Origin of the sequence: Bernardetia aquimarina (assembly GCF_042180575.1) — a bacterium.
In the GTDB taxonomy this organism is placed as follows: Bacteria; Bacteroidota; Bacteroidia; order Cytophagales; family Bernardetiaceae; genus Bernardetia.
Genome location: NZ_CP170094.1, coordinates 2,782,055 through 2,897,397, shown reverse-complemented (window position 1 = coordinate 2,897,397; position 115,343 = coordinate 2,782,055). Strand labels below are relative to the sequence as shown.

General features: G+C 31.3%; 91 protein-coding genes and 2 tRNA genes (2 of these 93 running past the window's edge). 56 read left to right on the top strand and 37 right to left on the bottom strand.

Translation table 11 applies throughout. The annotated features are described in order from the left end of the window. From ACE193_RS12290 to rfbB, 4 genes are all read right to left on the bottom strand, one after another. A protein-coding gene (locus tag ACE193_RS12290) for a DUF3124 domain-containing protein (protein ID WP_375563286.1) crosses the window boundary here: on the bottom strand, window positions 1–419 show its 5' portion. The gene continues 241 nt to the left of window position 1, outside the view; only the first 419 of its 660 coding nucleotides appear in the window; it begins with the start codon at window positions 417–419; its stop codon lies beyond the left edge, outside the window. 60 nt (window positions 420–479) lie between these two features. Then, window positions 480–2,210: a cation:proton antiporter gene (locus ACE193_RS12285; protein WP_375563285.1), complete on the bottom strand. Its 1,731-nt coding sequence runs from the start codon at window positions 2,208–2,210 to the stop codon at window positions 480–482. A 671-nt stretch (window positions 2,211–2,881) separates the two neighbouring features. Continuing rightward, window positions 2,882–3,985, bottom strand: a complete 1,104-nt coding sequence (locus ACE193_RS12280) for a lipase family alpha/beta hydrolase (protein ID WP_375563284.1) — start codon at window positions 3,983–3,985, stop codon at window positions 2,882–2,884. A 169-nt stretch (window positions 3,986–4,154) separates the two neighbouring features. Next, on the bottom strand, window positions 4,155–5,954 hold the full coding sequence (gene rfbB / locus ACE193_RS12275; protein ID WP_375563283.1) for a dTDP-glucose 4,6-dehydratase: 1,800 nt from the start codon (window positions 5,952–5,954) through the stop codon (window positions 4,155–4,157). Between the two features lie 264 nt (window positions 5,955–6,218). On the opposite strand from rfbB, the gene ACE193_RS12270 reads away from it, so the two are divergent. The 6 genes from ACE193_RS12270 (at window position 6,219) to ACE193_RS12245 (ending at window position 13,785) form a co-directional block, all read left to right on the top strand. Beyond that, complete coding sequence (locus ACE193_RS12270) at window positions 6,219–6,785, top strand: hypothetical protein (RefSeq protein ID WP_375563282.1); 567 nt, start codon at window positions 6,219–6,221, stop codon at window positions 6,783–6,785. A 159-nt stretch (window positions 6,786–6,944) separates the two neighbouring features. Continuing rightward, the gene (lptC, locus tag ACE193_RS12265; RefSeq protein WP_375563281.1) at window positions 6,945–7,598 is read left to right on the top strand and encodes an LPS export ABC transporter periplasmic protein LptC; all 654 of its coding nucleotides are present in this window, start codon (window positions 6,945–6,947) and stop codon (window positions 7,596–7,598) included. A 74-nt stretch (window positions 7,599–7,672) separates the two neighbouring features. Next, entirely contained in the window at window positions 7,673–7,960 is a 288-nt protein-coding gene (locus ACE193_RS12260) for a hypothetical protein (RefSeq protein WP_375563280.1), read from the top strand. 85 nt (window positions 7,961–8,045) lie between these two features. Then, a complete protein-coding gene (locus tag ACE193_RS12255; RefSeq protein WP_375563279.1) occupies window positions 8,046–9,350 on the top strand; it encodes a hemolysin family protein in 1,305 nt (434 codons plus the stop codon). 142 nt (window positions 9,351–9,492) lie between these two features. After that, window positions 9,493–11,826, top strand: coding sequence for a putative porin (locus ACE193_RS12250; RefSeq protein WP_375563278.1), 2,334 nt, complete (start codon window positions 9,493–9,495; stop codon window positions 11,824–11,826). 159 nt (window positions 11,827–11,985) lie between these two features. After that, window positions 11,986–13,785, top strand: coding sequence for a M14 family zinc carboxypeptidase (locus tag ACE193_RS12245; protein ID WP_375563277.1), 1,800 nt, complete (start codon window positions 11,986–11,988; stop codon window positions 13,783–13,785). Here the strand turns inward: ACE193_RS12245 and ACE193_RS12240 are convergent. Genes ACE193_RS12240 through ACE193_RS12230 form a run of 3 tightly spaced genes read right to left on the bottom strand, consistent with a single transcriptional unit; the run spans window position 13,769 to window position 15,622 of the window. Next, entirely contained in the window at window positions 13,769–14,518 is a 750-nt protein-coding gene (locus ACE193_RS12240) for a GNAT family N-acetyltransferase (protein WP_375563276.1), read from the bottom strand. The genes ACE193_RS12245 and ACE193_RS12240 overlap by 17 nt on opposite strands. A gap of 2 nt (window positions 14,519–14,520) precedes the next feature. Continuing rightward, the gene (locus tag ACE193_RS12235) at window positions 14,521–14,970 is read right to left on the bottom strand and encodes a DMT family transporter (RefSeq protein WP_375563275.1); all 450 of its coding nucleotides are present in this window, start codon (window positions 14,968–14,970) and stop codon (window positions 14,521–14,523) included. Between the two features lie 55 nt (window positions 14,971–15,025). After that, complete coding sequence (locus tag ACE193_RS12230; RefSeq protein WP_375563274.1) at window positions 15,026–15,622, bottom strand: Crp/Fnr family transcriptional regulator; 597 nt, start codon at window positions 15,620–15,622, stop codon at window positions 15,026–15,028. A gap of 57 nt (window positions 15,623–15,679) precedes the next feature. On the opposite strand from ACE193_RS12230, the gene ACE193_RS12225 reads away from it, so the two are divergent. The 4 genes from ACE193_RS12225 (at window position 15,680) to ACE193_RS12210 (ending at window position 18,055) form a co-directional block, all read left to right on the top strand. Next, window positions 15,680–15,961 (top strand): hypothetical protein, encoded by a 282-nt coding sequence (locus ACE193_RS12225; RefSeq protein WP_375563273.1) that lies wholly within the window; start codon window positions 15,680–15,682, stop codon window positions 15,959–15,961. A gap of 438 nt (window positions 15,962–16,399) precedes the next feature. Then, entirely contained in the window at window positions 16,400–16,699 is a 300-nt protein-coding gene (locus ACE193_RS12220; RefSeq protein ID WP_375563272.1) for a rhodanese-like domain-containing protein, read from the top strand. A 15-nt stretch (window positions 16,700–16,714) separates the two neighbouring features. Then, window positions 16,715–17,395 (top strand): ATP-binding cassette domain-containing protein, encoded by a 681-nt coding sequence (locus ACE193_RS12215; protein WP_375563271.1) that lies wholly within the window; start codon window positions 16,715–16,717, stop codon window positions 17,393–17,395. A gap of 225 nt (window positions 17,396–17,620) precedes the next feature. Continuing rightward, the gene (locus ACE193_RS12210; RefSeq protein WP_375563270.1) at window positions 17,621–18,055 is read left to right on the top strand and encodes a hypothetical protein; all 435 of its coding nucleotides are present in this window, start codon (window positions 17,621–17,623) and stop codon (window positions 18,053–18,055) included. Between the two features lie 223 nt (window positions 18,056–18,278). On the opposite strand, the gene ACE193_RS12205 is transcribed toward ACE193_RS12210, so the two are convergent. After that, on the bottom strand, window positions 18,279–18,674 hold the full coding sequence (locus ACE193_RS12205) for a hypothetical protein (protein ID WP_375563269.1): 396 nt from the start codon (window positions 18,672–18,674) through the stop codon (window positions 18,279–18,281). Between the two features lie 235 nt (window positions 18,675–18,909). On the opposite strand from ACE193_RS12205, the gene dtd reads away from it, so the two are divergent. Then, the gene (gene dtd, locus ACE193_RS12200) at window positions 18,910–19,365 is read left to right on the top strand and encodes a D-aminoacyl-tRNA deacylase (RefSeq protein WP_375563268.1); all 456 of its coding nucleotides are present in this window, start codon (window positions 18,910–18,912) and stop codon (window positions 19,363–19,365) included. A 203-nt stretch (window positions 19,366–19,568) separates the two neighbouring features. Here the strand turns inward: dtd and ACE193_RS12195 are convergent, their stop codons facing one another. Then, complete coding sequence (locus ACE193_RS12195) at window positions 19,569–20,141, bottom strand: ferritin (RefSeq protein WP_375563267.1); 573 nt, start codon at window positions 20,139–20,141, stop codon at window positions 19,569–19,571. Between the two features lie 253 nt (window positions 20,142–20,394). Here ACE193_RS12195 and ACE193_RS12190 point away from each other — a divergent pair, with 253 nt between their 5' ends. Continuing rightward, a complete protein-coding gene (locus ACE193_RS12190) occupies window positions 20,395–21,768 on the top strand; it encodes a transposase (protein ID WP_375560375.1) in 1,374 nt (457 codons plus the stop codon). Between the two features lie 142 nt (window positions 21,769–21,910). Here ACE193_RS12190 and ACE193_RS12185 read toward each other — a convergent pair whose 3' ends face one another. Next, a complete protein-coding gene (locus tag ACE193_RS12185) occupies window positions 21,911–22,663 on the bottom strand; it encodes a hypothetical protein (RefSeq protein WP_375563266.1) in 753 nt (250 codons plus the stop codon). A 413-nt stretch (window positions 22,664–23,076) separates the two neighbouring features. Between ACE193_RS12185 and ACE193_RS12180 the strand changes: the two genes are divergently transcribed. The 4 genes from ACE193_RS12180 (at window position 23,077) to ACE193_RS12165 (ending at window position 28,505) form a co-directional block, all read left to right on the top strand. Beyond that, complete coding sequence (locus ACE193_RS12180; RefSeq protein WP_375563265.1) at window positions 23,077–24,183, top strand: Fe(3+) ABC transporter substrate-binding protein; 1,107 nt, start codon at window positions 23,077–23,079, stop codon at window positions 24,181–24,183. Between the two features lie 90 nt (window positions 24,184–24,273). Further along, complete coding sequence (locus tag ACE193_RS12175) at window positions 24,274–24,903, top strand: hypothetical protein (protein WP_375563264.1); 630 nt, start codon at window positions 24,274–24,276, stop codon at window positions 24,901–24,903. 100 nt (window positions 24,904–25,003) lie between these two features. Next, window positions 25,004–27,229: a T9SS type A sorting domain-containing protein gene (locus tag ACE193_RS12170; protein WP_375563263.1), complete on the top strand. Its 2,226-nt coding sequence runs from the start codon at window positions 25,004–25,006 to the stop codon at window positions 27,227–27,229. Window positions 27,230–27,275: 46 nt separating this feature from the next. Then, entirely contained in the window at window positions 27,276–28,505 is a 1,230-nt protein-coding gene (locus ACE193_RS12165) for a serine hydrolase domain-containing protein (RefSeq protein ID WP_375563262.1), read from the top strand. Window positions 28,506–28,551: 46 nt separating this feature from the next. On the opposite strand, the gene ACE193_RS12160 is transcribed toward ACE193_RS12165, so the two are convergent. Together ACE193_RS12160 and lpxA are read right to left on the bottom strand one after the other, a co-directional pair. Beyond that, entirely contained in the window at window positions 28,552–29,157 is a 606-nt protein-coding gene (locus ACE193_RS12160; RefSeq protein ID WP_375563261.1) for a hypothetical protein, read from the bottom strand. A gap of 47 nt (window positions 29,158–29,204) precedes the next feature. Next, window positions 29,205–30,002, bottom strand: a complete 798-nt coding sequence (gene lpxA / locus ACE193_RS12155) for an acyl-ACP--UDP-N-acetylglucosamine O-acyltransferase (RefSeq protein WP_375563260.1) — start codon at window positions 30,000–30,002, stop codon at window positions 29,205–29,207. Between the two features lie 457 nt (window positions 30,003–30,459). On the opposite strand from lpxA, the gene ppk1 reads away from it, so the two are divergent. Together ppk1 and ACE193_RS12145 are read left to right on the top strand one after the other, a co-directional pair. Further along, on the top strand, window positions 30,460–32,670 hold the full coding sequence (gene ppk1 / locus ACE193_RS12150; protein WP_375563258.1) for a polyphosphate kinase 1: 2,211 nt from the start codon (window positions 30,460–30,462) through the stop codon (window positions 32,668–32,670). 89 nt (window positions 32,671–32,759) lie between these two features. Next, a complete protein-coding gene (locus ACE193_RS12145; RefSeq protein WP_375563256.1) occupies window positions 32,760–34,046 on the top strand; it encodes an APC family permease in 1,287 nt (428 codons plus the stop codon). 55 nt (window positions 34,047–34,101) lie between these two features. Here the strand turns inward: ACE193_RS12145 and ACE193_RS12140 are convergent, their stop codons facing one another. The 3 genes from ACE193_RS12140 to ACE193_RS12130 all read right to left on the bottom strand — a co-directional run bounded on the left by ACE193_RS12140 (window position 34,102) and on the right by ACE193_RS12130 (window position 37,871). Further along, on the bottom strand, window positions 34,102–34,746 hold the full coding sequence (locus ACE193_RS12140) for a metallophosphatase domain-containing protein (RefSeq protein ID WP_375563255.1): 645 nt from the start codon (window positions 34,744–34,746) through the stop codon (window positions 34,102–34,104). A gap of 227 nt (window positions 34,747–34,973) precedes the next feature. After that, entirely contained in the window at window positions 34,974–36,404 is a 1,431-nt protein-coding gene (glmM, locus tag ACE193_RS12135; protein ID WP_375563254.1) for a phosphoglucosamine mutase, read from the bottom strand. A 129-nt stretch (window positions 36,405–36,533) separates the two neighbouring features. Then, window positions 36,534–37,871, bottom strand: coding sequence for a glycosyltransferase family 4 protein (locus ACE193_RS12130; RefSeq protein WP_375563253.1), 1,338 nt, complete (start codon window positions 37,869–37,871; stop codon window positions 36,534–36,536). Between the two features lie 161 nt (window positions 37,872–38,032). On the opposite strand from ACE193_RS12130, the gene cdd reads away from it, so the two are divergent. Together cdd and ACE193_RS12120 are read left to right on the top strand one after the other, a co-directional pair. Continuing rightward, on the top strand, window positions 38,033–38,524 hold the full coding sequence (gene cdd, locus ACE193_RS12125) for a cytidine deaminase (RefSeq protein ID WP_375563252.1): 492 nt from the start codon (window positions 38,033–38,035) through the stop codon (window positions 38,522–38,524). Between the two features lie 183 nt (window positions 38,525–38,707). Beyond that, the gene (locus ACE193_RS12120; RefSeq protein ID WP_375563251.1) at window positions 38,708–42,733 is read left to right on the top strand and encodes a LamG-like jellyroll fold domain-containing protein; all 4,026 of its coding nucleotides are present in this window, start codon (window positions 38,708–38,710) and stop codon (window positions 42,731–42,733) included. 79 nt (window positions 42,734–42,812) lie between these two features. On the opposite strand, the gene ACE193_RS12115 is transcribed toward ACE193_RS12120, so the two are convergent. The 3 genes from ACE193_RS12115 to ACE193_RS12105 form a co-directional block, all read right to left on the bottom strand. Further along, window positions 42,813–43,457 carry an HAD family hydrolase gene (locus ACE193_RS12115; protein ID WP_375563250.1) on the bottom strand — a complete coding sequence of 215 codons (645 nt, stop codon included), beginning with the start codon at window positions 43,455–43,457 and terminating at the stop codon, window positions 42,813–42,815. 85 nt (window positions 43,458–43,542) lie between these two features. Next, window positions 43,543–43,617, bottom strand: a tRNA-Val gene (locus ACE193_RS12110). Window positions 43,618–43,665: 48 nt separating this feature from the next. Further along, window positions 43,666–43,740: transfer RNA gene (locus ACE193_RS12105), tRNA-Val, on the bottom strand. 342 nt (window positions 43,741–44,082) lie between these two features. On the opposite strand from ACE193_RS12105, the gene ACE193_RS12100 reads away from it, so the two are divergent. From ACE193_RS12100 to ACE193_RS12045, 12 genes are all read left to right on the top strand, one after another. Next, window positions 44,083–45,768 (top strand): Ig-like domain-containing protein, encoded by a 1,686-nt coding sequence (locus tag ACE193_RS12100; protein ID WP_375563249.1) that lies wholly within the window; start codon window positions 44,083–44,085, stop codon window positions 45,766–45,768. Window positions 45,769–45,942: 174 nt separating this feature from the next. After that, entirely contained in the window at window positions 45,943–47,103 is a 1,161-nt protein-coding gene (locus ACE193_RS12095) for a PP2C family protein-serine/threonine phosphatase (protein WP_375563247.1), read from the top strand. 313 nt (window positions 47,104–47,416) lie between these two features. After that, window positions 47,417–48,235, top strand: a complete 819-nt coding sequence (locus ACE193_RS12090; protein WP_375563246.1) for an isoprenyl transferase — start codon at window positions 47,417–47,419, stop codon at window positions 48,233–48,235. A gap of 131 nt (window positions 48,236–48,366) precedes the next feature. Beyond that, the gene (gene bamA, locus ACE193_RS12085) at window positions 48,367–51,012 is read left to right on the top strand and encodes an outer membrane protein assembly factor BamA (RefSeq protein WP_375563245.1); all 2,646 of its coding nucleotides are present in this window, start codon (window positions 48,367–48,369) and stop codon (window positions 51,010–51,012) included. A gap of 209 nt (window positions 51,013–51,221) precedes the next feature. After that, window positions 51,222–51,800, top strand: a complete 579-nt coding sequence (locus ACE193_RS12080) for an OmpH family outer membrane protein (RefSeq protein WP_375563244.1) — start codon at window positions 51,222–51,224, stop codon at window positions 51,798–51,800. Between the two features lie 74 nt (window positions 51,801–51,874). After that, window positions 51,875–52,396, top strand: a complete 522-nt coding sequence (locus ACE193_RS12075; protein WP_375563243.1) for an OmpH family outer membrane protein — start codon at window positions 51,875–51,877, stop codon at window positions 52,394–52,396. Window positions 52,397–52,518: 122 nt separating this feature from the next. Further along, complete coding sequence (locus ACE193_RS12070; protein WP_375563242.1) at window positions 52,519–53,124, top strand: OmpH family outer membrane protein; 606 nt, start codon at window positions 52,519–52,521, stop codon at window positions 53,122–53,124. 164 nt (window positions 53,125–53,288) lie between these two features. Continuing rightward, a complete protein-coding gene (locus ACE193_RS12065; RefSeq protein WP_375563241.1) occupies window positions 53,289–54,059 on the top strand; it encodes a cell division protein FtsQ/DivIB in 771 nt (256 codons plus the stop codon). 73 nt (window positions 54,060–54,132) lie between these two features. Continuing rightward, the gene (gene ftsA, locus ACE193_RS12060; RefSeq protein WP_375563240.1) at window positions 54,133–55,470 is read left to right on the top strand and encodes a cell division protein FtsA; all 1,338 of its coding nucleotides are present in this window, start codon (window positions 54,133–54,135) and stop codon (window positions 55,468–55,470) included. A 171-nt stretch (window positions 55,471–55,641) separates the two neighbouring features. Further along, complete coding sequence (locus ACE193_RS12055; RefSeq protein ID WP_375563239.1) at window positions 55,642–56,379, top strand: hypothetical protein; 738 nt, start codon at window positions 55,642–55,644, stop codon at window positions 56,377–56,379. A gap of 840 nt (window positions 56,380–57,219) precedes the next feature. Continuing rightward, complete coding sequence (locus tag ACE193_RS12050; RefSeq protein ID WP_375563238.1) at window positions 57,220–60,954, top strand: SNF2-related protein; 3,735 nt, start codon at window positions 57,220–57,222, stop codon at window positions 60,952–60,954. A 79-nt stretch (window positions 60,955–61,033) separates the two neighbouring features. Next, on the top strand, window positions 61,034–61,564 hold the full coding sequence (locus ACE193_RS12045) for a TlpA family protein disulfide reductase (protein ID WP_375563237.1): 531 nt from the start codon (window positions 61,034–61,036) through the stop codon (window positions 61,562–61,564). Window positions 61,565–61,594: 30 nt separating this feature from the next. Here ACE193_RS12045 and ACE193_RS12040 read toward each other — a convergent pair whose 3' ends face one another. The 4 genes from ACE193_RS12040 to ACE193_RS12025 all read right to left on the bottom strand — a co-directional run bounded on the left by ACE193_RS12040 (window position 61,595) and on the right by ACE193_RS12025 (window position 65,670). After that, complete coding sequence (locus ACE193_RS12040) at window positions 61,595–62,290, bottom strand: N-acetylmuramoyl-L-alanine amidase (protein ID WP_375563236.1); 696 nt, start codon at window positions 62,288–62,290, stop codon at window positions 61,595–61,597. Window positions 62,291–62,450: 160 nt separating this feature from the next. Beyond that, a complete protein-coding gene (locus tag ACE193_RS12035; protein WP_375563235.1) occupies window positions 62,451–62,825 on the bottom strand; it encodes a DoxX family protein in 375 nt (124 codons plus the stop codon). A 196-nt stretch (window positions 62,826–63,021) separates the two neighbouring features. Then, window positions 63,022–64,863 (bottom strand): ABC transporter ATP-binding protein, encoded by a 1,842-nt coding sequence (locus tag ACE193_RS12030; RefSeq protein ID WP_375563234.1) that lies wholly within the window; start codon window positions 64,861–64,863, stop codon window positions 63,022–63,024. A gap of 264 nt (window positions 64,864–65,127) precedes the next feature. Beyond that, a complete protein-coding gene (locus ACE193_RS12025) occupies window positions 65,128–65,670 on the bottom strand; it encodes a YceI family protein (RefSeq protein ID WP_375563233.1) in 543 nt (180 codons plus the stop codon). Between the two features lie 535 nt (window positions 65,671–66,205). Here ACE193_RS12025 and ACE193_RS12020 point away from each other — a divergent pair. Further along, window positions 66,206–66,781 carry a peptidylprolyl isomerase gene (locus ACE193_RS12020; protein WP_375563232.1) on the top strand — a complete coding sequence of 192 codons (576 nt, stop codon included), beginning with the start codon at window positions 66,206–66,208 and terminating at the stop codon, window positions 66,779–66,781. Between the two features lie 97 nt (window positions 66,782–66,878). On the opposite strand, the gene ACE193_RS12015 is transcribed toward ACE193_RS12020, so the two are convergent. Further along, window positions 66,879–67,418, bottom strand: a complete 540-nt coding sequence (locus tag ACE193_RS12015; RefSeq protein WP_375563231.1) for a YceI family protein — start codon at window positions 67,416–67,418, stop codon at window positions 66,879–66,881. A gap of 392 nt (window positions 67,419–67,810) precedes the next feature. Here ACE193_RS12015 and ACE193_RS12010 point away from each other — a divergent pair, with 392 nt between their 5' ends. Next, window positions 67,811–68,785 carry a T9SS type A sorting domain-containing protein gene (locus ACE193_RS12010; protein WP_375563230.1) on the top strand — a complete coding sequence of 325 codons (975 nt, stop codon included), beginning with the start codon at window positions 67,811–67,813 and terminating at the stop codon, window positions 68,783–68,785. 189 nt (window positions 68,786–68,974) lie between these two features. On the opposite strand, the gene ACE193_RS12005 is transcribed toward ACE193_RS12010, so the two are convergent. Both ACE193_RS12005 and ACE193_RS12000 read right to left on the bottom strand, forming a co-directional pair. Continuing rightward, window positions 68,975–74,428, bottom strand: a complete 5,454-nt coding sequence (locus ACE193_RS12005) for a translocation/assembly module TamB domain-containing protein (protein ID WP_375563229.1) — start codon at window positions 74,426–74,428, stop codon at window positions 68,975–68,977. A gap of 122 nt (window positions 74,429–74,550) precedes the next feature. Continuing rightward, a complete protein-coding gene (locus tag ACE193_RS12000) occupies window positions 74,551–74,922 on the bottom strand; it encodes a hypothetical protein (protein ID WP_375563228.1) in 372 nt (123 codons plus the stop codon). A gap of 230 nt (window positions 74,923–75,152) precedes the next feature. Between ACE193_RS12000 and ACE193_RS11995 the strand changes: the two genes are divergently transcribed. The 4 genes from ACE193_RS11995 to ACE193_RS11980 all read left to right on the top strand — a co-directional run bounded on the left by ACE193_RS11995 (window position 75,153) and on the right by ACE193_RS11980 (window position 78,589). Then, window positions 75,153–76,898: a M61 family metallopeptidase gene (locus ACE193_RS11995; protein ID WP_375563227.1), complete on the top strand. Its 1,746-nt coding sequence runs from the start codon at window positions 75,153–75,155 to the stop codon at window positions 76,896–76,898. Window positions 76,899–77,120: 222 nt separating this feature from the next. Beyond that, complete coding sequence (locus ACE193_RS11990; protein ID WP_375563226.1) at window positions 77,121–77,375, top strand: transposase; 255 nt, start codon at window positions 77,121–77,123, stop codon at window positions 77,373–77,375. Continuing rightward, window positions 77,339–77,953: an IS5/IS1182 family transposase gene (locus ACE193_RS11985; RefSeq protein WP_375563225.1), complete on the top strand. Its 615-nt coding sequence runs from the start codon at window positions 77,339–77,341 to the stop codon at window positions 77,951–77,953. Before ACE193_RS11990 ends, ACE193_RS11985 begins: the two co-directional genes overlap by 37 nt. 108 nt (window positions 77,954–78,061) lie before the next feature. Continuing rightward, window positions 78,062–78,589, top strand: a complete 528-nt coding sequence (locus ACE193_RS11980) for a hypothetical protein (protein ID WP_375563224.1) — start codon at window positions 78,062–78,064, stop codon at window positions 78,587–78,589. Between the two features lie 72 nt (window positions 78,590–78,661). On the opposite strand, the gene ACE193_RS11975 is transcribed toward ACE193_RS11980, so the two are convergent. Then, the gene (locus ACE193_RS11975; protein ID WP_375563223.1) at window positions 78,662–78,967 is read right to left on the bottom strand and encodes a GNAT family N-acetyltransferase; all 306 of its coding nucleotides are present in this window, start codon (window positions 78,965–78,967) and stop codon (window positions 78,662–78,664) included. 176 nt (window positions 78,968–79,143) lie between these two features. Then, on the bottom strand, window positions 79,144–80,532 hold the full coding sequence (locus tag ACE193_RS11970; protein ID WP_375563221.1) for a tetratricopeptide repeat protein: 1,389 nt from the start codon (window positions 80,530–80,532) through the stop codon (window positions 79,144–79,146). 550 nt (window positions 80,533–81,082) lie between these two features. Between ACE193_RS11970 and ACE193_RS11965 the strand changes: the two genes are divergently transcribed. From ACE193_RS11965 to ACE193_RS11940, 6 genes are all read left to right on the top strand, one after another. Continuing rightward, window positions 81,083–81,520 (top strand): organic hydroperoxide resistance protein, encoded by a 438-nt coding sequence (locus tag ACE193_RS11965; protein WP_375563220.1) that lies wholly within the window; start codon window positions 81,083–81,085, stop codon window positions 81,518–81,520. Between the two features lie 235 nt (window positions 81,521–81,755). Further along, window positions 81,756–82,553 carry an O-methyltransferase gene (locus tag ACE193_RS11960; protein ID WP_375563219.1) on the top strand — a complete coding sequence of 266 codons (798 nt, stop codon included), beginning with the start codon at window positions 81,756–81,758 and terminating at the stop codon, window positions 82,551–82,553. A gap of 144 nt (window positions 82,554–82,697) precedes the next feature. Then, on the top strand, window positions 82,698–84,440 hold the full coding sequence (locus ACE193_RS11955) for an FAD-dependent oxidoreductase (RefSeq protein ID WP_375563218.1): 1,743 nt from the start codon (window positions 82,698–82,700) through the stop codon (window positions 84,438–84,440). A gap of 12 nt (window positions 84,441–84,452) precedes the next feature. Continuing rightward, window positions 84,453–85,109, top strand: a complete 657-nt coding sequence (locus tag ACE193_RS11950) for a hypothetical protein (RefSeq protein ID WP_375563217.1) — start codon at window positions 84,453–84,455, stop codon at window positions 85,107–85,109. Further along, window positions 85,106–86,605, top strand: a complete 1,500-nt coding sequence (locus ACE193_RS11945) for a SpoIIE family protein phosphatase (RefSeq protein WP_375563216.1) — start codon at window positions 85,106–85,108, stop codon at window positions 86,603–86,605. The genes ACE193_RS11950 and ACE193_RS11945 overlap by 4 nt, the downstream gene beginning before the upstream one ends. A 167-nt stretch (window positions 86,606–86,772) precedes the next feature. Then, window positions 86,773–90,531, top strand: a complete 3,759-nt coding sequence (locus ACE193_RS11940; protein ID WP_375563215.1) for an FAD-dependent oxidoreductase — start codon at window positions 86,773–86,775, stop codon at window positions 90,529–90,531. Window positions 90,532–90,653: 122 nt separating this feature from the next. Here the strand turns inward: ACE193_RS11940 and ACE193_RS11935 are convergent, their stop codons facing one another. Continuing rightward, the gene (locus tag ACE193_RS11935) at window positions 90,654–91,997 is read right to left on the bottom strand and encodes an amidohydrolase family protein (RefSeq protein ID WP_375563214.1); all 1,344 of its coding nucleotides are present in this window, start codon (window positions 91,995–91,997) and stop codon (window positions 90,654–90,656) included. Window positions 91,998–92,310: 313 nt separating this feature from the next. Between ACE193_RS11935 and ACE193_RS11930 the strand changes: the two genes are divergently transcribed. After that, a complete protein-coding gene (locus tag ACE193_RS11930) occupies window positions 92,311–92,535 on the top strand; it encodes a hypothetical protein (RefSeq protein WP_375563213.1) in 225 nt (74 codons plus the stop codon). Then, window positions 92,508–93,389, top strand: a complete 882-nt coding sequence (locus tag ACE193_RS11925) for an ISL3 family transposase (RefSeq protein ID WP_375563212.1) — start codon at window positions 92,508–92,510, stop codon at window positions 93,387–93,389. Before ACE193_RS11930 ends, ACE193_RS11925 begins: the two co-directional genes overlap by 28 nt. Before the next feature lie 174 nt (window positions 93,390–93,563). On the opposite strand, the gene ACE193_RS11920 is transcribed toward ACE193_RS11925, so the two are convergent. Continuing rightward, a complete protein-coding gene (locus tag ACE193_RS11920; RefSeq protein WP_375563211.1) occupies window positions 93,564–94,613 on the bottom strand; it encodes a hypothetical protein in 1,050 nt (349 codons plus the stop codon). A 533-nt stretch (window positions 94,614–95,146) separates the two neighbouring features. Between ACE193_RS11920 and ACE193_RS11915 the strand changes: the two genes are divergently transcribed. The 4 genes from ACE193_RS11915 (at window position 95,147) to ACE193_RS11900 (ending at window position 99,894) form a co-directional block, all read left to right on the top strand. Further along, the gene (locus tag ACE193_RS11915; protein ID WP_375563210.1) at window positions 95,147–97,765 is read left to right on the top strand and encodes a 7TM diverse intracellular signaling domain-containing protein; all 2,619 of its coding nucleotides are present in this window, start codon (window positions 95,147–95,149) and stop codon (window positions 97,763–97,765) included. Window positions 97,766–97,848: 83 nt separating this feature from the next. After that, complete coding sequence (locus ACE193_RS11910; RefSeq protein ID WP_375563209.1) at window positions 97,849–98,403, top strand: HD domain-containing protein; 555 nt, start codon at window positions 97,849–97,851, stop codon at window positions 98,401–98,403. 48 nt (window positions 98,404–98,451) lie between these two features. Next, a complete protein-coding gene (gene trmD, locus ACE193_RS11905) occupies window positions 98,452–99,138 on the top strand; it encodes a tRNA (guanosine(37)-N1)-methyltransferase TrmD (protein ID WP_375563208.1) in 687 nt (228 codons plus the stop codon). A gap of 75 nt (window positions 99,139–99,213) precedes the next feature. Further along, a complete protein-coding gene (locus ACE193_RS11900) occupies window positions 99,214–99,894 on the top strand; it encodes a hypothetical protein (protein WP_375563207.1) in 681 nt (226 codons plus the stop codon). Between the two features lie 64 nt (window positions 99,895–99,958). Here ACE193_RS11900 and ACE193_RS11895 read toward each other — a convergent pair whose 3' ends face one another. Continuing rightward, window positions 99,959–101,734 (bottom strand): S-layer homology domain-containing protein, encoded by a 1,776-nt coding sequence (locus tag ACE193_RS11895; protein ID WP_375563205.1) that lies wholly within the window; start codon window positions 101,732–101,734, stop codon window positions 99,959–99,961. Between the two features lie 741 nt (window positions 101,735–102,475). Between ACE193_RS11895 and ACE193_RS11890 the strand changes: the two genes are divergently transcribed. Then, window positions 102,476–102,883, top strand: a complete 408-nt coding sequence (locus tag ACE193_RS11890; RefSeq protein ID WP_375563204.1) for an STAS/SEC14 domain-containing protein — start codon at window positions 102,476–102,478, stop codon at window positions 102,881–102,883. 56 nt (window positions 102,884–102,939) lie between these two features. On the opposite strand, the gene ACE193_RS11885 is transcribed toward ACE193_RS11890, so the two are convergent. The 7 genes from ACE193_RS11885 to ACE193_RS11855 all read right to left on the bottom strand — a co-directional run bounded on the left by ACE193_RS11885 (window position 102,940) and on the right by ACE193_RS11855 (window position 109,958). Next, the gene (locus tag ACE193_RS11885; protein ID WP_375563202.1) at window positions 102,940–104,010 is read right to left on the bottom strand and encodes a glycosyltransferase family 4 protein; all 1,071 of its coding nucleotides are present in this window, start codon (window positions 104,008–104,010) and stop codon (window positions 102,940–102,942) included. Window positions 104,011–104,094: 84 nt separating this feature from the next. Next, window positions 104,095–104,640: an NADH-quinone oxidoreductase subunit A gene (locus ACE193_RS11880; RefSeq protein WP_375563201.1), complete on the bottom strand. Its 546-nt coding sequence runs from the start codon at window positions 104,638–104,640 to the stop codon at window positions 104,095–104,097. A 111-nt stretch (window positions 104,641–104,751) separates the two neighbouring features. Further along, a complete protein-coding gene (locus tag ACE193_RS11875; protein ID WP_375563200.1) occupies window positions 104,752–105,285 on the bottom strand; it encodes a YcxB family protein in 534 nt (177 codons plus the stop codon). 111 nt (window positions 105,286–105,396) lie between these two features. Beyond that, the gene (locus ACE193_RS11870; protein WP_375563199.1) at window positions 105,397–106,554 is read right to left on the bottom strand and encodes an endonuclease/exonuclease/phosphatase family protein; all 1,158 of its coding nucleotides are present in this window, start codon (window positions 106,552–106,554) and stop codon (window positions 105,397–105,399) included. Between the two features lie 186 nt (window positions 106,555–106,740). Beyond that, on the bottom strand, window positions 106,741–107,769 hold the full coding sequence (locus tag ACE193_RS11865) for a radical SAM/SPASM domain-containing protein (RefSeq protein ID WP_375563198.1): 1,029 nt from the start codon (window positions 107,767–107,769) through the stop codon (window positions 106,741–106,743). Window positions 107,770–107,854: 85 nt separating this feature from the next. Next, a complete protein-coding gene (locus ACE193_RS11860; protein WP_375563197.1) occupies window positions 107,855–108,730 on the bottom strand; it encodes an RsiV family protein in 876 nt (291 codons plus the stop codon). A gap of 175 nt (window positions 108,731–108,905) precedes the next feature. Further along, the gene (locus tag ACE193_RS11855; RefSeq protein ID WP_375563196.1) at window positions 108,906–109,958 is read right to left on the bottom strand and encodes an NAD-dependent epimerase/dehydratase family protein; all 1,053 of its coding nucleotides are present in this window, start codon (window positions 109,956–109,958) and stop codon (window positions 108,906–108,908) included. Window positions 109,959–110,257: 299 nt separating this feature from the next. On the opposite strand from ACE193_RS11855, the gene ACE193_RS11850 reads away from it, so the two are divergent. From ACE193_RS11850 to ACE193_RS11830, 5 genes are all read left to right on the top strand, one after another. Further along, entirely contained in the window at window positions 110,258–111,379 is a 1,122-nt protein-coding gene (locus tag ACE193_RS11850) for a glycosyltransferase (RefSeq protein ID WP_375563195.1), read from the top strand. Window positions 111,380–111,493: 114 nt separating this feature from the next. Next, window positions 111,494–112,660 carry a PP2C family protein-serine/threonine phosphatase gene (locus ACE193_RS11845; RefSeq protein WP_375563194.1) on the top strand — a complete coding sequence of 389 codons (1,167 nt, stop codon included), beginning with the start codon at window positions 111,494–111,496 and terminating at the stop codon, window positions 112,658–112,660. 164 nt (window positions 112,661–112,824) lie between these two features. Beyond that, complete coding sequence (locus ACE193_RS11840; protein WP_375563193.1) at window positions 112,825–113,991, top strand: SpoIIE family protein phosphatase; 1,167 nt, start codon at window positions 112,825–112,827, stop codon at window positions 113,989–113,991. A 174-nt stretch (window positions 113,992–114,165) separates the two neighbouring features. Continuing rightward, a complete protein-coding gene (locus tag ACE193_RS11835) occupies window positions 114,166–114,831 on the top strand; it encodes a redoxin domain-containing protein (RefSeq protein ID WP_375563192.1) in 666 nt (221 codons plus the stop codon). A gap of 133 nt (window positions 114,832–114,964) precedes the next feature. Continuing rightward, window positions 114,965–115,343: the 5' end (the start) of a PAS domain S-box protein gene (locus tag ACE193_RS11830; RefSeq protein WP_375563191.1), read on the top strand. Its footprint extends 3,257 nt past the window's final position; the window shows 379 of its 3,636 coding nt (coding positions 1–379); the start codon lies at window positions 114,965–114,967; its stop codon lies beyond the right edge, outside the window.

Here is a 115,343-nt window from a genome sequence, read left to right as displayed (position 1 = left end):
TTTCCTTCTGTATCGTAATATTCCAAACGAGTAATATAAAACTCTCCATCAGGATTGACATTTCTGATACTTAATGTAGAAGAAAGTCGTTCAGTTCGGTGATGTCCAATACTATAAATTTCTGAATAAACAGGAACATACAAAAGCTGCCCAAAAGCTAAAGAATCCTTTAGTTCTTGTGATGGAAAAGTATTCGACGTAAGAGAGTTTTTGTCTTTTGCATTGGTTAATTTTATCAAACTCTTTGAATTGAGTTCTTTGATATAATTTAGATCTTCATCCGTATAAGTTGTTTCTGAATTAGATTGAGAAATAAATTCTTTTGAACCCGAATCACAGGAAGAAAGCACAAATAGGTTTGTAAATCCTACACCAAGTATAAAAAGAGTTGATAAAAAAGTTATTTTTTTTCTGAGCATTTTATTTTTTTGTTTTTTGAAATTCGATTAATCACTAATAATTTACACCTAAATCACTGTTTATTCATCAATCAATTCTTCTTTAATTTTTGAAATCAAATGATAAACTTCTCGTTGTGGTAAATAATAATACTGCAAAGCTTGTGTAAATAGCTCCAAATTAGTTTCTAACTCATCAGTTACAATAACGTCTGCACCAGCTTTTTCGATAGCTGGAATATCTTTAGAGCGTTTATTTCTTACCAAAATACCCACTTCTTTATTAAGTTGTTTTATTTTATGGGTAAGAACTTTTGTAATTTCTATATCTGTTACTGTAATCACAACTATACGAGCCTTTTCAAAACGAACTTGGTGCTGCACTTCCTCATTCATGGCATCTCCAAACAAAATATTTTTTCTATACGAACTATCTTTCTTTACTCTTCGTGGGTCAGTTTCAATGACAATAAACGGAATGTTTGATAGTTTTGCAGCCTTAGCAATCGTTTTTCCATTGTAGCCAAAACCTATAATTATAATATGGTCTTCTAAGTTTTTATCTTTAAATTCTTGTAAAAACTCAGGTAATTTTACTCGTTTTGCAGCCCAATTACTAACTACTTTGGGTTTAGGTAATTTATAAATCAAGAAGTGAGATATTTTCTTAGAGTTCATTATCAAAATAGGTGCAAATGCCATTGTCAAAACAGAAGTAGAAAGAAAATACTGATACAGTTCGATAGGCATCAATCCGATTTCTGTTCCAGACTTTGCAAGCACAAATGCAAACTCTCCTATCTGACAAATAGAAAGCCCTACTAGCATTGCTGTTTTGGCTGTTACTTTCAATGATTTAGCAGCCCAAAAAGCTAAAAAGGCTTGAATAATCATACTCATTAGAGTAAGAAGAATTATTTCTCCAAGATTTTGCCATAAGAAATTAATATCCATCAACATGCCAATGGAAATAAAGAAAATACTTGTAAAAATTTCTTTAAAAGGCAAAATATAACCCGTTGCATCATGTGAATAATCTGATTCTGACATGACCAGTCCAGCCAAAAAAGCTCCTAAGGCGAGAGAAAGACCAGCCAAAGAAGTAAGATAAGCCACCGAAAAGCAAATCACGACAATCGTAGAAATAAAAAGCTCCTTACTTTTGGTCATAACAACCAAATTGAGAAAAGGCTTCAAAACAAACTTCGAAATCAAAACTAAAAAAATAAGTACACCAGCCGTTTTGGCAATCATTAAAGATACTTCTAATAGAATATTATCAGCTTGCCCTGCCAAAATAGGCATCATGAGCATCATCGGAACAACAGCAATATCTTGAAAAATCAGAATAGCCAAGATAATCTGACCATGTGGACTTCCCATTTCGCCTCGCATCTGCAAGAGTTTCAAAACAATCGCTGTACTACTTAGGGTAGAAAGAAACCCATAAAAAATAGCAATCGGTAAATAATCATACGTTCCAAAGTATGTAATTGCACCAAAAACTACTGTTGTAAGAACAAGTTGAAGCGAGCCAGCTAAAAAAACAGCTTTTCTGATACGCAAAAGATTGGGAAGAGAAAACTCCATTCCAATAGTAAAAAGAAGTAAAATAACTCCAATTTCTGCTAAAATATCAATGTGTTCTTGGCTTGTAACCAGTTTCAAAACATAAGGACCTGCTATTACACCTGTTACCAAAAAACCTACAATACTAGGCAATCGCATTCGGTACAAAAGCAAAATAACAGGAATAGCGAGTGCCAGAATAACAACTACATCACTAAGAATTGAAGGAATAGAAAGAAGCATTGCATAAAAATTAGAATAAAATAGGATATTTTTTAAAGCATCGAAAAGTAAGGTTCAACTATTTCTAAAGATAATAAATTCTAACAAAGCAAAAAACTAGAAATGATTTTGATTAGGGCAAACTCACGAAATTCATTCTAGCAACTTTCTAAAATAATTTAAGTCACATGTGGTCTTTCCTCTTCTATTTTTCAAACTTAATTTATCTTTTTTTTCCAATGATTTGTTCAGATTCTATCCTTATAAGTGTTTTATATGTTTCCATTGATTTATATTTTTATCTAGTAATACTTCTTGAGCAGGTAATAAACTACATTTTCTAGCTTCAAAACCTCCTTTTTCATACTCTCTTCTTCAGATAAATCTACCGAACAAGTAGTTTTAAAACTACAAGTCATAAGTAACTGAGCAAAATAAAACATATCTAGGAAAAGAATTAGAAAGTGGAAGTTTAAACTGTCAAGATACCTTGAAGTATCAGATAGATTTTGTTAAAAGAATAGCTACTTTTTGATTTTCGGTCTTGTTAGTTATTATTTTTAAGCTTCTAAAAAATGAATTTCCTTCCGAAAATAATTGTTTTAGTCAGAATAAAGTAGAAAATATTTTTAATAAATATAAAAAGCCTAATTAAACCTTCAATTTTATTAGACTTTGTTGTAATAGTTTTATTATTTTCTCTCTATCCAAAACTTAATTTTTTCATAGACTTCATTCATTGTCAAGAGTTTGAAGTGATGTGTTGCTGCAAACTGAATAGAATTATCACTTTCTGAATTGATTTCTTCTGTATCAATAAAATGAGCATTTGCACTTTTTTTACTGACCAAAATATCTCCAAAAAACATATTTACCCAATGTGTTTCTTCTTTGGTAAGCCTGCCCGAAATAATAAAATATTCTACTCCTTCTAGTTTTGGAACTTGATTTTTAGTATTTTCTAAAAGCGTATCAGGATCTTTATTTTTCCAATCTTCTTCTCTCAAATATCCATAACGCAAATCTTTTATTCCTGCACTTCTAAGGTTGATAACTTTTCCTACCAAACGAGTATGCCAGTTGGGTACACGCTGCAGAATATTAGTCGTAACATTAGCAAAACGCTCAAAGAAAGAACCCAAATGAGGTGTTCCTAATAAAAATACTTTCTTCGTTTTCTTGACCCAATCAAAACCCTCTTCTTGAGCATAATAAGCTGCGCTATGCATCAAAAGTCCACCCATACTATGACAAACAAAATAAACCTCTTCAATTTTGGTAGGATAATTTTGATATAACTCTTCCAAAAGAATAGCTAATTCTTGTCCATTATCAGAAATATGTAAACCTGTATTATAGCGCAAATAAAAAGGTGTATAACCAAAATCATCTTCTAATTTTTTTCCATAATCACTTTTATCCTTGAATTGCCAGCAGGTTTCATTAAAGACAAGTCCGTGAATAAGAATACAAATTTTATTCGAAACAGGTTTATCATTATAAGAATAATTCGAACGTTTTTTCAGACTTTCTTTGTGTAATTTAATAGGACTTTGGCGATGATAAAAATTCATTTTAATATCTAAAGGCTTCAGAATAGAATGTTCTTGAAACTTATCACCAACCGAACCATTGATGATACTATTGGCTTGGGCAGTTACTTTTTTGGCTTTTCTAAAGACTTTCCAAACTGTTTTGGTAATGCTTTTAGGAGGTGTAGGTACAAAATCTGAATTAGATTTGTCTTGATTATTATTCGGACTTTTTGGGTCTTGTGGTGGAGATTGATCAGACATAACAACAGGAAATTAGAAATAAAGTAAAAGTAGTATGCACGCATAACATATAACAGTAACGTTAGAAGGAAACAGAAAGTTTATTTGAATATAAAAAAACTGCATTTTATTTAAAAATAAAATGCAGTTGATTAAGCAGTTAAACTATTGGTTTTTAGCTAGATATGATTTACTTCTTATCCATTCCTAATTTATTTTTAAGAGCATTCAAAGCATCTTTATCAGGGTCAATTCCTAGTGCTTTGTTTACTTTATCATTTAATAAAGGGTCATTTTTTACAGAATCCTTACTAAAATCTTCATACAAATCGCCCAAGATTTCATCTTTCTGAATTTTGGCTTTCATGCGTTCTATCATAGAAATTGTTGCTGAAGAATCAGGCATCTTTACACGCTGTTTTTCTTTTATAGATTTTACAGTTTGAGAATGCTTTTCGATTTTGTCTTGTAGTTTTCCTAGTTCTGCAAGTTGATTGAGTGCGCCATCAGCCATTTGTTTTGAGCGTTCTTGTTCTTTCAAAAGTTCCATCGCTAGATTATTGGCTTCATTCCAATCCAAATTTCCTTCTTGCGCTTTTGCTATAATTCTTTTAGCTTTATTTTCTGCATCTTTTTCTTTTTCTTGATAAAACTCGTAATCTTTTCGTGTACGAATAACAGCAGCTTTTACTTCTGCAAGAGCTTCTAAAGATTCATTCAGATTAGCAGTATCAAAAATTTTATCATAACCAGTAGTAGAAAAAGTAGATTGATAGACATGTTTTTCTTGTTTCACTTCTTGCGTATTTTGTTGATTAGCTTCTGTTTTTTGTTCTGAAACAGGTCTAGTTTTTAGTTCTATGACAGGTTCTTCTTTTTTAGATTCCTGCTTTGGCTTTTCTTCTGATTTAACTTCTTCTACTTTCTTTGTTTTTAGAGTCTTTACCTTTTCTTTGTCTGAGTCAGATTGAAATTTATCAGAATTATATAAATCAATATACCAATTAATCGTTTTGGTAAGAGCCGTATCAAAATCTGTATCAGCTTTCCAATTTAGGTCATTTTCTATTTTTGAAGAATCAATAGCATAACGCAAATCATGCCCTGGACGGTCTTTTACAAAAGTCAGTAAATCTTCATATTTCCCTTGTTCTTTCGGCTTAATTGTATCTAAAAGAGAACAGATTTTTTTGGCTAAATTCAAATTATTCCATTCGTTATTTGAGCCAATATTATACGATTCTCCTTTTTTTCCTTTCTGAAATGCTTTATCAATTCCTTTACAATGGTCAAGTACATATAACCAATCTCTAATATTTTGTCCATTTCCATAAATTGGAATAGGTTCATTTGAAAGTGCTTTTCTGATAATAGTAGGAATAAGTTTTTCGTGATGCTGCTTTTCGCCAAAATTATTTGAGCAATTTGTAATCACAACATCAAAACCATACGTATGAAAATAACTTCTGATAATCAAATCACTTCCTGCTTTTGATGCACTGTATGGGCTGTTTGGTGCATAAGGGGTAGTTTCTGTAAAAAAGCCAGTTTCTCCCAATGTTCCATATACTTCGTCTGTCGAAACGTGGAGGAAACGAGTATCTTCATAGCCTTTTTTATAAGAAAAAGGAGCATTCATCCAATACTTACGAGCTACATCAACAAGCGTAAACGTTCCATGAACATTCGTTCTGACAAAAGCCTCTGGGTCGGTAATAGAATTATCGACGTGCGATTCGGCAGCAAAATGAATCACACCTTTTATATCATGTTTTGAAAAAAGATGTTCTACTAATTGACGATTGACAATATCTCCTTTTACAAACTCATAACGAGGATTAGATTCAACCTCACTCAAATTATCCAAATTCCCTGCATAGGTCAGCAAATCCAAATTAATGACTTTGTAGTCTTTGTGAGCTTCTAAAAAATAAGGAATAAAATTAGAACCAATAAAACCAGCTCCACCAGTTACCAAAATTGCTTTCATAGAATGTATATTTTGAATTTTTGATTAGTTATCAAAAACTGTTTTTTCAAAAATAATTTGTGATAGCTAAGATAAGGAAGTTTTTGTAAATTGTTTTTTCTATTTTTCAAAACATCAACTATTCTTTCCATAATAGAGATACAGAACCAGAATAAATTAAAAACAAAATTGCAGCAGAATGCAATGAAATATCGTTTTGGTAATGAAAGTTAATTCTATAAAAGACTTCTTATTTGATAATCTTATTTTCTAAACTTTTCTATTATGCGTTATTTTCTTTTACTTTCATTTTTCTTTTTTTCTTATTTGTCTTATGGAGTTATTCCTAGTGAGAATATAAATACAATAAGCATTTCGATAATAAAAGAAAAAGCAAATTCTAAAAAAGAGATTAAGAGGCTGCAAAAAACAGCAAAAAAAGAAAAAAGACAACTCAAACGACAAACACAAAAACTTAAATGGCAATTACTAAAAAATGCCTTAAAAGCTAAAAAATCAAACAAACATAAAAAACGAAACAAAAAAGACAGAAAACCTATTTATTGGGCTTCTTGGCTTTCAGCTTTATCAGGAATAGTAGGTTACACACTTTTTGGAATTGGACTTTCTAGTGTCTATTTTTTAGGTGCTTTGCTGGCTATTCCTTTTGGATTAGCAGCTTTTGTACTTGCAATAAAATCTATACGTTTTATGAAAAGAAACCCAAAAGGAGAAGATGATACTTATAATAGAACTTTTTCAATTATTTTTACTGTAATCGGAATGTATATCGGAATTATTTTTTTATTTCTGTTCCTAATGTTGATTACTCGTCCCTTTTCTTTTGCATAAAAAATAGTAGCGTAGAGTAGTTATAATCAGTACTCCAATAGAATTTTATCAAACAATAATCAATTTTGCCAAAAATTAAGACGATAAGAGTATAGACTGTTTGCAGAAAGTCGTAATTTTGTAAATTATGATTTTCAATAGAATTGAACAGATGAAATTATGAACTATACATTGCATTATTATCATCGCTATCCATTTTTTATATTTTTGAGTGTAGTTTTGATGACTATTGTTTTTCAAAGCTGTGGAGAAGACCAAATGAGCGAAGAAGAAAAAGCAAAAAATACACTTATTGCTACCTTTGAGAATATTCGTAGGATTTATAGTGAAGAAGGATTACTCAAAATCAAAATTGAAGCTCCTTTGGAATATATCTATCAAAATGAAGATGTATATTATCCCAAAAATTTTCGAATTAGTATGTATAATCCAAATGGCGAAATTACAACCACACTAACAGCCGATTCGGGGCGTTTTGAGCGTATAAACAAATTATATCATGCCTACGGAAATGTAGAAGTTATTAATCATCAACAAGAACAAAAAGTAAATACACCAGAACTACATTGGAATCAGTTTAAGAGAGAAATTTATACTGATAAAGAAATTGCCATCAAAACACCCACCGAGACACTTTATGGAATTGGAATGACTTCGAATGAAGAGTTTAGTAAGTACAAAGTTTGGAAACCAACAGGGAGTTTTATTTATAAGGAAAGAACAAAAGGCTTCGAAAAACCTGATAGTACAGACATGACAAACAAAAAAGAGAGTTCGTATTCACAGTTTCAAGAAGTTACTCCCCAAAAATAGCCTATTTATTCGAAGTACAAAAAATGCAAAATTAACACTACCTTTGCCAAAATTTTTATTTTATAAATTTATCCATGAAATTACTTGAAAATATCTTATTAGCCTTTTGTGTTGCTTCTTTAGCGATTGGCGTACACCAACTTTATTATTACGAAGTACAAGAAGTCTATTGGATTTTGAGCCTTTCTGTACTCTTGTTCTTAATTTATACTTGGGTAAAATCAAAAAATGTAAACAAAGAAAAAGCAGAGATTGAAGCGACTTCAAAAAAAGAAACTAGCAATAAGCAACAAAAACAGTATAAAGACAAAGAAAATTCTAATCTCACACCACCCAAAAAGAAACGTAAAAAAAGAAACTAAAAATAGTGATTAGTGATAACTATAAATGATTAAATATACTAAAAATCAACTTATCACTAATAGCTAATAACTAATAACTAAAGAAATGAACCCTTGGATTCCCATATTTATATCACTATTATTTTCGGCTTTTTTCTCGGCTATCGAAATTGCTTTTATTTCGGCAGACCGTCTGCAACTTGCCTTAAAACAAAATGAAGGGGGAAGAACAGCAAAGCTCTTATATAGATTTTACAAATTCGAAGATTATTTTATCTGTACCACACTTACAGGAAATACAATTTCATTGGTTTTGTATGGAATTTTTATGGCACAGGTTTTAGATCCTCCTCTGAAAAAATTATTCTCTGATTTACTCATAAATAATGATGCGCTTATCGAAACGGCAGTTTTGGGAAGTCAGACAATTTTATCGACAATGCTTGTTTTGGCAGTTGCTGAGTTTTTACCCAAAAGTGTTGCACTTGCAAGCCCAAATAAGATTATTGAAGTATTAGTGCATTTTATGAGAGCAGTTTATTTTATCTTTTATCCTTTTGTTTGGGTAATTATAAAGTCTGCCAAATGGGTAACAAGGGTAATTTTTAAGATAGAAGAAAACCGAGAACTTCCACTTTTAGGGATTTCTGACCTCAATCATTATATTCAAAAACTAAGTGGTTTGCAGGGAGATAAATCAAATGTAGATGCTGATTTATTTCAAAATGCCGTAGAATTTAGAACGCTAAAAGTGAGAGATTGTATGATTCCTCGTACTGATATAGTTTCTATTTCGACTGATGAGAATATTGAAAAATTACAACAACTTTTTGTAGAAACTGGACATTCCAAAATTATTATTTATAAAGATACTATCGATAATGTAATTGGTTATAGCCATGCTTTGCGCCTTTTTGATAATCCCGAAACAATAAAAAGTGTAACAGACAGTATTTTCTTTGTTCCCGAAACAATGCACACTAACGAGCTAATGATGCGTTTTATTGCTACTCGTAAAAGTATGGCATTGGTAACTGATGAGTTTGGAGGAACAGCAGGAATCGTTACGATTGAAGATATTGTAGAAGAGATTTTGGGTGAAATAGAAGACGAACACGACGAAGAAGGTTTGTTTTTTGAGCAAATTGATGAAAAAAACTTTTTGTTGCATGCAAGGTATGATATTCAAGAACTCAATGAAAAACATAATTGGAATATTCCAGAAGGTGAGTATGATACGCTAGGAGGATATATTTTAGAGAAGTTGGGAACGATGCCAGAAGCAGGAACACAAATCAAAGACGATAATTTTACAATTCTTGTCAAAGAAATGCAGGGCGCACGTATCGAAATTATAGAAATTCGTTTTTATGAAATTCCTCGTTCGGAAGAAGAAGAAGATACAAATTAATTTAAAGTTTACTTTTATTTGAAATAATTAGTTAAAATCAACTATTTTGGAAAATTATAACAAGAAAAAACCAGTTGCATCGTCTTTTTACTCAATGTTTTTGATGGTTCAAAAAACGATATTCTTCATTTTATTTATTTTTTTGAATATCTTTTTTACTCAAGCTACTTTTGCTCAAAATGATTCTATTCCTGCTAATGAATTACCTTTAGCTGATTCATTGATGAGACAAACGACTGATTCGACAGTCAAAATAGCTCCTTTTCCTACCGATAGCACACAAGTAGATACTACAAAAAATAGCTTTTCAATAAAAGGAGGGAAACAAAAAGGCTTAAATCAAGAAACGCAAGACACCACAAAAACAAACGTTGCAGATACCACAGCACAAGATAGTACACAAACAAGTGCAGTATTACAAGATGAAGCACCACCCAAAATAAATACAGATAGTATAGAATATGCAGCCAATTCGGTTTGGAAACTCTATGAAGAAGATTTGTACCTGAATACTAAAAGAGAAATTCATCCAGATACATCTGTTCATAATTTTCATAGATATAATATTATTCAAAAAAATGATTATACCTATCAAGATTTGGGAAATATGGGAACAGCTTCACAGTCTATTTTTTATCAAGAACCACATCAAATTGGTACTCGGTGGGGAATTACAGCGTATGAACCCTACATTCGAAGACCTGCCGAAGTTCCGTATTTCAATACACTTGCGCCTTATGTTGATATTTATTTAGTTCAAGGTGGACAAGGAAAGTCGTGGCTGGATGTAGATTTGAGTAGAAATGTAAATCCTGATTGGAATGTAAGTATTTTTTATAGGCGTTTGAGTGCAAATAAAGTCATTAATAGGGCTTTTAGAAGAAATGACGAGCAAATGGAACATCAAACATTTAGTTTTACAAATCGCTTTTTTTCTAAGAATCATCGTTACAAAATGCTCGCTCATTTTTCTTGGTACGACCACAATATGCTAGAAACTGGAGGCGTAAAAACAGAAGTAGATTTGACTGGTTTCACTAATCAAAATGCTATCGATACGCTCTTACAATTAGATAACTCTGAACTAGATTACAATCTACCAAGCTTTGGAGATGTCGTACAATATGGACGTACTTTTCATATTTATCAGCAATATAGCATCACTAAAGGAGGACAATTAGAAATTTTTCAACTTACAGATTATTCTCAAAATACAAATCGCTATGGCAATGATGGAGCAACTTATGGAGAAAATAAAGAGTTTTATGATTCATTTTATGATTTTCCTTCTGTTTCATCTGCGAATGGTTTTACGTATCGAACAGTCTTTTCACAGCTAGAAAATAAAGCAGGAATAAAAGGGCGAATAAATAATTTTCAGTACCGAACTTTTGCCAAACTCCGAAATTATAAGGTGCGTTATGATTTTCCTTTTGCACAAGGAGAAATACAAACAAGCCAAGAAATAGATATGGAACCAGAGCTTTTTGTGGGTGGAGGATTGCGTTATTTCCTAAATGCTAAAGTTAATAATAAAGTAGAAAACATAGAAGATTATAAAAAAGAACGTCAAGTCTTAGACTCTCTCTCCAGAAAAGATACTAAAGACTCTACTGAAATTAAACTTTTGCCTTCTACTACGATAAAAGATAATACCATTTCTGTCATTTCGTATATTGATGCTTCAGCAGAATATCAACTTGTTTCAGATTTGGTGGGAGATTATAGGGTTTCGGCAGAATGGATTCGAAATAATTTGACAGTTGGACTTGGTAGGACAGTTTATTCACCTTCTATGGCTCAACAATATTCTTTTCAACCACAACTTCGTTGGCAAAACGATAATTTTGTAAATACTATCAGCGACAAAGTGTATGCTTCTTTGGAGTTTGACCCATTAAAATTACCTTTTTTGAATAATGTAGATTCTGCCTACAAAATTTCTCTTCGTCCTTATATTTCGGCAAGTAATATTCAGAATTTGGTTTATAATGATTCAAATTCGGTAGTTCGTCAAACCTTAAAAGCCACACAACCCATTTCGGCAGGATTGGCTTTACAAGGTTCGTATAAGAAACTACATGCTCTTTTAGATTTTCGTTATAATCAGAATTTGGGTGAAGATTTGATCAGAATGCCTCCTGTTTTTGTCAATTTTATGTTCTTTTATAAAGATAGATTATTCGATAATGCTATGGAAGCCGAAATCGGAACAGATATTCATTATCACAGCAAATACAAGGCTGATGCTTATAATCCACTTATTCAGCAGTTTCATTTACAAGAAAGATATAATATAGGTGGTTTTCCTCAAATGGATTTATTCTTCAATTTTAAAGTCAGTAGAGCCAAAATTACGATGAAGGTAAATAATGTATTGTTAGATGCAGCAGGACAAGGATATTACGATACCCCTCTTTATATTGCTCAACCTCGTGCCTTCGAAGTGGTTATTAATTGGTTGTTTTTTAATTGATTTAAGGTAACAGAACAAAATTATTTATTGAACATCATTAGTTTGTAAACTAATTTTTCATTTGTTTTTCTAAAAAATCATTAAAAAAATACGTTCTATCCTCTAAAAAACTGTAATTTGAAGATTCAATTCTATTCTTTACACTTCTATTTCTGTTTTATGAAAAAAATATCTTTACTCATTTCTGTTTTATTCTTCTCTCTATTCCTTTTTTATTCTTGTTCTATGGCTCAAAAAACAACATCTTCATCAAAAGACGATTTTTCTATTCCCTTTGACACAAATGAAAATCAGACAGTTACTTATCAAGAAGGAATTAAGTTTTTGAATAAATTAGCTACTGCTTATCCTCAATTTTTACAAGTCAATGAATTTGGAATGACAGATAGTGGTGAGCCGTTACACGAAGTTATTTTTGAAGTAAATGGAAAATTCAATCCAGTAAAAGAAACTGAAAAAGAGACTAAATTTGTAGTTTTTGTCAATAATGGAATTCACCCTGGAGAATCGGATGGAATAGATGCAACTTTTATGTTGTTGCGTGATTTGTGTACAAAAGAAGAAGTGAGAAAGCAGTATAAGAATATCGTTTTGGTAATTATTCCTTTTTATAATATAAGTGGAGCATTGACAAGAAATTCGACAACGAGAGCTAATCAAAACGGAGCAGAAGAATATGGTTTTCGTGGAAATGTCAAGAACTTGGACTTAAACCGTGATTTTGTAAAATGTGATTCGAAAAATGGAGAAAGTTTTAATAAATTATTCCAAAAATGGCAGCCATTGGTTTATCTTGAAAATCACGTTTCGAATGGTGCAGATTATCAATATACAATGACGCATTTAGCTACACAAGCTGATAAATTAGGAGGGAAAATGGGCAAGTTTCTGAATGAAAACTTTACCCCTGCTTTAGAAAAAGCAATGATAAGCCGTAATGAAGAAATGACTCCGTATGTAAATGTTTTTGGTTATGACCCTGTGAATGGTTGGGAAGGTTTTATGGATTCGCCTCGTTATTCGACAGGTTATGCAGCTCTTTTTCAGACTTTTTCGATGCTAACCGAAACGCACATGTTGAAGCCTTATGACAAGCGAGTAAAAGCAACTTCTGTTTTTATGGAAGAACTTTTAAAGTATGTTCAAGCAAATGGAACAGAACTTCAAAAAATTAAATCAGAAGACCAAAAAGCAGTCAAAATTCAGAAAGAATTTGTTTTGGGTTGGGAGTTGGATAAAGAAAGATACAGAACACTCAATTTTAAAGGTTACGAATCTTTGATAGAAAAAAGTAAAGTTTCGGGATTAGACAGAATGAAATATGACCGTTCGAAACCCTACCAAAAAGAAATAAAATACTATGATGCTTTCAAGTCTGCTTTGAAAATTGATGCTCCAAAAGCCTATTTGATTCCACTTGCTTATACTGAAGTTTTGGAAAGGTTAAAATGGAATGGTGTCAAAATGGATACTTTGATTAATGAGCAGCATAAAGACCACAAAGTAGGAGTTTATTCTATCAAAAATTATAAAACATCACCATCAGCTTATGAAAGTCATTATCCACATTATGATGTTGAGCTTTCAAAAGAAACAATGACATTTGGAGAAGCCCTACGTTATCCAGAGCAAAAATATGTTTTGGTAAAAATGAACCAAGCAGCCAATAGATATATTATGGAAATGCTAGAACCACAAGGAAAAGATTCATTTTTTGCTTGGAATTTCTTTGATGGAATTTTGCAGCAAAAAGAACATTTTTCGCCTTATGTTTTTGAAGACATTGCAGCCCAAATGTTGGAAGAAAACCCTGCTTTAAGAAAAGAACTTGAAGACAAAAAAGCAAGTGATAAAGAATTTGCAGAGAGTGCCTATTTGCAATTAGAATTTATTTATCAACATTCTATTCATCACGAAAAAACATATTTGAGGTATCCTGTTTTTAGAGTAGGTGGATAATTTTTTCTAATTGATAATGCTGTATCAAAAACTCTATTGAGAAACCTATTTGTTGGTACATTTTTTTTGCCATTTCAGAGGCTTGTAAGGTTGCCAAACTCATGCCTAAACTAATAGATTCATTAAGAACTTGATACATAATTTGATTTGCAAATCCTTTTCCTCTCATAACAGGTAATATTCCTAAGCTGTGTATTCCAACAGTTTTTCTTGTAAAATGCAAAAGAATTGTTCCTACAACCTCATCTTGAGAATAGATAATAAAATAATTTATTTTGTGATAGGTTTTATTCAGAGTTTCCTCACTTATAAGATAACCAAAGCATTTTTCGAATGTAGTACACCAAATTTTTGCATCTACAGAATTAACTACTTTTTTCAAAGTTAATGGTATGGATACATCAAACAAGTGATTTAATTCTAAACTCATTCCATATTGCCTTCCTTTTTTTGTGAACCCATTATTTATAATCAAATCATTGTCGTTACTTGGTTTTTTATCAAAGTACGAAAAGGTGAGTTTTGATGAGTTTAGGTTTATCAGTTCTGTTATTTTAGATAAATCTTCTATTTTAATTTCATCTTCATTATTCAGCCAAATTTTATTTGGCCATTGAGAATCTAGAACATAACAGGAGTTAATTTCATCTTGAACATAATGCCCCTTAAAAAAACTACTTGCTGTTATCCAAAGAGATGTTAGGTTAGCGATATTTTCTTGTATTGTATTCATTATTATTTATCGTTGATTAAAATAATACCGATTATTAGTATTGAAAGACCAATTATTTTTTTAGTTGTGATAGGTTCTAAAGGTAAATTGAGCCACTCAAAATGTCCAGCAAATAAGGAGAAAAGGAGTTGCCCAAAAAGTCCAAAAACAATCATTTTCGAAACACCTAATCTAGGAATTGTATAAAAATATAAGGAAATACCAACGAAACTAAAAAGTCCACCAATAAACCATAAATACCAAGGAATTTGATAAAATAGGTCAAATTTTATACTTTCTTTTCCCATAGACAAAATAAATAGGCTTCCAAAAAAGGCACTACTTATTGATGTAGCGACAACAGCCAAAACAGGTTGTTTTAATAAACTGCCTAATTGAGAATTGAAACCAGCTTGAATGGCTAAAAAAACACCACCTGTAAAGGCTAAGAGATATAAGAGTAATAATTTCATATCCCAAAACTAGACGAAAGATTTATGTTTTACCTTTACATAGGTTGAGAGGAAGTTATTTTTTTAAGTTATTTCGGATTCTACTGAGCTGTGTAGGTGTAATACCTAGATTTGAAGCTATATAGTGAAGAGGAATTCTTTTTTCGATGTTAGGATATTGTTCCATAAATTCTACATATCGTGTTGTAGCATCTTTTGTTATAATATCAATTTCACGCTTTTCTTTATCTATTACCCAGTTTTTTTCAAGATATGCGATATAAAAATTTTTGAGGTCAATATCTTTTTCTATCAATTTTTTATATTCATTATAATCAAAGCTAATTACTGTACAATCTTCAATGGCTTCTAAACTAAATTCAGAAGGTTTATTAGTTAGCATTGATACTGTCGAACCCACAAAACTTCCTTCTAAAAAAATATTTTTATGATAGATTTTTCCATCTTCACAAATAAAATAAGCTATAATACTTCCACTATACAATAGATATAGAGTTTTGGCTGTTTGTCCAACAGTAAGCAAAAAATCTTTGTTATTTATATATTGAACATTCGCTATCGAATCAAGCAACATAATAGATTCATCATCTACAGAATAATACTTCAAAATAAATTTTTTCAAAAACTGAAAATGTTCTTCGCTTAATTTCATATTAAAACTATAAATTTATTGAATCATGATTTTTACAAAATAAGGTAATTTTACACTATGAAAATATTATTTATAATTCTGTTTTTTGGATTGATTCTTAATTCATCAAATCAAACGCACCCTTCTTCATTTAGTTATGACGATGAAAAATTCTACAAAGAACAAACTAAAACTCTTGATTTGAGATATGGAACTTGTAATGTTTATGATGATTCAAATATTGCCATAACCGACAGTTTATACTTATTCCTACAAAAACATCAAGAATTAAAAATTGAAATTGCAGCTTATTCAATTTGTAGAGGAAGTGAAGAATATAACCTACGTCTTACAAATTGAAAAGCTAATCAGTTAAAGCAGTTTTTACTAAAAAAAGGAATAGATGAAAATAGACTTTCTGCAAAAGGATATGGAAGACTTCTTTTCAAAGATTGTCAAGATTGCAATGACTGTAAAAATGAAAAGGTAGAGATTGCAAATGGTTTGATAGAAGCAAAAATCCTTTGAAGAATGGTCTAATCTTGAAATATTTATTTTCAGTAAGTAGAGATTACAATAGAAACAAAGTATATAATTCTTTTACCAAAGACTTAAATTAGACAGTTTAATAGAATTAACACTATTGAGAATATCTCTTGATTGGTAAACAGAGAGCAGAAATTTTTGAATAAAATACTAAAAAGTCATATATTAAAAATGGAATATATGGCTTTTTGTTCGAATTGCTTAACTTTGTCGAATTATTATTTTTATAGAAAGTAAAAAATTAAACTATAAATGAACGATATTACACCACAAGAACTAAAAGTGCTGAAAGATGAAGGAAAGCAAATCAATCTTCTTGATGTTAGAGAAGAATTTGAATATGATGAATATAATCTTGATGGAAAATTGATTCCATTAGGAGACCTTCCTCAACGATTAGACGAATTAGAAGACTGGAAAGAAAAAGAAGTAATTGTACACTGCAAGTCTGGAGGACGTAGTGCAACAGCCAAAAATTTTTTAGTTTCTAAAGGCTTCAAAAATGTAAAAAATCTTTTGCAGGGTGCAGAAGGCTACAAAAAATTATCATAAAAAACGTATTTTGATTTGACCAATTCTACAAATACTTCTTTAGCTGATTCTATAAAAGAAGGAAATATAATTTCTATTTCTGCTCAAAATATTGGAAAAAGATTCGAAAGAGAATGGATTTTTCGAAAACTTTCTTGTGATTTTTGCAGCACAAACCCAACAGCTATCGTAGGGAGTAATGGGAGTGGTAAATCAACACTAATCAAAAGCCTTATTGGGTATTTGCCTTTATCAGAAGGAAAATTAATTTATTTTGACAACCAATCTGATAAACAAAAACCAATCTTAAAAGAAAACTGGCAAAGCTATATTGCTTGGGCAGCACCTTATACAGAACTTATTGAAGAATTTACGTTGTTAGAACAACTAAAATTTCATAAGTCCTTTAAGCCTTTTGACATAGAAATAGAAGAAATAATCGAAAAGTTAGCTTTTTCTAACACCAAAAGTAAAACGATTCGTTTTTTCTCTTCGGGTATGAAACAAAAACTAAAATTAGCCTTAGCAATATATTCTAATGCTAAAATTGTGTTTTTGGATGAACCTACCTCCAATCTTGATAAGCAAAATAGTGAGTGGTATTTGACAGAAATTAATACAATTCTTAACAAAAAACTACTTATTATTGCATCGAATCAAGAATCTGAATATCAATTTTGTTCTCAAATCATTGATATTCAGAAGTTAAAACCGTAAACTTGTAAAAAATAGTATTTATTGATTAACTTATTGTTTTTTATTCGTTTTTCTTTAAAAATTCAAAAATTCGTATTATCTTTAATGATAATTAAATTTTGAATAAAAATTATCGCTATAACATAAATACATCGAATTAAAAATTAGTGTTCTAGCTCTGCTTTAATCTTAACTTAAATTTGATTTTAAATTTTAACTCAATCTCAACTCTTAAATCCTGAATTTATGAACGCATTTCGTAACCCGTTTCTTTTAATCGTATTATTCTGCTCTTTATTTCTTGTAAAATGTACTTGTGATGATGATGAACCAGATACTTCTTTGATAGAAAAAATCTCTAAGTCTTGGAAAATCAGTACTCTTACAGTAGATGGCGATGCAGTTACTACTGGAACAGATGATTTTACTCTTACACTTAACCAAAGTGGTGATGAGCCAACTACATTTACAGTTACTACTGGTGGTTTAGCTTATAACTTTGCTGGTGCTACTTCAGGTTCTTGGTCTGTAAACAATAATGATAATCCAACTCAAGCTACTTTTGCTGGAAATACAGTAAGTTTTACTGCATCAGAAACTCAATTGACTGTTACTTATAATCAAGATGGAGCTCCTGGTAAACCACAAGAAGCTGTACGTTTTGTATTAGTACCTAGATAGTCTAAACTTTTCCTAATGTATTTATAAATATCAGAAGGGAAAATAGATTATAAAAAAAGACTTTTCTTTATTTAATAGAGAAAAGTCTTTTTTTTGTTCTTAACTGTATAGAAAAGGGTACGGAACAATTACGAATGTAATACATTGAATAACAACAACTTATTATTTCAAAGTGAGTAGTTTATTTAATTTCTACTCCTAAGGTATTTACAGGTGAGTTAAATTATCTCCATTTGTTATTTTCTTTACAAACATCTTCTAATGTTCTTTTATGTACAGTAAGGAGTTCATCTGGATGTTTGATATCTAAAAAATCGATTCGTATATCGTCTTCATTTTTTTCTAAAAACTTAAATCCTTTTCTACATACTTTTTTAAGTACTTTTTGGACATTTTTAGCACTTGGGAGAGTGAGTAGAGCAGAGTAATAAAGTTCATCCACACGAATGTAAAAACGGATTTGAGTTCCATATTCTCCATTTCCCATAATGCTAGGTTGCATATAGCTAATTTCACCACCCTCATCATCTATTTTCATAAAGTGAGCTAGTTTTGCTTCATGCGAACGTAGTGTTTTGAGTTCATCTTTTATTGATTCTAATTGATTAATTTTTGCCATGATACTAATTATTTTTTGATAAATATAGGTAATAGGTTACAAAAATGGTCATAACATAAGTTATTGATTCATTTTTTTCAAACGTTTTTTATAAGGTAATATGCTGTTTTTAAGGTATTACAAAACTAATACAGATGACTAAAATACGAAATTATATTTTTTACCAAAAAAATATATTAACTTAGTCCAAAATGAGTCTTCTTTTATTCATCAAAAATATAATTTTTATTTATATATGATAGCACTTATTCAACGAGTTACACGAGCTTCTGTTAAGGTAGAAGGTAAAATAATTGGAGAAATTAAAAATGGTTTGCTTGTATTTTTAGGCATTACAAATACTGATAATTCCAAAACGATTGAATGGCTTAGTAAAAAAATAGTTGGACTACGTATTTTTGCTGACCAAGATGATAAAATGAATTTTTCAGTAAAAGATTTAGATGCTGATATTTTGCTAGTTAGTCAGTTTACTTTATATGCTAATGTAAAAAAAGGAAATCGTCCTTCTTTTACTGATTCTGCGCCTCCTTCGATTGCGATTCCACTTTACGAACAAATGATAAAAGCATTAGAAGATAAATTGGAAAAAAATATACAAACAGGAAAGTTTGGAGCAGATATGAAAATCGAATTACTCAATGACGGTCCTGTAACGATTTGTATAGATACTCAGCAATACGGTATATAAACAGTAATTTAAGTAACTGAGAAAATAAAACATATCTAAAAAAGAATTAGAAAGTGGAAATTTAAACTGTCAAGACACCTTTGAGATGCTAGACAGATTTTGTTAACAAATCAATAATTTTGCCCAGTTACTTACAACAAAAAAAGTCACTACAAAAAATAAATTTTCATAGTGACTCTAATATTAATCTAAGGTGTTAAAAATTATTCGACTATTTCTGCGCCTTCTGCTTCAGCCATTTCAGCCTCTATTTTTCCGATAGCTTGGTCAATAAGCCAAATCCCTTGTCCCTCTTCTCCAATAATATCAAAGAGTTCGACAGCACGACGAGAAATTACTTCTTCTTCTCTTTGTTCGTTTACAAACCATTGTAAAAACTGAAAAGTAGCAAAATCTTTAGCCTTCAAACAAGCATCTACAAGGTCATTGATAGCTAAAGTAACTTTAATTTCGTGCTTCAAAGCTGTCTCAAAGACATCTCTTAATTTTTCAAAATCATAACGCATATCCGTAATTTCAGGTGCAAGAGCGTGTCCACCAGCATTATTAAGGTAATTAAAAAACTTCATCATGTGCATACGTTCTTCTTCTGCGTGATTATAAAGATATTTTGCCGAATTGACATATCCTTCTTTATCACACCAAGAAGCCGCAGCCAAATATGCCCAAGAAGAACGTGCCTCTAGTTGTATTTGCTCATTGATAAGATTTTGCATTTCTTGTGTAACAGATGTTTTCATCGTTACGAACGATTTCTGAATTCCATTTTTTGACATAATTTTCTTTTATTTTGTTTTAATTCAATTCTAAATTTAAAAAGTAGGCTATGTATTTACATTTTCTTCCTACTCTATAACGAAAGCAACAAGAGAAAGGATTTGTTTTTAAAAAGACACTATAAATGTGAAATTAGAATTAGTCAAAATAAAAATACATTTTCATAACAATATGAGTGACATTTTAGGCTAAAAAAATAAGGAAACAAAAAAGGTTGTATATTTAAGTTACCAGACCAAAATATATACTTTTATGCTTCCTAGTATCATTTCATTTCAAGTTATTTTAGAAACTACTATGACAAGTTCAAATATAAGCATTTTATATTGCTTGATCAATAGTATGTTTTGTGTTCGTTTTAAAGTTACTACTCGTAGCCTGAGTCGGTATAGTAATTTTAGCTTGCGTACTATTTTTCGTTTTTTAAGTTGTGAAATTGATTGGCTTTCTATTCGTATTCTTCTTTTTGTTCACTTGAATTTTAAGTTAGATAGGACCTATATTTTAGCAACAGACGAAACAGTTGAGAAAAAAAGTGGTAAATGTAGTTATGGACTTTCTAAATTTTACAGTTCCTCTATTGAAAAACCTATCAATAGCATTTGTTTTTCGTCTTTATCTTTGATAGATGTAGAAAGTAGAACCTCATTTATGATTCATATTATTCAAGTGGTTCATAATCAAGCTGATAGATTGCGTATTGCAGCAGATAAAGCAAAGAAAAAAAAGGCTAAATTAAGATTACAAAATGGAGGTACACCTTTGAAACGAGGGCGAAAAAAAGGAAGTAAAAATAAAAAAAAAGAAGAAGTAGATAATGCCTCTTTACGAGCTTTCAAACGTATTTTTAGTGAAACACTAGCTCTTTTTTCATCTCTATTACCTACTTTAAAAGTAAAATATGTAGTTGGTGATACAGCCTATGGAAATGAAAATTACTTGAATATTGTTTCTCAAAATGGATTATTTTTAATTTTGAAACTTTACAAAAATGCTACTTTATTTGAAGTAGCAGAGAAAAAAGAAAAAAAAGGAGGAAAAGCTCAAGTAGGCAGACCACCTTTATATGGAAATCAACTTTGTTTAGCTTCATTAGATAAAAAACATCTAAAACATTCTGAAAAAGATGATAAAGAAACCTGCATAGAAACCTACCAGATTGAAGCTCGTAGTAAAAATATAAAAGGAAAAAAACTCAATGTAGTTGTACAAAAAGCCATTCGTAAAAATGGAAAAATAGGGATACAAGTTTTTTTCACTGATGACTTGGAACTTGATTATGCGACCTTAATAAAATATTATAGATTACGTTTTCAAATCGAATTTGATTTTAGAGATGCTAAACAATATTTTGGTTTATCTGATTTTAAAAATTACAAAGAAAAAAATCTAACTAATTTTGTTAATTTAAGCCTTACAATGACCTTAATTAGTAAATCAATGGTAGAAAAATTTAGAGAAAAACACCAAAATCAAAAATTAAGTATTTTAGACCTAAAAGTACACTACAACCATAAATTTCACGTAAAATCAATAATTAATTGGTTGATAAATAACCCTAAAATTAATTTTAATTCTCTAAATGAGGAACAATTTGCACCAAAAGACCTAATAAACGCTGCTTAAATGACACTCATATTGAGAAGTAAAACCAATTTAATTTCTTTTTTTCTATTTTTTGATAAATCTAAAAATAGAAAAGGTTTTGAAAAACAATGTTTTCAAAACCTTTTTTTATGGAATTTGATTTTTTATTAAAAATTTACCATTATTTCAAAATTCCTTTGTGGATAAATTCAAAAATATCTTTTCCTACTTTTGTATTCTTGACTTCTGCATTATTTGCCTTTGAACGAGCAATCTTGACAGCTTCCAAAAGTTCATCAATACGTGAAATCATATCGCTTTTTTGAGAAGAAGTAACCTTTCCAGATGTATAAACCGTTTCATATTTACCTACTTGAAAATCAAGATTCAATAATTCGGTTTGTGCTGGGTGTTCCTTTGTAGCTTCATATTTTACAATGACTTTTGGGCGTTTGACAGTACGGAACTTTACTTCCTCAGGTGTACGATATACATTTGTTTTGTTATCAAATTCCCACTTACGAGTTTGGTCAAGGGTAGGAATTGCATTGTACAAATCTTTCAAACGATTGATATTGCTTTCTAAAGCTAAAAGAGAAGTTGCTGAAAATGTACCAATTTTTTTGTTTCCTATCGTTAATTCAGCTTTTGCAACATCAGCAGAATTAGTTTCTTCTTTCGAAATATTGGCATCAATTCCTGCAATGATAAGTTCCATGGCTTCTTCTATTTTTTTCTTGACAGTGGTTACCATTTCCTTAGTTTCATCAGGAATTTCATCAGAATTTTCTTCTAAAGAAATATAGTGTTTTACCATTCCATCAAAATAAGGGTCATTTTTGGTAAATGTCTTTTTTGCTTCACCAATAGCTTGATTGGCTTTGTTTTTTCTTTCTTGTTCGACAGCTAAAAGCTCGTGTAATTTGTTTGACATAAGTTGTGTTTGTTTATTCTATTTGATAAATAAATTTGATTTTTGTTATATGAATTTCTAAACGTCATTATTTTTAGAAAAGTTTCTTAGTCTTTCAATTTAGGAAAAATAATTAAATTAATCACAGGATAATAAATAAGTTAGTCCCAAAAGGCAGACCATCTACTGAAACTAAAAGCAAGAGAAATTGACTACAAACGCTCTACTCTACGGAGACTGACCTATATCTTTTTTTGTTCAGTAGTATGAATCAATCCATAATTTTTGTGAAAATAGCATTGAATTCGATGAAATGTAATTTGATTTACTACCTTTGTTGTTTAAAATCATTCTAAATAAGGTTTTTAAATCTTATCTATTTTTTTATCGCAGTTGTTGGTTTTCTAATCAATGGCATTTATAACTCAAAAATTATGAATCGTATTTTTGCTAGTATTAATTCAGTATTTATTTTATTTTTAGTATCTATTTCATTTTTTGCTTGTAATGACAACAAAAAAGAGAATACAGAAACTACTTCTGACTCTACTGCTGTGGTGGAAGAATCAAAAGAAGTAAATGTTTATTCACACCGTCATTATGAATCTGATAAAAATCTTTTTGCAGAGTTTGAAAAGCAAACAGGCATAAAAGTAAATGTAGTAAAGGCTTCGGCTGATGAGCTTATCAATAAATTGGAAATGGAAGGACAAAATTCTCCTGCAGATGTTTTGATTACTGTTGATGCTGGTCGTTTACACAGAGCAAAATCAAAAGAACTTTTACAACCGATTGAGTCAGAAACTTTGTTTACAAATATTCCTGCTCACTTGAGAGATGCAGATAATCAGTGGTTCGGAATTACAAAACGTGCTAGAGTAATTGTTTATGATAAGAAGATAGAGAAGGCTGAAAATATAAAAACATATGAGAGTTTGGCAAACAAAGACTTTTCTAACACAGGGAAAGACGGAAACGGAAAAATTTTGATTCGTTCGTCAGGGAATGTGTATAATCAGTCTCTTTTGGCTTCTATTATTGCTCATAACGGAGAAAAAGGTGCAAAGATATGGGCAAGTAATATTGTACATAGTATGGCAAGAACTCCAAAAGGCGGCGACCGTGACCAAATAAAAGCCATTGCAGCAGGAGAAGGAACAATAGGGGTAGTGAATACCTACTACCTAGCACAAATGCTCAACGACACAGACGAAGAAAATGTAAAAGCAGCCCAAAAAGTAGCTGTTATTTTTCCAAATCAAGACGGAAGAGGAACACATATCAACGTAAGTGGTGCTGCCGTAACCAAATATGCGCCTAATAAAGAAAATGCAATTAAATTGATTGAATTTTTGACAAGCAAAGAAGCACAAGAAGTTTATGTGAGAGAAGAAATGGAATATCCTGTTCGTACCGACGTAGAAATGGCTCAAACACTTAAAGATTGGGGAACTTTCAAAGAAGATACATTGAGTCTTTCAAAATTAGGTGAAAATCAAGAAAAAGCAGTTATTATTTTTGACGAAGTAGGCTGGAAATAGTATCTTTAAACTTCTTCTAAAAGTCATTTCTAAATAAAAACTAGAAATGGCTTTTTTCATTTATACCAACAATTAAACTAATTCTCAGATATGGAAACAGATAAAAGACAGTTAATCAAGTATTTGAATTATATTCTGATTGGAGGAATTATTTGTGTTATTGATATTACATTTTCTCAAACAACAAACGGAAATGGATTTGTAATTGATTTTGTAAATGATATAATTGGAGTTGTTTTAATTATAAGGGGGGTAAATTATTTTATCTCTGTCAAGGTTAATAGAAGATATAATTATCTAATAGAAAGAGCAAAATGGATTGCATTTTTGTCATTATTCTTATCTATTTATGGTATTCTTATTTATTCTGAACCTCCTTTATTTAGTATAATAGGGAACATATTAGTGTTTATTGATTTATTAGGTTTCTATATTTTTTGTACTTGTATGGAATTACTTTGTACAAAAAAAAAATATATTAATTCTCTAAAGAAATGGAAGCAAACGAAAATAGCTTATTTGGTAATAATATTAATTCCAGTGAGTTTATTTAACTTTTTAGGTATAATAGCACTTGTATTAGGAGAGTCATTCAATATTAATTTAGGAGGAGGAATGATTCCTCTAATGTTGGTTTTTCTTATTCCATTCTATTTTTTTTATGTTGCTATTACAACAATGAAACAAGAAGTAATAGATTCTTCAGAAGACAAATTTTAAGAGCTAAGAAAAATTCTTGATAAATTTCTTTAAAAAGCTATTTCTAAACAAAAACTAGAAATAGCTTTTTTTATATTTACAAAAACTAAAACAACTAATTATGAAAAATCTAATCTCTTTTATCTTAATATTTTATCCTTTTCTTGTATTTGGACAAACTTTCCCAGTCAGTTTTGATACGAATATAGAAATTATCAAAGATGGGCAAAAGTTAGCTCTTACAGGTGGATTTAATTCTCCTCAGTTTTCTACAATCAAAGTAGATAATGACGATTTGGAAGACCTTTTTATTTTTGATAGAACGACAAATCAAATTCTTATTTTTCTTCAAAAAAAAGATAATCAAAATAAAAGTTATTGGAGTTTTGCACCTGAGTACACACAGCTTTTTCCAAAATTAAGAAACTGGGTTTTGCTTCGTGATTATGACAATGACGGACAAAAAGATATTTTCGCTTCTACACCTTCTGGAGTTATTGTTTATAAAAACACAAAAAATGAAACTAATAATTTGGGTTTCAAAGTATCTAAGAAGCTACTTTTTAGTACAGGGATTTCTGGAAGTCCACTAAACCTAGGCATTGATGCAACTGATATTCCTGCAATTTTGGATTTGGATAATGATGGAGATATGGACATTCTCAATTTTCGTCCTTTTATCGGAACAACTGTCGAATGGCATAAAAATCTAAGTCAAGAAAATTATTCTATTTCAGATAGTTTAGTTTTTGAGAAAGAAACCATAAAATGGGGTGATTTTGAAGAATGTTTTTGTGAGAGTTATATCTTTGGTGCAAATAGTTGTAGAACTGAAAGGGTAGAACATGCTGGTTCATCGCTTTTGATTTTGAATTTAGATAATAATCCTTCTTTAGATTTATTGGTTGGAGATGTAGCTTGTGATTATATAACAGCTTTATTTAATGAGAAAATAGGGCAAAATGCGAATACAGAAGCTATTCTAAGAAACCCAAAGACTCGTTTTCCTTCTCAAAAACCGATTGAAATTCCTACTTTTTCGGCTGTTTTTTATGAAGATGTTACCTTTGATGGAAATCCTGATGTGATAGCTGCGCCTAATTTATATTCAAATGATGGAAATTTAATTGATTATGAAAATTCAGCTTGGCTTTATGAAAATAAAGGAACAAAAGAAAACCCTAATTTTGACTTTGTACAAGAAAATTTTCTACAAGATAAAATGTTTGATATTGGAGAGAATGCTCGTCCTGCTTTCATAGATGCAGATAATGACGGAGATTTGGACATGATTTTGGGAGAACGTGGACATTTATTTTCTTCTACTTCCTATAAAGCAAGATTACATTTTTTAGAGAATATTGGAAGCAATGAAAGTCCAAAGTTTCAGTATAGAAATGATGATTATCTGAATTTTGCCAGTTCTTCAACGTTTCAATTTCAGTTTTTGAAGCCTATCATTTCAGATTTTAATGGAGATGATAAGCAAGATTTATTATTTACAGCCTTTGATGTGAATACAAGAAAAACAGGTGTTTTCTGGATAGAAAATAAAGGAACTACTCAAGCTAGTTTTTCATTGAATGATTTGAAAGAAATTTTCTTGACAGGAATTAACTTGAGAGTAAATGACGAAATTTTATTGACAGAATTAAACGATGATGATGAAATTGATTTACTAGTTTTGCAAAATGGAGGAGGAATAAAATCGTTTTTAAGACAAGATAATGGTAGCTTTAATTTAGATAATCAAAACTTTGGTAATCAGAATTTTACACGAGGAAGTTTTGCGCTTTATCAGAGAACCGAAAACGGACAAGTTTCAGAAAACTTATTACTATCTGACCCAGAGAATGGACTTTTTTTAATCACAGATTTCAAAAACCAAGCAGCGAATTTTGATTTAATTCCTCTGTCACTTTCTACTCAAAACTTGCCAACAGATTTTCCTTCTAATCTATTAAATTCTCAAAATTCTACTTTATATTTTGGAAATACTGTTTTTCCTGTCGCATTTGGTTCTCAAATTATGATTGGAACAGTTGGAGGAGGACTTCAATGGCTTTCACCTTTGGGAGAAATTATTTCTGGAATTGAGGATGACAAAACGAATGAAAATTCGTTTTTAAAAGTATTTCCAAATCCTGTAAAAGATATTCTGACTGTTCAAACAAAAGAAAAAGGAAGTTTAGTTTTATACAATGCAAAAGGACAAGTTTTGATAGAAAAACAGATTCAAAATTTTGAAAATGAAATTGATATTTCTCATTTTGCTAGTGGATTGTATATGATTATTTTTAGCACAGAAAAAGGACAGGTTTATCAAAAAGTTATTATTTCAAAATGATATTTTGCTATCTTTAGAAAAATGAAAACTTTAAACCACAAAAAAAATGAAACTACTACCTGCCATATTCTCACTAATTATTCTGCTGTCTTCTTGTAAAGACAAGCCAACTCAAAAAGAGGAAACAAAACAAAAAATAGAAATTTCAAAAACAACTTCTCTACGTCCTAATATAACCACAGAACTAGATAGTCTTTATAATTTAGGTGTTTTTAATGGTTTTTCAGCGACTGTGGTAGATACTTCTGGCATTCTTTATAATCGTGGTTTTGGCTATGCAGATGTAAAAAACCAGAAAGAATATACAGAAAATACTATCATTAATATAGCTTCTGTTTCTAAAGTATTTATCGGAGTTTCTCTTTTGAAGGCGCACGAAATGAACTTGCTTGATTTAGATGCGCCAATCAATGATTATTTACCTTTTGAAGTCATTAACCCTAACTTTCCGAATGAAAAAATAACTGCTCGTCATTTGGCTACACATACAAGTTCTATTGTCGATACAGAAACGTATATGAAAACAGATTATATTAATAGAAATGATGTTGCTATTGATGAGAGTTTGAAAGAAAAGTATGAATTGTATTATCAAAATCCATCACAGAATTGGATGCCTTTATCTGAATATTTAGAAAAGATTTTAGTAAAAGGAAATGAGTTTTACGACACAGCCACTTACGCAAACCGAAAACCAAACAAAATTTATGAATATAGTAATGTTGGTGCTGCTCTTTGTGCTTTGCTAATAGAATCAGTCGCCAAAAAGCCATTTCATGAGTTTACAAAAGAACATATTTTTGAGCCTTTAGAAATGAATGCTACCAGTTGGTTATTTGAAGATGTGGATAGCTCTGCTTATTCTAAACTTTATTTTGATAATCAAGAATTACCTTATTATACAATTCTTTCTTATCCAGACGGAGGACTGATTACTTCAAGTACCGATTTGAGTAAATTTTTGATAGATTTAATGAAAGGATATGAAGGCAACGGAACACTTCTGAATAAAAATAACTACGAAGAGTTTTTTAAATCTCAACTCAAACAAGAAAATTTTGATGGAAAAGAGAATTTTAATGTAGGTTTATTTTTAGATAAAGAACTTGCTTACAATGCCATCGGACATACAGGAGGAGACCCTGGAACAAATGCACTTATGTATTTTGATTCAGAAAAAAAGGCAGGTAGAATTTTTATTGCAAATACAGATTCTAAAAAAGAAAATAGTAACGATGTTTTTTGGGGAATTTGGAATGTGTTGGAAGTACAATAATGTAATTTTAATGTTGTGCATCTTATAGATGTTCTATTTCCAAAATTTACATCGTCATCAAAAATCCAATAAAAAGCAAAAGCATCACAGCCGTAATGAGCCAATAATAGGCTTTTGTTTTGACAATCATTCCACCAAAAGCAAACAGAGTAGCACCTCCTTTTATGTAATTCTTGATGTGGAAAAATTCGTATTCTTGAAAAATAACAGAGTTCAGAATCATTGCTGTAAATAGCAATCCATAAAGAAAACAGATAAGAGGAGCTTGTTTTTGAAAATAGCGTTCTAAATCAAAAACATCTTTTTCATACCTTGTTTCATTGATTTTGGGGAATAAAAACACACAAACCAAATATAAAAGCAGAGGCAAAACAAGGGAATAATAATAATAAAAAATATTTACTCCAATAAACTCATTATTTGTCCAAGTTCCCCACCAAATCAAAATAGAAACCAAAAAAGTAAGAAAAGACCAAATTACAGGAACAAAGTCAAACTTGATTTGGGAGCGATAACGCATAAAGTTTCCCCAACCCATAAAGAATTCGGCTACAATAAAACCAAAAATAATAGCATTAAATACAGCTAAATATTCTACCCTAGAAAATCCATTTATCTCTGAAGAAAGCGTATTTTGTAGAAAAAAAATCATTGAATTAGAATTTAACTGGCAACTGATTACTACTTACTGATAACTGATTATATTCCGATTGTATCATCTTCATTTCCACTTCTAATAATTCCTTTTTTTGCATTTTTGATAAACTCTACAATCTGTGTTTTTTCGGCAGTTTGTGGTTCTAATTCTTCTATTTGCTTGATTGCCTCTTGTGTATTGAGTCCTGCTGAATAAATAAGACGATATATTTCTCTAAGTTCGGCAGTTTTTCCTGCATTAAAACCACGTCTGCGAAGTCCTACAATATTAATTCCTGCATACGAAAGAGGTTCACGTCCAGCACGAATATAAGGAGGAACATCTTTTCTGACTAATGAACCACCTGCAATCATGGCATGTGCGCCAATCTTAACAAACTGCAAAACAGCACTTGTACCTCCAATAATTGCAAATTCTTCGACTACTACATGTCCTGCAAGCTGAACACCATTTACCAAGACACAATTATCTCCGACAATACAATCATGAGCAATATGAACATACGCCATTACCAAAACATTATTTCCAACTGTGGTTTGCATTCTATCATCTGTTCCTTTGTTTATGGTAGCAAATTCTCTAATTGTAGTATTATCTCCAATTATTGTTAATGTTTTTTCGCCTTTATATTTTAGGTCTTGTGGGTCGCCCGAAATTACTGCTCCTGGATAAATTTTGCAATTTTTTCCTATTCTTGCACCGTCCATTATTACTACATTTGCAGCAATCCAAGTTCCTTCTCCTATTTCTACATCGCCATAAATAGTTGCAAAAGGTTCGATAGTTACATTTTTTGCAATTTTGGCATCTGGGTGTATATTAGTATTTGGATATTTCATGTGTTAGGCTGTGGTTGAGTGGGAGCAGTTAGTAATGATAATGGATTCTGTATATTGGAATTTTTCTTTTGCTAAATAGTTGGTAAAACTTTACTATAAAATTGGAACAAAGGTAGAATAAAGTTAAGCTAATTAGAAACAATTTAACTAAAAAAATAAAAGGCATATAAAGCAATAAACACAAATTTACAAATTTGTTTACTTACTTATCAATTTTCATTTAATTTTTAGCAAAAACACATGATATTTTAAATCTTTATTAAATCTATTTTGACAATAAGTAAATATATCAAATCAGATTATGAAACTTTGGGTCTTTACTCTAAAAAAAATAAAACAACTTGATTGATACACAGTTTTTTTTGTACTTTGTGTATTCCTTCCCATGCTAGTTTCAAACTATCAGAAATAAAGCTATCCTATGTCTAATTAGACAATAATTTAAGAAAACCATAATATGATTTCGCCTGAAAAAATAGAAGAAGTAATCGAACAAAGCCAGTACCTAAGTCGTGATTTGAGTTGGGTACAGTTTAATTATAGAGTTTTAGACCAAGTAACGGCAGAGCGTCGTACTATTTTGGAAAAGTTCAAATTTTTGGCAATTACGGCTTCTAACCTTGATGAATTTTTTATGATTCGGGTAGGTAGTTTGTATAATTATATGGATTATAACAAACAACGCTTAGATTATTCAGGATTGCGTGAGCTACCATTTCGACAAAAATTATTACACGAAAGTCAAGAGTTTGTACAAAAACAATATCAATATTTACATGATTTACTTCCTAATTGTGGCGAAAATAATTTCAGAATTATTGATGGCGAAGAAATACTGAAAGAAGAGGAAGAGGAAGTAGCAGAATATTTTCAGCATACTATTTTTCCAATGCTTACGCCAATGGTATATGACAATTACCATACTTTTCCAATTCTGATGAACAAATTATTGGTCTTTGGTGTCGTTACAAATATAAAAGGAGCAAGTAAAGCAAGTAGAAAAGTTTCTTTTATTCAAATTCCTCAAAATCTTCCTCGTTTTTTTGAAATGAGCAGAGGAGAAACAGTCATTTTCCTTCCTATTGAAGAAATTATAAGAAAGTATATCTATAAGTTTTTTAGAAATGTAGATATTTTGGGAGTGAGTTTACTTCGTATCACAAGAAATGGCGATTTTACACTTGATGAAAGTGATGATATGGAAGTTGATTTTGTGCAGGAAGTAAAACAAAAACTAAAAACTAGAAAAACAGGACGAGTCGTTCGTTTGGAAATAGAAAAAAATTATTCAACTTGGATGCTTAGTCTTCTCAAATCTCGTTGGGATATTGAAGAAGATAATGTTTTTGAAGTAGAAAAATTAATTGACCTTACTTGTCTTTGGCAAATTGTAGGGCATAAAGATTTATCAGAATTCCTGCCTTTACCTCACGAGCCTGTCAAGCCATTAGCATTTTTACGTCAAGAAGAAAATACACAGAAAAAACGACATGATGATAGTATTTTTGACAGAATAAAGAAAGAAGATATTGTTCTTCATCATCCTTACAACAGCATGGAACCTGTTTTGGAAATGATAGAAGAAGCTGCTGAAGACCCAAATGTGTTGGCAATCAAAACGACAATTTATAGACTAGCAAAAGATTCTAGAATTACATCGGCTCTTTTACGTGCTGCCGAAAATGGAAAACACGTTTCGGTTTTGTTTGAAGTAACAGCTCGTTTTGATGAAGAAAATAATATTAGAGAAGCCAAAAAATTACAACAAGCTGGTTGTTTTGTGATTTATGGAGTTACACAGCTCAAAACGCATACAAAAATAATGTTGGTTGTCAGAAAAGAAGGTCAGAATGTAGTGCGTTATGTGCATATGTCTAGTGGAAACTACAACGAATCTACTGCAAAACTCTATACAGATATTGGACTTCTGACTACTAATGAAATTTATGCAAGAGATGTTTCAGAGTTTTTCAATGCCATTACAGGACACTCTGACCCAGACCGTTACGAACAACTTCTGACTGCGCCTAATTTTATGCGCCATCAACTTATTGCACTCATTCAGAATGAGACTAGAAATGCACTAGATGGACTTCCAGCAGGAATTTGTGTAAAAGTAAATTCATTACAAGACAAATTATTCATCGATGCGCTTTATGAAGCCTCACAAGCAGGTGTTCCGATTGAGCTGATTGTAAGAGGAATTTGTTGTATTCGTCCAAAACGAGCAGGACTTAGTGAAAATATTAGTGTTCGTTCGATTGTAGGAGACTTTTTAGAGCATTCACGTATTTTTTATTTTCATAATAATGGCGACCCTAAAATTTATAGTGGAAGTGCTGATGCCATGGTACGTAGTTTTGATAGAAGAATTGAGTCTTTGTTTTTATTATTGAATGAAAATGCAAAACAACAGGCTATCAATTTGCTTTCTTACAACTTGAAAGACACAATGAATAGCTATATTTTACATGAAGACAGCAATTACTATAAATATAAGCGTGCCGAGGGTAAACCTATTTTCAATCAACACGAAGAATTTTTCTTGATTACACCAGAGTCTGTCAGTAAAGCAAATCTGTATGAAGAGTTTTTGAAACCAAACCAAAAATTGATTACTCCTGTTACTCAAAGTCAAGCAGGAGTTGAAAATCAAGAAATAAAGTAAAACTAAAATCCTATCAGACTAAAAAGATTTGATAGGATTTTTAAATTGTAAATAATTGATTCATTCAAATTGGAGTTATTTTTTAAAATATGGCAGAAAAAATCAAATTAACAGAAGCAATATCTATTGGCGTGGGTGGAATGGTCGGAGGTGGCATATTTGCTGTTCTAGGACTTGCTGTATCATTGGCTAAAGGAGGAACACCCATTGCATTTTTATTGGCAGGACTTTTAGCTTTGATAACCTCTTATAGCTATGTAAAACTTTCTTTAATCTATCCTGATAGAGGAGGAACTGTAAAATTTGTAAATCAAGCTTTTGGAAAAAGTATATTTAGTGGTGGAATTAATAATTTATTGTGGATTAGTTATGTTATTATGTTGTCTTTATATGCTTCTGCATTTGGTTCGTATGCCCCCAATTTATTTGAAATAACACAGGATAAAATAATAGATACACATATTTATGCAAGTGCCATTATTATTTTGGCAACAGTAATAAATTATTATAGCATTAAAATAGTGGGTAAGATAGAAATGTATGCTGTTGTTATCAAACTTATAATACTTATTGGGTTTGTAGCTATTGGTGCGTATGGTTTGATAGGAAATCCAAATTTAGAACAACTTGCTATCTCAAACTGGGAAAACCCTGTACAATTATTTGCTGGGGGAATGGTAATTTTTGTTGCTTATGAAGGCTTCGAACTTATTGCCAATGCAGCTACAGATATAGAAAATCCAACTAAAAATATTCCAAGAGCCTATTATTACTCTATTGTATTTGTCATTATCTTATACATTATTATCGCAATAGTTACTACAGGTTCACTTCTTTTTAGTCAAATTGCAGATGCACAAGATTATGTATTAGCAGAAGCAGCCAAACCAATGTTGGGACAAGCTGGATTTACAATTATTACTATTGCTGCACTTATTTCTACATTTTCAGCCATTAATGCTTCTTTATTGGGAGGAAGTAGAGTTAATTATGAAATTGCAGAAGATGATGAATTGCCACACCAACTTACAGGAAAATTATGGAATCAACCAATTGGGTTGTTAATAACAGCAATAGCTACATTATTTTTTGCCAATACACTACAACTAGAAAGTATTTCAACAGCAGGAAGTATTGGTTTTTTAGTTGTCTTTGCGATTGTAAACTTAATAGGGTATAGATTATCTAAAGAAATAAAGGGAAATAAAATTATTTCTTTTTTTGGTTTCACTCTCTGTTCTATTGCAATAATTGTCCTTATCAATCAGCAATTCTCTTCGAATCAAACAGGCATTATTGTATCTTTAAGTATAATTGCTTTTTGCTTCATTATTGAATGGATATATAAGAAAATAGAAGCTAAGAAAATTACATAAAATATCACGATTAAAAATAGTTAGGTTCTACTCTCACTTATAAATTACAATATTTTTATAACTCCTTCCAATCAATCAAAAAAGGTTGATTGACAAGCTTGTAACGTATATCCAAAACACTAGCATTTATAAAAGTAGTAGTTTGATTGCTTACTTTTCCATACGCTTCATGAATATGCCCAAAGGCATGAATTTTGGGTTTTATTTTCTCTACAAATTGAATTAGCTCTTCACAACCTACTTGCAAACTTTGTATTGTTTGGTCTAAAATTCCGTAAGCAGGACCATGTGTAAGTAAAATATCTGTATCAGTTGGAATCTGTTCCCAATAGTTGAGAATTTTTTGTCCTCTATCACAATTAAAAGCCCAATCATAAAAACGAGGCGTAATAGGTGAACCCCAAATTTTGATTCCTTCTATTTCAATAGATGAGTTATTCAGATAAATAATATTTTCAGGAATAAATGATTCGGCTAAAGTAGGATTCATTTCAAATAAAAAATCATGATTTCCAGCTATAAAAACTTTGTAGGTATAATCTTGAACTTCAAACCAGTCCAAAAAATCTTTTATTTCATCTTCTTTTCCTCGTTTGCTAATATCGCCTGTATGAATAAGCATTGTTTTGTTACCTTCTAGTTTTGGCAAATGAAGGTTTTTGTGCTGTCCGTGTGTATCTGAAATAAAAATGATTTGCATAATTTTACTTTTCTAAATGTAAAGTTGATTATAAAACAGTTGCTAGAAAATAAAGTTATCATTTTTGCTATACAATCTTTGCAATTCTTCAAAATAATTTTCTGTTGAAAACAAACCTATATTTTTCAATCAAAATCAAGAAGTAAAATAAAAAAAACTGTCCAAAATATAGATTTTGGACAGTTTTTTTATTAGGTGTTCGGATAGTCAAGCTACCAAAAAATAATCTATTGTGTAATAATTTCTTTAATATCGTGCATAATTTTTTGAGCTAAATGTTCGGCTGTGGCTTCTGATTGTGATTCAGAATAAATACGAATAATTGGTTCTGTATTCGATTTACGAAGATGAACCCATTCGCTATCAAACTGAATTTTGACACCATCAATTGTATTGACTGGATAATTTTTATATTTATCCAAAATTTCTTCTAAAACATTATCTACACTTATTTCAGGAGTAAGTTCGATTTTGTTTTTAGAAATATGATAGCTTGGATATTTCGAACGCAGCATTTTTGCAGTGCCTGTAAATTTGGCTAGTTGAGTCAAAAACAAAGCAATTCCGACAAGCGCATCACGTCCATAATGTAACTCAGGATAAATAATTCCTCCATTGCCTTCTCCTCCAATAATGGCATTACATTCTTTCATTTTTTCTACTACATTTACTTCTCCAACAGCAGCAGCAAAGTATTCTCCTCCTGCTTTTAGTGTTACATCTTTGAGAGCTTGTGTAGAAGAAAGATTCGAAACTGTATTTTTTGTTTCGCCTTCAGCTTGATGTTGCAAAATATAATCTGCAATCGTAACAAGTGTATATTCTTCGCCAAAAGGAGTTCCATCTTCACAAACGAGAGCTAATCTATCTACATCTGGATCGACTACAATTCCTAAATTATAGTTTCCACTTTCGATAGTAGAACAAATATGAGTTAGATTTTCAGGGAGTGGTTCTGGGTTATGCTGAAAAATTCCTGTTGGTTCGCAGAAAAATTTATCTACTTGTGTTACTCCTAAGGCTTCCAAAAGCATCGGAATAGCAATTCCACCAGTAGAATTTACACCATCAATCGCTATTTTGAAGTCTTTTGCTTTGATAGCTTCTACATCAACTAAAGGCAATTCTAAAATTTTATCAATATGTTTTTGAATATAACTATCATCAGTTGTATAGCTTCCTAAATCAGAAACTTTTACAAATTCAAAGTCATCATTTTCAGCAAATTTTAAAATATCTTCACCTTCTTTTGCAGAAATAAACTCTCCTTTTTGATTCAAAAGTTTGAGTGCGTTCCAGTTTCCTGGATTATGGCTTGCAGTAAGAATAATTCCACCACTTGCATTTTCCATCGGAACAGCCATTTCGACAGTAGGAGTAGTAGAAAGACCTAAATCTATCACATCAAAGCCCATTGATTGCAAAGTAGAACTGACAAGTTGCGAAACAAGCTGTCCAGATACTCTTGCATCACGTCCAATGATTATTTTTTGGTTTTGTGGAGTTTCTGCTTCTTCAGATGTATGTTGAGTAGCACTAACACTAACCCACTTTCCATAAGCAGCAGCAAATTTTACTACATCAATCGGAGAAAGACCTTCGCCTACTTTTCCACCGATTGTTCCACGTATTCCAGATATTGATTTTATTAAACTCAAAATTTCAGTGTTTCAGGATTATATAATACCGATTTGTTAGACTTGCAAAAGTAACTAGCAAAAAGCAATTTTCATAGTAAAAAAACATTTTTATTTTTTTAATAAACTTGTTTTTCACGAAAATAGATTTTATTCAAAAAACTCTTTTATATTCTTGAATTGAATTTCTTTATCAAAAGTATATTGAGCTGCTCTTCTTCCATTTTCCCCAAAGATTTGTCTTTCTTTAGAAGAGAGCTTTTTTAAGTGTTGTATTTTAAATTCAATTACCATCTTATCAGCAATTGATTTCATTTTATCTTCTAAGGTACGAGTATCTACAAACAAATGTTCAAAACCAGACAATGAAATATTAGATGTTTGTGTAGATATTGTAATTCCTAAATTATATTTTTTGATTAAATAGGCACTTTCTCCACTTCCAAGCAATAAAATAGGTAACCCAGCTGCCATAGCTTCATATATTTTTGAAGGAACAGTTCCTAAAATTTGTTTTTTCTGAATAATAATAGCTGCATCATAATCAGCTAATTTTTGGGCAATTTTTTTTGAAGGGATGGCATCATAAAGAAATACAGTTTGTTTTTTATCTGTATTTATAAATTTAGTTTGGATAAAATTTTCTATCAAATCTCGCTCATTTCCATTTCCATACAAATGTAATTCAGCATTTATTTTTTCAAAATCTATATTTTCTATCACTTCCAAAATTCCTTGAGCAACACCCAAAAGACCTGCATAAACCAATTTTATAGGCTCTCTTCCTTTTATTTTATAATTTTCTTTTACCTTAAATGATTGAGAATCTACACCATTTCTGTATAAAAAAATAGGTGTAGAAGGGACTGTTTTTTTGACATAATCTACTATTTCATCAGACTGACCGATAATAAAATTCACTTTTTTATAGAGAAATGCTTCAAAATTCAAAAGTAGGTTGTATATTGTATGCCCTTTTATCGTATTCAAGTTTATTATACCCAAATCCAAAAGTACACGAGGGTAAAGGTCTGAAAGATTCAGAATAAGTGAAGGGGAATAGTCTTTTTGAGTAGTTACCTTAATCATTTTTGATAAAACCCAAACTGTAAAGACAGGCAAAAGAGGAGGACTTTGCACCAAAATAATATTAGGAACTTGTCTTTTGAGAAATGGAAAAGCAAAAAACCAACTCAAAGCCAACGTGAACATACTAAAAAGACGAACAAAAGTAGAGGAAGAATTGGAAGGATAAAAAGAAAAACGAATTACTTTTATTCCATTGATAGTTTCTTTATGAATAAGTTTTTTGAAAAGAAATTTTTTATAACTAGAAAAAATACTTCCTGTTGGATAATTGGGAAATGTCGTATAAACAGTAACTTGATTACCTTCTTTTTGTAAACGTTCTGCCAAATGCTGAATACGGGAGGCACATGCTCCGAGTTCAGGGGAATAATTGGGCGAAAAAATGGCTATTTGCTTCAAAAAAGAATGATTTTAATATTCTAAACTCAAACCCTAAGGGTCTTGAAGACTCTTAGGGTTTAGAAACTACAAATTTAAGCAAGTTTTTATAACAAAAAACTAACCTTGTTTCTTTCTACCTTCCTATTTAATCATATTAAAATTACTAAATACATATTTTTATGTCAAAGATACATCAATTACAAATTCAGATTACTGTTTTCGAAACTGAAAATGAACTTTCAAAAGAAGATTTATTTTTATTAAATGAAGCTAGAAAAGCGACAGAAAGAGCGTATGCACCTTATTCTAATTTTTCGGTAGGTGCAGCTATTCAATTACAAAATGGAGAAGTAGTTTTGGGAAGTAATCAAGAAAATGCAGCCTATCCTTCTGGACTTTGTGCCGAACGAACAGCTATTTTTTCAGCTTCTACTCAATTTCCAAATGAAATAATAGAAACGATTGCTATTGCAGCCAAACCACAGCAAGCAACAGATTTTATTGCAATTTCTCCTTGTGGTTCGTGTCGCCAAGTAATGTCTGAATATGAAAATAAGCAAAATAAGCCTATAAGAATGATTATGGAAGGAGAGAATAAATCTATTTATATCTTGAGTTCGATAGCTGATTTATTGCCTTTGAAGTTTACGAAAGAAAGTTTGATAAATTAGATGCTAAAAAAGGGTGTTTTATCTAATTTGAAATAGTTTTTTATTAAATCTATAAAAATTACAGCTTAGTCGAAAAATAGTTTTTTAAATACTGAATATGAGTTATCTAGCATTAGATTTGTCTATATTTTTAATGACTAAATCCAAACCTCTTAGTAATACATTCTTCCGAGATTATAGCTTATGAAAAACTTATTCTTATTCCTTTTTATACTATTCTGTTTTATCCTAAAACCTAGTAGTAGTTCTGCCCAAATAGATACTCGTTTTTGGTTTGCTGCTCCTGATATATCAAGAAGGGCAGCAGGAAGTAGTCTTGATAGACCAATTCTGATGCGTTTTGCAGCTTTTGATCAGCCTGCTACTGTGGTTATTAGTATGCCTGCTACTCCTAGCTTTACTCCTATTGTGGTAAATCTACTTGCTTTTGGGGCACAATCAGTTGACCTTACAACATTTATCAATTTGATAGAAACTCCTCGTATGACGACCATTACAGGGGTAGTAGCAACTGATGAGGTAGATGCAAATAGAAATTATTCTGCCATTTTTAATTCAGGTCTATTAGTAGAATCTACTGCAAGAATTACAGCTTATTATGAGCCAAACGCACAAAATAATCCTGATATTTTTTCTTTAAAAGGAAAAAATGGACTAGGAACAGATTTTTATGTACCTATGCAAACAGAGTGGAATAGTGGTGGATATAGTCCAAACGGACACTCTGGTTTTGTGATTGTGGCTACTGAAGATAATACTACTGTTACAGTTACTACTACACGTGCCACTCGTTCTTTTGGTACAGGGGCATCAGGAACAACATCTCCTGCTGGTCTAAAACCCTCATTCATTTTAAATAGAGGACAAACTTATACAGTTGCTGCTCAACAACCTAGTGCAGGAAATGCTCCAGCAGGTTCTCATGTTGTTTCGAATAAACCTATAGCAGTTACTGTGTATCATGATTTGATTAATGCTGCTATAGGTGCAGGTGGTTGTGCTGACTTAGCAGGAGATCAACTTGTTCCTGTAAATATTATAGGAAGTGAGTATATTGTAATGCGTGGTAATTTAGGAGTTGGTAGTACAGCTCAACCTGAAAAGGTATATATTTTGGCTACTCAACCTAGTACTACATTTACGGTTAGTAGAAATGGTACTCCTATTGCAGGAACACCTACTTTAGCAGCAGGACAACAGTATGTCTTTGATATGGATTTTGGAACACATCCAAAAGCCTATATCAAATCCAATAAACCTATTTATGTACTTCACATGTCAGGGTATGGCTGTGAAACTGGTGCAGCTATTTTGCCTCCTATTGAATGTACAGGTTCTCGTTTGGTACAGTTTAATCGTTCTACAAATGAGAATTTTAGCTTGACTTTACTTGTAAAAGAAGGAGGGCAAGGAGATTTTACCCTTGATGGCACTCCTATTCCTGTATCTAACTTTAGCCCTGTACTTGGTTCGCCAGATATAGATCCAGCCAATGGTACTCCAGATTGGTATTCAGCCCGTATTGATTATAATACTGCAACAGTTGCTGTTGGAGGGCATTCTATTGAAAATACTACTACACTCTTTCATGCAGGTATTACTAATGGTGGTGCAACTTCTGGTTGTCGTTATGGGTATTTTTCATCTTTCAACTCGCTTAATTTGGGTCCTGATATTGGTATTTTTTATGGTTCAAATGTAGTCCTTGATGCACAAACTTATGGTGCTGTTAGTTATACTTGGAATACTACACCTGTACAAACCACACCTCAAATTACAGTAAATGTAAGACGTACAAGAGATTATATTGTTGCTGTAGATTTAGGTCGTTGTATTGTTTATGATACTATTTGTGTGGGTACAGTAGAGTATGTATGGATTGGAGATACTGACGATGACTATGGAAAGTTTTCCAATTGGAGTGCGCCTTGTGGAGAAGATGGAATACCTGATTGTAGCAGAGATATTGTAGTTCCTGCTTTGGTGAATGGAATCCCACCAGTCAATTTTCCTAGAATATATGATAATGAAACACAAGCCTGTCGGAATGTTATTGTTGAAAATGGAGCTAGTTTAACAATTAGTCCATTAGGTCGTCTGAATGTATGTGGAGATATGGTTCATTCAGGTACTTTGAATATGCCTACTGGTTCTCTATTAGAATTTAGAGGACTTCAACCACAAACTTATACAAAAAATGCTTCAGGTACAGGAGAGTTTGCAAGATTGCAAATTAATAACTTAACTCCTCTTCCTGACATACCTCGCTTAAAGGTTTCAGATGCAGGAACACAAAATATGATAGTTAGCCCAACAGGTACACTTACCTTTATTAGAGGTGTAATACGTACAGAGGGTTTGAAAGAAGTAGTGGTTCGCAACCCCTTACCTTCTGCTATTTCAGGGTATTCTTTGGCTAATAGCACCAATGATAGATTTGTGGGAGGAAGGCTTAGACGTGCTATTAATCCAACAGGCACTTACGATTTACCTGTCGGACTGGCTGTTGAGAATATAGGTGCTGCTGTTGCCGAACCTACTAAGCGAGCTTCTATTGTAAATACTGTAGTAGGAGATTGGGTAGCCGATGCAAGTTTCTGTGCTTTAAATCCTTTTCCTAGTAATCGTGTCATCAACTTGACTGATAATAGAAGTGCTGTTGCAGATGCACCTCTTTATAAGCATATCGCCTTCCCTGCATCAGTAGCTATTTTAGGAAATGCTCCACGAACTGTTGAGGCGTGGGTAAGAATCAGTAGTAATCCTAGCAATGGAGCTATTTTTTATGTGGGTAGAGATGCTACAAAAGAATTATTTGCCTTACGTAAAATAGGAACAGGTAATGGATATCGAATTGACTTAGGTGGAGGAATTACAAAAGACTTCAATCTAGCTGGAACAGTAGGAGCTTGGCAACACTTTGCTATGACTTATAATGGTATCTCAGAAGTAAAAGTATATCTAAATGGAAATGAAGTAGAGTCACTTAATATCACAGACCTAAATACTACTGGAAATTTCTATGTAGGTAGATACAGAAATAGTACAAATCAAAACTGGTATTTAGCAGGTAGATATGATAATATAAGAATTTGGAATGTAGCAAGATCAGCAGGTGAAATATTTGCTAACTTTTGTGTACGTTACGAATGTACAATACCACCAGAACTTATTGGTAATTATGATATGGAAGATGGGTTTGGTTTTGCAGATACCAAAACTAGAAATTGTTCTATTGATCCCTTACAATATGAGAGAGCAAGAGTTGAGTTCCAAACACCAATGACAACTGCCAATAACTTATTAGCTTTCTTCAACCAGTATCCAGGAGCAACACCAATATCGCCCAACGAATATCGTTGTCAAGCTACCTTTGGTACTTGTGAAGTATTAAATCACGGTTTTTGGACACTATCAGCATTTAATAATATAACTCAAGTAGCTGGAGATGGAAGGTATAGAATGACTCTTTATAATAATGCTTATACAAATGGAGGTGCATGTGCAAGTCCAGAAGCAACTATTATGAAGCGTAATGTAAATACAGATCCTTGGACTATTCCACCTTTCCCAACTTTATGTGCTGATAATTCGCTTGGCTCTACATCTATGGAGTGGATGTCTGGTTTTTCTGATTTTGCAGTTCCACAAACTTTTGACCCTGTTATTTTACCTGTAGATTTGCTTTTACTTACTGCAAAACCACTCATAAATACTATTCTTGTAGAGTGGAAAACGACCAATGAAATAAATAATGAAGGTTTTGAAGTAATGCGTTCGATAGATGGTAAGGACTTTACAAATGTAGGCTGGGTAGCTCAAAACAATACAGGAGTTTATTCTTTTGAAGATACAGAAGTCAATACAAATCAAATTTATTATTACCATCTTAACCAAATTGATAATAATGGAGATAAAAAGATTAGTCCTATTGTAGATGCCAAAATTGATGGAAGTTTGTCTGGTGGAGTAAAAGTATATCCAAACCCCACAAGCAACGAATTTATTATTGATTTGGGAGAAACTTATACAGCCAATACTATCTACCAAGTAGAAATTTATAATAGTATTGGAATGCTTTTACACAATAAAACAATTAGTAATTCTTCAAAAATAAATATGTCTTTAGAAGGATTCGCAAAAGGAATGTACTTAGTAAAAATAACTACTCCTAGTCGTACGAAAATCGTCAAGTTACAAAAAGAGTAATTATAATCTGTTTCTAGAATAAAAATATCCTTTATCAATTTTGATTTGATAAAGGATATTTTTTTGTACAAAGGTATTTCTAAGCTAAATCTAAAATAGTATTTTTTTCTACCTCCAAATGATAGGCATTCAGACCTGTTTTGATTGCGCCTTCTATATGCTGTGGACTATCATCTATAAAAAGAGTTTGTTTAGGATTTAAGTCATTTTCTTGAATTACAAAATCAAAAATCTCTCTATTTGGCTTTCGCATTCCCACTAAATGAGAAAAATATACTTTCTCAAAAAGTGTTTCTAGTCCTCCCATTTTATGAGCTTCTAAAACAATTTTATCAAAAGCCTTTTTATGAATTTCATTGGTATTACTCAATAAAAAAATACGTTTTTCTTTTCCTATTTTCTTTAAAAGTTCAATTCTTTCTTTGGGAATATCCAAAAGCATGGCATTCCACGCATTGATAATTTCTTGATGCGAAACTTTTTTACTAGATGATTTTTGCATTGCTTCTACAAACTCTTTTTCAGAAATATGTCCTGTTTCTAGTTTATTAAAAATATCTGTTTGGCTTTGTTTGGAATATAACTCTGAGAAATCAGTTCCGAAAAGTCTCTTAAACCCTTCTTCTGTCTTTTTGTAACTCAAATTAATGATTACTCCTCCCAAATCAAAAATAATAGCCTCGTAATCGTTTAGTTTCGGAAAATTTGAATTTTCTGTGAACATAGCTTTAGAAAAATAAAATTTGAACATAAAAAAAGGTTTCAAAAAATATTTTTTGAAACCTTTTTTCTTAATTGTCTTTAAAATGTGGGCCCAATAGGATTCGAACCTATGACCCTCTGCGTGTAAGGCAGATGCTCTGAACCAGCTGAGCTATAGGCCCATTTTAATTCCTCAAATCAAAAATAATAATAATTATTTCTAAAAAATGTGGGCCCAATAGGATTCGAACCTATGACCCTCTGCGTGTAAGGCAGATGCTCTGAACCAGCTGAGCTATAGGCCCATTTTTTAGTCTTTTATTCTTATTTGGATAAAATTATCATTTCTTTTATGACTTCTTTACCCGAATTGAGAATGCAAAGGTACGTACCAAACTAATATCAGTCAAGTTTTTTATCAAAAAAAAACATTTATTTTTGAATTATTTCATAACTGTTTCATTATCAATGAATAAGCTTCATAATTAGTTCATTGTTTTTTTACCTATATCATTTTTATCTATTTTTAATGCTCTTTAATTGTCTTTAATTTTAAAAAATTACGTTCGTGCTAAACGAATTTAGTAATTTTGTAGAATTCAGTAAATAAAGTATTTATTCCAAATTCATTTGTATAGCTTATTTTTATGAAATTCAATCATTTCGTTTCTTCTCTTATCTACCTTTTGGTTTCTGTTATATTTATTTTTTTCTTGGCTGCTTGTGCAAGTCAAAGTATGCCCACAGGAGGATTGAAAGATATTACACCACCCAAACTCCTCTCTACGTATCCAAATGACCAATCGACAAATTTTAATGGTGATATGATTATTTTGGAGTTTGATGAAGATATTACGACACAAAAACTACAAGAAGAATTACAAATTTCGCCTTTTATAGATGGAACTTATAAATCAACTGTAAAGAGAAATCGACTTACTTTAGAATTTGATACACCGTTTGCTGAAAATACGACTTATACGTTTTCATTTGGAAAAGGAGTAGTTGATTTTAATGAAAAAAATGTTCCCAAAAATATTAAACTTGCTTTTAGCACAGGTGATAAAATAGATTCTTTGCTTATTACAGGTACAATTTCAAGCCTTATGCAAGGAAATAATTTAGAAAATGCAATGGTAGGATTGTATGCATATAATGATGTAGAGGCTGATTCTTTTGATATTACAAATCGTCGCCCTTTGTATTTTTCTTTGACAGATTCGATGGGTAGATATGCTATTGAAAATATAAAATCAGGAAAATATAAAGTGTATGCCTTAGCAGAACCAAAAGATAAAAGAGATTATATTTATAACAAAAATACAGAGTTGATTGGTTTTTATAAAGAACCATTGCAAATCGGAACAAGCTATTCAGGAGTAGATTTTAAGGTAATACGTTATGATATTTTGCCTTTTCGTTTATCAGGAGCTAGACAGAGAGCGCAATATTTTGAAATAAAATTTAATAAAAATGTAGCTGATTATGCCATCAGTTATCAAGATGAAGGCTTAGAGGTAGATTATGACACCTTATTTTATCCTGTTTTGCAAGATGAATATATCAATTTTTATAATCGAAATATGAATACTGAAGATTCTGTTTCGGCACTAATGTCTTTTACAGATTCGATCGGAAATAAGATTGATACTACACTTACTGTTCAGTTTGGAAAGGTCAGAAAACCTCGTGAATCTCCTTTTACAATTAGAGAAGAGCCTCCTTCTGCAACACCAATTCTTCCAAATAAAGAACTAGATTTAAAATTATTTTTTAATAAACCTGTTGTTAGTATTCAGTATGATAGTATTGTTATAGGTTTTAAAGGAGATAGCACAGGAAGTAGAACAACAGCAGCCGATTGGAAATTTAATAAAAATAGAACAGAAGTTTCATTTATCAAAAAAATAGAACTTTCTACTGATAAAGATAAAGCATTTCAATTACAAATTCGTAAAAATACGTTTGTTTCTGTAGAAAACGATACACTCAAAGATTCCAAAAATTTAGAATATTCTCAAGGAGAAGAGTCTAGTTATGGTGTAATTAGTGGACACGTTTTGGGTAAGTATGACAATTTTATCATAGAAGTAATTGATGATAAAGGCAAAGTAGAACAAACAATTCAAAATCAAAGAAAATATAGGTTTGAAAACCTTTCGACAGGAAAGAAAACAATGCGAGTACTTGTGGATGCAAATGGAAATGGAAAATGGGATAATGGAGATTTTGAAAAACGTATTTTGCCTGAACCAGTAGCATATCTGGGGAGAGAACTTGAGCTAAAAGCAAACTGGGAGTTTGAAGACGTAGATATAAATCTAGGAAACTAAATACTAAAAAAAGGATAATTAGTAGAATAATTTGATGAGATAGTAGAATACTACACTATTATTCAAACGTTTATGAATAAATTCTCGTATATTGTTAGACTTCTTTTCTGCAAAAAGTTTTATCCTAATTTTTTAATTATTATGATAAAATTGAACTATATTTTTTATTCTTAAATGTCTTTATCTTCTCGCAAATCTTATACTTTTAAATATTCTTTATTTGGTATAGCTTTTGGCTTTTGTTTTCCTGTTTTTTCTTTACTCTTTGATGGATTATTTCTCAAAGACCTACCTTTTAGTGCAGAAAGTTTTATAAATGTTCATTCTCTCAACCCTCTTCATTTTATAATAGATAGTGCGCCCATTTTTTTAGGAATTGCATTTGGTTTGGCTGGTAAAAATATGGACGAAGTAACTGAAACACGCCAAGATGTGGAAAGTTATAATGAAGAATTGTTACAACAAAATCAGATTGTTACACAGTATTCACACGAGTTGCAAGCACAAAGTGATAAAATAAAAGAGCAACGTGTACAGGTAGAAAAGCTGTTTTCAGATATACAGGCAAGTGTTCGTACTGCTGAAAGATTGCAACTGGCTCTTCTTCCCGATCTCTCCTATTTGCAAGCTGCTTTTGAAGAGATTTTTGTCTTTTATAAAGCAAAAGATATTATTAGTGGAGATTTTTATTGGTTTAGGAATATTACTTTAGAAGATAAAAAATATAAAATCATAATTGCAGCAGATTGTACAGGACACGGTGTACCAGGGGCAATAATGACGATTGTAGGATATTTTTTGTTAGAAAGAATTATAGAAAAGGAAAAAATTATAAAACCCAATGAAATTTTGGAAGCTCTCAATGAAGGAATTACGGAAGCATTTACATCCTCATCCTCATCAGATAGAAGCATAAAAGTAAGGGAAGGAATGGATGCTTCTATTTTAGTTATTGAAAATGAGCAAAAAATATATTATGCTGGTGCAAATCGTCCTCTATATTATAGAACTCCTACCGATAAAACTATTCAAATGATTAAGGGCAGTCGTGCAGCCTTAGGAGGAGAGAAACGTAAGAGAGAAAAAATATTTACTCTTAATACGTTAGAATATCAAAAGGGAAGTCAATTTTATTTGTTTTCGGATGGTTATCCAGACCAATTTGGAGGAGAAAACGATAAAAAATTTGGAAGCAAACGTTTCCGAAAACTTCTGAATGAAACTCCTTATGAATCTATGACACAAATGCACTCTGAAATTAAATCTGCGTTTGAAATATGGAAACATCAAACTTCCCAAACTGATGATGTAGTTGTTATAGGAATTAAAATTTGATTTTACATTTTTTAAGAAGGTTATTTGGTTTGTGTTGCTGCATTTATCTGTTTATTATCGTATTCCCTCCAAACAGTCTAAGTTTTTAGACTCTCAATTCAAATTCTGACTACTATTTAACGAATTAAAATAGTTAATCTGTGTTTTTGAAGGTTTTAAGAAAATAGAAAACTGAATTTGACTAATCTTTTCGTAACTTGCGCCCCAAATTATAATGTCTTAAGTCTATAAACTCTGAATAAGATAGTTTGTATTCAAAATAGTCATTTAAAAAGTTGGTTTAAATAACCAAAAGCAAACAGGGAAGCAAATTATGAAATCAGCTAAAAAAGAAAATACCAAAAAAAAAATAGAAAATTTTACAGCATTTGTTCCATTATCATCTCGTACAAAAGAAGAAGTACAAGAGTTATTGGATAAAAATCGCATGCCTTCTCACGTTGCTCTTATCATGGACGGAAACGGAAGATGGGCAAAACAACGAGGTTTTTCTAGAATTTTTGGACATAAGAATGCTGTAAAGGCAGTCAGAGAAGCTATAGAAGGTTGTGTAGAGATGGGGGTAAAATACCTTACTCTTTATACATTTTCTACTGAAAACTGGCAACGTCCTGAGGATGAAATAAACGGATTAATGCAGCTTTTGGTTTCAACATTGCGTAGTGAGGTAAAAGAATTAAGTGAAAAAGGAGTGAGATTAGGAGCAATAGGTGAGTTACAATCTCTTCCTACTAAATGTCAAACTCAGCTTGATGAATCGATTGCCAAAACAGAACATAATGATAGACTTATTCTTACACTTGCTCTGAGTTATAGTGGACGTACAGAAATGAAAACGGCTATTCAAAAAATTGCTCAAAAAGTAGAAAAAGGAGAAGTCAAACCAAATGAAATAGATGAAGAGTTGATTGCCAAACATCTTTATACTGCTTCTATTCCAGACCCAGAGCTTCTTATTCGTACAAGTGGAGAAATGAGAATCAGTAATTTCTTGCTTTGGCAAGTAGCATACTCTGAACTTGCTTTTTTGGATGTACTCTGGCCAGATTTTCGAAAAGTACATTTGTTCGAAACGTTTCTCAATTACCAAAATAGAGAAAGACGTTTTGGTAAAACAAGTGAGCAAATTTAAAGAAATAAAGAAATAAAAAACGACTAAAAAAACAGTAAAATAATTATTTAGAATAAAAAATATAGAACAGATTTTACAAACCTTACTAAATCAAAAATAGATAAGAAAAAATAAGGTTTTTTATTCAATTTATGAAAAATCTACGCTATTCTACTCATTTACTATCTTCAGACTTTATGTACTCATATCATTCAATTTATATCTTATTAAAAAATAATTACTCTCAACAATCAATAAGAGGTATTATTTTTTCGCTTATTATTTTCTCTTTATTTTGGGGAACTTCTGTATCTACTTTTGCCCAAACAACACCTTTCAAAGGATTAGGAAATTTTGGAACAACTTCTACAAAAGATTTTGATTATGGCAATCCAAAAGAATATACTATTGGAGGAATCTCTGTAGAAGGAGCAAGTTATCTTGATCCAAATGCCCTTATTTCACTTACAGGGTTGCGTATTGGAGATAAAATACTCGTTCCTGGTGAAGCCATAGGACTTGCTATTCGTAAACTCTGGAAACAAGGACTTTTAGGAGATGTAAGTATAGAAGTAGATAAAATCGAAGATGAAAAAGTCTTCTTAAAACTTGTCCTAACAGAAAGACCAAGGTTATCTCGTTTTGATTTTACAGGAATATCTAAAGGTCAAAAAAACACATTAAAAGACAAAGTAACGCTTGTGCGTGGTCGTATTGTAAATGATGTTGTTATCAAAAATACAGAAGTAGCTATCAAACAACATTATATTCAGAAAGGATTCAGAAATGTAAAAGTAGATATTGTTCAGAAAAAAGATACTACTCTAGCAAATAGTATTCGTTTAGAAATTGATGTGGATAAAGGCAAAAAAGTGAGAATTCAAGAGATTGAGATTGAAGGAAATACAGCTATTGCAGACAAAAAACTCAAACGTAAACTGAAAAAAACAAAAGAATTTGCACCTTGGAACATATTTAGGTCTTCCAAATTTATTCCTAATGAATTCAAAAATGATAAAAAAGCTCTTGTTGCTTATTATAATAAAGAAGGATATAGAGATGCTTATATTATTTCAGATACTGTAACAACAGTAGAAGATGGTGTGAAAATAAAAATGACTGTCAATGAAGGAAATAAATATCACTACCGAAATATTACTTGGTCAGGAAATTATATTCACTCTGATACACTTTTAGGTTCTGTTTTGGGAGTTAGGAAAGGAGATGTCTATAATCCAGAAGATTTACAAAAACGTATGTCTTACAATCCAACAGGATTAGATATTACATCGCTTTATATGGATGATGGTTATTTATTCTTTAATGTTCAACCTGTTGAGATTAGAGTAGATAATGATTCTATCGATATAGAAATGAGAATCTATGAAGGCGACCAAGCAACAATTAGTAAAATAATTGTAACAGGAAATACTCGTACACGAGATCATGTTATTCTGAGAGAAGTTTATACATTTCCAGGTCAGAAGTTTAGTCGTTCGGCACTTCTTCGTACACAACAAAGACTTTCACAATTAGGTTATTTTGATGCTGAAAATATAGGAATCAATCCAATACCAAATGTATCAGATGGAACAGTGGATATTCATTATTCAGTAGTGGAAAAACCAAATGACCAAATCGAACTATCTGGTGGTTGGGGAGGTGGAGCGATTGGCTTCATTGGTACGCTAGGACTAACTTTTAATAATTTTTCTTCAAGTCGCTTATTAGATTTTAGTTCGTGGTCACCACTTCCACAAGGTGATGGGCAGCAAGTTTCTCTACGTTTTCAAGCAAGTGGTCGTCAGTTTCAGACCTATTCATTTTCATTTATGGAACCGTGGTTAGGAGGTAAAAAACGAAATTCATTCTCTGTTAGTTTACAACACTCAAAACAAAGCCAATTCGATAGAACTGGACTAACTAGAGAAATAACAGGTAATTTTCAAGTTTCAGGAATAACACTTGCTTTGGGACGTCAATTAAGATTCCCCGATAATTATTTTACACTTAGTAACTCATTGGCTTACCTTCGCTATAGTCTTAATAATTATCAAGGAATTGGTTTTAGAAATATTACTGATGGAACATTTAATAATATTGTATTTAATACAACACTTTCTCGCTCTAGTGTAGATAGTCAGATTTATCCTCGTAATGGAGCAAGTATTTCACTTAGTTTGGGTCTTACACCTCCTTTTTCGTCATTTAGAGATATAAATTATGAAACAGCAGAAGATACAGAAATTTTTAAGTTTGTAGAATATCACAAATGGATGTTTGATAATTCGTGGTACACTCCAATCGTTGGAGACCTTGTATTTAGTGCAAGAGCGCACATGGGATTCATTGGTTCTTACAACAGTTCTGCTCCTATTAGTCCATTCGAACGTTTTATTTTGGGTGGTTCTGGTTTAGGTTTTGGGAATTTACTTTTGGGGTCTGATATTGTTGGTCTTAGAGGATATGAAGACAATACAGTTGTTCCTAGTGATTCTAAAAGAGAAGGTGGAGTAGCTTATAATAAATTTGTGATGGAACTTCGCTATCCAGTTACACTTAATCAAGCTGCATCTATTTATGTTTTGGCTTTTGCTGAAGGTGGAAATAACTGGGGAAGTTTTAAGACATTCCAACCTTTTGACTTGAAACGTTCGGCAGGAGTTGGTGCACGTATATTTATGCCTGCTTTTGGACTTTTAGGAATTGATTGGGCGTATGGATTTGACCAAATACCTGGAAATCCAAATGCTAATGGAGCGCAATTCCACTTTACTATTGGACAGATGATACGATAGTCAGTTATCAGTAACCAGTTAATTTCAATGAAATTACAAGTTAATGAAAGCTATTGAAAAATAGTAGTTCTCGTATTAACTGGTAACTGATTACTACTTACTGGTAACTGTAAAAGACTGTAAAAGACTGTTAAAAACTGGTAACTGGTAACTGATAACTGGTAACTGAAAAAACTTGGCAATAATTTTGAATTTTATCCCTATATATGATGAAAATCCCTTTTAAAAAAAATATCGCTTTTACCTTTTCTACTCTTTTTTTAGTAGGATTATTTGCTTTGAGTAGCTTTAATACAGCTTCTGCACAGCGTTTTGGTTATATTGACTCTCAAAAAATATTGGAGCGTTTGCCTGAGTATTCGCAAGCCAATACAGAATTGGAAGAAATGACAAAACAATGGAAAGCAGAGTTAGCCAAAAAACAGCAAGAAGTTTTGGATAGTCGTACAAAATTAGAAGCTGAAAGAGTACTTCTGACAGAAGAAATGTATGCTGAAAAGCAAAAAGAAATTCAAAAACTAGAAAGCGATTTGATTGCTTACCGAGAAAGTATTTTTGGTGCAAATGGGATGCTTTTTCAGAAAAGACGTGAACTTATTCGTCCTATTCAAGATAAGATAATGGAAGCTGTCAGAATTGTATCGTTACAAAAGAAACTTCACTTTATGTTTGATAAAGCAAGTGATTTGCACATGCTTTTTTATGACGAAACCTATAACTTTACTGATTTTGTCTTAGAAGAATTAGGAATACAAGACCCTAATATTTCTATTGATAAAAAAGGATAATTCTTAAACTCAAAATCCAACAATAAAACTAAAATTTCCCTTCAAACTCACTTAAAACAAATTATATCAAAATTATGAGAAAAATAATTTTATCTCTAAGTCTTTTATTTGCCTTTGTTCTTTTTCAAAACAATCAAGCAACAGCTCAAAACCTCAAAATTGGTTATGTACAAGTAGATTCAGTAGCTAGTATGATGTCTGAATATAAAGTAGCTACTTCAGAGTTAGAAGGTTTTCAGAAGCAAATCCAAAAAAGATTGCAAGGAGAATATCAAAAAATACAGGCTAGACAAGAAGAACTGAAAAAAACAGTAACAAATGAACAGCAACAAGCGCAAGCTCAACAAGAGCTAGAGGGTTTGTTTGCAAACTTTGAAAATATGCAAAAGACAGAAGAAGAACGTTTTAATAAAAAACAAAACGATTTACTTTTTCCTATTTATGCAAAAATTCGTGAAGCCATTAAAGAAGTAGGAAAAGAAAATAATTATGTTCTTATTTTGAATGAATTAGATGGTACAAATTCTTCATACATTTTATACTCAGCAGAAGGAACAGATGTTACTGATTTGGTTGTCAAAAAACTAGGTCTTTAATCTATTTGGTCTAATTCTTAACCTTTACAACAATTAAATTTAATTAATTACTTACCTTTGCAGAATTCTTTTGTATTAAACAAAAATATTCCTGTATTATATATCAAACGATAAAACAAACGATGAAAAAGATATTCCTTTTACTCACTTTATTTGCATTTGTTGCTTCTCTTCAAGCTCAAGATGTAAAAATTGGTTATACAAGTGCTTATTTGATTTTGCCTCATGTTCCTGCTTATACAAAAGCACAAGATTCTCTCAAGAAAACGGAAGCAAAACTAACAAGTATACTTATGGAGAAACAACAAGACTTTGAAACAAAAGTGAAAAAGTTTGAAGCTGATAGTGAATCAGGCAACGAAATTCCTGTTGTTTTACAAACTCGTGCAAGAGATTTACAGAAGGTACAACAAGAAATTGCACAAGACCGTGAAGCATATAGCCAAGAACTTCAAAGAATGCAAGCTGCATTACAAACTCCTATTCTCAAAAAAGTAAAAACAGCTATTGAAGAAGTAGGAAAAGAAAATGGTTATACATTTATTTTGAGTAGCCAAGACGGAATGGGACAAGATAATTTCTTGTTTTCTACTGATAAAATTGATGTAACTCTTTTGGTATTGAATAAATTAGGTATAAAAATGACTGCCGAACAGTTAGCTGCTGCAAATGCCAAATTAGAAGCTGAAGCAGAGGCTGCTGCAAAAGCACAAAGTACACAAAACTAAGATAATTAACTGATTGAAATTGATTTTTAATCTAATTTTGCTTAGATAAAAAACCTTATTCTGAAAAAGAGTAAGGTTTTTTGTATTTTTACAACCTATATCATTTTTCAAAACCTTACTAGATTTAACTGGACTTATAGAAAATTTATGTTATATTTAAAGTCATGAAAATATCTGTAAAAATAATCTTATTTGTTTTATCTATTCTTGTTACTATTGCAGCAACAGAAGTGTATCAGCGTGGACAAATGATTCAACGTGTACACATTGTGGTTCGCAATGCAGCACAAAATCTTCAAGATACTTCTCATTTTTTGACAGAAGTAGAAATATTAAAATTGGTTCGTCAAGATGCAAAAATTGATGTAAACAACCTCAAAATTAAAGAGATAGATACCAAAAAAATTGAAAACTCCATAAAAACCAATAACTTTGTATCTACTTGTCAAGTAGCCGTAGATTCAAAAGGAATTCTGCATATAGAAGTAGAAGAACTCAAACCTCTTGCACGAATTTTGAATAAAAACTCTGCAAACGGTGCTTATATTACTGAATCAGGAAAACTAATTCCTCTTTCTCCTAATTTTACGGCACGAGTCATGTTACTTTCTAGTCAGAAAAGCAATGACACAGAACTTTTAGATACTGCTTTTTGGAAAACTCCAGATGGGCAACTATTTATTGACGCACTCAAAGAAATAGATAAAAAACCATTTTGGAAGGCTCAAATTACGCAGCTAGAAAGAGATACTAAAGGAAATATACTAGCGTATCCACAAGTAGGTGAGCAACTTATTGAGCTGGGTTCAGCTAAAAATATGGAAAACAAACTTACTCGTTTGAAAACTTTTTATGATAAAATTATTCCTGTAAAAGGTTGGGGAAGTTATCAACTTGTAAGTGTTAGATATGACAATCAAATTGTCTGTAAATAAACTATAAAACTAAAATTGACCTTAACGATGGTTTGTACTCAAACCTTGATAAGTGTTGTACATATAAAGACGTATGCAAAATCAAAGAATAGTAGCAGGATTAGACATCGGAACAACAAAAATTTGTGTTATCGTAGGCAGAATGAACGAGTACGATAAACTGGAAGTATTAGGAGTAGGACAAGCTGTTTCCGAAGGTGTAAAAGAAGGAATTATTAGCAATATCAATAAGACAGTGGCAGCCATTACGCAAGCTGTTGAAGAAGCTGAACGTAATTCAGGTGTAAATTTGCGTATCGTAAATGTAGGAATTGCAGGAAAGCATATCAAAAGTACAGTTCATCACGGAGGAATTACTAGAAGCTCAAAAGATGGAGAAATTACTCCTTCTGATGTAAATCGCCTTACAAATGACATGTATCGCATCGTAACTGAAGCAGGAACGGATATTATTCATGTTATGCCTCAACATTATACTGTCGATTATGAGCCAAATATAAAAGACCCTGTTGGAATGGCTGGCGTAAAACTGGAAGCTGATTTTCATATCATTACAGCTCAAACAAATGCTATTCGAAATATCAAAAAATGTGTTCAGCGTGCTGGTTTAGAAATCGAAAATCTGATTCTTGAACCGTTGGCATCTGCACTTTCTGTTTTGAGTGAAGAAGAAAAAGAAGCAGGAGTTGCTATTGTTGATATTGGTGGAGGAACTACTGATTTGGCCATTTTTATTGATGGAATTATTCGTCATACTTCGGTTATTCCATTTGGTGGAAATATTATCACTTCGGACATCAAACAAGGATGTGCCGTAATGCAAAATCAAGCTGAATTATTAAAGGTCAAATTTGGTCGTTGTTTGGCAAAAGATGCACCTGATAATGAAGTTGTTTCTATTCCAGGGCTTCGCAATCGTTCTTCAAAAGAAATTTCTATCAAAAATCTGTCTTATATTATTGAGGCGAGAATGGAAGAGATTGTAGAACTTGTTTATAGTGAAATTTTGCGCTCAGGTTACAAAAATCGTTTAGCTGGTGGAATTGTTCTTACTGGAGGAGGTTCATTGATGCAGTATTTGAAAGAACTTTTTGAGTATAAAACAGGTATAGATGTTCGTATTGGTTATCCAAATGAATATTTAGGAAGAAGTCAGTCTGATTCGGTCAAAAATCCAATGTATGCGACAGGTGTAGGCTTGGTTTTGGCAGGTTTCAGAACGCTTGATGATAGAGATGTTTATCAAAGAGATTACGACCAAATAACTCAGACAACAGGCTATGAAATAAATAGCCAAGGACAAGAAGTCAAAAAGCCATCTGAAAAACCAGCAGGAGGATTTTTTGCTAATATCTTGAAAAAGACAAAAGAACTTCTAATTGATGATTTTGATGATAAAAGTACATATTAAAAGTGATAAGTTATTGGTGGTAAGTGATAAATGAATACAAATAGTCGAAAATATTTAATGTAATACAACTTTCTATCTTTATAAAATTATAAAAACAGATTTAAAGTAAAATTTAGGTCTGTTTTTTTATAGTGTAATAACTTACCACTCATCACTTACCACTATTTTTTTATGCTTCCAGAAATTGAAATTGATTACCTAACAGAAGATGAAGATGAAAAAGAACTTTGTCGGTGTTATTGGCTTCTAAATACAGAAGAACAAGAGCTTTTTGATGCAAAAGAAAAATTCCGTTATACACTTGCCGAACTCTCATTAAATTTCCGTCTGAAGCCTCGTCAAATTCATACAAAAGTAGCTCGTTTTAGTCGTGCTTATATCAAAAAATCGAAATGTGATTTGTGTGGAATACCTACTCATTTCTTGAATCGTCGGAATGATTATTATGCAAATAGAAAAGTCTATGAATACCAGCCTTGGGAGAATCCTGTACCTTATTTATGTGAAAATTGTAAAGATGCCCTAGAAAAAAGACAAACACAGAAAGCAAAACAAAAAAATCCGTTACAGTTTTCTCAAAAAGTAAAGTCAATTTTTCCGACCTCGCAGCATTTACAGTTTTTCAAACAGCTTCGAAGAGAAGAGCATTTTGTCTATCCACAAATTGCTATTTCTGTTTTTTTAGAAGATAGTATTTTTGAGGTAGTAGAAGAAATTGAAAATCTAGAGAATGAAATAATCAATTTTTTGATTTGTGATGGACAAGGAAATCCCAAAAAAGTAATAGATTTTGTAGTCTTAAACTCTAGTCAAAATAAAGAACTTACAGACAGACAAAAAGAAATATTCTATCAAAAAGAAAGTCTATTCGAGAAAATTGGATTAGAATACAAAATTGAATTTAATTGATTGTGTGCTGTGAGACCAATAAAAGTTCTGTCAATGAATTTTATAAATAAAAATTTCTAGTGTCGCACGAAATATGGAAGAAAAAATTAAAGGGTAGGAGCAGTATTTTGGTTAAAAATATCTTTCTATTTTTGCTTATTATTTAAAAAATCAAATACTGGTCAAACAAGTTATACAGTTACGATTGAATAACACTTGTTTTTCCAAAAAATAGAATCGAAAAATAAACCCTTTTTCTAAATAAATAGAGAAAGGGTTTTTCAATTACTTAATAGAAAAGCTAAAAATAGGCATTTGAAAAAAATAGGCTTTCACCACAAACTTACCTGCTATTTCTATTCATTACTTGCTCACAATCAATAAGAAAAATTCTAAAAAATAAAGTTACTTTTAAAAAATGATTTGTTTTGAAGTCCTTCCTCAACAAAACAAATGAAAGTTACTTTGAGAACTTTTCCTTTATTGTGATATGCTTTACTTATTTCAATACGTTTGCCAGTTTTATTTTTAGAAGAAATATTTTCATTCTCCAGCCTAACTATTGACAAAATATTTCTAAAAAGCTGCTCTATTTACCCTAAAACACTTTTTTCCTTCAAAAAATAATAGTAAAAATATTTTTTACACTCAATTTACTTGCTTAATAAATAGTAATACTATTTCATTTTGGTAGGATTGCATTCCCATTCTGATAAAAAAAGGTTTCTAAAATCAATTATTATCATTTCCTTCAAAAAAAATGTATTTTTGTGCAACGTAGCTTACTCTTTAGAGTAAGTGCAAATGTACCGTGCCTTTTAAGGTACGGCTTGTTCTATCAAAAAAAGAATAGTATAAAAAATGGCAAGAGGATTTGGTAAAACGTGGTGGGGACAAAAGTGGTTAGAAGCCTTCACTGATATAGACGATACAGGCAGACTTACACGAGGAAGAACCTACGCAAGAAATGGCTCAATTACACAAAAAGTAATTAGAGGAACAGCAATAGAAGCAAAAATAAGAGGCAGCCGTTCGACTCCTTATTCTACCTATGTAGAAATGAAAGCCTTTGACGAAAATGATAAAAAGATAATTTTAGAAACTCTTCAAAAAAAACCAGAACTTTGGCAGCAACTCACACAAAGACAATTACCAAAAGAACTCTTTGATTTATTAGAACAAGAAGATATTAGTCTTTTTCCGAAGCGTTGGCGAGATTTTAGTGCAGGTTGTTCGTGTCCAGATTTTGCGATGCCTTGTAAACATATTGCAGCCTTGATTTATTCTTTTTCAGAAGAAATTGATACAAATCCGTTTTTGATTTTCTTATTGCACGATTTTGATTTACTTTCTTATATCGAACAAAATGCCCAAAAACAAAAAATGGCTTCTATGCCAAAATGGGAAGAAAAATGGCTGTTATTAGACGAAATAGAAGAACTTCCAGAACCAAAAGAGATAGAAAAATTAGATATTTCCTTTGCTCAAATTCCACAACTTGAACAGACTTTATTACAACTTCTTTCGCCTAATCCTCCTTTTTTTGAGAAAGAAGATTTTAAAAGCGTCCTTCAAACAGTCTATCAAAAATTACCTAAAACGATAGAAGAATATTGGAAAGATTACGAAACAGAAGAAGAACGAGAAGAGGATAGAAAATATAATGAATCATTTTATACTAAAAATGAACTACAAAAAAAGGAAAATGACAAAAAGAATAAAAATTATTACGAAATAGAACGCTTCGAATTTACGTTTGATGCTTCTTATAAACTTCGAAATACATTTAAGGTAACCAAACAAAAGCGAAAATTAATCAAAACCAAAATTGATAATGGCTTTGGTTTTTTGTTAGATTTATTTTATACACTTCCTACCACAGAAATAAAACGTCTTTCAGAACAGTTACAAGTTTTATTTAAAATTCATCAGTTTGCGCTGGCACTTTTAGAACGTGGTGCAATAGTTCCGACGATTTTTAGCAATCAAAAAAATGAAGTTTTTATCCGTTGGCAACCTGCTGTTTTGAATACAGATGTCAAAGAAATTCTAACTCAAATCTCTGAAACGGTTGATATTAGAACAGTTAATATAGGCTTAAAATCAAAGGACAAGGAAAAAACAAAGGCAAAGATAGAACCTTATTACTCCGACCAAACAGAATCTACACTCACTCTTTTGGGAATGATTTTGCATTTTTATATTGAAGAGTCTTGGATAAAGACACGTTACAAAAAACGCCTTTCGTCTTTGAATATGAAGATAGAAAGTATCTTTTTTATGAATTTGGCGATGAATTTTACAGGTTATCAAGAAAAAGATATGCCTCATTTGATTCGTGCTTGGCTTGGTAAATTTCTTTTATCTGAACGGAAATATGTTCCTATCTTGTCTATTCAAGAGAATTTTGAAGACGGAGAAACAGATGAAGAAAGTATTCATAATGAAAACAGTTATGAAGAAGCAGACGAAACTTTCAGTTTAGAAATTTTGATCGAAGATAAAGAACTCCAAAATAAACATGCCGAAAATGAAAGTCCACATATTCCTCTTGCCGTAATTTTTGAAGATGATTCGTTTGAAGATGTTCGTTTGCCGATTGTACAAGATTTGCAGATTTTGTCTGATTTTTTGGGAGAAATAAAAGAAATTATCGAAACGCAAGGACAGACACAAAAAGAAATAGAAGCAACACGATTAAGCAAAATTTTGATAGATATTTTCCCCGTCTTACAGATTTTGGGAATAAAAATACTGTTGCCAAAACGACTAGAAAAAATTGTCCGACCAAAATTAAAAGCAAGCCTAAATTCTAAAAACAAAAAAGAAGAATCATTCTTAAAACTGGGAAGTGTTTGGGATTTTGATTGGGAAGTAGCGATGGGTGATGAGAAAATTTCGGCAGCCGATTTTGAAAGAATGATTGCTCAAAAGGCTGGTTTGTGGCGATTCAAAGACCAATATGTTTTGTTAGATGAAAAAGAAATTGCCTTAATTGTCGAACAATTAAAGAAGAAAAAGAAAAAATTATCAAGTGCAGAGCTTTTACAAACAGCTCTCACAGAAGAATATCAAGGAACAAAAGTAGAATTAAGCGAAAAAGTAAGGGTTTTGTTACAAGAACTTAAAGAAGCTCCAAAAATCGAAACGCCTCAAAATCTAAAAGCCACTTTACGTCCCTATCAACAAGTTGGTTATGAATGGTTGTATCAAAATGCAAAGCTGGGTTTGGGTTCTATTTTGGCTGATGATATGGGACTTGGAAAGACACTTCAAACCATTACTTTTTTATTAAAACTCAAAGAAGAAAATCAACTAGGAGGAAATAATGAACCTGCTTTGGCTGTTTTGCCAACAACACTTTTGAGCAACTGGCAACGAGAAATCGAAAAATTTGCACCTTCGCTTTCTTTTTATATTTATCATGGAGCAAATAGAAAATGGATTGAAAATAATGAAAACGAAAATTTTAAACCTGATGTTTGGCTTACCACTTATGGAACAGTCAGAAGTGAAGACAAGCGTTTTGCAGAGCGAGAGTGGTCGTGTGTAATTATTGATGAAGCCCAAGCCATCAAAAATCCTGCTGCTGGACAAACAGAAGCTATCAAAATGCTACAAAGTCCTCGTAAAATAGCTCTTTCTGGAACGCCTGTCGAAAATCGTTTGAGTGAATATTGGTCTATTTTTGATTTTGTAAATGAGAATTATTTAGATGTTTTGTCTAAATTTAGAACTAATTTTTCTATTCCGATTGAAAGAGATAGAGATGAACATCGTGCTGATATTTTCAAAAAAATGACTGCACCCTTCATTATGCGAAGGCTTAAAACAGATAAAAGTATAATTGATGACTTGCCAGAAAAAATAGAAAAAGACCAAATTTGTAAGCTCACTAAAGAACAAACTTTGCTTTATGAAACTACTTTGAGAGAAGGAATGAAGGTAGTAGAAGAATTTGAAGGAATAAAAAGGCGAGGTGTTATTTTGAAACTCATGATGCAACTCAAACAAATCTGTAATCATCCTGCTCATTTTTTGAAGGAAAGCACCATGAAAATAAGTGATTCTGGCAAAACTGCACTTCTATTAGAAATTGTAAAACAGATTTATGAAGCTGACGAAAAAGCCTTGATTTTCACTCAATATACCAAAATGGGAGAACTTTTGAAGGACTTTTTACAATCTACTTTTCATACACAAGTTCCCTTTTTACATGGTGGACTTACAAGAAAAGGAAGAGATGAAGCCGTTGAGATTTTTCAAAATGAAGAACATTGTCCCTTTATGATTTTGTCGTTGAAAGCTGGTGGAACTGGACTAAATTTGACTGCTGCAAGTCATGTTATTCATTTTGATTTGTGGTGGAATCCTGCCGTAGAATCTCAAGCAACAGATAGAGCCTACCGAATTGGACAAAAAAATAATGTTTTGGTGCATCGTATGATTACCAAAGGAACATTAGAAGAAAAAATAAATGAACTTTTGCAGTCTAAAAAGGAAATTGCAGATATGGCAATCTCTACAAATAATGCGTGGATAACCGAAATGAATACTGGAGAATTGCACGAGCTTTTTGCTTTGAAGAATTTGTAAGATTATTTTGAGCAAATTGAACTAAAAAGAGTATTTTTCAATTTGAATACTATTAAATCCAAAAACTAAAGTTTAATTTATGAAAAACTTCAACCTACTGTTCTTATTTTTACTATTGATTATTTTGAGTTGTAGAACTAAACTTCCAAAAAATCTTACAACCAACTATTCATCTTCTCTATCAAAAGAAGAAATAAAAGAATTGAAACCTATAAATAGTATTGAATCATTTACTTTAACCACCTTAGATAATAAAAACTTTGTTGTAGGAAAGGGAAGTGAAAAAACTACGCTGCTTATATTTTTTGCTACTTGGTGTCCTTCTTGTAAGGTTGCTATTCCAGAGTTAGAATCTAGCTTTGCTGCTAATGATGAGATAAATTTTATTGTTGTGGGTAGAGAACATAGCAAAGAAGAAATGGAAAAATGGAGGAAAAACAAAAACTTTAAATCCCATTTAGTAGCTGATGAAGATAGGTTGGTATATGATAAATTTGCGACACAATATATTCCTCGTACTTATCTGATAGATAAAAATGGTACTGTTCTTTATCAATCTTATGGGTGGTCAAGTGAAATGATAGATGAAATAAAACAAAAGTTAGAATAGAAAATAGTTTTTTTTGAGAAATTATTAAACCTACTGCACCACTTCACGATATTCTCTTACAGCACGAAAAATAGCTGAAGCTAAAATTGTCTGACCGTATTCGCTATTGAGATAAACCTCTTCACTTCCATTGCTCATAAAACCTAACTCTACCAAAATGGCTGGCATTTTGGTATTTTGAAGAACAAATAAATTATGACCTCTATCAGCCGTAGTTTGGAGTTTGAGAACTTTTCTTTTTGCTCTTTCTGAAAGTTGTTTCATCAATTTTTTTGCAAAAATTTTACTAAATTTTATATCGTGATTATGAATATGAACTTGCGCTCCATAAATACTTTTAATAGGATTGTGATTGGCATGAATGCTAATAAATAAATCAGCACTTGCATCATTTGCTATTTTTGCTCTGTCTTCCAAGCTCACAAATATATCATCTTTTCGTGTATAAACAACTTTTACATTTTCTAGTAAATTTTCCAAATACCCTCCAAGTTGCAAAGCAACAGGCAAAACTAAATCCTTCTCTTGTTTGAAACGTTGCAAATCTGAGCATTCATTTCCTACATCATAGCCTCCATGTCCTGCATCAATGACCACTACAAAAAGTTTTTTTTCAGTCGTATCTAAGTAATTTAAAGAAGAAAAACTACTTCCAATAAAAAAAATGAATAAAAATAGACTACATAAAGTAAAGGTTTTGATTTTAAAAAAATAGTACTTTTTCATTTTTTGGATAGATAGATTTATAATTGGGGTTTAGAGATAAACTAAAGTACAAATTTTTTGCTAGAATGATTTTCAGACTTTCGCTTTTCATACAAAAAAAGACTTTCTATTCATCAAGAAGAGAAAGTCTCATAATTTTATCTAAAAAAATAAGAAGTTTTTATTTATTAATCATCGGCATGTATTTTTCTTTATTTTCAAAAATTATCCAAAGATTGATAGCCAAAAAAACAAAGCTCATAATCATATTAGCAGGGTCTTGAAAAACATGAAAAAGAACAATTCCTACCACAACAGGAAAAATCATAATAGCAGCTAAAGCACGAGTTTTTGGAATAATAATCAAAACTCCTGCAATGATTTCTACAATACCCACTAAATTGAATATCCAACCTGATGATTTGAAAACGGTTATTAAATCCATTGCAGCCTTATCCATTTTTAAAGGAAGATAATTAAAGAATTTATTTAGTCCTCCATTAATCATAATCAAACCAAAAAGAAGACTAACCACAAAGAAAATTTTATTTTTCATTAGTATATTTTTTTTAATGAAGTTGTTTAAGAATGGGAAAATTGCGTTCTGTGTGTCACAGAACAGGAAAAAATACAGACTTTATTGGTGTTTTAGCATAGTGATACCAAAAATAAATACACAAAACCTATTCTTAAACAATTTCAATATTAGCTTTGTGTAACACTAACAAAAAATCATTTTTTTATTCCAAATTCTAACTCTTTGCTGTCTGCAAAAACTGCATTTCGTAAAGTGTATTGTAATAACCACCTAGTTTTAGAAGTTCTTCATGCGAACCACTTTCTTTAATTTCTCCTTTATCCAATACTAGGATTTTACTTGCTTTTTGAATTGTAGCCAAACGGTGAGCAATTACAATAGCTGTTCTTCCTTCCATCATTTTATCAATGGCATTTTGGATTAATTCTTCTGTTTCAGAATCTACTGAAGAAGTAGCTTCATCAAGAATCAAAATTTGAGGGTCATAAACCATTGCACGAACAAAAGAAATAAGCTGTCTTTGTCCGACTGAAAGTGTTGCGCCTCGTTCTTGAACATTATAATAAAAACCATTTGGAAGTTTTTCTATAAACTCTTTAGCTCTCACCAGTTCGGCAGCTTCCTTTACTCTTTCTAAAGAAATATCAGGATTTCGAAGGGTAATATTATCTATAATTGTTCCTGAAAATAAAAATACATCTTGTAAAACTACTCCAATATGTTGGCGTAATGAATTAAGATTATAATCTTCTAAATTTCTATCATCAATAAATATTTCGCCTTTCTGAATTTCATAAAATTTATTCAAAAGATTAATAATAGATGATTTTCCTGCGCCTGTTGCACCTACCATTGCAATCGTCTGACCTTGTTTTACTTCAAAAGAAATATTTTTTAAGACCCATTCTGGTTTTACTTCTACTTTATTATCGATATTCAACTCTCCATTTTCATTATATTTTCCTTTTGAAGCATCCATATTGTAAGCAAACCACACTTCTTCGAAACGAATATCTCCTTTCAAGTTTTTTGCAAAATAAGTTCCGTTATGTTGAATAGTGCTATCATCATCTAATAGTTTTAAAATTCTGTCCGAACTAACAATCCCTAATTGAAGGGTATTAAAACGGTCAGCAATCATACGAATAGGACGGAAAAACATAGCCAAAAATAAAATAAAGGCAATCAAAGTACCTAATTCAATTCTTTCTCCCAAAACACTAGAAGCACCATACCAAACCACCAAACCAGTTCCTGCTGCACCCACAATTTCAGCCAAAGGAAAGTAAAGAGAATAATACAACACTGTTTTTACATTTGCTCTTCGATGTTCTTTGTTGATAGATTCAAATTTCTTGTGTTCTCTTTTTTCGCTATTAAAAATCTGAACAATCGACATTCCTGTAACATGTTCTTGTACAAATGAATTGAGATTTGAAACGGCTGTACGGACATCATTAAATGAATCTTTTACTTTTTCTTTAAAAATATATGTTCCGACCAATAAAAAAGGCAAAACAGTCAGTGTAACTAAAGTGAGTTTCCAATCCAAATACAGCATAGCAGCCAAGATAAAAGTAAGCTGCAAAATGTCTCCTAAAATATTAGCAATTCCTTGTGTAAAAATATTTGAAAGCGTTTCGATATCTGAAATAGTACGAGTTACGAGTCTTCCGATAGGTGTTTTATCATAAAAAGATAGTTTCATTCCCATCAAATGATTATAGACTTGCATACGAATATCACGAACCACATTTTGTCCCAACCAACCCGAAAGATAACTATGAACAAATTCGACTCCTACTTGCACAATCGCTGAAGCCAAAAGTAAAATAAGCATCAAATTTAAGCCTTCCCAATCATTCTTAAGAATATAATCATCAACAGTAAGTTTGATAAGATAGGGACGAATAGGTGCAATAATTCCTAACAAAACAGTCAAGAAAATAATAAAATAAAAATGTCCTTGATAGGGTTTTACGAAAACAAAAATACGTTTGAGTATTTTCCAGTCAAATATTTCTCCTTTGGGAGTTGATTTTTCTAAATTTGCCATTTATGATAATAAAATAATACAGAAAGTGGTGCAAAAGAAAGTAGTATAAAATAGGCTGCAAGTTAATCAAAGTATTGATTCAACTTAGACTTTGCTACTAACGAATGAGCATAGCAATAGGTTTTTTTAACAAAAAATGATTGTTCACAAAATAAGTATTTTCTCATAGAAGTTGTTTAATAAATCTATATTAAAACCAAAAAACGATACTTCTCCTCAAAAGAAATATCGTTTTTTTAGCTTCTATTTTATTCTCAACTAACTCTAAACTGTTTCAGCCACTACTTTAGCTACTTGTACATTCATAAGCAATTTTACTTCATCGCTTACTACGACACCACCTGCTTCAGTTACGCCATTCCAAGTTAAACCAAAATCTTTACGGCTAATTTTTCCTGTTAGTTCAAAGCCAGCTTTTGTATTTCCGTACATATCGTCTGCTGTACCACCATATTCTACTGCTAAAGTAACTGGTTTTGTTGTTTCTTTAATAGTTAAGTTTCCTTTTAGTTCATATTCATCACTTGATTTTTTCTCAAAAGAAGTAGATTCAAAAGCAAGTTTTGGGAATTTTTCTACACCAAAAAAGTCATCTGACTTCAAATGTCCATCACGTTGTTCATTTCCTGTTGTGATACTGTTGATATTTGCTTCAAAAGTGATTTTTGCATCTGTGAGGTCTTCTTTTGTAGCTTCTAATTTTCCAGAAAACTCTTGAAAAGAGCCTGTTACAGTAGAAATAACAAGATGTTTTACTTTGAATTGAATTTCAGTATGCATTGGGTCAATATTCCAAATAGTAGCCATAATAAAAAATGTTTGTATGAAAATAAATAAATAAAAAATTGAGAGAATAACAGAGATTTAAGTCCGTCTGCGCTGCTCTTGTTTGGTTATACGCAAAGATAGGAAAATAGTTGTCTATACAAGTATATTTTTTTAAAAAAAGTCAATTTTTATAAAATAATCTATTTTTTAGATGTTTTTACGCCTTTTTATTAATTGTTTGTACAATTAAATTTTTGCTTTCCAATTCTTTTTTAGATTGTTTTATTTTGCTCAGTTATTATATGATTTCTGAGCGTTTTTTACGATATTTGTATTACTACATGGGAGCAAATAATGCTTATTCTTATTTTGCTTATGTTATCAAAGGCTCTATCTTTCAAAGAGTTAGATTGTAAATTGCGTGTTGTACTTTTTACAACAACAACATAAATTTGAATCTAAATTTATAAAGTTCTGAAATACTCTAAAACAATCATTAATCAAATCATTTATAACGATGAGAAAAAGTAACTTACTTCGTTTAACATTTTCATTCATCTTAATTTCCTTATTTATGAGCAATACATGCAGTCCAGACAAAGATCAAGTAGTAACTCTTTCTACAAAATTTGGTGATATAAAACTTGTTCTTTTTGATGACACACCGATTCACAAAGAAAATTTTCTAAAATTAGTAGAAGCAGGTCATTATGATGGAACAATTTTTCACCGAGTAATAAAAGGGTTTATGATACAAGGTGGAGATTTATCTACAAAAGAAAATCCTCCAAAAAATGTTTCTGATAGTACGATTACTGCCGAAATAAGACCTAATCACCCACACCGTAGAGGTGCAGTTGCAGCAGCTAGAATGGGAGACCAAATAAATCCAGAAAGAAGATCTAGTAATTCACAGTTTTATATCGTAGAAAAAGATACAGGTGCAAATCATCTTGACGGACAATATACTGTTTTCGGACAAGTCATTGATGGTTTTGAAGTAATTGATAAAGTGGCAGAGCAAAAAACAGCTTATGGTGATCGTCCAGTTGAAGAAATTGTAGGCACTTTTAAAGTAGAACAAATTTCTAAAGAAAAAATTACGGAAGAGTATGGCTATAAATATTCTGAAGTAAAAGAAGATAAATAAGAGTTTTGAAGAAGGCATGACAAATTTATGATACTTTTGGACACCAAATAAGAGCATGACCAATTTATTATGCCTTCTCAAAATATGGCTTTTTTGTTTACTCCTGTTTAGCTAATTGTAACTCTGCAACTAATTTTATATCGTCTGAAACAATTACAGCACCTTCTTCTGTAGTAACGTTCCACACTAAGCCAAATTCTTGACGGTTTACCTCCCCTCTTAATTCAAAACCTGCTTTTGTTTGTCCATACATATCCACAGCAGTTCCTCCATATTCCACACTTAACTTAATTGGTTTTGTAGTATCTTTTATCGTTAAGTTTCCTTCCATATCATATATATTTTCAGAGCCATTTTTTTTAAAAGAAGTAGATGTAAAAGAAATAGTAGGATACTTTTCAGCTTCAAAAAAGTCATTTGAACGTAAATGTTCATCACGCTGCTCTACGCCTGTATCTATGCTTTCTACTTGAGCTTCAAAAGTAATGATAGCGTTTTCAAAATTATTTTTATTTTCTGAAGGAGTTTCCATTTTACCAGAAAATTCTAAAAATGAGCCTGTAACAGTAGAAATTACCATGTGTCTGGCTTTGAATTGAATTTCAGAGTGCATTGGGTCAATTGTCCAAGTTGTCATAAAAATAAGAGTTAGTTAAAAAAATGATTTACAAATAGTATAACAAAGAAGTTAAAAAAAAGTTATTTGTATGAATTTGGCAAGTAACTAAACAAAATTATTTATATGTTATCAAAATTTATCTAATACCTCTAAGGTGTCTTGACAGTTTAAATTTCCATTTTTTAATCTTATTTTATGAAAAACACAAAATCATTTATCATTAAAACCTTGGTAGTGTTCTAAATATAAGGATGTTTTTTTTGAAAAAATGGCAATGAGTTATGATATTTGTAAAATGCAAACTAAACAATCTCAGATTTGTCCTCATTGCCAAGACAAATATACCGTAAAAAACGGTCAGACTTACTATAATAAGCAAAACTACAAGTGTAAAACCTGTAAACGTAATATTGAATTTCAGTCCAGTAGCTCAAATTACTCAAGGAAGCAGTATTAATCTTTGTGCAGACGCTACTCTATCGGCTGCTAATGTTGTAGAAGGAGCAGAGTATCGTTGGATTGAAGCAGAAAATATTATTGCTATGGGGACATCAACCTCTACTCGTGGTTCTGGAACGTATATTTTAGAAGTAACTCAAAACGGCTGTATCTCTAGAGATGAAATAGAAGTAACTGTTACTAACTTGCCAGAAGGAGTTACTGTTTCGGCTAGTCAGGCTACATTCTGTCCTAATGACCAAGTTACTTTGAGTGTAGATAACCCAGATACTAATCTCACTTATACGTGGGTTAGAAATGGACGAGTTCTGAGAAATCAAGAAGGAGATACTTTCACGACTACCATAGCAGGAACGTATCAAGTACAAATTTCTCAAAATGGTTGTACAACGTTTAGTGAAACTGTAGATATAGAAAGAATAAGTGTAGCTGATGCCTTTCTACGTACTACTGAATCTACACTTTTTGTAGAGTCTAGTGAAACGATTAGTAACGTAGAGTGGCTCAAAAATGGAGAATCTGCACCTTCTTTTGAGGGACAAGTAACTATTACTCCTAATGAAAGCGATAATTATAGTGCCATCATAACTTACAATTCTGGTTGTCAGAAAGCTACTCGCACAGTTTACTTTAGACTAAAAGAAGATGTTGTTTTGGGAGAAGATAAGAATACGCCTTTTTTCTTTAATGTCTTTCCAAATCCAAGTATAAATGGACAGTTTACGATTCAGTTTGAACAAACACTTACTTCTCAAACCACTCTTGAAGTAAGTGATGTAATAGGACGAAAAATTCAAAAAATTAAATTACAAAAAGGAATTTCTGACTATCGTTTGGATTTAAAATCACTTGCTAAAGGCTCTTATATTATCAAAGTTGTTACTCAAAATCAAAAATATAAGATCGTAAAGGTAGTGATAGAATAAAGTTAAGATTAAAGTTGGTAGTTAAGTAAATATCTATCACTCTAAAACCCTACTTTTTTGGAGTAGGGTTTTTTCTAAAAAAAGATATTGAAACACTAACTTTAAACACGAAAAATAGTAGTTAAATAGATTGATTAAAACAATCTACCCCAAAAACCTTATCTTTTTGAGATGAGGTTTTTTTACTTTTTAGTATTTTTCTCCTTCCTTATTTTTGCGTTTTTGTTTTTCTTGCTTTTTATTTTTTTCCTTGTCTTTTTTGAAAAGCTCACTCACTTTATCATATTCTCTCACAAAAATAAGTGATGCTCCTGTTTGGATAATCTGCCCATCAATCACACCAGCATAGCTATTTTCTCTAAAAATCTGAACTTTATAACGTCCGTCTTCCGTAATCAAATAAGAAATAATCACATCTCCAGCAATACTACTCAAACCTTGTTGTTGTTGTTGGTCTGCTGCACCACCTTCCAAATCTACATTTGTACCTACTTGAAAAGTCAGACGCTCATCTAAAAATGATTTTGAAAGATTGATTCCTAATTCGGTTTTGCTTTGAGATTCTCCTGTCGAATAATCTTCATAAGAATTCAAATCAAAAGAAAGACCAATTCCAGACAAATTTCTATCAGCTAACTTATTGAGTTGGTCTGTCAAAAGTCCACTTACTGTATTTCTTGCTGTTGATTCTGCAAAACCCATTTCTCCTTGCGCTCTATCCAATGGATTTTCTGAAATAAATCCTCCCAAAATAAGTAATGCAAAAATTTGTTTGTTGAGTTCTGATTCTTGTTTGTTTAGAAGTTGAAGTCTTGTATTAATTGTTCCTCCCATTGCGCCACGTTCTTCATCGGCAATATCAATATCAAAATCAATAATTGGATTCAAAACCTCTCCATTCATATTCAAAACAGCTTCAAAAGGTAGTTTTTGCTTGTATTTATTGAGTTCTGATTCAGAAGTGTTTCCTAGTTGGTTTGCCATCAATTCATACGAAGCAGCTTCAACTGTATGAATCGCTGTAATATCAGCTTTCATATCCATAATATCGCCATAAAAAGTAATCGAACTTCCCTTCTGAATGGTAAAATCTCGTTTGGCAATATTGAAGAAGTTGAGTTTATAAATTCCGTCTGTAATCTCATAACGTCCTGTCAAAGACATTTCTCCACTAGGATTTAGATTGAAATTAATATCGCCTCCTCCTTGCACTTCTAATTGATTCGATTCATCAATATCTACTTTCATTTTGGCTAATGGATTGATTTTGATAACAGCACGAATATCCATATCAGTTGCATATTGTGTACTATCTTCATCATTAGGCACAACTGAAATAAGAGAATCACTATAAAAATCTCTATCGACAAACTCTACAACACCATCTTTATCAATCGTTGCAATTTCAGATTCAGGCAAAATATACGTCAAATCTGTTCCTTCCAAAACTTCTACATTTGCTGTTACAACTGGGCTTGTAGCCTCTCCTTTTACATCTACATCAAGAGAAGCAAGAGCTTTTCCAAAAAATAATTGTTCTTCTTTTGGGTTTGTACTTTTCTTGCTATCTACAAACAAAAACTTATCACTCTTTACATTCAGATTTAAGTTCAAATCACTAAAAGTAGGCGTATTTATTCTACCATTTACATAAAGTGCATTCTGTTTTTTGTCTTTTAAAGTAAAGTTTTGGAAGGCAATACCTTTATTATCAAAACCAATAGTTTCTTTTTCTAAATGTAAATATGTTCCCGAAGCCGTAAGGAAAAATGAAGTTTTATTAAAATCTAATTTTCCTAAAATAGCAGGTTTATCAGTTGTTCCTTTTACTGTCAAACTTCCTGTAACTACGCCTTTCATATCCTTTAGACTTCCCATAGTGAGGTTTTCTAAAGTCGGAAGGGAAAATCTTTGAATATCCAAATTCATATTCAGTGCATCACTTGCATTTTGGGCAGCATTGTAATACCCTGTCAGTTCGAATTTATTTTCTCCTGTCAGATTTACATTTACATCATAACGGTTTTTTGCTTTACTATTTTCTGCTTTCATTGCCAAATTTCCTAACGGACTATTCAAAACAGTCAAATCATCAATTTTTAAATCTGCCAAAAGCTGCATCTCTGTTTGAAAGTTTTGCAGGTTTACATTTCCATTTAGTCGTCCTGTGGCTAATTTTGTCGTATCATTTGCTGAAACTATGTCTGTTAGTGTAGTGAGTTCGAAGTTTTTGAAACTAGCGAGTAGGTTTTTATCTTCTTCTGTAGTCTGTACGCTGATTTTTTGGTCTTGATAAGCCATTATAAAATCTTTTATACTCAAATTATCACTTTCAGTAGCTCGCAAAACGATTTGATTTCCTTTTTTTACACTCCAATTATCATAATTCAGAATTTGAGAAGGAGCAAGAGAAACAATAAACTGCGTCGTATCTGGACGTTCTAAAAAAGTAGTAATATCAAACTGTTCTTTGCCTTCTTCATCTTTAATATTGATAGTCAAATCTGCTTTATTATTGGAAGCCTTTCCAAAAACAAGAGGGTTTTTGAATTGAAAAGTCCCATCATTGAGTTCTGCAACTCCAATTCTATAACTCAAAGCCTCCTTGTCCGAATCAATATTGATGGATAGAGAATCCATCACAATTCCTGCATAAATAATAGACGGAAAACTTCCATTTAGTTCAAACTTTTTAGAATCACTACGGTACTTTCCATCCAAAGAAGCAGGTTCGAATTTAGTAAGGTCAGGAACTAAAGCCGTCAGAAGTTCAGATTTATGAATTTGGATAGAATAATCCATCTGTTGTGTTTCAATTTCTTGATTGGGCAAAACTGGGTCAATTTCGATATATGTATTAATGTGATTTTGAACCGTAGAAGTAAAAGTAGCAAGGTCTAAATTTCCTTGAATGTTGGCAGAAATAATATCCGAACGAAGCTGAATATCTGTTTTGTCTTTTTGAGAAATAGACACAAAAGCAGCCGAATCTATCCTAAAACTACGCCCTTTTTTAGTAATGATTACATTTTTAAGAGTTGTATTTCCCTTTAGGTTATCCAAACTCATTCCTGTAATATCTGCATCAAGATTCAAGCTAACAGTCAAGGATTCATCATACAAATTGAGAGCTTGTAAATCAATTTTTTTCAAATCTAAATCGACAACAAACTTAGGGTTGAGCGAATCCATTACTACATTTCCATCAAAATCAAACGTCAAATTTTTATCTTTCATATTGAGTTTACCATTGTAGGACAAACCATCTACTTTTCCATCTATTTTTAAGTCTTTATAGACATAGTTGCTATATTCAAATTTATTTACGTTTCCATCAATAGTAGTTTTCATTTTTTCTGGGTCAAAACCACTACCATCAGCCGTAATCTTCAAATCTGCAATTCCTAGTGTTGTGTCTTGCAAAATTTTTCCTAATTGTGCATTTTCTACTAAAGCTGTAATATTATAAATCGGCATTTCAGTTTCAGAAATAGCATTTTGCATTGTTCCTTTTGCACCTACATTTCCTAAAGTTGTGTTTAGTTTTGTATTGGTTTCGAAGTCATTCAATAATCCTGTAAAGGCAATATTTCCCTCTATTTTTGGAGGAAGCGTAAGATTTGAAGGAAGCAGTGTATTGGGCAACCAACTTTTGACATCTTTCATATAAACTAAAAACTGCTTTGTAGCAATATCTAAATACATTTTATTTGGGTCAGTCGGATTTTTGATTGTACCACCCATTTCTATTTTTGTACTGTCAAGATTTGCTAAAAACTCTACAAACATATCGTCCATAGAACCTTTTGCAGAGGCTGTCATAAAGATTTTTTGAGGAAAATTATATCCTGCTGGAAGTGTTCCATTAGGCACAAGTTTTTGTAAATCAGAGCGAGAAGAAGTCAGTTTGTTTACTTTTATATCAGCATAGATTTTTTCTACATCGGGCAAACCTTTAATATTTCCATTGACTAAAAGGTTTGTATTGTTCAATCCTTTTATTTGAAAATCTTTAAGCGTAGCATCGTTTGCCTTTCCTGTTGCCTGTCCAGAAATTTTGATGGTTTCGGTAGTTTGTCTTAATAAATTGACTTGTTTTGCTAAGTCTGGAACAAAATAAAAAACATCAGCCAGAGCGATTTCTGTTCCATCCAAATTAATATCTAAATCAGCATTTTGCCAGTCTTCAGCAATGTTTTTTAATGAAGCAGCCAGTTTTACTTTCTGTCCTATTTTACTGCGTGAAGTCTGAATATTCAAATCTGTAACGCCTATACCGTTCGAATCTAAACGAATAATTCCATCAAAATCTCTAAGTTCAAATTGCCCTCTGTTATCAGTTGCTTGAATAGTTTTGAGGTCGGCTGCAATGTCATCTGGATAGAGTTTAAAGTCTTTTATATTTAAAGCAACTCCTTTAAAATGAATATGATTTGCATCAAAACCATAGTCTGTTGTTGGACTATTTTCATCATCAAAAACGACTTCATTATCAGCCAGTAAAATATTTTTTACTTCAACAACCCAAGGTTTTCCCTCGTCTTCTTGCGTTCCTGCTACTTGCTGAGTTTCATCAGCTACCGTTTTGGCAGAATTATTTATGGCAGAATCTAAAGCTGTTTTGACAATTCCTTGTTTGTAAGAAACAAACGTTTTTTTGAGCTCTACGTCTTGAATGACAATTTTTTGAGTTCCTAAATTTGTTTTTTGAGCATTAATAAAAAGAGTTCCTAGTTGAGCATTTACTTCTTGTTTTGTAACATTACTTTTATAAAAAGCTGTTATATTTTCTAAATTTATTTTATCTAAATCAATCTGAAAGCCTATTTCTGAACTGGTGGTATCTGGTTTTTCTTGTGTTGGTGGTGGCAAGTGCGTTTGTACATAACGCAAGTCGGTGTCTTTGAGCAAAATATCTTTTACTGCAAATTTGAGATTATTCAAATCAAAATCATCAACATCAATTTTTAACTGTCCTATTTTTCCTTTGATGTCGTTTCCATTGTATCTATCATCAAATTTTAGATTGATATTTTTAATATCGATTCCACCCAAAGAAATAATAAAACTTCCACCTGTTGTATCACTGGCTTGTAGTTGTGTCGTGGTTTGTTCTTCGCTCGTGGTGGCAGAATCGGTGGAGGCAAAAGCAGCATTTATAAAATCAATATTTGAAGTGCTATCTTCGGCTATCCAAATATTTGCATAAACATTTTCAAGCTCAATTTCTGTAACTTGAAGTGTATTATCTAAAAGCACAAAAGGATTTATTTGAGCATTAAAATGACCTGCATAAAGTAGTGTATCTTGTTGAAGGTCTTCAATATAAAGTCCATTTAAAGTCAGTCCTAAAGGAAAACTAAGGCGAATCATTTTGATTTCTACTTTTGTAGTTAGTTTTTCAGAGAGAAAATTTTCTGCTTTTCCTGTCAGAAAATCTTGCACAGGAGGAAGAAAAAGTAAAATAAAAATAAGAGCCAAAAGTCCGAAAAACGAACCAAAAATCCACATCAAAACCTTTGCTATTTTCTTAAATACTCTTTTTGTTTTGGATTGGGGTTTTGAAGCTGTATCAGATTGGTTTTCAGTAGTTTTATTTGACGATTTAGAAAATTTATTTTTTATATTTTGAAGGAAATTCATAGAGATTTTTACAGAAAAAGTAAGCTAGAAAAATGGACGTGAAAAATAGTAGTTTATCAAATTGGATAAATACTTTGCGTCGTAATGGTTTTAACATGGAAATTAGGGTATTTGTTTATACTTTAAGATTTAGAAAAAAACAACTCCTTGATTATTCCATAAATACTAATAACTATGAAGAAACCTCCCATCAAAATAGGTTTGTACCAAGTGCTTTTAGGATCGAATAATGCATCGTTTGAAGGACTGTATATGGCTGTATAGGTTTTTCCTGCCTTTTCTTTTTTACCGTACCAATCATGTATTTTTCCTTTATACTTTACTTGAGGAATAGAACCATTCTTAGTATATCTTGTTTCTTTAATCATTGTAACTTCCACTTCTACACCTTGCTCTCTAATTTCACAGTTTTCAAAATAATAACTTAATCCAAAGTAGGTAATAGTTGTTCCTATCAAAATACCTAAAAAATAGACAATAATCTCAAATCTCATAATATTACTATCAGTATAAATTAATAATTGAATGACTATACAACGAGCTTAACATTGTTTTTGATACAGTTTGAAAGATAGAATTAAAAAAACTCTTAACTTGCCTACTTGTTATATCATTTTCAACTATTTAAACCCTAAGGGTCTTCAGCGACCCTTAGGGTTTCGAAACTAACTAATCAACTATGTTATTCCGAAATTTTAAAACTGTTTTATCAGTATTGCTCTTTATGAGTATTTGTTTTGCTGGTTTTTCTCAAAAAATCAATTATAAAATAGAATTTCCTGCCCCACAAACGCATTATGCAAGTGTTACGATTGAGGTAAGCGAGATTCCAAAAGACAAAGAAAGTATCGATTTTGTAATGCCTGTTTGGACTCCAGGGTCGTATCTGATTCGTGAATTTGCAAAAGGTGTAGAAAGCGTAAAGTCTGATTCTGATATAGAAAAAACGGCAAAAAATGTATGGACAGTCAAAACGAATGGCAAATCAAGTGTTAAGATTATGTATGATGTCTATGGTTTTGAGCATTCTGTTCGTACAAGTTTTATTGATGCTTCTCACGCTGCCCTTATTCCAACAAGTATTTTTATGTATGTGGACGGAATGAAAGATGAAAAAGCAAGTTTAGAAATTAATAAGCCAAACGATTGGAAAATGATTTCTACATCTTTAAAAAACAAAGACGGAAAAGACAACATTTTCGAAATTCCAAATTATGATATTTTGGCTGATTCTCCTATCGAAATCGGTAATCAAAATATTTTAGAATTTGAAGCAGCAGGTGTAAAACATTCTGTAATTATGTATGGAAAAGGAAACTACAACGAAGACCAAATCACAAAAGATATGGCAAAAGTGGTAGAAGAAGCAACAAAAGTGTGGGGAGAAAATCCAGCAGAAGATTACAAATTTATCGTTCATAACTCAAGATATGGAGGGGGAGGATTAGAACACCTCAATTCTACAAGTTTGGTCGTCGATAGAATGTCGTATGGAACAAAGCGTGGTTATTTAGGCTTTTTGGGTTTGGTGGCTCACGAATATTTCCACCTTTGGAATGTGAAGCGTTTGCGTCCTTTTGCGCTTACAAATTATGATTATACACAAGAACAGCACACTAATTTATTATGGATTTTTGAAGGGTTTACTTCGTATTATGATGAATTGCTACTTACTAGAGCAGGTTTTGTAGATGATAATTATTATCTCAATACACTTTCAGGAAATATTTCGGCAGCAGAAAACAAAAAAGGAAGACACGTTCAGCCTGTTACGGAAGCGAGTTTTGATGCATGGATAAAAGCCTACCGTCCGAATGAAAATTCTGGAAATACGACAGTTTCTTATTATGGACAAGGAAGTGTTTATGCTGCGATGCTAGATTTAATGATTATTGAAGCAACAGATTCAAAGAAAAATTTGGATGATGTAATGCGTTATTTGTACGATGAGTATTACAAAAAGCAAAAAAGAGGTTACACAGATGAGGAGTTTCAGGCAGCAGTCGCAAAAATTGCAGGAAAACCATTTAAATCATTTTTTGATAATGTAGTTTATGGAACACAAATGCCAGATTATGCAACGTATTTGGGGTATGCAGGACTAAAACTAATGGTTTCGGAAAATACATCAAAAGCAACATTAGGAATCAGTACTTCGGAGAGTGGTGGAAACTTAAAAGTAAGAAATACAGAACGAGGTAGTGCAGCTTACAAACAAGGCTTAAATGTAGATGATGAAATTATTGCAGCCGATAATTTTAGAGTAACTTCAAATGGCGAACTTGCCGAAATTCTGCAATATAAAAATGTAGGTGACGAAGTAAAATTATTAATTGCTCGTGATGGACTTTTGCAAACACTTACTATAAAATTAGAAGCTGACGATACAAAAGGATATAGAATTGATAAAATCGAAAATCCTTCTAAAAAGCAACAGAAAGTGTATGAAAAATGGTTTGAGAAAAAGTAAATGTAACTCCTGTAGTTTGCCCTCTAGGGTAAGAAAAAATGTATCATAAACTTTAAATAAAAAATTAAATCCTTCAAGGTCAGATTTTAAATACTGATTTTGAAGGTTTTTTTTAGTTCTCAGCGAAGTTGTTTTAAGAATGTAAATTTTTGTTATCAAAAAAGAGGTCAAAATAGTTATAATTGTAAATAACCACATTTTCAATCTAACTATTTTGCTTCTATGTTTGTAAACCTATCAAAAAAATTTATAATAGAAAATATTTTACCCTATTTAAAACATTTTTCTAAGGGTCGTCGGATAAAAGCAGCTCTTTGGCGTATTGTAAAAGCGATTGTATATCGTTTAAAATCAGGCTGTCAATGGAGAGAACTTCCTATAAAAGCGTTTTTCAAAAAGGATTTAATTAGCTGGAATACAGTATATTACCACTTCAATAAATGGTCAAAACTTGGAAACTGGAAAAACTTTGGATAACCTATTTGGAAGATTATCGTGGAGAATTAGACTTTTCTATTTGTCATTTAGACGGTAGTCATACATTAGCCAAACGAGGAGGTGAAGGTATTGGTTATTCAAAAAGGAAAGCAGGAAAAACTACTAATGCACTCTTCTTAACTGATAAAAATGGTATTCCAGTAGCGATGTCTATTCCTAGAGCAGGCAATCATCACGATGCCTTTGAGCTTGAAAAAAATATGCAAACGATGATAGACGATTTAAATGCTTCTCAGATTAGAGAGCAAGGAATATTTCTAAATGCTGATGCAGCTTTTGATACAAATGCATTTCGTTCATTTTGCTCGCATATGGACATTTTGGATAACATAGATTTTAATAAAAGAAACCGAAAAGATGTTGATAATCAACCATTTAAAGATGAAAAAATGTGTGGTTTATGTTTTGCAATAGAAAGAACTAACGCTTGGTTAGATGCTTTTAAGGCAATATTGACACGATATGAGACTAAAGTTCATACTTGGCAAAGCCTACATTATTTAGCTTTTACTTTGATATTTATCAGAGATAGACAGAAAATAAAACCTAATTCTTAAACAACTTCAATGAATAAATGGTTAGTAACAAATTAAAAAACTAAACCACCTTTATCATTTGATGAAGGTGGTTTTTCTCTTCTTAAACAGCTTAAACATAAACTAAAAATGCCTTATTACAATCATTATAATTTGACTTTACAAAAGGCTTTAGAAAGTGCATTGACGGAACAAGACAAGTATCCTTTTTCTTTTTATGTAAAACTCATTTGTCAAAACCCCTTTGTTAGTGATATTTGTATTGCTTTATATTGGACTAAATTTACTTTTCAATGGGAACGAATAACTTTACCAACAGATATAAATAACAATGTCCTTAATACACTAACAGGTAAAAAAGAAGATAAAGAAATAGCACTCATTTTACATAGAGAAACAGGTCAAAATGAAATAGAGTTACTTCAACCTTTACTTTCAAAGTTACAAAAACTAACTATTCCTATTGACTTACAACTTGATAGACAGCTTGGAAGAGATGGAGATGGTTTCAAACTTACTTTAGGTAATGAATATTCTTATACCACTTGTTATTGGGCAGAATATAGTTCTACACCTGCTTGGCAAGATTTGACAGACTTTGCAAATACAATTCTTTCAATCAACAAACAGCTTATTGCAAGCAAAAAAAAACAATAAACTATTCTTATATCTATGAGCTAGACCATAAAAAAGAAAGTGTTTATTATCAAATTTCTGAAAGTTAAAAGTTTAATATCTCAATCCTTTTTTGACCAAAACCTGATACTCTTCGTGTTTTTTGATATAAGATGCTACAAATGGGCAAGTCGGATAAACTATCCAGCTTTCTTCTTTGATATAATCCAAAACTGCTTTTACGAGTTTTGAACCAATACCTTTTCCTTCTAATTCTTGAGGCACTTCTGTATGCGTCAAGAAAATTTCATTTTGAGTATTCAAAATATAGTCAATGAATGCAGTTTTTCCTTCTACATTCCATTCAAAACGTTTTGCATCTCCATTTTGATAGATAGCTTCTTTATGTATTTGTTTCATTTTGGAAGATTTAGGTTACTTGTGAGAACACAAGCAATGGTTATATTTGGGTTAATTCTATCATTGTTCATGTCCTCACGAATGATTTATGATAGCACAAAAAAATCCTTATCTCTAAAAATAGAAATAAGGAATTTTTGTTTTGATGAGATCTTAGTTTTATAAAACTAATTATCTTAATCTCTAGTACGTATTGTAGTAGTTACACCTATCCAACAACCTACTGAAATAGAATCGCCTACTTTATATTTATCATTAGAAAATACATCTTCTTTAGTAGGAAACTGTCCTTTTGCAGAAGCCATTTTAGCAGCATCTCCACCTCTTGCATACATATCATAAGCAGCTAAGAAAACAGCACGTTTTTGTACAATATCATCTCCTTGCATACACTGTTTGTAAGTACTCATATACAAATCGCCAATAAAAGTATAAGCATTTGCAGCTACAGTTGCATTACCCATTTCGGCAGCCTTATACGATAAAGAACGAGCTTTTGTATAATTTCCATCTTTATAAGCTACTTTAGAAAGTGTCAATACTGTATTTGCAGCTTTTTCTTTTTCTTCTTCACTTGCACCCACTAATGATTTTTCAATCCAAGTAAGGGCTTTATCTGTATCACCATTTTGCATGTGCAGTTGTCCGATAGTATTAGCAATCGCATTTGTAGGAGTGAGTTTGTAGAATGCTTGCATCGCTTCTAAAAATAAAGGTTCTTTTGTACAACCATTATCAGCCATCAATTTTACAACTCTATTGATAAGAAGTGTATCATTTGGATTTGCTTTTAGTTTCTCTCCAAAAAGGTCTGCAATACGGTTACAATCTTTAGGAAAATAGATAAGTTCTAATTCATCAATTTTATCTAAAACAAATGTTTTCCATTTATCTTTTTCTTCTGCTGTTTCTTCTTTAGCAATACGACTTCCTACATATTTTTTGAGGTCTCCATAAATAGTAGTCATTTCTTCTAAAGTCATGCCTTGTTTTTCATATACTTTTCCTGCTGCATCTGCATAATAAATTACTTGTGCACGAGGAAAATTATCTTTATCCATCTCATACGTTTTTTTGTAATGAGCATAAAGTGTATCTGTTTTTGAAGAATCATCTTTCCAATAGAAATAAGCATCACGCCCAAAACGACGATAAATATCATTCATATCTTCAGCCAAGCCATTTTTGATACGCATTTGATACATTTCAGCAATTTTGTCCTGATTTACTTTCACCTCACTATCACGTCCATCTTCTCCTGCTTTCTTTGCAAGACCAGCGTAGAGTTTTACTGCTTTTACATATACATCAGCGTGCAAGTTAGGAGCGTTTTCCAAAATCCAATTGAGAGGCTCAATAGCTTCTTCAAATTGCTCATTATTTACAGCATCGATGAGTAGTGCATAGTTTTCTTTTGCAATGCCTTTATTTCTTCCACTTGGCCAATTAGGTTCATTTTTGCTTACTTTATCGTCATCATCTTGTGCATAAGATGAAGGAACTACAAAGGCAAAAATAGCCAGTAAGAGTAAAATAGTTTTGAAATTGAATTGTATCTTCTTCATAATATAATTTTGGATTAGTGATTTATTTGGTTGAAATTTATTAACCAATTAAATATAGTATGTTTTGAAATAATTTGTGTAAGCTCAAAAAGTTACACTTTCTTATTTTGATAATTTATAATAAATAGTTGAAAGGGAATGTTTGTGTATCTGTATTTAAAAAGTTTAACAAAACCATTATTTATTGATTTCGTTTAAGGAACTTTAAATCTACAAATGACAAATATCTATTTTTTTAGATTATTAAACAATTTAGTACCTAATTTTAGTTTGATTTTTTGAAATAAACGTCATTTTTTGTGTATTAATTTTTTGTTAAGCCTTATTTATGAATAGTAATGATAGGCTTTTCCAAATATTGTTTCTTACCTCTATCTATTACTTATAAGTCCAAATGAGTGCCAAAAGTAACAAATAGATGTTAATTTTATAAAACCTCCCATTAAAAACAATTTGATTTTGTTGAGTTTTTTATGCAATTTGCATACACAAAAAATACTTATCAACTACTGGTTTATGAACAGGTTTTACTTAATAATCAAAAAACACAATGGAAAAAAATACAAATTTCGCTCCTCTTTATACAGCAAAAGTAATGGGAGTTAGTGGTAGAAGTGGACATGTAAAGTCTTCTGATGGAGTAATTGACCTTGATGTACGCTTGCCAAAAGGAATGGGAGGCGACGAAACAGGCAAACACACCAACCCAGAGCAATTATTTGCAGCAGGTTATGCAGCTTGTTTTGGTGGTGCATTGGGAGCAATAGCTGCTGCTAAAAAAATTAAATTAGCTTCTCCTCCAGAAGTAACTGTACATGCCACTATCGGAAAAGAAGGCGAAGGATTTAGTCTTGCTGTTGATATTTTTGTGCATATTTCAGATATGGAAATTACACAAGTACAAGAATTGACAGAAGCTGCACATCAAATTTGTCCTTACTCTAAGGCTACTAGAGGAAATATTCCAGTAAATATTCATGTAAACTAAGTGCATTTTTGTATCATAGGTTTCTTAATCTATGTATAAGTGAAAATGAATTTACTGTGTAAATACAATTAAAAAATGAATTTCTGATTGATTTTCATTTGCTTTCTGAAAAACCTTTTTTAGATTGCTATATCAATTCTTATATTGATTATTTATAAACTCCAATAAAATTAGTTTGTTGGAGTTTTTTCTTGCATTCTGTATTTGATTTTATCCATTTTGAAAATAATAAACTATGCTATTGTATGTCCTAAAATACCTTTATTTTTACTTAAAATCAGGCGATGAGCATGCTGTTCACTCTCCTTTTGTCTATGAATTATATACATTAGCTATCCAATCTAAAAAAGAATACTATGCGTTTTCAGAATTAGAAAACCTTCGTCAAGAGCTTATTTCTGACCGTAGCGAAATAGAAATTACTGATTTTGGTGCAGGCTCAAAGCATTCTAAAAATAAAAATTCTTCTAACAAAAAAAGCATTTCAGAAATAGCACGTCGTTCTGCTATTACTTCCACAAAAGCACAATTATTATTTAAGTTAGTAGAATATTTCAAACCCAAAACAATTCTAGAACTTGGCACTTCTCTAGGAGTTTCTACTCTTTTTATGGCTTTGGCTTCTAATAACTCCGAAACTCAAATTATTACTTTTGAAGGCTGTCCACAAATAGCAGAAAAAGCAAAAGAGAATTTTGAAGAATTAGAACAAGAAAATATTGAAATCATAGTAGGAAATATTGATAAAACACTACAAAAAAACCTTCCTTCACTTCCATCATTAGATTTTGTGTTTTTAGATGCAAACCATCGTTATGAACCCACTCTGAATTATTTCAATCAGATTTTGGAAAAATGTCATAATGATACCATTATTATTTTAGACGATATTCATTGGTCTGAAGGAATGGAAAAAGCATGGAAAGAAATTATCAAAAATGAAAAAGTAACAGTTTCAATAGATTTATTTCAAGTAGGATTGATTTTTTTGAGGAAAGAACAACCCAAACAGCATTTTGAGTTGAGATTTTAATGTATCCCATATAGTATCAACATTTCAACAGAATAATATATTTATTATTCGATAAATATCCTTGCATTTTTTTAATAAAATTACTTTCTTACAATATCAAAATTTATTTATACTACTGAAAAGATTTTTACCATAAACTACATAATGACTAAAAAAGTAGCAATTTTAGGAGGTGGGGTTGCTGGAATGAGTGCAGCCCATGAGCTTATTGAACGAGGCTTTAAAGTAGAAATCTATGAAAAACAGCCTCATTATGTGGGGGGAAAAGCTCGTAGTGTAGATTATTTTGGAGAAGCCCAAGATCCTTATCTAAAACCTCTTCCAGGGGAACATGGATTTCGCTTTTTTCCAGGGTTTTATCGTCATATTGTTGATACAATGCAACGAACACCTTTTATAGATGCAGATGGAAAGAAAAAAACATGTTTTGATAATTTAGTTTTTTCAGAAACAGCTATGATGGCTAGTTTTGATAAACCTCCTTTAGTTACTCTTGTAAACTTTCCCAAATCTCTTAAAGATTTAAAAATTATTCTTAAAGATTTTGTAGAAGCACCACAAGTTACAGGACTTACCCATGAAGATGCTGAATTTTTTGCTGAAAAATTATGGACACTAGCTACAAGTTCTTATCAAAGACGAAAAAGTGAGTATGAGCGTATTTCTTGGTGGGAATATACAGATGCTGATAATCAAAGTGAAGCCTACCAAACTTATTTTGTAGGAGGACTTACACGTACTTTGGTAGCTGCTAAAGCCAGAGAGGTAAGTACAAAAACAGGTGGAGATATTCTGCTGCAACTATTATTTTTGATGGGAAGTCCTAAAGCACATGCTGATAGAGTTTTGAACAAACCTACCAATGAAGCATGGCTTTATCCGTGGAGAGATTATTTATTAGAAAAAGGAGTAACTTATTTTCATCATCACGAAATAACTCATATTTCGTGTATAAATGGAAAAATAAGCTCGGCTACTGTAAAAGACAAAGAAGGAAATGAAAAACAAGTCTTAGCAGATTATTTTATTTCTTGTGTTCCTGTCGAACGAATGAACGAACTTCTGACAGAAGAAATACTAGATGCAGATCCTGTTTTAAAAGGTATTCAAAGTCTTACAGATGATGTCGCTTGGATGACAGGAATCCAGTTTTTTTTAAATAAAGACGTAAAACTTAATAAAGGACATACTATTTATACAGATTCACCTTGGGCATTAACTTCTATTTCTCAACTTCAATTTTGGACAAATTATACCATTGAAGACCGAGGTAATGGAAAGGTAAGAGGTGTTTTTTCAGTAGATATTTCAGATTGGTTTACAGAAGGATTGAATGGCAAACAAGCCAGTCAATGCACTTCTAAAGATGAAGTAAAAGATGAAGTTTGGGCAGAACTCAAACGCAGTCTTAATGTAGGTGGACAAGAAATTTTGACCGATGACATGCTTGAAGATTATTATCTTGATAGAGATATTGGTTTTCAGAAAAATATGGCAACAACAAATGAAGAGCCTTTACTTGTAAATAAGATAAATACTTGGGTACTTCGACCAGATGCTTATACCAATATTCCAAATTTTTTCTTAGCTTCGGATTATGTAAGGACAAATACAGACCTTGCTACTATGGAAGGAGCAAATGAAGCTGCACGAAGAGCAGTCAATGCAATTCTAAATTATGAAAATTATTCGGGCAAATATTGTGAAATTTGGGATTTACATGAGCCAGATATTTTACACGTTTATCGTTGGTATGATCTTACTCGTTTTCGAAAAGGACTTCCTTGGAAAGTAGGAAAAAATGGGAAACTACCTTTTCCATACAATATTGTAAATTGGCTGAACATAGCTTGGGTAAGTTTTAAAGATATTTTGGGGATTCTATAAACAATTAATTTTATGAATGAGTGGTTTAATCTTGAGAGATATTCTGTTGGGCAACTTGTTTTATTTGGAATAGCAGCTCTATTTTGGGTAATAACTTATGTTCTTGTAATCAAAGATGGTTTCAAGAAACAATATGTTGGTATCCCTATTGCTGCGATTGCTGCTAATTTTGCGTGGGAAATTCTATGGAGTACAGTATTCCATACTGATATGGGATTATTTTTTGAATGGGGTTATAGAATTTGGTGTATATTAGATATAGTAATTGTTTATTTGTTGTTTCAGTATGGTTATAAACAAATAGATAATAAAAATCAACGACAAGCCTTTAAACCTCTATTTATTTTGGGGGTAATAGGTTGGATGGTGGGAATATATTTTTTTACTAAAGAATATATAGATCCTATTGGCGCAGTTGCAGCCTATTTAGTAAATGCAAATATGTCATTACTTTTTATTTTACTTGTTCTTAGACAACCAAAAGAGATTACTATTGCATTACGTTATGACGTAGCTTGGTATAAAATGTTAGGAACAACTTTAACGAGTATATTCTGTTTTTGGGCATATCCAGACCAACATTTTATGCTTGCTATGACTGTGATTACATTTATACTAGATATTGTATATATATATCTTGTAGGTAAATTTAGAAAAGAAAAGATATGAGTATTGCTAGTACATTTGGGTTTGAAAAGCTATCTGTTGAAGAACAGACTAAAAGAAATGCATTTTTAAGAATTACTGTATTCTCTGCATTAGGAGGTCTTCTGTGGGGAAGTACATATATATTTTTTAATCAATATGGAGCTGTCATTACAGGGTTTATTTACTTGATTTTTGTAGCCTTAAATCTCACTTACTTAAAATTTACTCATAATTATAAAGTCTTTCGTATAGTTGGATTAATAATGTTACTAATTAATCCAATAGGTTCTCAACTTAGCTTAGGAGGTTTTGTGGCTGGTAGTGCTGTAATTTTAGCTTCCTCACTAGCTCCAATTAGTGCATTAACTATTCAAAGTGTAAAAGCCTCTCGTTTATTTTTTTATTCTTATTGTTTAGTAGTAATATTAACAGGAATATTAGAGTTTATATTTTTGCAAAATACTGCTAGTAATGTTCCAAAAAATATAAGTTTATTGTTTTTTGTTAGTAATAGCATTGTTATTCCTGCGATTTTTTATTTTGTTTTAGAATATTTTTTCAAACAGCAAGAAAAATTTAAACAGATTGTAGAAGAAAAAAATTTACAACTTACAGAACAACAAGATGAGATAGCAGCAAGTAATGAAGAGTTGTTTCAACAAAAAGAAGAACTTGCAACTATTCTTGAAGTAGTACGAGATAAAAATAAAGTTATAGAAAAGCAAAATACAGAAGTAAGGTCAAGTATTTTGTATGCTAGTCGTATTCAAAATGCTCTTTTACCCATCGATAAAAAAATAAAAAGTTATTTTAACAATGATTTTTTTATAATCAATAAACCTCGTGATATTGTTTCTGGAGATTTTTATTGGTTTGAAAAATTAGAAGATTGTGCTATTATTGTAACAGCAGATTGTACAGGTCATGGCGTACCAGGGGCATTTATGTCTATGCTTGGTGTTACAGGACTTAATTCTATTGTTTTTCAAGAAGGCATTTTCAGAGCAGATAAAATACTCAATCATTTACATGATTATATCTATAAATCGCTACAACAAGAAGAAGGAAAAAGCTCTGATGGAATGGATGTAAGCGTTTTGGTCATCTATGATTCTATTCCGATTGCTGAATTTGCAGGAGCTATGAATTCTATTTATTGTATTCAAGATAATGAATTGAAAGAAATAAAAGCTGACAAAAAACCGATAGGTAGTAATCATTATGGAAAAGACAGACAATATACTAAACAAGTTATTGATATTTCAAAACCAACGGTATTTTACACAGGCTCAGATGGATATCAAGATCAATTTGGAGGAAAAGCAGGACGAAAGTTTATGAAGAAAAATCTTAAAAAATTAGCTTTGGAACAGCACACTCAACCTTTCTCAAAACAAAAAGAAACATTTACTTCTACTCTTGAAAATTGGATAGCAGAAGGTAAAGAAAGTCAAATTGATGATATTTTATTTATGGGTTTTAAGGTAGAAAGAAAAGTTGTGGCTATGAATAAATAAAACATTAGATTTTAACATGACTTTTACTAAAATACTTGCATACACTGTAAGTATTTTTTTTATAAAATTAAGTTTTCTTACCTTTGCGCTATTATCTCATTATCAAACACATAGCTTTTTTGGGAGATAAAAAAAACATTTATTCTATTTTAATTTAAAGAATCAATATGTCTAAGAAAGTCGCTGTTTTTGGTGGTGGAATTGCAGGTCTTACTGCTGCTCATGAACTCATAGAAAGAGGTTTTGAAGTTACAGTTTATGAAAAAAATGATATTTTAGGAGGAAAGGCTCGTAGTTTTTTACTGAATGGAAACTTAAACCCAAATACAAAGTATGCAGGAGAACACGGTTTTCGTTTCTTTCTTCATTGGTACGAAAATTTTCATGATACTTTAAAAAGAATTCCTACAAAAGATAATAAAACAGTTTATGATAATTTGGTAGATGTTGGCGAAATTCAAGTTGATGATTTTACTTTTTCATTTACAGAATCTCATCCTAATCCAACAAAACCTCCAATAGCTTGGCTTAAAGCAATGCTTTCTTCTCAAAAAAGACATGAAGAAGAATTTGAACAAACTACTTGGGATTCTTATATTACTTCTAATCTGCGTGGAACAGAATCAAAAGAGATGATTCGTTTTTTCCAAAACACTCCGAAAGCAACAGCTTCAGTACACTCCACAGAAGCAAGTGTAAAAGCTCTTGCTCACACATTAAACAGATTTTTTACAAATAATGGTCTTGGAATACTAAATGCACCTACTAATGATGCCTTATTTGACCATTGGCAAAACTACTTAGTTTCGTTGGGTGTAAAGTTTGAATTTGACGCTACTTTAGTAGCACTCAATATGGTAGAAAGTAGTATTAGTAGTGCATCTATCTCTATAAAAGAAGAAAAAGAAGAAATTTATGCTGATTATTACATTAGTGCAATTCCTCATTTAGATTTAGAAAAAGTCATTAAGAAAAATAAACAAGAAGATAAATTTGATTATTTGCCACAACTTAAATCGGGTTGGCAAGCAGGAATTGTATTTTATTTGAGTAAAAATATGTCTTTTCCTAATGGTCATTTTGCACTTTCTTATTCTCCTTGGAACATAACAGGAATTTCTCAATCTAATTATTGGTCTGAGGAAGCTAATAAAAAATATTTAGATAAAAATAATATTGAACTAAGTCTTTCCTTGATTATTGCAGACTGGGATTTGGAAGGAAATTTTATCCAAAAACCTGCAAAAGAATGTACATTAGAAGAAATAGTAGAAGAATTGATTTATCAGCTCAGAACATATTCTCCTCAAAAATATAAAGAGAGTTTTGAAAATATTGAAAAATACTTAGTTGATTACACCATTGACCCTGCTATACATTTGACAGGCGATAGTTTTGCGACTAATGAAACACCTCTATTTATGAATGTGGTCAATCATTGGGAAACAAGACCCGATGCAAAAAGTGAATTAGAAAATCTTTTTATTGCTGGAGATTTTGCCAAAACATCAGCCTATTTAGCTACAATGGAATCAGCTAACGAATCTGGAAGACGTGCAGCTAATGAAATTTTGCGAATCAATAATAAAGACCTTGCTAAAGTATTTACAGAAAGACACTCAAAAACACCTCAAATATTTACACCTTTTATAAAAATAGATGAGATTCTATATGATTATGACAAATCGCATATACTAGATTATTTGAGTAATGAACAAATAGAAGAATTAACAAATGCACTTCTTCCTTATATTGATTTCGAAGGAAGTAATCTTCGTAATATTGATACATTGTTTACAAGTGTTGTAGATACTTTAAAGCATCTTTTAGACAAACTTCCTTCTCTAGGTAGCGATATAATTCAACTTCTCGTAACAGAAACAAATGTAAAAGAAAACACTGTAAAAGACGAGTTAGCAAACAGAGTGCAATTTTGGGCAAATGTGAGTTTAAAACTTGTAGAGCATAAATCGAAGGAGTTTCCAGAAAGTTTGTCTTCTTATGTCGATATTGATAATCCTATATTCAAACCTCTATTGCATGTAGCCAAACAACAAGGTTCAATGAATAGAGCTAAGTTTGCTACTGCACTAAATTATTGGTATGATGTTCCTTATGATGAACTTATTCATCTGATGGAAACAGGACAAGTTCTTCATAATTGTAGCTTATTGATAGATGATACTATGGATAATACTACTGTTCGTAGGAATGACAAAACAGCACATGAGCTTTTTGGAGTCAATCAAACTTTGTGTGCAGCTTATTCTACTTATTTTCAAGTTTTGTTATCTACTTACGTTAATTTAGGTTCAGATTGCTTGTTACATTATTTGGAAGAAACAACTAGAGCGCATATAGGTCAATCAGATGATGTATATTACCGAGAAACAAAACTGTGTCCAACAGAAGAAAAATATATGGATATGGTGGGTAACAAAACAGGTAGTTTTTTTAGAGTATTTTCTATGTGTTTGGCAAGTTTAAGTAAAAAAACATTGTCTAAACAATTAAGAAATGATATTCTAGATTTTGCTGATTTTGTGGGGAAACTATATCAAATCAAAGATGATTATATGGATTTGATGTCAGAAGAGTATTTTATTAAAAAAGGAACATTTGCATCTGATTTTGAAGAAGGTAAATATTCTTTTCCTGTCATTCACTGTGTTACTAATTTTCCTCAATATGCCGAAAAAATTGCGTCATTATTAGGCAAAGAAGGAATAACAAATGAAGAGAAAAACGAACTTATGAGTTATTTAGAAAATTCAAAAAGTTTGGATTATACATTACATAAAATCACAGATTTATATCAAAAATGTGACACTTTGCTTTCTTCTATTGAAAATGAAAGTAGAGTTTCTAACCCTAAAATGAGAAGTTGGTTAGAGAGCTTTGTATCTGATATTCCTAATTTTAGTTATACAAAGAAGACTAATAAAGTAACCATCCAAGCTCAATCAACTAAAAAACAAGATATTTTTGAGATAAATTCGGTTGATTCAGATACAATACATAGAGCATTAAGAAATGTATTTTGTTCGTATCATATTTATTTCAAACTACATAATTGGACTTTAGAGCAATTTTGGGAATGTTTTCCTTTATTACTTACCGTCGAAACGATGATAATTAATGTTGATAATATCAATGAAGATAAAAATGAAAGTGTTTCTGTATTAACTAAAGAAGCTATTAAATCTTCTAAATCTTGGCAGTTTATTTCAAAAAGTAGTTTTTATTCTCCTTTGATGGATGAAATATTAGACAATGCCATTGAGTATTTCAATTTAGAAAAAAAATGGTATCAGTCTGAAAATCAAGAAAAAAACGAATTATTTTCAGAAGAGTTTTTGACTAAAATGAATCATTATAAATCTACTAATTTTAGAATCTTACATATTTTATCTCAAAATATTTGTGGAGATGAACCTAAAGAAACAACAAGTATCTATGATGATTATTATTTAGATGCTCAAGTTATTGAAGACTATGTTTCTATGAGAATAGAAGAGTTTGAACAAGAAAAAGATAATCAAGAAGAGAAATATAATGTCTTTTTACATGCTCAAAAACTAGAAAATCAAGTATTTTTTGAAGAACACAAACAAGCTCTTTATGATAGACTTACTTTTGCAGAAATTCAGATGGCTGCAAACTGGTATCAAGTTTATACTTCAGCTTCAAGTATTGATACTAATTTTACTGATATTTCTGCAAAAATGGATTTGAAAAAAGTATATTCTATTGCTAAAGAAATAGCTTTTGCTTGTAATTTAGATGAGGATTTATCAGAAATGACATTGAAAGGGAAATTCAAATGGTGTATCAATAAATTCTTTGAAGAAATTATTACTCAAAAAACAAATGATGTTATTCTAACTCGTTTGCAAAAAGATGCTATACTGTCTTTATCAAATTAAGCATACTATTTTAAAATCTTTCTATTATTTTTCTGATCTTCTTAAAACACACATAAAAAATAATAATAAAACTATCTTTTATTGTCAATAAAAAATAGTTTTATTATTATAATCTGTTTTTTTTACTCTTTTATATTCTCAATACGTGTTTGGTATTTTTTATAAAGAATTTTCTGTTTGTTAATTAGGTCAATTTCTCGCCCTTCGATAAAAGCGTGAATTACTTTATTAGTTCGCATATCCAAAATATCGCCTTCTGATACCACAATACTAGCATCTTTTCCTACTTCTAATGTTCCGACACGCTCATTAATTCCTAAAATAAAAGCTGCTTTGCTTGTAATTGCTGCTAATGCTTGCTCTTTTGTAAGACCAAAAGCAACTGCCATTCCTGCCGAAAAAGGAAGGTTTCTTGCTCCCATAGTTTCCATATCTCCAGCATAATTCAAACAATATTCTACACCAGCTTTTTGTAATAAATAAGGTAATTTGAAAGGCGCATCAATATCATCATCGGTGCGTTGAGGAAGTTCTGTTGTACGTCCGACAATAACAGGAACTTGATTTTTCTTCAAAAACTCAGCTACTTGCCAAGAATCATAACCACCCACAATTACTACTTTTTGTATTCCCATTTCTTTGGCAAAACTAACTCCTTCAATAATATCTTTTGCCCATTCGGCATGTAAATAAAGGCGCATTGTTCCATCAAAAAGACCTTTTATAGAAGCTAATTTTAGATTTTTTGTAGTTGGATTTTCAATTTGATTATAGGCTTTTGCTTCACTCAAAAGAGATTTTATTTTTTCTATTTCTGCATTTCGTTCTTCTTCTTTTGCCTTTTTTGGTTCGGCAGGTGCAGCCCACCAGCCACCTTGTTGCATATAAGCAGGCATATAAATGTGTAAACCGTCATCCATTTTCAAACTTGCATCTTCCCAGTTCCATGCATCCAAATTGACAACTGATGAAAGACCAGCCACCAACGAACCACGAGGAGTAGCTTGAGCAATCAAAACACCATTTGTCCTGACCGTTGTGGTAACTTCCGATTCTGCATTATAAGCACTAATTGCTCTAATATTTGGGTTCAAATCGCCTACTTCTGCCATATCTACCGAAGGACGAACAGCATCAATTTCTTTAAGTCCTAGTGTAGTATTTGCCAAGATAAGCGACGGATAAATGTGTTTTCCAGTCAATTCTATAACTTTTGCATTTTCTTCTGAAACACTTGAAGATTCTCCTAAAGCAGTAATTTTTCCATTTTCAAAACGAACAGAACCATTTTCGATAACCGTTTGTCCATCTCCAATATGAAGTGTTGCATTTTTGAGTACAATGGGCTGAATTTGTTTTTCGGCTGGCAGAGGTGTTTGAGCATACCCCTCTAAAGAAATAAAGAGAGAAATGAAAAAGGAGATAAAAAATAAAAAGGCAAAATTAGATAATTTTTTGAGTTGCATAATTTTAGGGTTAGGTCGTTGGTGAGGACACCAAAAACGGCGAATTTTTATTTTTACCTCAACGACGGTTTTAACCTCGTTGACGGTTGAAAAATAGAGCAAAACTTACCGTCGTTGAGGCTCAAATGAAGCCAGCAACGAGGATTAGAAAAAAGTAGATTTTTGGCTACCTCTGCAATATCCGAAATTATTTTTTTGATTAATGTTATATTTTGTGAAATATCACAGAGTAACTTCTTTATTTCTCCACTTCAACAGCAGGAATATTGGCTCTTCCGACAATTTAGCGATAATTTTGTAATTTAGCTTTCCTATGGATACTACTACAATAGAACTATTATTAGGATTTTCAGATTTTTCAGTAACACAAATAGAGTCTTCTAAAGAGCGTTTGACTATTTATGGAGAAAGTAATTTGGAAGAATCTATGTGTCCGAGCTGCTTAAAAAAGTGCAAAAAAGTAACTTCTACTTCGGAACGTATTATTCGTGACCGAAATATTTTAGATAAATGGAAAAATATCTTTATTTATGTTTGAAAGACAGTAGCTTCAAGGAGGTTGCTATCCGAGAAAACATACTTTGGGATGTTTTAAACGGTATTTTTAAACGATACAGTCAACGTGAAATAGACGAACACTTAGATTACTTCCCCAAACGTTTAGGTATCGATGAATTTGCCTATAAAAAAGGAAAAAAAGAGTATGCTGTAGTTTTGGTAGATTTAGACACAGGTTTGGTTTGGGATATTTTAGAATATCGCAATAAAGAGTATTTAAAGAGTCATTTTTTAGCTAAAGGAGAGGCTTTTTGTAATGGTATTGAAGTATTTTCTTGTGATATGTGGGAGGGGTTTTCCACTACAGCAAAAGAAGTATTTCCTCATGCTGATGTAGTAATAGATCGCTTTCATTTTTTTCAACACTGTAACAAAGTACTAGATAAAATTCGTAAAGAATTGCGACGAAAAGACGCTAAAAATGTGCATTTCAAGCAAATTAAATGGCTTTTATACAAGACTTGGAAAGACCTTACTGCTAAAGAAAAACGAATTTTACTGAAAGCATTTAGGTTTAGTTCTGTGCTTAGAGAAATTTATTTTATGAAAGTAGAATTACAAAATATATTTAATACTGATTTAAGTAGACAAGAAGCCCAGAAATTACTAGAGCAATGGATAGAAGCAGCTCAAAAAATAAATCATACAGCTTTGAATAGATTTATAGGCACGTTTAATTCGTGGAAAAATTATATTATTAATTACTTTGAAATTAGGTGTTCTAATGGAATTGTAGAGGGAATTAATAATAAAATTAAGACTATCAAAAGGAATGTATATGGCTTTAGAAACTTTCAAAATTTGAGAGCCAAAATGATAGTCAAATTTATATAATCGCTAAAAAGTCGGAAGAGCCAAATATTTTCTGTTATAGTTTTTTTTGATAAGTTTACGTACATAGAGGTAAAGAGTTAGAAATTGCAAATGTGAAGATTTACAATGATAACTATTTTACCTCTTTTTTGAAAAAATAACTACCTATTCTTAAACAGCTTCATTATTAAAAAATTATCTAATTCTGAATTTGTATTGATCCATTACAGATTCTTCTTTGTAAGTTAGGTCAAAATAATAATCTCCATCTTCTAAGTTTTTATCTACAAAAATTTGAGCTTGTGTACGTCCATTTTCCAAAACAGGAATTGGTCTTTTTACTACTTTGTATGGTTTTCCATTTCTATAAAGAGTCAAATAAACGATACGTTCTTGTGCATCTCCTTCAAAAAGTCCTTCGCCTACTTCAAATTCTAAATGAACTTCTTTACCAATTTTACCTTTGTGTTTGCCTGTTTGGTCAAGAATCACACGTCTGTTTTGAAAGTCATATTGTGCTGTAAAATTGTACGCCTTACGTGTAAGCCCTTTCAAGCGTTCGATTTCTTCTTTTTGGCGTTGAATAAGTTCTTCACTTTGTGTAAGTAATTCACGAAGTTTGGTACGGTCTTCTCCAATTTGCTCAAGTTGTGCAAGAGAAGTTTGTTGTTCGTTTAATATTTTATCTAATTTTGCTTTTTCAGCTTTATATTTAGCTACTTCGGCAGCCGAAAGTTTGTACTTTTTGGTCATACTGTAAAGCTGACTTTTATACGATTGCGTTTCTTTCAAAAGTTTTGCAATATATTCACGATTTTTTTTCAATTCTTCTTTTAATGTTGAAATTTCGCCTATTGCATATTCATCTTTTCCAGAATAAACTTGTCCTAAACGTTCAGAATAATCTAGTTTTTTCTGTTGTAATTCACTTATTCTAGCCAAAGCTTCATCTCTACTTTCACTAATTTGAGATTTTTCTACTTTAATATCATTTCTTGTTAGCAATAATACTTGACGTAATGAGTCAGCATTTTGATAGGGGATAAGTTCGTTATCAATATTTCTAATTTCATTCGAATAGGCTTGTTCTAATCTATTGAAATCTTTGTATAAGGCTTCTAATGTTTCTGTATTAGAGTTTTTGAAGGCATTTGTTGCCCAAATTGCGCCCACCACTAAGACCAATGAAAGTATAGCTACTACTGCAATAAATGTTTTGCCTTCACGGGTGTTGTATCTGCTCATAAAATTCGGATTTTGGATATGATAAAGTAGTTTTTCTTATTTTAAAGACTAAAAATAAAAACTAGAAAAATTGATTGAAAAATGTTTAGTTGAAAAACTAGATAAAAATTGAAGTAAAATAGTTAAAATTCAAATAATATCAAATTTATTATTTTAATCTCTAAGTTAGCAAGGCTAATATACAACTATATCAGTCGTATTGCCAAACAAATAAATTTGAAAAAGCTAAAAAACAGAAAAATTACATCAAACTAGAGTAAAACAAGTACAAAGTAGTGTGTTTTTGTTTGTTTGTATTCTTATTTTTACTCAAAAAACAGTCTGTTTATCGAAAAAAAGAAGCAACACGAATTATTTTTGGCTATTGTAATCAGTTTTACTTAAATTGCTTCGTTATCATTAACACAGACAATAAAATCAAAACATAATCCCTTATTTCGTAATTATTCCCAACTTTGTTTAGTTCTACACACCTAAAAAAAATATTTTTATCTCTATTTATCTTCTTAAACATAATTTTTGGAGGCTTTTCTGTGTATGCTCAACAAACAACTACAAAGTCTGATTTCAAAACTATTTTGCTTCAAGAATCAGAAGACGAATTGCGTTTAGAAGGAAATTATATTGGTATTTTTGAAGATGCAACTCAAAGTAAAACATTTAATCAGATTTCAGAAGATAATTTTTTGTCTAATTTTGAAATTTATGAAGGATATAATCCTAATTTTGGATTTAGTGAATCCATTTTTTGGGTACGTATAGAATTAGAAAATCAAAATAAAGAACAAAATGAATTTCTATTAGAGATAGCAGCTCCTCTTTTAGATTCGATTACATTTTTTTATGAAGAAAATGGAGAGTACCAAAGCATAACTACTGGAGATATGCTTGAATTTTCGAAACGCCCTGTTGAGAATCGTTATTTTTTGTTTCCCTTTCAATTAAAACCAACAGAAAAACGAGTTTTTTATTTTAGAATAGCATCCAAAGCTAGTTTGATGCAGTTTCCGATACGTGTTTGGAAACCTTTAGCTTTCGAACAGTATAATCATCAATTTCAATTCATTTTCGGGATTATTTATGGAATAATTATTTTTATTCTTATCAATAATCTGTTTTTGTATTTCAATCTAGGTAAAGGAAATAGCTATTTATATTATGTAATTGCTATGGCTTGTTCGCTTTTAGTGATTGCAAATCTGAATGGTCATGCGTATGAATACTTGTGGAGTGATTTTCCATTTTTACAACAAAAAGCCTTACCAATGTGCCTTACATTTTTAGATTTTTGGCTTGTTTTATTTTGTAGAAGATTTCTGAATACTCGTGTTTTCTTAGAAAAATTTGATAAAGCTCTTCGTATTTTTGGATTTGTACAGCTTGGTTTTTTCATTCTTACGATTTTCTTACCCTATCAATATGCTATTTATTTATCCAACTTTTCGGCTGCTGCAACGGCAATAGTACTTCTGATAACAGGAACAAGTGCTATTTTGAGAGGAAATACATCTGCTTGGTTTTTTATTAGTGGTTTTTCAGTTTATATTTTGGGTTATGTTATTTTTGCTTTAAAGACAAGTTCTTTTATTCCTCTAAATGCTTTTACAGAGTATAGCGTACAAGTAGGAGCTGCCCTTCAAGTAATTTTACTTTCTTTTGCAATAGGAGTGAGAATAAGAGAAATTAGAAACGAAAAAAATGATGCACAGCGTTCGATGATGGAATCTCAAATGCAAGCTAATGAGCAGCTAGAATCAAAAGTAGAAGAACGTACTCATGAACTTAATGATAAAGCCGAAGCCTTAGAAAATTCGTACCGTACTGTTTCTATTTTGTCTTCCATAGGACAAGAAATAACAGCTTCTTTGGATTATGATGCCATTTTTGCCGTCTTGTATCGCTATGTACATGAGCTAGTAGATTCTGCATTTTTTGGAGTAGATTTATATTATCCAGATAAAGAACAGATTCTTTATGCCTATAATGTAGAGAATGATGTTTTGTTGCCTGAGCAAAAAATTGATTCAAATAATCCGAATAATTTGTCTGCTTATGTTATCAGAAAAAAAGAAAGTTTGTTTATAAATGATGCAGAAAATGAAATTCAAAAGTATTTACCTAACATAGAAGTTCTTGTTGGAGAAGCCCCAAAATCAGTAATAGCTATTCCTCTTTTGGTAGGAGAACGTGTTTTGGGAGTGGTTTCGGTGCAGAGTTTTGATAAAAATGCCTACACAAATCAGCATTTTGAGATTATGAAAACGCTTGCTTCTTATACAGCTATTGCATTAGATAATGCTTCTTCGTACTCTAAAATCCGAAATGCAAATAGCAAAACAATGCAAAGTATTCGTTATGCACAACGCATACAGGAAGGGCTTTTGCCAAGACCTAGAATTTTTGCAGAAAATTTTGATGAAGCAAGTGTTTTTTATCGTCCTAGAGATATTGTAAGTGGGGATTTTTATTGGTTCGAAACGCTATGGAAAAAAGATTTTGATGATGAGTTGCATCAAAATATGCCTAACAAACTCAAAATGATTGCTCTTTCAGATTGTACAGGACATGGGGTTCCTGGTGCATTGATGACAATTATGGGAGTAAATCTTCTGAATCAAATTATTGCAGAAGGAGGAACATGGCAACCTGATGAAATCTTGACCAAACTAGATGAGCGTGTTCGTCATACATTCCATTTGGAAGAAATGCACACTCCAAAAAGCCGTCGAAACGATGGAATGGATATTGGAATCTGTGCCATTGATGAAGAAGAACGAGTGATTTATTATGCAGGAGCAAAAATGCCTTTGTATATTGTCCGAAATGGCAAAATTGAAACCATAAAAGGAAGTCCTTTTGCTATTGGAGGTTCATTTATTTCAAAGAAAAAACAAAAAGAATACAAAATAAGTATTTTTAGATACGAAAAAGGCGATAATTTATTCTTAGCTTCTGATGGTTTTCAAGACCAATTTGGAGGAGATAAAATGAATGAACGAAAATATTATACTCGTTTCTTTAGACAGTTTTTAGAAAAAATAAGTGTCCTTTCTACTGTCGAACAGTATTCAGCCTTTAGCAAAGAACTTATTAGTTGGAAAAAAACAAGACGACAAACTGATGATATTTTGGTAATGAGTGTAAAGTTATAAAGTCAGAAGTCAGATTTTAGAAGTCAGAAGTAAATACAATTAATTTTTGTTACTATTACCAACTTACACTTTTTTAAAAAACTATGAATAACTCAACCTCAACTGCTGATTTATATAGAGATGCTTTAGATTTTGCTTGCAAAGCACACAATGAACAAAAAATGCCTGCTTCTGAATTGCCTTATTTTTTGCATATCAGCGAAGTCATGACAGAAACTTTACTTGCTTTTCAAGAAACAAATGACAAAAATCTCAATCAAAATCTAGGTGTCTTAGTTGCTATTCTTCATGATACAGTGGAAGATACTTCTGTTACTTTAGAAGAGATTGAAAAACAATTTGGAAAAATTGTAAAGAATGGTGTTTGGGCAATGACAAAAGATGAAAGGTTGCCAAAAGAAGAACAAATGAATGATAGTTTGGAAAAACTTTTGAAAGAACCAATAGAAGTCCAGTTTGTAAAATTGGCTGATAGAATCGTAAACCTCAAAGACCCTCCTTATTATTGGAACTTAGAAAAAAGACAGAAATACCAAAAAGAAGCCAAAATCATTTTAGAGAAATTAGGAAAGGCAAACCTGTATTTAGCCAACAGATTGAGCGAAAAAATTAGAGAGTACGAGCAGTATTTTGTTTAAAAAAATACTGCTGTTTTTTATTAAACCTTTATAAAAAAAAATCAACTTATGCGTATAGATATTATCACTTGCCTACCTCAACTTATCGAAAGTTTTATTGGGCATTCTATTTTACAAAGAGCGCAAGACAACAATTTGGTAACACTAACTCTTCACGACCTCAAAAAATACAGCCAAGACAAACATGGGCGAATTGATGATTATGCCTTTGGTGGTGGTGCAGGAATGGTCATGACACCAGAGCCTTTAGCTGCTTGTATAGAAAAATTATTGAGTGAAAGAAAATATGATGAAATTATTTATATGACTCCTGATGGTATTACATTTAATCAAACGATGGCAAATAGTTATTCTTTAAAGGAAAATATAATGATGATTTGTGGACATTATAAAGGAATAGATGAAAGAATACGTCAAAAATATGTTACAATGGAGCTTTCAGTAGGTGATTTTGTGGTTTCGGGGGGCGAAATACCTGCTGCTTTGGTGGCTGATGCTATTATTCGTTTAGTTCCTCGTGTGATGAACGATGAAACTTCTGCGCTTACAGATTCTTTTCAAGATGATTTGCTTGCACCTCCTGTTTATACTCGTCCTGCGAATTGGGAAGGAATGGAAGTTCCTGAAGTATTGCTCTCTGGACACGCTGCCAAAATTGAAGATTGGAGGTTACAACAAGCGATGGAACGAACCAAAAAACGTCGTCCTGATTTGTGGAAAAAATATAGTGAGTAAGCTCTTCAAATACAAATTAGGGATTAAAAATTCTGATTGATGGTTTTGATAAAATACATTTAATCTCAACTAAAAATGAACCAGTCAAAAATCAATTCTAAACCGTTTCATGTTATTCAAATTTTCAGTAATTCTTATTATTACGATAAAGAATACAAAGAATTTGAAACTAGAAAAGAATGGGTAAAATGGAAAAAAGAAATTGAATCTTCTACCAAAATTGAAAATAAAACCATTCTAGTAAATAAACATGGCTATCAAAATCATGAAGGAGTTTTAGATAATTTAGTAATTCTTTTGGACAGTAATTTTTATACAGAAGAAGATGAAATGAATTTGAGTAAATTAAATTCAAATTATGGTAGATATACCTATAATAGAAAGGAGAAGCAACGAGTTGTTTTTTCTGCTCTATCTTTTCGTAAAACAGATTTAGAAATTTTCAAGGTAAGACAAAACAAAAATACCCAAAAAATTGAGTTATTTTTTCATTGGAATTATTGGAATACAGGAATAAATAAGAAAGGCGATTTTAAATTATATAATTTAGAAATTAATAAGCCTGTAAACATCAAGACTGACAAAAAAATAGATGGAGAACGGAAGAAAAGAACCTTTTTAGAAAATAACTATATCATTGAATACAAAGGAGTTATTGAACAAATTGAAGTGTTGAAAGACAATCCAGTCTTCTATAAAGAAATACCAAATTTGGAAGAAATAAAGAAGATAAATTTGATGAAACATTTGAAATGAAAAAGCCATTTCTATCAAAAAAAATGATAAAAATGACTTTAGGTTTATCAATGAATTGTGAAAATTATTTTACCAAATATGGATTTTCAAAAGGATTAATCAAATTTCCTCTCCACGCCAATACTCTATAAAAAGTAGCTGCTGCTTCTGCACGAGAAGCATTCTGAGTAGAATTCAATTTATTTTTTTGAGGATAATTAATGATAAATTCATTTTCATGACATGTCGCAACTGCATTTTTTGCCCAAGGAGCAATACTGCTATTATCTACAAAATAAGAAAGTCGATTCAAATCACGATTTCCGGGAGTAAGACTAGATAAAGCTGCAAACATTTCTGCTCTTGAAATTGGACTATCTGGCTTGAATGTTCCGTCTGGATAACCTGCCATCATACCAGAACGAGCAACATGCAAAATTTTTGCTTCTGCCCAATGTCCACTAATATCTGAAAAATTACGATTTGCAAATTGAGGTTGGATAGAAGGCTGAATAATACTATAAATCATAGCTGCAAATTCGGCACGTCTTATATAGTTATTCGGACGGAATGTATTATTTGGATATCCTGATAAATACTCGTTATCAATTAAATAAGCTATTTCGTTATATGCCCAATGATTAGCAATATCAGTAATAGAAGCAGAACGAGGAGTTGGTACACCTACAAAAGTGCCATTCCAAGCAGGCAAACCTCCTAAAGAACCATTATAAAAAGTATAAGCAGGAAAATCATAAGCAAAATTATAATCTTCATTAAAACCAAAAAAAGCCGTTTTTACACCTGCTTGGATAGAAGGAGTAGTTTGTATATTCAAAATATAATCATTGTAATTGAATGTATTTTTCAGACGAGCAGTACCATAAAAAGTAAATAGTTTTAAGCCATACGGATTACTCTCTAATTTGAAATAAGGAGCAGAAACTTCCGTTTGACCTCCTACAATAAACTCTGGACGATAGGCTTTAAAATTAATATTGCTATATCCTAAATTTGACCAACTTCCATTGTTATAATCTAAACCAGCTCCAAAATCACCTGTGTTACAAGCCATTCCTACATTTAATTCCATATTAGCAGAATAATTTGATTCTATATCTACTTTAAATTTGTTTTTAAAAACAATAGGAATAATACCTACAAAAAATGAAATAGCTGGAAGCTGCACTTCTGCTAATGTTGTTTCGAAGCTGCCTTCTCTTTCTACGCCATACTTCCCTTTTAATTCTACATCTTTCAAATCACCTCTCAAATACAAACGAGTACGACGAACAGTTCCTCCTTGCATATCCCAAATAAACTCAAAACTAGGTTTTACATTTGCTTCTCCACGAATGGAAATACCATTTTGAAACTGTTTATTAAAACGAAGAAAGTGATAACCGTCCACTTCTACTTTATTAGCCACATTTCCATAAGAATTAGTTTCAAACTCTTTCGTTTCATGGATATAGGCATTCTCAAAAATTTGGTCAAGGGTAGCATTTTCTGTTTGATAAACAAAATTATTGCCTTCTTCTCGGATGCTTACAATCTCACGCATATAGCCATAAGGAGCTAAAGGAGCGATATTCGAAACCAAAATGTTACCCACTTTATAAGGTAGGGTAGTTTTGTGCTTCTTAAAAGTAAGTGAATTTTTATCAATTCTGACTAATAATTCGTAATTTTCGGGCTGAATTACTTTTACATATTCATAAGGCTGATTGAGAGCAAGCCCTGTTTGAGAATCTTTAGGGTTTTCTAAAATCTCTTTTTCTTGCTCTTGACAAGAACTAACAAAAGCCAAAAAACAAAGTATCAAAACGATACGTTCTAGGCTATACATAATTTTTTTCATGATAATATAAGGGTAAAGATGAATAAAGAATAAGTAGGGATAAATATTCTTTTGCATATAAAAAAAATAAGTAATTATTGATTAATATAATTAACTAATTGCTAACATACAAAAAATTAATCATTTAAAAAAATAGTAGCAGGAAACTGTTTAGTTACTCATTATCAGTATTAAATCTGTTATTTTGATAGGCTTCTTGTACCGATCCAAATGTCATTACAGGTGCAGAATTTGATAGGAAAGCGTGAAAAATGGATAGAAATGACTGCGAAAATACTTGGAACGAACCAAAAAATATCGTTCTGCTTTGTGGAAAAAATATAGTGAGTAGTTCTTCAAATACAAATTAGGAATTAAAAATATATTTAATCTTAACTGAAAATGAAAGAGTCAAAAATCAGTTCTAAACTCTTTCATGTCATTCAAATTTGGACTGTTTTTTTATTAAAGACACTACTTTTTCCTTAAAGTTTTTTATCATTGATTGTAATATATTTTATAAAGCCCTATATTTATTTAGGTCAAAAAAATCTAGAGCTTTTGCCAAATATAATTGCCGTATAAATCTAAAAATCAACCAGATACAGCAATTTTAATTTCTACAAGAAAACTTTATAAGTACAATATGAAGCTAAAATTTATACTTTATTTCGCTTTTACATTGATATTTATCAGAGACAAACAAAAAGTAGAAGCTAATATTCAAAAAAACTTAATATTTTTTAATTAAAAAAAACACCTATGCCTTTATTTGAAGAAAAGTATCTTACTATTCATCACGACCAAGAAGTAGAATGTATTCACATGCAATGGACTGGTTTTGCTACTTCTCAAAAGTACAAACAGGGAATGAATACAGGTTTGGAGAAAGTAAAAGAAAAAAAGGTCATTAGATGGCTTGCTAATATGGTTGAAATGGGGGCAATTACACCTGAAGACCAAAAATGGACAAATGAAGATTGGTTTCCTCGCCTTTTAGGTGCTGGAGTTAGGATAGCTGCTGTGGTAATGTCTAAAGATATATTTAATCAGCTTGCTGTCAAAAAAATAGGCAAAGATATGACTGATAACACATATACGATGCACTTTTTTGAGAGCCTTGAAGAAGCTAAAGAATGGTTGAAAGAATATCAAGTTGAAGAAAAGTAATATAATGGTAAAAAAGTCAGTATCTAATAGAATTATATACTGACTTTTTTATTTTTTTAAATATTGACTACTTCCCTTCTTCGTTTGACTTTTTGGTGTAAATAAAATGCTAAACTACTAGCTGTCAAGACGATAATTGGAACAAGCCAATTATCAGATAAATAACCCTTTTGTCCAATAAAAGTAAATAGGAAGACAAATAGAATATTTAAGAAAATGACTATTCCTACAATATAATAATGACTACAACCAATATCTAAAAGTAGGTGGTGAATATGATTACGGTCAGGAGAAAGAGGCGAACGGCCAGCCAAAGTTCTCAACATAAAAACACGAATAGTGTCAAAAAGTGGATAAACCATCAGAGCTGAAAGTAGAGACAAAGGAGCTATAATGTGCAAATCACTAGTAGTAGGTAAAGCAGCATTTTTATTGAGAAAAATAATCAGAAGACCAGTAGCTAAAAAGCCAAGCATCAACGAACCTGTATCACCCATAAAAATTCTGGCAGGGCTATAATTATAATATAAAAAGCCTCCTACGCTTCCTAAAACAGCTAAACACATAGCCGAAATAGCCAAACTTCCTTCTAAAGCAAACCAAAGCCCAAAGAAACTAAAGACAATCAAGGCTACTGAGCCAGCTAGTCCATCAATTCCATCAATTAAATTAAAGGCATTTGTAATTACGATTACAATAAAACCTGTAACTAAATAGCTAAAAATAAGTGGTAATTCGTGTACACCCAAAAAACCATACAAAGAAAAAATCCGAATATCTCCAATCAAAAGAACAGTAATTGCTACAAATTGTCCTATCAATTTCCAAAAAGCACTCAAAGGTAAAAAATCATCTCGCATACCCACGACGACCATTACCAAAACAGCTCCAAGCAAAAACTCCATATTGAGAGTCATATCTACAAAAGACCATGTTAGAGTAGAAATAATAAAACCAAAGAAAATTCCGACTCCTCCAAACGAACATATTTTTCCAGTATGAATTTTTCGTTCGTTGGGTACATCATGGATGTTACGAGCATTAGCAATTTTGATGATTTCTGGAATAAGAAGTAGGCAAACAGTAAAAGCAGTACCTAAGCTAAGAAGTAATTTAATCCAACTCATAATTTATGGATAATAAAGAAAAATTATTAAATGTCGATTTTTGATTAAAATGAGATACTGTTTTTAAGTTAAATACTCATTTTATTATTCGTAGCGTATGTTTATTTCTTGATAAAGAGAACTAGGAACGATTTCTTTATTCTCTTTTTTAGTGGTTAATTCTTCGTTTGCGCCTTGTTGAAAGGGTTTAAAATTCTCTGATAGATTCACTTGTTTTTTATCTTTTAATGAAGAATCAAATTGCCAATCTAAGAGATTATTTTTCCAAAGATAAGCCAAACCAAGTACTAATATAAGAATAAATAATAATCCTTCTATAAACGCATAAATTTTCCAGTTACTTTCGAAGAGTTGTAGTTTGGAATCTGTTAGGATTTGTGACCACGGAAATAAAAATATAATTTCCACTTCAAAAAGCACAAAAACTAATGCTACTAAATAAAAACGAATATTGAACTTTCCCCAATTTCCGACTACAGTCTCTTCTCCACATTCATAAGTAGTCAGTTTTTCTTGTGTTGGATTATGAGGACGAAAAAATTTTCCAATACTCAAAGCAATTAGAGCAAAAAAAGCACCTACAATCAAAAAAAGTAAAACTAAACCAAAAGTAGAAACAGAACAAAGCATATTTTTGAGTAAAAAAGTTGAGCTAAATATAACAAATGAAAAACACTTATTCCAAAAAACTAGATGTTGATTCCTTGTTGATTATCAGTTATTTAATAGATAGTTGATAGTTTAGCTTTTTAGTTTGTGTCCTAATTTGGTTTTGGTACGAATCATATCTTTTATTATTTCCATATCTGAAACAGAATCAAACGACTTTTTGGGTACTACATATACAATATGTCTATTTTGATAAATAAGTAGATAGTGTTTGAATTCTCTTATTTTATAAATTCTTCTCCAAGTAAGTGTAGTATGGCTCTCTAAGGTAACTACTTCGATGCGTTCTGGTTCAAAGTAAAAGGTTGTTAGTTCGGAAAGGGAAGGGTTTTTTTCAAAATAACTCTTCGTTCTCAAATAAGTCAGTATAGGCAAAACTAAAAATAAGATGACCATCAAACTCACAAGTAAACCTAATTTCAGGTCTGAATCTGCCCACTGACCATCCATAATACGCTTTTCTAAAAGCATCACGACTAACATGGTAGCTAAAAAAATACTCAACCAAACCATTTTGCTACGTAAGAGCAATGAAAAGTTTAATCGGAGATATTCCTCAAAATTGAGTTTTGCTTTTACTTCTATAATTTTTTTTTCTTCTTTCATACTACAAATAACGCTTTTTTTAAGCAAAAATAAAGAATGAACGTTTAAAAAGTTAAAACATTTTTGGCTTTCTATAAATTATTTTGTGTCAGTTATTTATATTTTTCAATCTTATTCTATCTCATAAATTGCTTTGATGGGATAATGGTCTGAAAAAGAAATTTCTCTATGTGTATTGAAATGAATACAATCTAGTTTTTCATTATCATAGAATTGATTATCTATTCGAAGAAAGAATAATTTTCCATTAAAGGTAAAGCCTGTACCTAGTCCTTTACTTTCAAATGAGTTTTTGAGATTTCGACGAAGTTTGAAATAAGTATAACTATACGGTAAATCATTCAAATCCCCACACAAAATAACAGGATAAGGGCTTTTTTGTACATGTTCTGCAATGGCTTGAACTTGTCCAGCTCTCATTGAAAAACCTTTTTTTAAGCGTTTTCCTGCATACCAAAATGTTTCTTCAGGTTTATCAATCAGTTGGAGCTCATTTTGATTAATACTCATTGATTCCAAATGAACATTATAAATCCGAATTGTATCTTTTCCTTTTACTATATCAACGAAAATAGCACCATTATCTGTTCTGACTTTAAAGGGAACTTCTCCTTTATTAATAAATGGATATTTCGAAAAAATAGCAATTCCAAATTGCCCTCTATTGTGATTGGCTGATGTATAACGAGCATAAAAATGATGCAGGTTTTCTGTATCTTCCTGTGATAATTGTTCTCTAGTATTGAATACCTCTGCACTTTCTGAATTATAAAAATCTTGAATACATTTTATATCCGAAGTGTCATTTTTTATCCATTCAATCGTGCTTTTTGTCCTACTGTATTGTTTATCTTGTTGTTGATAGACATCAAATTCTCGGACATTATAAGACAAAACAGATACATAGTTTTTGTTTTTTGCTATATCTTCTTGCCATATTCCACCAAAACTAATACTGGCTTGCCAAAAAGGAAAAGCAATAATTAAAACAAATAGAGAATAAAGGGCATACCAACGTTTGCGCCACCACCATAGAAAAACAAAAAATATATTGGCTATCAAACAAAAAGGAATTAGCATCGAAACAAAGCCCGAAAGCCAAAAATATTCAGGAGAAACAAGCACCGACAAATAAGAAATTACCGAAATAACCAAAACAAGGCTATTGATAAAACGAAATGTACGACGTGCATTGCGTCTTCGCCAAGATTCATACCTTATCTTATTTCTTCCAGAAGAGTTATTTCGTGAACGATTTTGAGAGGGCATACAGTAATTTGTAGCTTAATTTTAATAGGATAGCAATTATAGAATATACATTTTTTTGAGGTATATTAAAAGTAGAACGTAATGATTTGGTTTTACGTTGAGAGTTTTTGGTTATTTTTTAAAAATAGATGTTTGTTTGTAACACATTCGAACAGCAAAGCTAATTTTACTACACCACCATAATTTTTATGCCCAAACTTTTGTTCCTTCCGTACAATTTTTACAAATATCAATTTCTTTTCTTGATTGTAATAATGAGTTTCTAAAAGTTGAATAGGTTTCATTTTGCCAAATCTGATTAAAAGAATATTTCTCTAAATCGCCCAAATGATGGGTTGCGTCTTTATCAAAACAACAAGGAACAACTTTCCCATCCCACGTAACAACACAAGAATGCCACATTTTCCAACAACTATTTTCTAAATTATTCTTTAGAGTTACCTTATTCTTTTCTTTGTCTTTTTTATAGCGACTATATTTCTCATTATTTGGAATAAAATCAGTTTCATTTTCATAGTCATAAATTTGTGCTGTTTTGATAGCGACCTTATCAATTCCTAGTTCTTTTCCGATTGCTTTTATTTGTTCTATTTCGTGTTCATTGTGTTTGAAGACAATAAATTGAAGCATAATAAAAGGCGTTTTGCTCTTGTGTTTTTTCTTAAATGCCACTACATTTTCGATTCCTTTCCAAACTTTATCTATATTTCCTCCAATTCTATATTTTTGATAGGTGTCTTGATTTGCACCATCTAGCGAAATAATTAGCCTAGAAAGTCCAGAAAGAACTGTTTTTTCTGCCACTTCTTCTGTCAGATAATGGGCATTTGTGGAAGTAGCTGTATAAATATTTTTCTGACTTGCCAGTTTTACCCAATCCAAAAAGTGTTTGTTTATATAAGGTTCTCCTTGAAAATAAAAAATAAGATAGGTCAGATAAGGCGAAACTTCACTCAATAATTTTTCAAAAATAGCATTGGTAGCATTTCCAGTAGGGCGAGAAAACTGACGTAATCCAGACGGACAATGAGGACATTTCAAATTGCAAGTTGTCGTAGGCTCAAAGGCAATACTTATCGGAAATCCTTTTTGATAATTTTTCTTTGTAATTTTAGAAACATAATAACTAAACAAAAGCAAAACACCATTCCAAAAACGTTTGAAAGTAAGTGTTTTGAGGTAAATTATTCCGTCTGTGATTTGGCTTTTATTCATTAAATTGATGTTGCTTTGTACTGGTTTTTGGTAAATTTAGTGCAAAAATCAATCTTAATTGACTGAAATAAAAAATCTCAACCTATTACGTCATCAAAGAACGTACAGGAGAGTCATTTTTTACAATATCCTTTAAATCACTCCAACTAACAAAAAAAGATGGCGAAGGCATAGAACCAATGACTATTTCAGTGCGAAGATAAGTAAACTCAATACCTTTATCAGTAATTATAAATCTTTCCGTTGGCTTTATCTCTTTCACTAAAAATCCATAATCTTTCATTGAAGAAGCTCCTTCTTTTTGTGCCATTTCTAGTGCTTGGCTTGTTAATTTTTTTGTAAGTTGGGCAACTCCATTTTCATCAAAAATATCTGATAAAGTAATTTGCTTACTGTTTTTCAAATCTAAAACTAAATAAGAGTCTGAAAAGTAAGAACGTGCGCCACCTCCATATTCATCTAAATAAAAACCAATTGTTGTAAAATAATTATCATTATAAACAACACTTATAGTTTTATTTTGCTCCCAATCTGCTGACATTCCTATAATTTCTTCTGAATTAGCATCTATATAAAAATCAAAATATTCTTTTTTCTTTTTTGCTAATGCTTCTTTTGGATTTCCAGAGTAGTTTTGTTTTTTCTGTAAAATGGCTTGAATTGCTTCCAAATTGGTCTGACTAGGCACTTCTGTAACTACTAAAAGTTGTTCTTTAAAAGTAGCTCCAAAATCAGGCATAGAGGGTTCTATTTTTGGCAAATCAACAGTTCCACTATCTGTAAAGATTTCATAAGTAATTTTTTTTATAGCAGCATCTGTATGATTTATTTCAAGTGCTTGATTAGTCACAGAGTCTTCGTTGTTGATATCTGTTTGGGAAGTAGAGTTGCTGTTTTCTCCACAAGCAGAAAAAAGCAGAATAAAAAGAAATGAAGTAAGAGAGAAAATAGTTGTTTTCATAATTTTTGAGGTTAAGTGTAATAAAACTCAATGGCTCTAAAACACAGAAACTGAGAATACGTTTTTTGTATAAAAATGGAATTAACCTCAAGATATGAAATTTGTGAGATTGATTGAAATAATTATTACTTCAGCAAAGGTAAAAGAAAAGAGTTATCATACGACTAGAGACAAGTTACTCATGATATTTCTCTCCAATCCATTCAATAGTATCCTCTAAACTTCTAAAATCTGTATCCAAGCTATTTTTTATTTTGTTGTTAGAATAAGTAGTGGTACGACTTGCTGATTCTAAAGAGTCTTTTGTAATAATAGGCGATTTGCCACTAATAAAACTCCATACTTTAATCAATCTCCAACCATATTTATTTATCCAATTTGGAATGGGTTTGCGAGGTGGTTTTTTGTTTAATGTGACAGCAATTTTTGACATTAGTTCAGAATAAGCCACTGTCCCTCCATTCAAAATATAACGTTCATTATATAAATCCGATTTTTCTAAAAGTGAAATTGTCATGTTTGCAACATCACGCACATCTACAAAATTACTAAAACCACTTCCGTAATATGGTTTTTCACTTTTTATATAATCAATCAAAACGGTACTACTTCTGCCATTTTCATCATAACCCAAAACAAAAGAAGGATTTACTATCATTACATCAAGTCCTTCAGCTTGTCCTCTCCACACTTCTAATTCTGCCAAGTGTTTTGTGAAGGCATAAGCACTAAAACCTGTATATTCAGGTGTCCAACGTGCTTTTTCATCTATGAAGGTAAGCTCATTGGTTTTATTATTCGCATTTATTTTAAGATTTTTATTTTGTTGTGATGCCAATGGCTGACCAAGTGCAGCAATCGAACTTATCTGACAAAAAACGTTTACATTATTGGCTAAAGCAGCATTTACTATATTTTCTGTGCCTTCTACATTGGTCTTTTGCATTTTATTTTTGTCTTTTGGGTCAAAAGAAACAAGAGCTGCACCATGAATTATTCTATCTATTCCTGTTGTAATTTTATCCAAAAACACAACATCTAACAAGTCACCATCTACCCATTCCAAGACTGAAGAAGGATAAGATTGTAGTTTGGAAGGAATTTTACTATTTGCTCGTTTTAAAGCAATTATTTTGATTGGATTTTCTTGATTCTTATTTTTGGTAATTAATTCTTCTACCAAATAACTTCCCAAAAAACCTGTTGCACCTGTGATAAAATAATTCATCTTTATATAGTGGTTAGTGATAAATTATTAGTGATTAATGAATTTCAAATTTAGAAAAAATGATTTGATTTTTAATCAATTAATAATTTACAAAAATACAAAATTTAAAAACACCATTTATTAGAAAAGGAATTTTTGAATTGTACACTTTTTTAGTAGTTTCGGAAAAACAAACAGGGTTTTCTTATAAAAAATAAAAATGCTGTTGTTGATGTTTTAGCGATAGCGACACCAACAACTACAAGTTGAAAGTAGAAATATTTTTTATAAGAAACCCTTGGAAAAACAAAACTCTACTTATGAAATACGTACTTTTTTATACAGTCAATGGTTTGGGATTGGGACATCTCACTCGCTGTTTGGCTATTGCTCGTCAGCTCAAAAAGCAAGATTCTTCACTTATTCCTTTATTTTTTACTTCTTCGGAGGGTTCTAATTTATTGTATCAAGAAGGGTTTGCTTACTATAAAGTTCCTAGCAAAACGATTGCTAGAGAAACAAAGCTTTTAAAACGAAATTTGGCTATTTCATATTCCGAAATATTGACTTCGATTGTAAATACCTATCGTCCTGTGGGCTTGGTAGTAGATACTTTTCCATTGGGTTCGATGAATGATTTACTTTCTGTTTTGGGATTACCTTTAAAATGGAAGAAGTTTTTTATTCATAGAGAGCAAATGAATATGGATAAAAACAAAGTAGAAATGCAAAATTTTTATGACTATATTATTGCTCCACACAGTAAAGGAAGTACAAAAATTCCTGTTCCAATCTCAAAGAAAGAAGATTTGTTTTGGAGTAATGAAATTTTGATACGAGAAAAATCAGAACTTCAATCAAGAGAAGAAATTAGAAAAAACTTGGGAGTAAAGGAAGACGAAAACTTACTTTTGATTAATCTTGGAGGAGGAGGAGATACTACCACAACAGAAAATTATAGACAAATTTTTGATTTGATTTTGAATTCCTCTTCTTTATTGCGACAAAAAAAAATACGTTTGTTTGTTCCTAACCCTCCTTTAAGTTCTACAAACGAGCTTAAAGAAATTTTCTCAAAACTTCCTGCTTCTACTATTTCATTTTCTCATTTTCCACTTATGGAATTGATGCCTGCCTTAGACTTTGCTATTTCAGCGACAGGTTATAATACCTTTCACGAACTTTTAGCGTGTCAAATTCCAACTATTTTTATTCCAAAAGCTAGAGGATATGATGACCAATACGGAAGAGCAAAACGAGCTTTTGATGCAAAGGCTGCTTTATTTTTAGAAGAGAGTCAAATTGCAGCTAGTTTGATAGATAATTTGAAAAATCTTTTTGAGAGACAAAAATCTTTTTCTCAACATGCTTCTCTATTTCTCACAACAGATGGAGCAGAGCAAGCAGCCCATTTTATAAATGAAAAAATAAATAATAAGTAAAAAGATAAGGAATTAACTTTTAGCTATTTATTCGATGAAAAACTATTTTTATCAAATAAAATATAGTATATTAACATTTACTTACCCTACAAAAAAGAATACTCAACTTTCAAAATGGATAAAAAAATTATTCTATGTATCGACGATGAACCTATTATCCTTAATAGTTTGAAACAAGAACTATCTCAACATTTTGCTGACACTATGATTATAGAAGTAGCTGAAAGTGGAGAGGAGGGCTTAGAAATTATTGATTTCTTTAGAGAAAAAGGAAAGGAAATTGTTATTATTATTTCGGATTATATTATGCCTCAAATGCGTGGCGATGAGTTTTTGATAGAAGCGCATCGTTTGCTTCCTAATTGTGTCAAGATTCTTTTGACAGGGCAAGCTAGTCTTGAGGGAGTTACCAATGCTGTGAATCAAACTAATTTATATAGGTATATTTCAAAGCCGTGGAGTACAAAAGATTTGATAATGACAGTAGAATCGGGCATCGCAAATTACTATAAAGACAAAACATTAAAGTTCCAAAACAAGCAAATACAGTCTAGTATTCGATATGCCGAACGCATACAATCGGCTATTTTGCCATCTTCTAATTATCTTTCAGAGTTACTTCCCAAACATTTTGTTTTTTATAAACCAAAAGATGTAGTTAGTGGAGACTTTTATTGGTGTAGAAATGAGAATAACAAAACAATTATCGCTGTTGCTGATTGTACAGGGCATGGAGTTCCAGGGGCATTTATGTCTTTAATTGGACATCAATTACTCAATCGTGCCGTCGTTGATAAAAAAATATACTCACCAGAAAAAATCTTAACAAATATAAATAGAGCCATAAGAGCTGTTTGGAATCAAGAGCGTGCAAGTATTCATGAAGGAATGGAAATGGCTATTTGTGTAATTGATAAAGAAAAAAATACAATCTCTTTTGCAGGAGCAAAAAGACCAATTTGTATTATTCAAAATCATGAATTGAATTATATAAAAGGAGATAGAGTAGGAATAGATGGAACAGAAAATGCTACTTATACTAAACATGAGTTTGAAGTAAAACCTAATACCCAAATATATCTCTATTCAGATGGTTATCAAGACCAATTTGGAGGAAAAGATAATAAACGTTTTATGAGTAAAACTCTTAGAGAATTATTTCAAAAAATAGAGACAAAAGAATCTAGTGAGCAATTAGAAGAAGTAGTTACAACATTTAATGTATGGAAAAGAAGTTATGACCAAATAGATGATATTCTTGTTTTGGGGATAAAATTGTAATTTTTTTTGTTTAATTTGTATTCTTAAAAGATGAACAGGATTTAGCTAGGTGTGTTAAATAAATAGCTCTATTTTCAAAAGGAAATAATGCTAAAAACTTGCTTTTTTTATAGTTTTTAGTTAATTTAAGGGGTTTTAAAGTATTCTTTAAATTTATTTATACTATGATGGATAAAGTTATTCTTTGTGTTGATGATGAGGCGATTATATTAAACAGTTTAAAAGAAGAGTTGTATAAATATTTTTCTGATTCTATGATTATTGAGACCGTCGAAAGTGGGCAAGAAGGGTTAGAAACCATTGAGTTTTTGATAAGTAAGGGGAAAGAGATTGTTGTTATTATTTCAGATTATATTATGCCTCAAATGCGTGGAGATGTGTTTTTAATAGAAGCACACAAACGTTTGCCTACTGCCATGAAAATTCTTCTAACAGGGGAAGCTAGTATTGAAGGAATTACCAATATTATTAATAAAACCCATTTATACAGGTATATTTCAAAACCGTGGGATAAATATGACCTTATCATGACGATAGAGTCTGCTATTGAAATGTATTATAGCAACAAACAAATCAGACATCAAAGCAGACAAATTCAAGATAGTATCAGATATGCAGAGCGCATACAGACTGCTATTTTGCCTAACTCTGATTATCTTAATTTATTTATTCCTAATCATTTTGTTTTTTACAGACCAAAAGACATTGTAAGTGGCGATTTTTATTGGTGTAGAAAAGCAGATGATAAGATAATTATTGTTGTAGCAGATTGTACAGGGCATGGTGTTCCTGGTGCTTTTATGTCTTTGATTGGACATCAATTACTCAATAGAGCTATTTTAGAGCAAAAAATTTATTCGCCTGAAAAAATTTTGGAGAAAATGAATACAGTTATAGGAGAGGTTTGGAATGTAAAACAAAAAAGTACTCATGACGGAATGGAAGTAGCTATCTGTGTTATAGATAAAAAAACAAATACAGTGTGTTTTGCAGGAGCAAAAAGACCTCTTTGTATTATACAGAACAATGAACTTAAATATATAAAAGGAGATAAGTCATCAGTAGATGGGAAACAAAATGCAACTTATACCAAACATGAGTTTAAAGTACAAGTTGGTACTCAAATCTATTTATATTCAGATGGGTATGAAGACCAAAATGGAGGAAGTAAAAACAAGCGTTTTATGAGCCAAAATCTAAAGGCATTGTATCAAAACATAAGTGAAAAATCGTCAGAAGAACAACTGCAAGAGTTAAGTGATATGTTTGATAATTGGAAAAAAAATTATGACCAAAGAGATGATGTACTTGTGGTGGGGGTAAAAATATAGATTGTTTGTGGTAAGTAGTTACATCATTTTTTAAATATTCAAAAAACTAAAGAGTGAGAAAATTGGCTTTATAATTGATTTTTATGACCAAATAAATTATTAACCTATCCCTTTATTTTAGGTTTGAATATTTATTAGCATCCTTTCCCTTTTCCCTTATTACACATAATATCCATGAAAGAAATAGTAGAAACAAAATGGTTTCAAAGATTAGCTCTAGCAGCCTGTTTTGGGCTTATAGGAGTTGTTTTTGCTTCTTTTTGGTGGCAAGAATGGCAGTATTTACTCCCTACACCTGTACCAGAAGGCTATCAAGAAGTTTTTGTGGGCAAACAAATTTCTAATGAGGTTTTACTTCAATTTTCTGACTTTCAATCAAAAAAAAGTATAAAGACTACACAAAAGCCTATTTTCCTTCATTTTTTTAGTCCTTTTTGTCCTTGTTCTAAATTTAATATCGCTCATATTAACTATCTTGTAGAAAGATATGGTAATGAAATAGATTTTTATGCAATTATTTTCAATGATTCAGAGTATGAAATGGAATTTATTGACTTTTCTGAAAAATATGATATTCCTATTCCAACCATTTTAGATAAAAAAAATACGATTGCTGCTGCCTGTGGAATTTACGCAACACCTCAAGCTGCAATTATTACAAGTGAAGGCAAATTATTTTACAAAGGAAATTATAATGTCAGTAGATATTGCAACAACCGAGATACAAACTTTGCCGAGCAAGCTCTTGGCGCATTATTAGAAGGCAAAAATCCTCCTGACTTTGGAGAATTAGCTGATAAGGCTTATGGTTGTGAACTACCAGAAGATTATTTCAAATAAAATAATAGAATGTTAGGGAAGATAAATTAAGTCACTGTTTTTTGAGTGTGTAATGCTTTGTTAATCAGTAAATTGCATTTGTAGTTGTTCATAAGTTCTATTAGCAAAAATAAATTTAGAAAATCAATTTTCTATGAAAAAAAATATAAACTCTCGTAATAAAAAACGAACTATTCAAGCATTGGAGTTGGAAACTTATCTAGCCAACGTACAAGAAAAAGCAGACAAAATATCAGATAAATTTGTTATTATGTTTGGTGTATTAGGACTATTCTTTGTCCCTGTTTATGATACTTGGGCATTTACAGGAGCTAATACTGTTATTATAGCAGCTCTTTATCTTATAGCTCGTAAGATTTTGACCAATAAGTTTTATGCTCGTATGATTATTAGCTTAGTCTATGCGATTTTTATGCTGCAATTTATTGGACAGATGCACGGAATGGCAGAAATTCATTTTTTCTTTTTTACCAATATTGCTTTTCTTATTATTTATCAAGATTGGCGTATTA

Bases quoted from the DNA above. Each gene is read 5' to 3' on its own strand.
- ACE193_RS12285 (WP_375563285.1), bottom strand. From the start codon at position 2,210: ATGCTTCTTTCTATTCCTTCAATTCTTAGTGATGTAGTTGTTATTCTG.
- ACE193_RS12280 (WP_375563284.1), bottom strand. From the start codon at position 3,985: ATGTCTGATCAATCTCCACCACAAGACCCAAAAAGTCCGAATAATAAT.
- rfbB (WP_375563283.1), bottom strand. From the start codon at position 5,954: ATGAAAGCAATTTTGGTAACTGGTGGAGCTGGTTTTATTGGTTCTAAT.
- ACE193_RS12270 (WP_375563282.1), top strand. From the start codon at position 6,219: ATGCGTTATTTTCTTTTACTTTCATTTTTCTTTTTTTCTTATTTGTCT.
- lptC (WP_375563281.1), top strand. From the start codon at position 6,945: ATGAACTATACATTGCATTATTATCATCGCTATCCATTTTTTATATTT.
- ACE193_RS12260 (WP_375563280.1), top strand. From the start codon at position 7,673: ATGAAATTACTTGAAAATATCTTATTAGCCTTTTGTGTTGCTTCTTTA.
- ACE193_RS12255 (WP_375563279.1), top strand. From the start codon at position 8,046: ATGAACCCTTGGATTCCCATATTTATATCACTATTATTTTCGGCTTTT.
- ACE193_RS12245 (WP_375563277.1), top strand. From the start codon at position 11,986: ATGAAAAAAATATCTTTACTCATTTCTGTTTTATTCTTCTCTCTATTC.
- ACE193_RS12240 (WP_375563276.1), bottom strand. From the start codon at position 14,518: ATGAATACAATACAAGAAAATATCGCTAACCTAACATCTCTTTGGATA.
- ACE193_RS12235 (WP_375563275.1), bottom strand. From the start codon at position 14,970: ATGAAATTATTACTCTTATATCTCTTAGCCTTTACAGGTGGTGTTTTT.
- ACE193_RS12230 (WP_375563274.1), bottom strand. From the start codon at position 15,622: ATGAAATTAAGCGAAGAACATTTTCAGTTTTTGAAAAAATTTATTTTG.
- ACE193_RS12225 (WP_375563273.1), top strand. From the start codon at position 15,680: ATGAAAATATTATTTATAATTCTGTTTTTTGGATTGATTCTTAATTCA.
- ACE193_RS12220 (WP_375563272.1), top strand. From the start codon at position 16,400: ATGAACGATATTACACCACAAGAACTAAAAGTGCTGAAAGATGAAGGA.
- ACE193_RS12210 (WP_375563270.1), top strand. From the start codon at position 17,621: ATGAACGCATTTCGTAACCCGTTTCTTTTAATCGTATTATTCTGCTCT.
- ACE193_RS12205 (WP_375563269.1), bottom strand. From the start codon at position 18,674: ATGGCAAAAATTAATCAATTAGAATCAATAAAAGATGAACTCAAAACA.
- dtd (WP_375563268.1), top strand. From the start codon at position 18,910: ATGATAGCACTTATTCAACGAGTTACACGAGCTTCTGTTAAGGTAGAA.
- ACE193_RS12195 (WP_375563267.1), bottom strand. From the start codon at position 20,141: ATGTCAAAAAATGGAATTCAGAAATCGTTCGTAACGATGAAAACATCT.
- ACE193_RS12190 (WP_375560375.1), top strand. From the start codon at position 20,395: ATGCTTCCTAGTATCATTTCATTTCAAGTTATTTTAGAAACTACTATG.
- ACE193_RS12185 (WP_375563266.1), bottom strand. From the start codon at position 22,663: ATGTCAAACAAATTACACGAGCTTTTAGCTGTCGAACAAGAAAGAAAA.
- ACE193_RS12180 (WP_375563265.1), top strand. From the start codon at position 23,077: ATGAATCGTATTTTTGCTAGTATTAATTCAGTATTTATTTTATTTTTA.
- ACE193_RS12175 (WP_375563264.1), top strand. From the start codon at position 24,274: ATGGAAACAGATAAAAGACAGTTAATCAAGTATTTGAATTATATTCTG.
- ACE193_RS12170 (WP_375563263.1), top strand. From the start codon at position 25,004: ATGAAAAATCTAATCTCTTTTATCTTAATATTTTATCCTTTTCTTGTA.
- ACE193_RS12165 (WP_375563262.1), top strand. From the start codon at position 27,276: ATGAAACTACTACCTGCCATATTCTCACTAATTATTCTGCTGTCTTCT.
- ACE193_RS12160 (WP_375563261.1), bottom strand. From the start codon at position 29,157: ATGATTTTTTTTCTACAAAATACGCTTTCTTCAGAGATAAATGGATTT.
- lpxA (WP_375563260.1), bottom strand. From the start codon at position 30,002: ATGAAATATCCAAATACTAATATACACCCAGATGCCAAAATTGCAAAA.
- ppk1 (WP_375563258.1), top strand. From the start codon at position 30,460: ATGATTTCGCCTGAAAAAATAGAAGAAGTAATCGAACAAAGCCAGTAC.
- ACE193_RS12145 (WP_375563256.1), top strand. From the start codon at position 32,760: ATGGCAGAAAAAATCAAATTAACAGAAGCAATATCTATTGGCGTGGGT.
- ACE193_RS12140 (WP_375563255.1), bottom strand. From the start codon at position 34,746: ATGCAAATCATTTTTATTTCAGATACACACGGACAGCACAAAAACCTT.
- cdd (WP_375563252.1), top strand. From the start codon at position 38,033: ATGTCAAAGATACATCAATTACAAATTCAGATTACTGTTTTCGAAACT.
- ACE193_RS12120 (WP_375563251.1), top strand. From the start codon at position 38,708: ATGAAAAACTTATTCTTATTCCTTTTTATACTATTCTGTTTTATCCTA.
- ACE193_RS12115 (WP_375563250.1), bottom strand. From the start codon at position 43,457: ATGTTCACAGAAAATTCAAATTTTCCGAAACTAAACGATTACGAGGCT.
- ACE193_RS12100 (WP_375563249.1), top strand. From the start codon at position 44,083: ATGAAATTCAATCATTTCGTTTCTTCTCTTATCTACCTTTTGGTTTCT.
- ACE193_RS12095 (WP_375563247.1), top strand. From the start codon at position 45,943: ATGTCTTTATCTTCTCGCAAATCTTATACTTTTAAATATTCTTTATTT.
- ACE193_RS12090 (WP_375563246.1), top strand. From the start codon at position 47,417: ATGAAATCAGCTAAAAAAGAAAATACCAAAAAAAAAATAGAAAATTTT.
- bamA (WP_375563245.1), top strand. From the start codon at position 48,367: ATGAAAAATCTACGCTATTCTACTCATTTACTATCTTCAGACTTTATG.
- ACE193_RS12080 (WP_375563244.1), top strand. From the start codon at position 51,222: ATGAAAATCCCTTTTAAAAAAAATATCGCTTTTACCTTTTCTACTCTT.
- ACE193_RS12075 (WP_375563243.1), top strand. From the start codon at position 51,875: ATGAGAAAAATAATTTTATCTCTAAGTCTTTTATTTGCCTTTGTTCTT.
- ACE193_RS12070 (WP_375563242.1), top strand. From the start codon at position 52,519: ATGAAAAAGATATTCCTTTTACTCACTTTATTTGCATTTGTTGCTTCT.
- ACE193_RS12065 (WP_375563241.1), top strand. From the start codon at position 53,289: ATGAAAATATCTGTAAAAATAATCTTATTTGTTTTATCTATTCTTGTT.
- ftsA (WP_375563240.1), top strand. From the start codon at position 54,133: ATGCAAAATCAAAGAATAGTAGCAGGATTAGACATCGGAACAACAAAA.
- ACE193_RS12055 (WP_375563239.1), top strand. From the start codon at position 55,642: ATGCTTCCAGAAATTGAAATTGATTACCTAACAGAAGATGAAGATGAA.
- ACE193_RS12050 (WP_375563238.1), top strand. From the start codon at position 57,220: ATGGCAAGAGGATTTGGTAAAACGTGGTGGGGACAAAAGTGGTTAGAA.
- ACE193_RS12045 (WP_375563237.1), top strand. From the start codon at position 61,034: ATGAAAAACTTCAACCTACTGTTCTTATTTTTACTATTGATTATTTTG.
- ACE193_RS12040 (WP_375563236.1), bottom strand. From the start codon at position 62,290: ATGAAAAAGTACTATTTTTTTAAAATCAAAACCTTTACTTTATGTAGT.
- ACE193_RS12035 (WP_375563235.1), bottom strand. From the start codon at position 62,825: ATGAAAAATAAAATTTTCTTTGTGGTTAGTCTTCTTTTTGGTTTGATT.
- ACE193_RS12030 (WP_375563234.1), bottom strand. From the start codon at position 64,863: ATGGCAAATTTAGAAAAATCAACTCCCAAAGGAGAAATATTTGACTGG.
- ACE193_RS12025 (WP_375563233.1), bottom strand. From the start codon at position 65,670: ATGGCTACTATTTGGAATATTGACCCAATGCATACTGAAATTCAATTC.
- ACE193_RS12020 (WP_375563232.1), top strand. From the start codon at position 66,206: ATGAGCAATACATGCAGTCCAGACAAAGATCAAGTAGTAACTCTTTCT.
- ACE193_RS12015 (WP_375563231.1), bottom strand. From the start codon at position 67,418: ATGACAACTTGGACAATTGACCCAATGCACTCTGAAATTCAATTCAAA.
- ACE193_RS12005 (WP_375563229.1), bottom strand. From the start codon at position 74,428: ATGAATTTCCTTCAAAATATAAAAAATAAATTTTCTAAATCGTCAAAT.
- ACE193_RS12000 (WP_375563228.1), bottom strand. From the start codon at position 74,922: ATGAGATTTGAGATTATTGTCTATTTTTTAGGTATTTTGATAGGAACA.
- ACE193_RS11995 (WP_375563227.1), top strand. From the start codon at position 75,153: ATGAGTATTTGTTTTGCTGGTTTTTCTCAAAAAATCAATTATAAAATA.
- ACE193_RS11990 (WP_375563226.1), top strand. From the start codon at position 77,121: ATGTTTGTAAACCTATCAAAAAAATTTATAATAGAAAATATTTTACCC.
- ACE193_RS11985 (WP_375563225.1), top strand. From the start codon at position 77,339: ATGGTCAAAACTTGGAAACTGGAAAAACTTTGGATAACCTATTTGGAA.
- ACE193_RS11980 (WP_375563224.1), top strand. From the start codon at position 78,062: ATGCCTTATTACAATCATTATAATTTGACTTTACAAAAGGCTTTAGAA.
- ACE193_RS11975 (WP_375563223.1), bottom strand. From the start codon at position 78,967: ATGAAACAAATACATAAAGAAGCTATCTATCAAAATGGAGATGCAAAA.
- ACE193_RS11970 (WP_375563221.1), bottom strand. From the start codon at position 80,532: ATGAAGAAGATACAATTCAATTTCAAAACTATTTTACTCTTACTGGCT.
- ACE193_RS11965 (WP_375563220.1), top strand. From the start codon at position 81,083: ATGGAAAAAAATACAAATTTCGCTCCTCTTTATACAGCAAAAGTAATG.
- ACE193_RS11960 (WP_375563219.1), top strand. From the start codon at position 81,756: ATGCTATTGTATGTCCTAAAATACCTTTATTTTTACTTAAAATCAGGC.
- ACE193_RS11955 (WP_375563218.1), top strand. From the start codon at position 82,698: ATGACTAAAAAAGTAGCAATTTTAGGAGGTGGGGTTGCTGGAATGAGT.
- ACE193_RS11950 (WP_375563217.1), top strand. From the start codon at position 84,453: ATGAATGAGTGGTTTAATCTTGAGAGATATTCTGTTGGGCAACTTGTT.
- ACE193_RS11945 (WP_375563216.1), top strand. From the start codon at position 85,106: ATGAGTATTGCTAGTACATTTGGGTTTGAAAAGCTATCTGTTGAAGAA.
- ACE193_RS11940 (WP_375563215.1), top strand. From the start codon at position 86,773: ATGTCTAAGAAAGTCGCTGTTTTTGGTGGTGGAATTGCAGGTCTTACT.
- ACE193_RS11935 (WP_375563214.1), bottom strand. From the start codon at position 91,997: ATGCAACTCAAAAAATTATCTAATTTTGCCTTTTTATTTTTTATCTCC.
- ACE193_RS11930 (WP_375563213.1), top strand. From the start codon at position 92,311: ATGGATACTACTACAATAGAACTATTATTAGGATTTTCAGATTTTTCA.
- ACE193_RS11925 (WP_375563212.1), top strand. From the start codon at position 92,508: ATGGAAAAATATCTTTATTTATGTTTGAAAGACAGTAGCTTCAAGGAG.
- ACE193_RS11920 (WP_375563211.1), bottom strand. From the start codon at position 94,613: ATGAGCAGATACAACACCCGTGAAGGCAAAACATTTATTGCAGTAGTA.
- ACE193_RS11910 (WP_375563209.1), top strand. From the start codon at position 97,849: ATGAATAACTCAACCTCAACTGCTGATTTATATAGAGATGCTTTAGAT.
- trmD (WP_375563208.1), top strand. From the start codon at position 98,452: ATGCGTATAGATATTATCACTTGCCTACCTCAACTTATCGAAAGTTTT.
- ACE193_RS11900 (WP_375563207.1), top strand. From the start codon at position 99,214: ATGAACCAGTCAAAAATCAATTCTAAACCGTTTCATGTTATTCAAATT.
- ACE193_RS11895 (WP_375563205.1), bottom strand. From the start codon at position 101,734: ATGAAAAAAATTATGTATAGCCTAGAACGTATCGTTTTGATACTTTGT.
- ACE193_RS11890 (WP_375563204.1), top strand. From the start codon at position 102,476: ATGCCTTTATTTGAAGAAAAGTATCTTACTATTCATCACGACCAAGAA.
- ACE193_RS11885 (WP_375563202.1), bottom strand. From the start codon at position 104,010: ATGAGTTGGATTAAATTACTTCTTAGCTTAGGTACTGCTTTTACTGTT.
- ACE193_RS11880 (WP_375563201.1), bottom strand. From the start codon at position 104,640: ATGCTTTGTTCTGTTTCTACTTTTGGTTTAGTTTTACTTTTTTTGATT.
- ACE193_RS11875 (WP_375563200.1), bottom strand. From the start codon at position 105,285: ATGAAAGAAGAAAAAAAAATTATAGAAGTAAAAGCAAAACTCAATTTT.
- ACE193_RS11870 (WP_375563199.1), bottom strand. From the start codon at position 106,554: ATGCCCTCTCAAAATCGTTCACGAAATAACTCTTCTGGAAGAAATAAG.
- ACE193_RS11865 (WP_375563198.1), bottom strand. From the start codon at position 107,769: ATGAATAAAAGCCAAATCACAGACGGAATAATTTACCTCAAAACACTT.
- ACE193_RS11860 (WP_375563197.1), bottom strand. From the start codon at position 108,730: ATGAAAACAACTATTTTCTCTCTTACTTCATTTCTTTTTATTCTGCTT.
- ACE193_RS11855 (WP_375563196.1), bottom strand. From the start codon at position 109,958: ATGAATTATTTTATCACAGGTGCAACAGGTTTTTTGGGAAGTTATTTG.
- ACE193_RS11850 (WP_375563195.1), top strand. From the start codon at position 110,258: ATGAAATACGTACTTTTTTATACAGTCAATGGTTTGGGATTGGGACAT.
- ACE193_RS11845 (WP_375563194.1), top strand. From the start codon at position 111,494: ATGGATAAAAAAATTATTCTATGTATCGACGATGAACCTATTATCCTT.
- ACE193_RS11840 (WP_375563193.1), top strand. From the start codon at position 112,825: ATGATGGATAAAGTTATTCTTTGTGTTGATGATGAGGCGATTATATTA.
- ACE193_RS11835 (WP_375563192.1), top strand. From the start codon at position 114,166: ATGAAAGAAATAGTAGAAACAAAATGGTTTCAAAGATTAGCTCTAGCA.